Raw genomic sequence first — 115,343 nt, 5'->3', positions numbered from 1 at the left:
AATGTTAAATTTAGTATGAATTCTGCATTGTAGAAAGCATTGAACAAGCAATTAAAAGCTCTTTATCTCTCAATTTAAATCGAGAGATATTAGAGCTTGTTTGCGTAGTGAACGCTTTCTTAAATGCAGAACCCATACGGAAGATTTAACATTAAAAATGTCGTAATATCCTGTTAAGTTGACTAAAATCTATCGTTTTGTCTTACTATTTATATCCAAGCTCTTAAGTGCCTTTAAGTAATGATTTGCTTCTCTTAAAACGTGATCAGAAAGTAGGGGCAATATTATAGATTTTACTTTGCAAGAAAGTATGCCTTCTGTTCCTTGAATTTTGAAATCTCTAAGTTTTGTAGTAGCTTTTAAGCTATCTCTAGTTACTTCTTTAATTTTTGACATATCATCAAAAAGTTTTAATGCTCTCTTATTTAACTCATCAAATTCATCGCCAAACTTATCAGCCATTTCAATTAATATTTCTTCTGTTGGATCTAACATTCCCCTTATAAATTTTGAGTGTTCTGCCATAATTTCATTCCAGAAGCTTTCCTGTTTAACGATTTCTTTATTTATGTCCATATCAACTCTTTTTTGTAGCTTTGTAAGCATACTAAAATAAAACAATGCTTCTTCTAGCACATGTTCTGTAAGTGCAGGGTAAAGTCCTATAAACATCTTGCATTTAAAAACATTTTCTTTTAGCGTTGATTTTATTTTAATAACGGTATTCATGACATCCATGATTTTTTGATTTAATGAAAATACTTTTTCGGTAAGTCCTTTAGTAGTCTCCATAGCATTGAATTTAGGGAGTGCAAGTTCTGCCTTTGTAAATTTTGTGTCAATTGGTAAGCCGGTATAAAATTCTGTAGTGTCTTCAGCTTTTAATGTATATTTTGTAACTATATCACCAGTTTCGTCCACAGCTGGAGATATAACTCCTCTTGATAACATTATTGTATGTCCAAGCAACTTTTCAAGATTGGATTTTAAAGTATTAATATTACCCATTAAGTAAGCGTCTTTAGGCATAAGGAAAGCACTTACAAAGATTAGATGTTCCTTCATTATTCGTAAGAAGAATAAGTTTAGTTCTAATGAATTTTTTACAAATTGCTCGTTAGAAAGCATGATTTTCTCCTTTATTTTATAACTTACATAATTAGTATATTTGAATAGGTTACTAAAGGTTCATCATATTATAGAAATAGTATGATATTTTAAGATAATGTTGAACCTACCGTATAGAATTTGCATCTAGGAAAGCGTTCATTTCGCTAAGAGTGGCTAATATTTATAGATTCAAAATATCTAAGCCTCCTAAACTCGCTGTCGCTCAGACAGTAGGAGGCTCTATACGGTATTTTAAATTTATAAATAAAGCCACTCTGGAGTTTATTCAATGCTTTCTACTATGGATTCTGTATTGTAGAAAGCATTGAACAAGCAATTAGAAGCTTTTTATCTGTCAATTTAAATCAGCATAAAGAACTTTCTACTGTTTGAGCGTCATCGAGTTTAGAAAGTTTAGGAGATTTAAATTGACAGATATTGGAGCTCATTTGCGTAGTGAACGCGTTGCATAATTTATAGAAATCTATGATTTTGTTATAAATTAGCACATCTCAGTAAGATGAGATGTTTCATTAACAGTGCAGAACCCATACGGAAGATTTAACATTAAAAAAGTCACAATATCCTGTTAGTTATACCTACTATCTTGAAACCCAGACTTCGCATCCTTCAAAAGGATTAGCAGTTCCAATATAGAGTTTACCATTCTTTGAAGGAAGTAGATTTCTTAAACCATAATTACGAGGATTTCCAAGGCCGTTTAAGCTTATATATCTCCAGTCTGAGCCATCATTGGAAACCCACAAGTCTCCACCAAAGGTACCTTTCATAGTAGCTAAAGATTGTATAAGGGATTCTATTAGTGGTGCATAATTGTAGTCGAAGTCTAAGGAATCAACATTTAAGGCTGCCTGATTTTCTGTATTTGAGGCAGATAATCTTGATATAATGCTAGGAAATCTTGCTATTAAAGTTTTCAATAAAGTGGCAAATAATATTGAATCATCCCAGGTGCCTAAATACAGCCTATTGTTATGAACATCAAGCTGCCAGCAGTAAGCATTAGAAATATCCCAAAGACCAGCTGGAATATTGGGTCTTCTAATTCCTCTAGTAGTTGGATTTGTAGGAGAAATAGCTTCATTTCCTATAACTACCTTCCAAGCGTCATTAGATGAAACGCGTATAAGATCAAAGCCTTTTGGGGGAACAAACCTTTGGCTAGGGTCTATACTGAAAACTCCAAACCATATTCCTGTTCCAACGTATAAATCTCCTTTGAAAGCTTTCATGCTTAAAGGTAATTGATTTAAGGCTTCACCAGCACCTTTATCTACAACAAGTTTCCAATCATTCTCTATAGGGGATACCCTATTAGTTCTCCAAACTTCAAATCCTCCAGGGGGAGATGTGCCAATATAAAGATGATTATTGAAGCTTTCCATTGAAGCGATTTCTCCGCGAGGATTATTTGCTCCTGTTCCTATTTGAACTCGTGTCCACCCATTTTCAGGTTCATTTGTTTCATATAAAATAGTCTCTAAACTTCCACCAAGTCCTTTCATTACGCCTAAATACATTCTTCCGTTATGCTCTACCATGGCTCTTGCTGTATCACCTTCTGTGAGACCATCACTTACGTCTTCCCAGTGCTCACCATCTTCGGACATTAACATTTTCACTGCAGATGAAAATGAATTAGCAGCAGCTAATAATACTTTTTTTCCTGATGCTGTAGTGTAGTTAATCATATATCTAAAATCGCCTATGCCATCTTGAGGATTAGACTTATAAACTTGTGTCCAATTTTCAGATCCATCTTTGTTATAACGCCAAATTTCAGCTCCTGGGTTTATGGAAGGTCTTGGGATAAATACTTCGGGTATATATTGTTCAGGCAGATTAAAGACGAATCTTAAAACTGTATAAACTATATTTTTTCCTACCCCAACATATATATAATTGCCTAATTCCCCCATAGCCCAGGCATAATTATTCTGATGTCCTAAATTAGGGTCTTCATAAAAACCATTAAAAGGTGTTATTTTTTCAAATCTATTCATAAACATCACTCCTTATATGAGTTATGCATGATTTATATAAATCTTGGATTTCGTTATAAATCAACACATATTAGTTAGCTGAGATGTTTTCGTGCATGATTTATAAAAGTCTTCTATTTTGCAATAAATCATCACATCTCAATTGATTGAGATGTGCATCATAAGGCTAAGATAACATCCCAAGCTTGTACTATAATATATGATGGAGAATTGATAATGTCACATTTTACAGAATCATTAGAAAAAAAAGTTATTGACAACCTTTGACTATGGTAATATAATAAAAAACAATAAAAGCGAATAGGACTTATCAAGAGTGGTGGAGGGACTGGCCCGATGAAACCCGGCAACCAATATATATTATTGTGATATATATAAGGTGCTAAATCCTGCAGCGTAAGCTGAGAGATGAGGGTAGACGGGATCTTTTCAGACCTAAGGTTATCCTTAGGTCTTTATTTTTTTATTAGATAATAGGGGGTGCAGCAATGATTGAAATAAATAATGTTAATAAGTTTTTTGGAGAAGATCAGGTTTTGCAAAATGTAAGTATTACTATAGAAAAGGGAGAAATATATGGAATTGTAGGACACAGTGGGGCTGGGAAATCAACGCTTTTAAGATGTATAAATGGACTTGAAGGTTATGATTCAGGAAACGTAGTGGTAAACAACAAAGAAGTAAAAGAACTTAAGGAAAGAGAACTTAGAGAGTTTAGAAAAAACATAGGTATGATATTTCAAAATTTCAGTTTGTTAAATAGAAAAAATGTGTGGCAAAATATAGCTCTTCCTATGGAAACCTGGAAGTATAGTAAGGAAGATATAAATAAAAGAGTAAGAGAACTTTTATCTCTTGTAGGATTAGAGGATAAGGCTCAAAGTATGCCAAAGGAGCTAAGTGGAGGACAAAAGCAAAGGGTGGCGATTGCAAGAGCATTAACTCTTAATCCGGAAGTTTTATTATGTGATGAAGCTACTTCAGCATTAGATCCTAAGACCACAAAGTCCATTTTAGAATTACTAAGAGAGATAAATAATAAATTAGGTATAACAATTGTAATAGTAACTCATCAAATGGAGGTTATAAAAGAAGCTTGCTCAAAAGTTGCCTTAATGGAAGGTGGAAAATTAATTCAATCTGGAAAGGTAGAAGAAGTATTTTTAAATCCAAGTAAAGATTTAGAAAATCTTTTAGGAGAAGAAGAGGTATTGCCAGAAGAGGGGATAAATATAAAATTATTCTTCCCAAAGGAGATAAGTAAGAGTTCTGTAATAACAGCTATGGCTAGAGAACTTAACATAGACGTGTCCATTGTTTGGGGAAAACTTGAGAAGTTTAATGGAATAGTACTTGGAAGTCTTGTAATTAATACTACAGAAGATAAGAAGAATCAAGTTACTTCTTATCTAGATAAAAAAAATGTACATTGGGAGGTGCTATAAAGTATGGTAACTCAAATATTACTTCCAGCTTTAGGTGAAACTTTAATTATGGTTTTAATTTCTACAGCTTTAGCAGTATTAATAGGATTTATACCAGCAATTATAATGATAATAACAGCTAAAGATGGATTAAAACCAAATGAAGCGGTTTATAAAGTATTAGATACAATAATAAATATTTTAAGATCATTTCCTTTTATAGTTTTGATGGTAATACTTATACCAGTGACAAGGTTTATAGTAGGAAAGTCCATTGGAACACCTGCTGCAATTGTGCCACTGACTATAGGTTCAGCACCTTTTGTAACAAGAATTATAGAAGCAGCTTTAAAAGAGGTAGATAAAGGAGTGGTTGAAGCTGCAAAATCCTTTGGGGCCAGTATTTTACAAATTATATTCAAAGTAATGCTGCCAGAAGCACTTCCTTCTATTGTATCAGGGATAACTCTTACAGTAATTAGTGTAGTAGGATTTTCAGCAATGGCAGGAGCTATTGGTGCAGGGGGCCTTGGATATGTAGCAATAAGATATGGATACCATATGTTTAGAAATGATGTTTTGATAGCTACAGTAATAGTTTTGGTAGTTTTAGTTCAAGTGCTTCAAAGCATAGGAACTTTAATATATAAAAAAGTAAACAAATAAAAATATTTTAATAAATAGGGGGCATTTTATAATGAAAAAGAGAATATTATCAGCAATACTTGCAAGTACAGTAGTTTTAGGGGCAATTGGTCTAACAGGATGTGGCAATAAGGAAGCAGCTCAGCCTGCAGAGAAAAAGAAGATAGTTGTTGGGGCAACTCCAGAACCACATGCACAAATATTAGAAAAGGTAAAACCTATACTAGAGAAAAAAGGTTATACTTTAGAAATCAAGGTGTTTGATGATTATGTTATTCCAAATACAGCAGTTGAACAAGGAGAATTAGATGCAAACTTCTTTCAACATATTCCTTACTTAGAACAATTTAATAAAGAAAAGGGTACTCATTTAACTTCTGTTGCGAAAGTTCACTTAGAACCAATGGGAGTATACTCTGATAAAATTAAAAATTTAAAAGATTTAAAAGATGGAGCAACAATAGCAGTACCAAATGATTCAACAAATGGATCAAGGGCCTTAAGATTACTTGAAAAAGAAGGAATTGCTAAGTTTAAAGAAGGAGAATTAATCACTAAATTAGATATTACTGAAAATCCTAAAAATATAAAAATAGAAGAGTTAGAAGCAGCTCAGCTTCCAAGAACTTTAAAAGATGTTGATGTAGCAGTAATAAATACAAACTATGCTTTGCCAGCAGGATTAAATCCAACTAAAGATGCTTTAGCAATTGAAGCAAAGGATTCACCATATGCTAATATTATTGCAGTAAAAGAAGATAATAAGGATAAAGAATATATTAAAGCTTTAGTTGAGGCTATTAACACACCAGAAATTAAAAAGTTTATAGAAGAAAATTATAAAGGGGCAATAATTCCATCATTTTAAAAATAAATTCGCCTTTAGAATATATTCTTTGTAATATGACAAATAATAAGGTATACTAGAGATATTGTATAAAATCAAATTTTGGAGGCGGTATTATTAGTAAGGATGTTATGCTAAACGAGCAGATTAGAGAAAAAGAAATTAGATTAATTGATGGAGAAGAAAGCAAAATTGTAAGCACAAGAGATGCTTTAATGATAGCTGAAGAGAGAGAACTAGATTTAGTTATGATTTCTCCTAATGCCAATCCACCTGTATGTAGAATAATGGACTACAGTAAATTCCTTTATGAGCAATCTAAAAAGGAAAAGGAAAACAGAAAAAATCAAAAGGTTGTTAATCTTAAAGAAGTAAGATTAAGTCCAACAATTGATGTGGGTGACATTCAAATTAAAGCCAATAATGCTAAAAAGTTTTTAACTAATGAAGATAAAGTTAAGGTTTCCATTAGGTTTAAAGGAAGACAAAATAATAATACTCAAGTAGGGTATAAGATTATGGAGTCATTTGTTGAGTTAATAGGAGAAATTGGAACTATTGAAAAACCAGCAAAGCTTGAAGGAAACAATATGACTATGATTTTAGCACCGAAAAAATAAATTGCAGTGCAATTTAGTATAGTCACTAAATCCCTAGTGTCTAAACATCATTAGATACTAGGGATTAGCTATTTTTTGATATTTACTATGATGAAATTAATCTTGAAGATGGGTGCACACTTTCTTGTAGGCATACTCAATGCAGGAAGTTAAATTATTATTATCTTTTCCTCCACCTTGTGCTGAAAAGTCGCTTCCACCGCCTTTTCCATCAATTAAAGTTATTGCATCCTTTAAAAGTAAATTCATGCTTATAACTTTTAAATCCTTTGAACACATAAAAATTAATTGAGCTTTATCTTCAGTTTTTATTGCAAATAAAACTATAGCTTTAGGATAGGATACTAATTTAGAAGCTAATAAGTTTATGTACTTTAAATCGCCATTGTCAAATATATTTTTAATTAGCTTAACGCCATTTATATTTTCAGAGTTATTTAAAATCTCTTTAACTTCATATTCCGCAACCTGTGCCTTTAAGACTCCCTTTTCACTTAGAGCATCATTGAGTTCATTTCTAAGATTTTGCACTTTTGCTAAGGCATCTTTTTCATTATCACATTTTAGTAAATTAAACATAGATTTTATGTACTCATGTTTTAAAATGTAATCAGAAACTGCCCGTGAGCCACATAAAAATTCTATTCGAGTATTCTTTCCCAAGGTTTCCCACTTAACAATTTTAATTACTTGAGCCTCTATAGTGGAATTTGTAAGTAGTTCGTCATACGAAGCTATAATAATATCTTCAATTCTAACTACTCTAATCTTTTCATTTCCCTTTGGGGAAACTTTCTTAACCGATAGTTTTTTTAGCTCTGATTTTGTTGCATAAAAGCTTTCGATGCTGATGTTGTTAAAAACTATTTTATTGGCCATTTCCTCAACTCTTTTGATTTCATCAAAGGTAATAACCTTATCTATATCAATATAAGTGCAATTATCCTCATAGTGAAATTTAACTGTATTTGCATTAAATAGTTCTAAAAAGTAATGAGAAAGTAAAGCCTTCCCAAGATTATGCTGCATATAATTATATTTTTTGCTCCAGTTTATAGTACATTTCACCTTATGAATTTTTATAGGCTTTGTTTCAAGCACATGATATACTTTTTCATCATTCTCATAGACATAAGTCACAGGGAGAGAATTTATTTTTCCTGTATCACAAGGCATATTTTCTGAACCGGGATAAAAATAGGTTTTATCTAATTCAACATGATATTTATTATCTTTTTCAACTATATTTAATATCTCAGCAGTAAATTCATTCATATATGGATTTTCATAATAAAGCTTTTCCAATAGTATCACTCCTTAAAAACGTCACAATTTCCTTTTATTTTATCATAAATTATAGTCGTAGTTTATGCTTATAGTGGAAATATATAAATTTATATTCTATAATTTTCATATATAATAAAATATTTCATAAATTTGTTAACGAGATATAAATGCTTGGGGGGAAATGATATGGAAAATATAATTAGTTATAAAAAAGATGATTTTATAATAACTACGGATAAGGACAAAGTTGATATTAATAAGGTTTGTATTTTTTTATCGAAAACATATTGGGCGAAAGATAGAGAAAGGGATGCTATTGAGAAATCTATAAAAAATTCTCTATGTATTTCAGTTCTTCATAATGATACTCAAATTGGATTTGCAAGAGTAGTAACTGATTATATAACATTTGCCTATTTGTGTGATGTTTATATGGATGAAAACTATAGAGGAAATGGCATTGGCAAAACAATGCTTGAATTTATTGTAGGGCATCCCGAGTTACAAGGATTAAAAAGATTCTTACTTGTAACTAAAGATGCTCATGAATTTTATAAGAAAATTGGTTTTAATAAATTAGATAATCCAGAAAGGTTTATGGAAATTCTAAAACAGCAAATTTAAAAGGAGATTAAAATAATGATAGAAAATAAGTTAACACTTAGCTTATTAAAAGATAAGTTTGGGGTATGTAGATTAGATACTAATGAAGCTATTCCAAGTTGGGGAACAAAGGGTGAATTTTTTTCAATAACTAAAACAGCAGATGAATTATCAATTGTATGTAATGAAGAAAATATCCCAAGTAATATAAAGTGTGAAGGGGAATGGAAAGCCTTAAAAATCGAGGGACCGTTAGATTTTTCACTCATAGGTATACTTTCTAAAATCAGCAGTTTGCTAGCTAAGGAAGGTATAAGTATATTTGCTATTTCAACCTATGACACAGATTATATTTTAGTTAAGGAAGAGCATATTGAAAATGCAATAAGTGTATTATTGAGTAATGAATATAAGGTAATTAAATAAAACATATTTTAAATATAATAAATAAGTTATCACTTAAATATATAGCAAAGTTATTATTTACAAACTAGTACAAAGGAGAAATTTCTAAATGAACATTCAAATTTATGGAACTAAGAAGTGTTTTGATACAAAAAAAGCAGAAAGATACTTCAAAGAAAGAAAAGTTAATTATCAATTTATAGATTTGACAATAAAAGCATTAAGTAAAAGAGAACTTGAAAGCGTTAAAGCAGCAGTAGGACTTTCAAATTTAATAAATAAAGAATCTAAGGAATATGAAAAGTCAAATCTTCAAAATATAAGAAACAATAGTGTTAAAGAAGAAATACTTTTAAATAATCCAAAGCTTTATAAAACACCAATAGTAAGAAATGGTAAGCAATCAACTATAGGCTATGAACCAGAAGTCTGGAAAGAATGGGAGTAAGTTAGGCATTAGGAGTAAAGTACTAAGGAAAATGGAAACTTCAGCAATGAGAAGTTTCCATTAAGTATATTTATACAAGGTATCACTAATTTAAAATCTTCCTAGCACCTATTAGGACATACTTCCTGATGAGCTACTAGAGCTATTTTGTTGTTTGTTTTGGGTAGAATTTTGACTACTTTGTGATTGACTTTGGCCCTGACTTTGATTCATACCAGGTTGCATCATGTTCTGGCCTAAAGTTGATAGTGCCTGAGGAATTTTATCCATCATTTGTCCCATAGTACTTTTTTCGTTTACAGGAAGCATTGATACATTATCCTTATCTATAACTATAACTGAGCTTGTAGAAACTCTAGCACCTAAACCAACACCATTAGAAGCGTTAGTACTATTTACTGCTTGCATTTTTGTTGACATGCCAGTATTTCCATAACCAAGTGTAACAGACATTACAGGAACTAAAGTTTTATCTCCTACAGATAGTGGTTTACCTAAAACTGAATCTGTATCTACAAAATTGTGAAGGTCTGAAAATAATGTACCTAGATTTTGTGAAAAGTTTGTAGTATCATTCATAAAAAAACCTCCCTTTATTTATTAGCATTCAAAGGCTGCATTGCTAAATTTAATTTTCTTAATTTAAAAAACATAGTTATTATTGAAATTGCACTTACTTGAGCTGTACCCGTTATATTGAAGTAGTCGTAATCCATATTAAAATCAGGATTATTGTATATAACATTTATACCAAGGTAAGTTGATGCCAAATTAATAGCACCGCTAACCATTCCAGTGACAGAAGGGTCCTTAAACCCATAAGAAGCTTCAATATCAATGGAATGAGGTTTTAAATTACGTGTAAGTTGTATTTTTTCAATATAACCTTTAGCATGATTAAGTGTTTTATTTGTAAGATTTTTAGTTAAAACTTTTTTATTAAGTAAATATAGTGTGTAAAACATTTGTTCATCAGTTTTAACTATAACTAATTTTAATAATGGTTTTAACCATGTTGTAATTAGATTGAAATTTGTATACTCCTGAGAAGTAAATGCAAATGAAACTTTTAAAGGTACGGCAATTAATAATGCTGCAAGTATCAAAGATAAAAACACAAGTACAAGTATCAAGCTTGAAAGTATATACATAGACAACATCTCCGTTTACTATAAGAAGCATGCATGGCCTATAGAAAATTATAATTTTGTTATAAGCCAATACATATCAATTTGAAAGCATAATTGATTAATTATGCTTTTATATATAGTATGGGAAGTATTAATCAAAGTATTAGTTGTAAGTTATTGATAAGTTATCAATATTTGATGTTATTATAATAAAATGTAATTTTAAATTTAATATCAAGGTAGATTTGTGAGTAAGATAAAAAATATAACGTTTATTGGAGGTGAAGAATTATGAAAAAGAGATGTTCGTGGTGTGGCGAGGATGAGCTTTATATAAAATATCATGATGAAGAATGGGGAGTTCGTGAATTCAATGATAATAAGCACTTTGAATTTTTAGTATTGGAATCTGCTCAAGCAGGTCTAAGTTGGATTACAATTTTAAGAAAAAGAGAAAATTATAAAAAGGTATACGATAATTTTAACGTTAATTTAGTGGCTGAGTATGATGAAGAAAGGATTCAGGAGTTATTAAGGTACTATGGAATAATAAGAAATGAAAAAAAGATTAGAGCTTCTATAAATAATGCTGAGAAATTTATTGAGGTTCAAAAGGAGTTTGGAAGTTTTAGCAAATATATATGGAATTTTGTTGATAATAAACCTATAGTTAATTCTTGGGAAAGAGAATCTCAGATTCCATCTAAAAATGAATTATCAGAAACAATAAGTAAGGATTTAAAGAAGAGGGGATTTAAGTTTTTGGGACCAACTATAGTATATTCATATTTGCAAGCCATGGGAATAATTAATGATCATATAGTGGAATGCTTTAAGTATGAGGATCTAAAATCTAAAATCTAAATAAAAATAATGAAGTGTTGAAGGGATTTAATACAAGACAATTGAAATATTAAATATAGATTCTATTTATTAGGTTTAATTTTTGAGTTCTAGACAATTGCTTTATGGCATATTCTCTCTTTTGAGCAGAAATTTTATCGTCGTATTCTTCGAAATACACAAGTTTTATGGGAAGTCTGCATCTAGTATATTTTGCACCTTTGCCACTAGAATGAGTTTTTATTCTTTTATTTAAATCATTTGTCCAACCGGTATACAAAGTTTTATCACCACATTCTAATATGTAAACATAACACATAAGCTAGTCCACCGTCCTTGAAATAGGAGTAAGGTGCTAGATATTAGGAAGCTAGTATGCACCATTAAGTAAATTATATCATAGTTTTATTAGGAATCACTAGTTACTAATCTCTAATCTTCAGCGATTGGAGAATAGAGATTACATAAAAGGGAGGTATTAATGAAAGAAAAGGGTTATCTAAGGATTGTTAAAGTCTTAAGTCTAGCAGTAATTTTAATGTTTACTTTATATTTTCAAGGCTGTAATAGTAATGATACAGGTAAAGAAAATAAGACTGATATAGTTAAAAGCAGCGGAGAAATTGTAGAAACAAAACTTACGGATAGAGAAAAGCAATTACTTCAAGGATTAGATATAGATAAATATTTTATATTTGATGCTAATATTAAAGATAAAAGGATAGGTTCTTTAGAACTTTGGGTGGATTATTATGAAAAGGGAAGTTTTAAAAATAAGTCTTTTGGATTAAAAAACGATATTCAATTGCCGAAGGAAGAAAATATCAAAATGATTTTTTCAACCCAAAAAATTATGGGAAACAAATCTGAAGAAAAATGGACATTTTCTGCATCATCTAATAATGGTGGTGGAAAAGGAAGCACTAATATTAAAGTTTCTGAAAGCATTCGAGGGCTAACTTGGTCAAGTATCCAAAAAAGTGAAATACTTACTGAAAAAGAGATAATTTTAGCAGCTATTGCTGGAACTGAAGGAAATAGTATGTCAAGCATTTCTATTGATGAGATTAATGCAGATAATGAAGTCATTAAAAACAAAGCAATTGAAAGGCTTTTAAAAAATGATTATGTTTATATAGTAAAATGTAAGTTTAAATAAAATTACAGACATGTTTTAGGCAATAGGTGTTAAGTACAATGTGTTAGAAAATGTAGAAACTTTGCTGGGCAAAGTTTCATCTAATACTAGTACCTAGCACCTTTGGCCTAACACATAATAAGATTTTTTACTGATTTTGATTAATCATTGCTTGAGATTTTTTATAACTATCAGATAGCTGCTGATTAGGAGAAATATAAGGATTTTCCCAACCACGATTTATTGCAAGTTCTAAGCCTCCAGAGTGGCCGGCAATCACCTGACTTAAAGATGATGAATACATTGCTCTAAGTTCTGGAGTAGCACTTGTTAAAGCTGCATTAAGATATGCATTAGCGAGTCCTGTTGATCCAGCTAACATATCATGAGATATAACTTCATCATTAATATCTGTAGTATTTTGAACTATATTACTTAATAAAGTCATATTACTGTACCTCCTGTATTATATTATTTTCGTTGATAAATTGTTGAATCCCTTTTATTCTGCCTTCTGTTGCTAATATGCCTGCTTCAGCTTGTTGTTTTAATTCTTTATCGGATATTAAACCCTGCATAGCTTTTGAGACTGCTAAACCATCTTTCTCCATTTTAAGCATGGATGTTAAAGATAATACTTCTGCTTCAGAAAGTTTTCTCATAATTAATTACCTCCAATTTATAAAATCTAACCGCAATTTATTGTGCGTAATTTTAAAATTATTAATCATGTAATTTTTTGGAGTGTAAGTCATTGGATTTGTAGAGGTTTATATATAAATTGTAATTAATTATTAGTGTTTATAAATTAAAGAGGGGATGTATAAATGAAAAAAAGAATATTCTACGGTATTATAATATTAATTTTTATATTAAATGTAAAATTATTTTTTGATGTGTCTTATATTAAAAATGAAATTAACTCAATACGAAATACCACATCACACTTAGATAATAGAATAAATGACATTAGCTCTAATGTTTCAAGAACTCTTAATGAGTTTTATGAACAAAAAAAGTGGATATATAATGCAGAGCATAATGTCCTTAGTTTAAGTAAGGATCTGAAAGAGGTAAAGATCGATTTTAAATGGAGTTTACGCGAGCTTAGCAATGACTACACGGTTTATCTTTTCTATGGGGCAGTGGAAGGAGAGACTCAAAATGTGGTTAAGTGGAATGAGGTTAAAGCTCAGGATTTAGGAAATTTAAATTATGCATGTACATTAACCATTCCTTATTTAAACAATTATCAGTTTAAAGTAGTTGCTAAAAATAATAAAAATATAATCAATGAGAAACTTGAATATATACCGTTTTTAGATAAATTCGACAAAAGAATTAATATAAATGCTATGCCTAATACTAAGACATTTTCAAAGGGACAGGTAGATTTGAAATTTGCTGTAGATATTTCGAACAGATATGATTTAAGCTTTGAGAGAGGTGCTTCGGAAATTGATGGGAATAAACTTAAAATAAAAAATATAACAGTAAAAGTTTATAGTAATGATCAATTGAAAAACGAAAATAAAATATTAGAAAATGGAAGCATAAAGGATAAAAGTACCTCTTACAGAAAACCCATTGGAATGCCAGAAGAAATAAAACTAGAAGAAATACATTATGAAGGTAACATTGAGTATGACACAGATTCTAATGAACATAGCAGAGAAAAGATAGAAGTAATAGTAGAAGACTATATGGGAAAAGTTTATACCAATGTTAGCCATGAAATATAAGTTTTTTAATATTTTTATTTGCATAGGGCAAATTAATATTAAAAGGAAATTGCGACGTTTTTAATGCTCTGGGTTGCATAGAATTTTCATCTAGGAAGGCGTTCATTTCGCCGAGAACCGCTAATATTTATAAATTTAAAATACCTAAACCGCCTAAACTCGCCATCGCTCAAACAGTAGACGGCTCTTAACGGTATTTTAAATTTATAAATAAAGCTGTTCTAAGTCTTATTCAATGTCTTCTACGATGAAAATTCTATACTCCCAGAGCATTAAAAAGTTCTTCATGTGAACTACTGAAGGAAGAAATTCAGCTAACTGAATTTCTAAGATATTTTATGAATTAACGCATAAAGATCTTTTAGGACGGCAGTCCTTAACGTTACAGGAACTTATACTTAATATCTTACGACCTATCGGTCTTCGGGCTTACCAGCCCTTTGGTAAGTGTCAATTTAAAAGAATTTCGTAAAAACGAAATTCCTTCCTTCAGTCAGTGTGAATGAAGACATTTTTAATGTTAAATTTAGTATGAGTTCTGCATTGTAGAAAGCATTGAACAAGCAATTAGAAGCTCTTTATCTCTCAATTTAAAACACCGTAAAGAACTTTCTACTGTCTGAGCTACGGCGAGTTTAGAAAGTTTAGGTGATTTAAATCGAGAGATATTAGAGATTCTTTGTGCAGTGAACGCTTTCTTAAATACAGAACCCATACGGAAGATTTAAGATTAAAAACCGTCGGAATATTTCTATAGGGAGATAGTAATATGGAAGATAAAAAATATTTATTAGATGCAAATATAATTATAAAGCTTTGGAAGAAATGCCCCGAAGTAATAGATGCAATAAAAAGTACAGAAAACGTTGATTTTAAAATTTCTAAACATATAGCAGGGGAGCTTTCAACAAAGGAGTTTAAAGAATTTAATGGAGTACCTGTACTTACAAATAAGTTTATAAAATTACTAGATCACATAATAGAAGCAAGTAGCTGTAATATAAAAGAGAATTTGATCGCCAATGCAGATATTAGATATGATTATAAAAAAAATATATATTATATAAATGAAAATAAACTCTCTAAAAATGATTATGAGCTTATATGTATTTGTAATGATAAGGAATATGTTTTAGTTACTGATGATAAGAAAATACAACGGGGTGCTAGAATTATATTAGGAAATACCAGTGTATTAAGCTTCGATGAATTTATTGAGGAGTTAAAAGATTTTAATATATTTATTCAATAAGAGGGGGAGTAAATGCTAAGGCAATTTGAATTCATTAAAAAAATCGCTACGCTCTAATCACTAGCTGCTAAATGTTATTAAGCAACCTAAATATAGTAGCTAGTGATTGATGATTAGCGATTAAATAAATTACTAGAGGATAATATATTACAAATATTTTAATTCTAATATTATTTTTTAGTCTATAGTCTATTTCTTGAATTAAAACATCTTCCATCTGAATATAATAAATTATAAAGGCTGGCATGCCTAAGTTCATCAGTTATTATTTCGCCTAACATATTTAACTGAATTCTGTTTTGAAGGGCAAATACAATTCTTCTATATCTTTGAACAGCAGCAAGCTCTCCAAGCAATGCTCTTTTAATTCCAGCGCAATAAGAAGTAGGTCTTTCAAATTCATTTTCAGTAGAAGCAGGAAGCCTTCTCCCTGTTAGCTCAAAATAAATTCTTCTAAACATTCTATTATGCTTTCTTTCATCATTTCTAATAGTTGTAATTATATTCCTTGACTCCTGTGTAGGGGCAACGCTTATTAAGTAATTATAGAAAAGCGCATCCTCCCTTTCTCCAGATACAGAATCTTGTATAAGACGAAGTGCTGCATTAAGATTACCAGGATAGGTATACTCACCTAATTCAGCTGACGTAATATCCTGTTGCTGCTGAGATTGAGTAACTTGTTGCTGACTTGGTAATCCTTGTTGACCCATCATACCTTGTTGCTGACTTGGTAATCCTTGTTGACCCATCATACCTTGTTGCTGACTTGGTAATCCTTGTTGACCCATCATACCTTGTTGCTGACTTGGTAATCCTTGTTGACCCATCATACCTTGTTGCTGACTTGGTAATCCTTGTTGACCCATCATACCTTGTTGCTGACTTGGCAATCCTTGTTGGCCCATCATACCTTGCTGCTGGCTTGGTAATCCCTGTTGACCTGACATACCTTGCTGTTCTAGCATACTTTCTTGTTGACCCATTATATCTGGATCGCCAAATATATCTGGTTGATCAATGATTTCTTCTTCTACTGCCAATCTATAGTCACATGGGAAAAAAGGACAGTTATAAAAATACATTTAATTTCCTCCTAAAAACTAAGTACATTAACATGGTATGAAAAGTATTAATGGAGTGTTACAATATAGAAAAATTATAAATATAAATAATAATTAAGGGGAAGATTATATATGTATATTGATACAAAGCTTGACAATTTTAAATTAAGATTTGCAGAAGAAAAAGATGCTGCATTAATTTTAAAATTTATTAAGGAATTAGCGGAATATGAAAAAATGTTAGAACATGTAGTTACTACAGAGGAAATATTAATAGAGTCATTATTTCAACGTAAAACTGCTGAAGTTGTTATTGGGGAATATGAAGGAGAGGCTGTGTGCTTTGCATTGTTTTTTCATAACTTTTCAACTTTTTTAGGGCGCCCAGGGCTCTATTTAGAAGATTTATATGTAAAACCTCATATGAGAGGAAAAGGAATAGGAAAGATTACGTTTTCCTTTTTAGCAAATCTAGCCGTTGAAAGAAAGTGTGGAAGATTTGAATGGTGGTGTCTTGATTGGAATGAACCATCAATTAACTTTTATAAGCACATGAATGCAGTTGCTATGGATGATTGGACTGTATACAGATTAACGGGAGAACATTTAAGGGGTCTTGCAAGAGAATTTGAAAAATAATTAACTAGGAGGGTTTTCATGAGGGAATTAAAAAAGAATGTTTATTGGGTTGGAGCAGTTGATTGGATAGTAAGAGCTTTTCACGGAGGGGAATTATCAACACATAGGGGAAGTACATATAATTCTTACATTATAAAAGATGAAAAAACGGTACTTATAGATACTGTTAAAGAGAAACTTACAGATGAGTTTTTGCAAAATATAAAGGAGGTAGTGGATCCTAGTACCATTGATTATGTTGTAGTAAATCATGCAGAGCCAGATCATTCAGGGGCTTTACCGCATATTATGAAATACTGTCCTAATGCAACAATTGTTGTATCTAAAAAAGGGCTAGAAACCACTAAAAAACATTATCATGAAAATGAGAGTTGGAATTTTAAAGTTGTAGGCACAGGAGATAAGATAAATATAGGAAAAAATGATATTGCTTTTGTGGAAGCAAGTATGCTTCATTGGCCAGATAGCATGTTTACATACTTAACTGGAGAAAATATACTATTTTCTAATGATGCCTTTGGACAGCATTATGCATCTTCAGATATATTTAATGACATGGTTGATGAAGATGAAGTTTGGCAAGAGTCATTAAAATACTATGCAAATATACTAACTCCTTTTAGTAGACTTGTTACTAAAAAAATAGAAGAGTTACAGGGGATGAATTTGCCTATTGATATAATAGCTCCTGCTCATGGGGTTATATGGAGAAAAGATCCTATGGATATTGTGCAAAAGTATTATGAATGGGCAAGGGGAAATTCAGAAAAAAGTGTAGTTATTTTATATAATTCCATGTATGGTGCAACTCATAAAATGGCAGACTATATAGCTCGTGGTATTGACGAAACAGGAATAAGCTTTAAAATTTATAATTCTGCAACAGCAGATAAAAATGACGTTATTACAGATATTTTTAAATCAAAGGGAATATTACTTGGCTCATCTACCATAAACAACGGGATATTGTCTACGCTTAGTCAATATATTGAAGAGCTAATGGGGCTTAAGTTCATAAATAAAGTAGGGGCTTCCTTTGGAAGTTATGGTTGGAGTGGAGAATCTCCTAAGATACTCAAAGAGCACTTAGAAAAAGCTAAAGTAAAAGTGCTAGAGGAACCATTAAGTATAAAGTACACACCAACTGAGGAAGAACTGCAGCAATGTGTACAATTTGGAAAGAGCTTTGGAGAAAAGTTATTAAAAGAACTTTAAAAGGAAGTTACGACATTTTTAATGTTGAATCTTCCGTATGGGATTTGCATTGTTAATGAAACATCTCTGCTTACTGAGATGTGCTAATTTATAACAAAATCATAGATTTCTATAAATTATGCAACGCGCTCACTACGTAAAGAAGCTCTAATATTTATGAATTTAAACCACCTAAACTTTTTAAACTCGCTGTCGCTCAGACAGTAAAAAGTTCTTTACGGTGCTTTAAATTCATAAATAAAGAGATTCTAATTACTTATTCAAAGCCGTCTACAATGCAAATCCCATACTAAATTCAACATTAAAAATGTCTTCATGCACGCTGCGGAAGGAGGGAATTTCGCTTTGGCGAAAGTTCCTTTTAAATTGGCGCTTGCCAAAGGGCTGATAAGCCCGCAGACCGATAGGTCGTAAGATATTAAGTATTCTATTTTTTATCAGAAATCTTTTACTGTACTACCTTATCTTTAACTTGTAAAGTTTTTTATTTATTTAGTGTAAGTTCTTGTAATGTCAAGGGCTGCCGCCCTAAAAGATCTTTATGTGCTAATTCCTAGAATATCTCAGAAATTCAGTTAGCTGAATTTCTTCCTTTAGCAGGTGTAAGTGATATTTTTAATGTTGAACATATAGTATGGGATTTGCATCGCAGAAAGCATTGAATGAGCTTTAAAGCGGCTTTATTTATAAATTTAAAATACCGTATAGAGCCTCCTACTGTCTGAGCTACAGCGAGTTTAGGAGGTTTAGGTATTTTAAATTTATAAATATTAGCCGCTATTAGCGAAATGAACGCTTTCCTAGATGTAAATCCCATACGGTAGGTTCAACATTATCTTAAAATGTCGTCTTATTTTTATGCAACACATTCTGTAACGTTTCTAACCCATTTATCAGATAAAAGTCTTGGTATAGCTATTGAAATATTTACTACTTCTTGAATACATACTAGAGCTACTACCATATGAACTGGAAGTTTTAAGAATAATGCTCCTATAAAAGCTAATGGAACTCCTACTATCCAAAGAGTTGCCATTTGAAGTTTAAAAGAATAATTAGAATCTCCACCACCTTGAAGTATTCCAATAGCAAACACTGTATTAAACATTTTTAAGAACATGGTAGCTGAAATTATATATAATATATAAATACCGCTTGTCCTAACTGCAAGGGAAACCTTGAAGAAGTTTATTATAGAAGGTGAACTAATTGCAAGTATTCCACCCATAATAATTCCTAAGCTTATTGATATAAATGCAAAGCGTCTTCCATAAAGTTTGCCTTTACTTTCCTCACAGGCGCCAATAGCATTTCCTATCATAACTGAAGCTGCATTTGCAACTCCAAGATTTACAACCATAAATAGGTTTTGTATATTAGAGGTTATTTGGACTGTAGCTAAAGCCTCAGTTCCTATCTTTCCATAAGCAACTACATATGCAATATTACCTAGCGCCCAACAAGCTTCATTTAATATAACTGGAAGTATTATTTTTGAAGAACTTTTGACAAGTTTTAAGTCGAAATTAAACATGTCCTTAAGGCTTGCAGCAAGTACACCACGACTCTTATATATGTAGATAATCATTATTGTTGCTTCTATTATTCTTGCAATTAAAGTGGCAAGAGCTGAACCAGACACTCCCATTGGTGAAATACCAAAGTATCCAAATACAAAAATAATATTAAGTACTGCGTTTATTATCACAGCTATACCACTAACTATCATTGGGACTATTGCTTTACCCACACATCTAGATGCGCAAGCATAGTTAAAACTTATTGCTGTGAAAATATAACTTAAACTTACAATTCTTAAAAAGTTAACTCCATGTTCTATAACCGTGGGATCACTGTTGAATATAATAACAATTTGTTTTGGGAAAATTAAAGCCACTAAAGTAAATACTGTAGACAATATAGCAAGTCCTAAAAATCCTAATCCTAAGAACTTCTTGATATGATCAACATCTCTTTTACCCCAAAATTGGGATATAAATATGCCGCATCCTCCCACAATTCCAAGAATTAATAGATTAAATAGAAAGTAATATTGATTTGCAATACCTACTGCTGCAATTTCTTTTTCTCCAAGTCTACCTATTATAACAGTATCAATCATGTTTAATGAAGAAGTAAGGAAATTTTGAATAGTTATAGGTAATGCAAGTTTTAATAAATTATTTTTAAACTTTTTATCTTTAAAGAGACTACTAAAAAAGTTATGTGATTTTGCTTTCATTGATGTTCCTCCTATGTAATAAAATACTTATAATGCAATTAGGCTATGTCTATTTGAGATGGAATTGAAAAAATACAAATTGCTCACAAATTAAGGTAAATAAAAAAACACTTTGATGAAGCTTTTCAAAGTGTTTACCTTCGGCACTTGGACAACTATAATTTTACAATTGTCAGTTATATAAAGTTTTTATAAAATTATATACAATCATTAGCAAATAGTTACTGCTAAAATTAGATAATAATAGGGTTTTCTTTTGAAATTATAACAAAATATAACTTCAATATCAAGGAGCAATGTGTTATTTTACTATAAACCACACTCCTACTAAGGTAAATAGCACTCCAATTATCTCGCTTATTCCTAGGGGCCTCAATTTATATATAAATGTATCTAAATAAAAACTACTAAGTATTTGAGAAGCAATAACTAAAGTAAGGGTAACGGTTATTCCTAAGGATGGTATCGATTTAGCAGTAAGATATATTATAAGTGACCCAAAAATTCCTCCAGTAAGTAAAATGGGCTTAGTTTTAAAAATCTCTGAAGATTCAGCTGTGCTGCTATTTAACATAAGAGGAATAGAAAATATAATTACCCCTATAAAAAGATTATAAAATGTTGCTATAGAAGGGGTAGTTATTTCACCTAGTTCTGAACTTATATAAGATTCAGCTGTAGTAAATAAACCTACAAGTATTGCAAATATGTAGGGCAGCATTTCCTTCAAGTATATCATCTCCTTAAATTCAAGTATATTATCTTAAATGTTATTTATCATAACAAATTATTGAAGTTTCAAGTTTAAATTCCTTAAGAGTTTTTTCAGATTCTATTTTATGACCAATGTAGATTAGTATAATTTCAACTATTAATATAAATATTAAAGTAAAAAGGAGCCTATAAAAATTAGATAGTTTTTTCATAATATCCACCCCCTAATGTATTTTATGACAAGGAGGTACGTGTAATGTTTAAAATGTATAAGAAATTATAAAGTAGTTTATCTAGTATAATATCTGTAGTGATTAAAAGATGTGTATTTTTGAATTGACTTATAAAGTTATTTGCATTAAACTTATCAAGTATTAAGTTCATATATGTACAGGCAGTTCGTAACCATCCTGCCTTAAAATAAAACTATGGAGGTATTAAATATGAAAAAAAATACACGAAATTTAGCACTAAGTGCTATAATTGCTGCAGTATATGCAGTTGTTACAATGTACTTAACTTACCCTATGAGTTATCAAGCATCTCAATTTAGAGTTGCAGAAGCTCTTACAATACTGCCATTTTTTTCAACGGCAGCTATACCAGGTCTTTTTGTAGGATGTTTAATATCAAATTTACTAAGTCCTGTTGGTCCGCTAGACATAATATTTGGATCTTTAGCGTCACTCATAGCAGCTTTTATGACTTACCTAATTGGCAAGAGTAATTTAAAGTTTAAAAAGTATTTAGCGCCACTGCCGCCAGTAGTAGTGAATGCACTTATAGTTGGTTGGCTTTTGAACTATACTTTAAAATGGCCTATTGCCATAACTATGATTCAAGTAGGGTTTGGACAAATTTTAGCATGCTATGGTCTTGGTTTGCCATTAATGCTTTTTATAGAAAGAAATCAACAGTTAAAAACAATATTTAGTAGATAGATAAAAAATTAAGCTTTGCACTAAAGAATTTAATTAATAGTTCTTTAATGCAAAGCTTTTTTATTATATATAATCATGGATTAATAAACATGAACTAGAGACTCTTATATATAGAATAGTCCATATTAGGGAATATATTATCAATAGATTCTATTTTATCTAAATACCTTATATCGATTGTATTCTTAGTTATTTGTTCGTAAAGTTTATTAAATCTTTCTATATGAGTATTTAATCTATTTACTGCATATTGCACTGAAGTGTTATTTTTTATTATAAATGGCCAATCTGAAGATTCGGCTAAAACAAGTTCACGAGCAGCCTCATTAAGAGCTCTTTTTTGCAGGGAAGTAGGTTTTTTAAAACTATTTGCAAGTCTTATCATCTTCTCTGCAGCTTCGTGTAAGTCCTTGTATATCCAATCGTTTGAACTATTAATCCAAACTGAGTAATCTCCATGCTCACCCCAGCTAGAAGGAGAGGGACTTGAACACTGAACTCTAGTATGTTTTTCTAAGTATTTTTTAGGAGTTGTAAGTTCATAGGAAGTCCAATCTTCTGAAGATCTTTTTAAGAATTCATATATAAAGTCAGGGCCTTCAAACCACCAGTGACCAAATAATTCAGTATCATAGGGACAAGTTATTATAGGAGGTATATCCATATGAGAACTTGCTTTTTCTATTTGGTGATGCTTGCAGTGAGCAAAGTGACCACCATGGCTTTTAGATTTAACTAAAGCATTTTCTGGCACATAATATTCTTTATTATCTGTAGCGCCTGTTATTCTATGATATTTTAACCCCGTATCAACCCTTATGCCGGCTTTATTTAAATAAGGTTGTATATATTCCATAGGAAGCTCATAGCCTATATCCTTATAAAATTCTCTATAATCAGGGTCACCAGGATAGCCTATAAAATTGCTCCATACTTGATGAGAAGATTCTAAATCACGTCCAAAAGCACATAATCCGTTAGGGGTTACAATTGGAGCATAGGTTCCATATAAAGGCTTTGGTGAAGCATTTAATATACCTGTATTTTCAACTAAGAAATATTTTAGTCCGTTTTCTTTAAGTACATCATCTAGATTATAGCTATAAGCACATTCAGGAAGCCAGATTCCAGAAGGTTCGTGGCCTATACAATCTGTATAAGATTTTACTCCAGTATAAATTTGAGCTTTTACAGTTTCGGGATTTATAGAAAGTAAAGGTAAAAGTCCATGGGTTGCAGAGCAAGTTATTATTTCGAGAACTCCTAGCTTATCAAATTTTTTAAAAGCACTCATAAGCCTTTTATCATAAGCTTTATATGTTTTTAAAAGTCCCTTAAACCTTTGGTTATAAAATAACCCTAAGTGCTCTAGCTCCTTGTTTCCTTTGTTTCTTAAGATTTCTTTTTCCGAAAGCTCTATGCTTTTTGTCAAATATTCTTCATATTTTTTATTTAAATAGTTATCCTCAAGCATTGCCATAAGAGGAGGGGTTATGGACATAGTTATGTTAAAATTTATACCTTCATCTAAAAGCTTGTCATAACCTTGAATTAAAGGTATGTAACATTCACTCATAGCTTCAAATAGCCATCTCTCTTCTAGGGCATCATCTATTTCTGGATGTCTTATAAATGGCATATGGCTGTGAAGCACCATAGCTACGTATCCTTTTTTCAAAAAAATCACTCCTTAATATCCTTGTAGTAAACTGATGTATCTTGAGATTCTACCATTCGTGGAGTTGTAACTTTGTTGGAAGTAGCAACATCTATATAAGTATTATCTGGAAGAAGTCTTTTAAGTTTTACTAAAATATCTACAGCATCTTTATTTAAATCTATATACCAATTATCAGCAAAAGTATCTATAAATATGCTTTCAATTTCCTTTTCTTCATTCCCTTGTAACTCATAAACCTTAAGAACAGGCTTTGAGCTGCTCCACAGTGCTTCCCCGTGCTTATCACTAAATTCCTTTATAAATAAAGGAGACACTGAAAAATAGCAATAAACTCTACGTGCACTTTGTACCATAAGAACAATTTTTGATTTTGTGCTATTCATTAAGTAATTCACCCCATATCTTTGTAATTAATGAAACATCTCAATGAATTGAGATATAGTGATTTGTAATGAAATCACATATTTTTATAAATTATGCAAAATAAATTGTATTTATTAAGTTCTACATATATTTAAAAACTCCTTTACTTAGTATATAATTTATAAGAAATCGCTATGCAATTTTAAGGATATAGGATAAAGATTCTAGGTACTATGAAAAGCAAAAATTTCACCATTGTGAAGTTTTATCAATTCCTATGACCAAGTACCTAATTCCTAATACCTTAAAAAGTTGCAGGCAACTTTTTAAAAGTTTTGGAGGTAAATTATGAGTAGAACAAATTTTAAGGGCAGCGCTATGTTGAATCCTGTTCCTGTAGTTTTAGTAACTTCTAAGAACTCAGAGGGAAAGGTAAATGTATTTACAGCGGGCTGGGTAGGAACCGCTTGCACAAGACCTCCTATAATATCACTTGCTATAAGACCTGAAAGGCTTTCTTATGAATATATAAAAGAAACAGGAGAATTTGTAGTTAATTTACCATCTAAAGATTTGGTAAAAGCAGTGGATTTTTGTGGCGTTAAGTCTGGAAGAGATTTAGATAAACTAAAACACTTTAATTTAAATGTAGAGGAAAGTGAAAGTATTTCAGTTCCATCTATAAAGGAATGTCCTGTGGCATTGGAGTGTAAATTAAAAGATATTATAAAACTAGGCTCTCATGATCTGTTTTTAGGAGAAGTGACCAATGTACAGGTAGAGGATTTTCTTATAGATGAAAAGGGGAAGATACATTATGAGAGGGCAAATTTGATGAGTTATTGTCATGGAGAATACTATCCATTGCCTGAAAAATCAATAGGTAAGTTTGGATTTTCAGTACAAAAGAAAAAGAAAAAGAAGTAAGAATTTTAATAGCATAATTAATAATGCATACAGGGAAGCAGGGTGCCCATGCACCCTGCTTTACAACTCAATATACTAATCGCTATTTTTAACTATACTTTTAAAGCCAACATAAGTTGCATAAAAGTATCCACCATATATTATAGTGAGTGTTAAGGCTAGCATAAGGGAGTAACTTCCGAAGATACTTTTATTATCCATTCTAAGCATTTCATTAGCCACGGTTATTCCAACTATTGAGTGTATGATTGCCAAAGCTAAAGGTATCATAAAATATATAAGGTTTTGTATTAGTATTGCTTTGTTTATCATTTTTTCAGTAGCACCTATTTTCTTAAGAGAATTATATCTACTCAGACTGTCGCTTGCTTCTGATAACTGCTGTAATGCTAATACTGCAGCACTGGATATCAAAAATACTATGCCTAAATATATACCTAAAAATACAATGATCGCTGATGGACCATATACCGATGCATAAAGCTGTTCTAGCGTGTTTCCATATATAAGCATAAAATTTTCATCTTCATTTCTATACTCTTCAAGCTCAATGAATAAGTCGGCGAACCTTTCCTTTGATTTTTGGGAATTATTGCCCTGAAACATTGTATTAAAGCAGGATGAATATAGTTTTAAATCTCCCTGGAAGTTGTCAGGGATTATGAAATAAAGGAATTCCAAACTAGCTGTAGAGCTAATTATGTTCTCTTTTATTGGGGCTTTATTTTTAATGCTATAGGTTTTATCATCTATAACTACAGCGCTTTCATTTTTCATAAATTCATGGAAAGCATTATTGAAATCTTCATAGTTGGATACCACTAAAATCTCGTTATCCTTTAAGTCCAGAGGCTTTTGATCCAGAAGCTGCCTTATCGAATTGTACTCAGAGATTTTTACCGCTGATACAGGACCATCTGTATAGGATGATTGAAGCTCCTTTTGTTCCTTTTCACTTGAATATTTGCTTAATAAATCCCTTAGGGAAACCTTAAGCTTGTATTCGGTAAAAAAGGCATGCTTTTCATAAGGCTCAAATTTAAAGTTCACTTTATCAAGAGATTCTTTAATATCCTTTATCTTTTTACCCTTTATATCACTATCTAGTTTAGCTGAAGCGTCAAAAGAAGTATTTCCCTTAAGCATTACATCAAGATTAGCTTTATAGCCAAACATGCTAAATAAGAGTGTGATAGTTAAAAAGAGCATAAGGCATATTGTGGTCATTGATAAAAAGTTAGTAGTTATCTTGTTGTTTATTTGTCTAAGCACAAATACGTTTAAGTTTTTAAGATATATTTTCTTGTTTCTTTGCACCATATGGATTAAGAAGCTAGAAAGACTGAAAAAACATAATAAGGTTCCTATAATCCCCAGTGCAATAGAAGCTATAAAAATAATATTATTAGGAGCTAGTCCAACCTTTAATACCATAGTATATGCGGCTATAAGTGCTGCTATAGATAGTAAAAATATAAATATTGAAACAATAGGATTTTTAAGCTTTATGTCTTCATTTTTCTTTGCTGCATTTAGCATGTCTATAAGCTTATATTTAGAAATAATAATCTGATTAAATATCATTACTAGAAGAAATATTATTCCAAAGTATACGGAAGATTTAATTATTGCGTTTACTGATATAATAAATTTGTATTTATTCATATCAACTACTAAAAGCTTAGCGGTAATAACGGATAAGCCTTGGGAAACTATAATACCAAGTAAAATTCCAACAATGAGAGATAATACACCGATTAAAAAAGTCTCCAATATTAAAATCCTAGAAATTTTACCTTTTGACATACCTAAGGTCATATATATGCCTAATTCTTTTTTGCGTTTTTTTATTAAAAAGTTATTAGCATAGATTATAAGTCCACCTAAAATAAAGGACACAAATACTGATGCTCCTGATATAAGCTTATTTAGGGTTACCATATAACTTTTAGTGCTTTTACTTATCTCAAGCATAGATGTTTGAGTTTCAATAGAATTAAAACTATAGAATATGCATACAGCAAAGGTTAGGGTTAGGAAATATATTGAATAATCCTTAAAGCTTCTTTTTACATTGTTTATTGCTATTTTAGAAAACATCGCTTGCATCTCCTCCAAGTAAAGTTACAACTTCAATTATCTTATTGAAGAATTCCTTTCTCGTATCCTTTCCACGTATAAGCTCATTAAAGATTCTACCATCCTTAATAAATAAAATTCTATGAGCATAGCTTGCCGTAAAGGCATCATGAGTAACCATTAGTATAGTAGCTTCAAATTCTTTGTTTAACTTTTCGAAGGAGTCTAGAAGCAGCCTTGAGGATTTTGAGTCTAATGCACCAGTAGGCTCATCAGCCAATATTAGTGAAGGATTAGTGACCAAGGCTCTGGCAGAAGCCACTCTTTGCTTTTGACCTCCTGACATCTGAAAAGGATATTTGTTTAGTACATCAGTAATTTCAAGCTTTTCCGAAACTTCTTTTATGGCTGCATCTATTTTAGAAGCTTTTCTATTTTGTATAGTTAGAGCCAAGGCTATATTCTCATAGGCGGTCAGGGTATCCAGTAAATTAAAATCTTGAAAGATAAATCCTAATTCATCTCTTCTAAACTTTTCTAAAGCTTTTGATTTAAGATTTGTAATATCCTTATTATTTATAATAATGTGCCCTGTAGTAACAGTATCAATAGTTGAGATACAATTTAGGAGGGTAGTCTTACCGCTGCCTGAGGGACCCATTATACCAACAAACTCTCCCTTATCCACCTTAAAGCTTATATTATTAATAGCCTTAGTAATATTACCTTTGTTACCATAGTATTTTTCGATTTTTTCAACGTTTAATATGTTTTTCATATATTATTTCCTCCATAACTTTATTTATCCAGCAGGCATTTTTGTAGAATCTTATAAATTTTTAATTTTTTACATCAAATTCGCTAATGGTTTGGATTATCTCGCTACCTGCAGAATAGGTGGTGACACCGTAGTGACCTGGTTCAAGTCCTTCTGGAAGGGATAGTTTAGCAGAAAAATATCCTGTGCTACTTATTTCTATATTTTCCTCTACTTTAAACCTGTTCTTTGTTGATATTTCACCTTTATACCATACTACCGTTACCTTTTTTATAGCGAACTTTTTACCTTTTGCAGAAAAATAAACTGTATCCTTTGATGTAAATGTAGTAGTAGGTGCAGTGGGTTTTTCATTGTCATCTATACTCTTAGTTAGTACGGTCTCTGTGATTTTAGGCCCTCTAAAAAAGTAGTTATAAGAAGCGCCGCATCCAACGATGATTAAAATAGTTACTATTATAGGTGTTAATAATTTTTTCATAGTAAGTGCCTCCTGTATTAATTAATGTTTTATCTACAGTTATTATCTTACTAGAATTTTTTATGGATACATATTAGTTTATATTTCATTAAAGTTACATTTTTGTAATGTAAAAATAGAGACGACTTTTTTAAAAGAAAAAATAATGGATTCACAGCAGTAGCAATAAGCAATAGCCATGAATCCTATAAATATCAATTTAATAAATTAGTTCTTCCTAGGGGAAAGATAATACTAACCTTTGTACCCTTCCCAGCTTGCGAAGTTAAAGTTAGCCCTAATCCAAGCTGCTCAGAAAGCTTTTTGCACAAATAAAGGCCAATGCCGGTAGATCTTCTAAGTTTTCTGCCATTTTCTCCAGTAAAACCTTTTTCAAAAACTCTGTTTATATCTTTATTTACAATGCCGATACCATTATCCTCAATGTTAAGTACTATATTATTTTCATTTCTAATAGAATATACTTTTACTTTGGATAGCTTTTCCTTGGAGTATTTAATGGAGTTTACTATTATCTGATTTAATATAAACTCAAGCCACTTGGCATCACTGTAGACTGAACCCTCCACACTTCCAATATCGATGGATATTCTTTTGTTTATAAAATCTCTAGAATTTCTTTTAATTACGGATTTTACAAGGACAGGTAAAGAAACTTCTTTAATAATATAATCCTTGCTTACATTATTGCTTCTAGAGTAGTATAATACCTGTTCAATATAACCTTCAATTGTCTTGATTTCATAATCAATATTTTTTGTAATTTCATTTTGGTTATTTTCAATAATCAATCTTGTAGATGCAATAGGGGTCTTTATCTCATGAACCCAGGTTTCTATATACTCTCTATATTCACTTTGCATATCTCTATACATTTTTACATGCTCATGCATGTTCTTATTGGCTTCTTTTAATAGATTATATACAAACTTACCCTCTATAAATTCAGGTTTTTTAATCATTTCAGAAAGCAAATATTTTTTATCCAAGCTATCCATTACACTTGTTAACTCAGTGTAAAAGCTTTTTAGCTTAATGTATTCTACTGCTATAAAGGAAAGAAGGGGGAAAAACCATATGCAAAAGGTAAAGAGAATCACATTTGAACTGACATTTATAAGAACCATAATACCGCAAATAATAAAAAATAGTATAAAATTAATCAGTAAAAATAAAAATCTATCTTTTAAATAATCTTTTATATTCATGGCAGTATATACCCTAATCCACGTCTGGTTTCTATATTTTCTTTCATCCCAACTTCTTGAAGCTTTTTTCGTAGTCTTGTAACATTTACGGATAAATTATTATCATCCACAAAAATTTCTGAATTCCACATATAGTCCATTAAATCATCTCTGGAGACTATTTTTCCTTTGTTTTTAATCAAACATGAAAGTATTTTAAGCTCATTTTTTGTTAGTTCTGTGGTACTACCCTTATATGTAATAGAGCTATTTGATAAATTAAGCTTTAAGTCATTGTAAGAAATTATGTCTTGAGCGTTGGAACCACGGGCCCTTCTTAAAATAGATGCAATTCTTGCCAGAAGAATTTGAGTATTATATGGTTTTGTAATAAAGTCATCAGCACCTAAATTCATACTCATAAGTTCATCCATATCACTATCCCTGCTTGTAACAACTATTATTGGTACATCAGAACTCTTTCTTATTTCTCTGCATATGTGATATCCATCAAATATGGGCAGATTTATGTCTAAGAGTATCAAATCCGGTGATTCCCTTAGAGTATAATCAATAATATTTTCAAAGTTTGTTGGAGCAGTAACATGATAACCATACCTAGTTAGAAAAGTTTTAAGTTCTTCTCTTATGGTATCAGTATCTTCTATAATAATTATTTTTGACATGGATTCACTTCCTTTGTAAAAATCTATTAACTTAAGCATATTATAATTGATTATAATCATTTGAAAAATATAGAGTCAATAAAGAATTTTGTAAATCTACTAATTTGGAAGGGGGTATATGAAAAAAATTTAAAATGATAAAGACGGGTATCTTCAGAGTTCAATAGTTTACGTTAATTTATTTTAACCAATAATGAATGAAAAAATCAAAAGGGGATAAATAAAGATTTATCCCCTTCATAATAAAATATATATACGGACTATTAATCCATGTTAGCGGATACTGCTTCATCTTTAATATCTTTTATTTCAGCAGTAAGCTCCTTTGGCTTAATATCGCTAGAATTAGCAGTCATATCTTTATTAACAAAATTATTTAACACCTTTGATAAATCTACGCCAGTTAAGCTCTTTAATACTTCAAAACCATTTGCGGTTACATCAGTAACTATTTTGGATACTTTTGATGCACCCTGAGTACCTCCATTGTCTATTACTGTTAAATTATCTATCTGTTCTAATGGTTTTGATACTTCCTTCATCACATCTGGTAATTTATTTACAATCATTTCAACTACTGCAGCTTCACCGTATTTCGCCATTGCTTCTGCAAGTCTATCTTTTGCCTCAGCTTCTGCAATACCTTTTGCCTTGATAGCTTCAGCTTCTGCTAGCCCTTTTGCTCTTATTGCTTCTGCATCTGCTTGAGCTTGTATCTTTTTCGCATCTGCCTCAGCTATTGCTCGTACTCTTATTGTCTCAGCTTCAGCTTCAGCTTGTTTAATTGCTTGTATCTTATGCGCTTCAGCAGCAACCTCAATTTCATATCTTTTAGCATCAGCAGGTTTTTTAACTTCTGCTATTAATTTCTTTTCTACAACTAGTGCTTCTTTTTCAGCAAGCTCTGCTTGTTGTTCAGCAAGTATTGCATTATTTTCAGCCTCTTGCAATTTATATGCAACGTCAGCATTAGCTTTTGCTTTATCCTGTTCAGCTCTGTAGGATTCCAATTTTATTCTTTTATCTCTTTCACTTTGAGCTATTTCAGCCTCAGCTTCTAATTTTGCCTTTTGACCTTCCCTTGTAGCACTTGCAGTTTTAATTTCTGTATCTCTCTTTCGTTCAGCTTCAGCTATATCAGCTTCAGACTTTGCTGCGGCTATTTGAGGTTTTGCTCTATTTTCAAGGTAACCACCTTGAGTGCTTATTTTTAAGATTGTATAAGATATTAGGATTAAACCCATTGATTCTAATTCGTTTCTTATATCATCTTCAATTCTTTGTTCAAAAGAAGCTCTATCCTCGTTTATTTGTTCTACTGTTAAGGTAGAAATTATACCTCTTAATTTACCTTCTAATATCTGTTCAACTATAGTTCTTATAACATTTACAGTATTATTGTCTCCACCACTGCAAAATTGTTCAACAGCTTTTAATATATTTTCAGTATCATTTTTAACCTTTACTACAGCAGTACCTACTATATTTACAAATATACCTTGTCTTGCAGGAGCTTCATTTACATCTGTTGTCATGGAGATATTCTCCAGTGATATAGTACAAGATGTTTCTAATATAGGGATCATAAAACCCCCTTTTCCTGATAAAACTCTTTTCTTTAATCCTGTAATAACAAGTGCTTTGTCAGCAGGTACCCTTCGCCAAAAGCATAATATTACTGCTAATACTACTATTACAGCAATTATTATTGGCAGCAAATGAAATAGTGAATTTAATAAATTTTGCATTTTAATTTTCTCATCCTCCCTTTTGATAATTCTTTTGAAGTATTTGTATATATTACATTCTACTATATATAATTATGTTTAAACACTATTTAGGTAAATTTAATAATATTTAGGAAAACTTAATAATATTTAATGTGAGAAATGATAGTAGAATATTTTTTATGCAAGAGAGTTTAAACTTATATATATACCTTTATTGTATATATTTATTTTCATAAAGCTTGATTTTCATAGGATTAAGAGGTTAGGGAATAGAATGATTAGCTTTTATTACTGGTGAATTAATGCAGATAAATTATGCAATTGATGGTATTTTTAAAATAGTGTTAAAATTGGTGAAAAATCATGTTATAATCAATCTCGTGAAATGCCAATAAAAGTGATAGAGGGGGATTATCAATGAAAAGATTAGCGATTTTTGTATCAACAATTGCGATAATAGCATCTCTAGCTTCAGGATGTAGCAATTCATCAGTAGAAAAATTAGCGGGGGCTAATGGTAAACCAATAGCTATTGAAAATGGAGAAGGAACTAAAAAATCAGTAGATGTTAAAGAAGAAATTTCAAAAGCTGTGGATAATAAAGAAACTACTAATACAGAAACCAAAGAAGAAAAGGATACTAATGTATCTGAAGATAAAGCATCTACAAATAATGAAGATGAAAAAGAAGCAATTGAAACAGAAGGTAAAGAAGTTGATGTGCGAAATAATGATGAATGTATTACTGATGAAAATCAGTGGACAAACATAATAGACCAAATTAGTAATTCACCAATTAAGCCAGAAGTTATTGCACCAACAGAACAGCCTGAAGATAAACCAGAAGTTACTGCGCCAGTAGAACAACCTGAAGATAAACCAGAAGTTACTGCGCCAGTAGAACAACCTGAAGACAAACCAGAAGTTACTGCGCCAGTAGAACAACCTGAAAATAAACCAGAAGTTACTACACCAGTTACAAAACCAGAAGTGAAACCGGAAGCTCCAAAGCCTACTAATCCAGAGAATAATGCAGGACAAGCTGGGGATTCACAGGTAAATGAATTTGAAAAGGAAGTAGTAAGACTTACAAATATTGAAAGATCAAAAGAAGGTTTAAAACCATTAACATTAAATGTTGAATTAAGTAAAGTTGCTAGAATAAAATCTAAGGATATGGTTGATAAGAAATATTTTGACCACAATTCACCAACCTATGGATCACCATTTGATATGATGAAATCCTTTGGGATTTCTTATAAAGCAGCAGGAGAAAATATTGCTTATGGACAAAGAACTCCAGAAGAAGTTGTAAAGGGATGGATGAATTCACCAGGACATAGAGCAAATATATTAAATGGTAACTTCACTGAAATAGGTGTAGGTTTCTATAATAATTATTGGACACAGATGTTTATAGGAAAATAATATACGTTTTAATATAGATTTTTAGTACAAAAGAAAAAGAAAAATTAGTAACTAAAATTAGAATATATAGACAATTGCAAATGTAATTTCTGGTACTTTTTAAATTTTATTAAAATTTATAGAAAAACATGTTATAATAATTCTGGTGAATGGCCAAGAAAAGAGATATAGGAGGATTATCTATGAAAAGAGTAGCAGTTTTAGTATCTACAATTGCGATAATAGCATCCTTAGCTTCCGGATGTAGCAGTTCATCAGCTGAAAAATTAACAGGTGCCAATAATGCGCCAATAGCAATTGAAAATGAAGAAGGGATTAAAAGCCCAATTGACATTAAAGAAGAAATTTCAAAAGTTACAGAGAATAAAGAAGCTAATAATGTAGAAGCTACAAAGGGAAATGACAACAACGTATCAGAAGATAAAACGTCTGCAAGTAATGAAGATCAAAAAGAAGTAACTGAAACTAATAAAGAAGAAGTTGCTGTGCAAAATAATGATGAATGCATTACTGATACAAATGATTGGACAAACGTAGTAACTCAAGTTAAAAAACCACAAACAACTAAACCAGTAGTAACAAGACCAGTGGTTACAAAACCAGTGGACAAGCCAGAAACTACTGCACCAGAAGCTCCAAAGCCAACTACTCCGGAAAGTAATGTTGGACAAGCTGGAGATTCACAAGTAAATCAATTTGAAAAAGAAGTAGTAAGGCTTACAAATATTGAAAGATCAAAACAAGGATTAAAACCATTAACATTAAATGTTGAATTAAGTAAAGTTGCTAGAATAAAATCTAAAGATATGGTTGATAAGAAATATTTTGATCATAATTCACCAACATATGGTTCACCATTTGATATGATGAAATCCTTTGGAATTTCTTATAGAACAGCAGGAGAAAATATTGCCTATGGACAAAGAACTCCAGAAGAAGTTGTAAAAGGATGGATGAATTCACCAGGACATAGAGCAAATATATTAAATGGTAACTTCACTGAAATAGGTGTAGGTTTCTATAATAATTATTGGACACAGATGTTTATAGGAAAATAATTTAATTATTAATTAGAAGGGCTATCTCAAATTTTATTTTGAGACGGCCCTTTTATTTATAGGGATGAATATTGTTATGGAAATGATATGATAAATTAATATATGATTATACTAAGAATGTTTTTTCTTTAAATATAAGTTCAATACAAGGTTAAGTGAAAAGCTTAGTAGTATAACTATAAGTACAAGACTATTGGCATAATTAGTGTTACCTGATTCTACTGCAAAGTAAATAGCTAGAGGAATTGTTTGAGTTTTATTGGGGATATTTCCCATAACCATAAGTGTTGCTCCAAATTCTCCAAGGGATCTGCAAAAGGCTAATATAATTCCACTAATAAGTCCTGAGCAACACATGGGAATCATTATGTGAAAAAAAATTTGCAGTTCTGAGGCTCCCATAGTGCGGGCTGCTTCTACATAAGACTTGTCTATACTCATAAGGGAAGATTTTATACTTTGATACATAAGAGGAAAGGATACTATAACAGCTGCTATAATTCCTGCACTAGTTGTAAATATAATTTGTAAATTAAAGCTTTCATATAATAACTTTCCTAAGGCACTGTTTTTACTAAGAACTATGAGTAATATATATCCTATAACTGAAGGGGGAAGTACTAAGGGAAGACTTAATATTGTTTCAATAAAATCTCTCATTAAGGTATTGTTTTTCCAAAGAAGTTTTAAAGCAATTAAGCTTAGTATAAGAACTATAGTTGTAGATATAATGGAAATCTTTAAAGATAAAATTATTGCATTACCCATAGTAAGTCTCAAACCTTTCGTATAAATAATAATTATTAGAAGCTTTCATATGACAATGATAAGTATTAATTAATAATTAAATCCGTACCTCTCAAATATCTTTTTACTAGATTCTTCATTTAAATAATGTAGAAATTTCTGAGCATTTTCTTTGCTTTTAGAGTTTGTAAGTATGCCGCATTTATAAACTATTTCACTGTGACTTTGTGGTGGAATGTTTATAATACTTATTTTATCTTCTTTACCTAAGGTATCTGTTTTAAATACTATTCCGGCGTCTACATTTTGTGTAAGTACGTAATTAAGGACATCTTTTACAGTTCTTCCATAAACAATAGTACCCTTTAAATTTTCAAAAATGTTATAATAATTAAGAGTTTCAAGCCCATATTTACCTGCTGGGACTGTTTCTGGAGTTCCTATGGATAACTTGTCTAGCTTTGTTTTATGTAAATCTTCAATAGATTTAATATCTCTATAGTTTTTAAAACCTTTATTTATTATAAGAACTATTTCATTTTTTATGGTGTATTCTCCTAAAGTTTTATCTATTATATTAGATTTTAAAAGTTTATCATAGTTATCCTTATCTGCAGAAAAATATATATCTACAGGTGCACCTTCTTCTATTTGTTTTCTAAGGGTGCCTGAAGCAGCATAATTTATATTTATTTTAATATTGTTTTCTTTTTCAAAATTATTTTTTATTTCATTTAATGGTTCCATAAGACTTGATGCAGCTGACATAACTAGAGATTTATCAGTTTCTTTAGTGGATGAGCTACTACAGCCTATAAATATAAAAAAACAAGATATAAATAAAATACAATTTAAGATATATTTTTTCATAAAACCACTCCTTAAATTTATAAAATATGGGTATATTTACTTGTATTATATCACAGTATTTTATAAAAGGTAATTTTACTAAGATTAACATAAAAATATGTAGTAAAATATTCATTTCACTTTTAAGAGTATATAAATTATAATAAAATTGAGATATTTTTAGATAATGTTGATTAACAAAGTATAAAATTTGCACTTAGGAAAGTGTTCACTAATTATTAACTATATAACTATTAATTTAAGCATAGCAGAGGGAGATAACAATATGTTTGATTCAAAGTTAAGTACATTACCAAATGGTTTGAATTTGGTTTCTATAAAGAAAGATACACAGGTATTTTCACTTCATGTAGGAGTTAAGATAGGTTCTATATATGAAGAAGATGATGAAAAGGGAATTTGCCATCTTATTGAGCATATGCTTTTTAAGGGAACTACAAATAGAAGTAATGAAGTTATAAATAAGGAGTTAGAGGAATTAGGTGGAGAGTATAATGCATATACAGATCTCGAGTGCACGGTTTGCAGTGTAACTGCCTTAAGTGAAGAGCTTGAAAAGTCACTAGAGATAGTAAGTGATATGATCTTAAATTCTAATTTTCCTGAGGAAGAATTAAAAAAGGAAAAAGGAGTAGTTTTAGCAGAGATAAGGACAAGCAAAGATGATGTAGAAGATTATAGTTTTAAAAGAATAAATGAGCTATCATACGTTAATAGTCCTTTAAAATATGATACTTTAGGTACAGAAAAACATGTAAAAAGTTTTACAAGAAAAAAGCTTATGGATTTTTATAAAAGTCATTATATACCTAATGATATGTATGTAAGTATAGTGTCACCTTATGATCATGATTTTGTATATAAATTAGTAGAAAAGTATTTTAAAGATGTTGAGGCTAAGGAAAGTGTCAGTAAAAAAGTTAATGTGGAAGAAAACATACCTGGTACCCACACATCCTATAAAAAGGATATAGAGCAAAGTACGATTATTTATTTATTTACCTTTCCAAAGCTTACTAAAGAGGAAGAAATGGCACTTAAAATATTAAATCATAAATTAGGAGATAGCGGCAATTCTATGCTATTTAGAAATTTGCGAGAAGACAGAGGACTTGCTTATGATGTGTATACAAATCTTGATACTACTGATTATGTAAGATCTTTATATATTTACACTGCAGTTGCAGAAGAAAATATAAAAGAAAGCATTAAAGTTATAGATAAGTGTTTAGAAGATATAAATGAGGCAAGAATATCATTTGATGATGCAACTATAAATCTTATGAAAAAGGTGCTAAAGACCGGAATCGTATTTACATTAGAAGATCCTACTGACTTAAGTAATTATGTAATACATCAAATGATTGACGGAGAAAGTATACAGGCATTTTTAGATGATATGAAAAAGATTGAAGAAATTAAGGAAGAAGATATATATAAAATAGCGCATACTGTACTTTCAAATCCAACTATTCATATTTTAAAAAGTAGTAAATAATAAGTTAATGATTATTAGGTATTGATTGTAGCTACGAGGAGGATGTTTTGGAACACATTATAACAAAGATTGAAGTACAAAAGAGAAATAAAAATAGAGTTAATGTTTATGTAAATGAAGATTTTTTATTTGCATGTAGTGCAGAAATAATTTATAATTATGGACTTAAATCTGGAGAAAAAATAGATATAGATAAGATAAAAGCCATAATTGAAGAAGATAATTATATAAAGTGCAAAAATGACGCTTTGCATAGTATAGAAAAGGCTCATAAAACAGAAAAACAAGTTATGCAAAAGCTTTTAGCAAAAGGGTATGAAAAATCGACCATAGAAAAGGCAATTTTATTTTTAAAAGAATATAACTTTCTGGATGATAGTAAGTTTGCTGATATGTATGTAAAAGAGAAATTGTTAAGTCAGGGAAGAAATAAAATAAAATATTCTTTAATGCAAAAGGGATTAGATGAGTCCTTAATTAAAGAAAAGCTTCAAAATATAGATAAGGAAAAAGAAGGAGATTCTCTAGAAAGAATAGGTGCGTTAAAGTACCAGCAGCTTATAAAAAGGGAAGAGGATACTCGTAAAATATATAAAAAGTTAGGGGACTATCTTATGCGAAGGGGATACCCTTGGGATGATGTAAAGTCCTTTTTAAATCGTACTTTAAAGGAAGCATCTCAATTAGATTAAAGGAAACATTTGAAATTAGTTGAGATGTGCTAATTTGCGACGCAATCAAAGATTTCTGCAAATTATGCAAGGGAGGGATAACATGTTGAAAAGTGTAAATCCAATTACTTTAGCTTTGATTTTGGTGTTTATATATCCAATAATTAAGGGATTTGTATTTAAGTTCTCATCTAAAAGTTTAAAATTTGACATACAAGAAATGAACAAAAGTATATCCTTTATTATATCGCTGCTTCTAGGTGTAGTTTACGGGAAAAAACTCTTTATTCAGCATGATACAGGAGTATATAAAAGGCTGTATGAATCAATACCTCCTAATATATTAGACTATATAGAAGGAAAACCTTTTATAATATATATATTTATAATACCTGCAATCATGATGATTATATATAGGATAGCGTTATTTATACTTAATGCCTTAAATAGCATAACATCCTATCCTCTTCTAGATGGAATAGAAAGTTACTTAAGGCAAAAAAATGGTTTCTTTAAAAGTATAATAGGGGGAGTATTTCAGTTTCCTAAGGCTATATCCTATATTTTATTTGTTACTTTAGCATTAAATATAGCATCAATATTTTATACAAATGATTCTTTTAATAAGTATTTGGAAAATTCTAAGGTTTATAATTATGTATGTAAAACTACAATAATTCCTGTAACAAATTCAAACCTTGCAAAGAAGCTTCCAGAAGTCATAAACAATTCATTTAAAATAGTTGTAAAAGAATCAAGTAATTCAACAAATATAACAAATCAAGCAAAGAGAACTGTTGTATATTATAACGGTGTAACTTTAAATGAAGGAATAAAGTCTAATAAGCAAATAGATAACTTTGCAAAAGAACTCGTAGCTAAAGACAAAACAAGTAAAGATAAGGCAAAAACATTATATACTTGGGTTGGCAAAAATGTAGAGTATGATTATGATAAAGCATATAAGGTTTTAAATAACAATTTTCAAGTAGAATCAGGCGCAATACCAACATTTGAAACTCGGGAAGGAATATGTTTTGATTATGCATGTCTTTATGTGGCCATGGCTAGAGCAAATGATATACCCGTAAGGTTAGTTACAGGACAAGGGTTTAACGGAGTAAGCTGGGTAAGTCATGCTTGGAATCAGATATATATTGCTGAGGAAGATAAGTGGATAAATGTAGACCCTACATTTTATAAGGGTGGAAATTATTTTAATAGCAAAAGATTTGATCTAGATCATAAAGATGCAAATATCGCAGGAGAATGGTAGAAGAAGGGCGTTTTCAATATCGAAAACGCCCTATTTGTAGTATGTTTATGAGTAAAAAGAAAGAAATTCTGTAGGAGCAGAATTTCTAATTTTTTCTATACTTTTTCATAATTATTCCTATGGCTTTTTCGCAATCTTTATCTTCGTTGTCTAGCGCCCAAGCGGTATTAAAATATATCAAAGCTTTCTTATTATTCTTTAACATTGCATAACAGTATCCTAAATTAAAAAAGTATTTGCTATCCCTTTTTAAGTTTACTGCAGATTTTAAAAGAGGAATTGCATTGTTATAATCTTTAAGTTTTATAAAACATACTGCAGAATTATATAAAGAAGCTGCTTCGTTTTCTTTAACAAGTATTGATTTTTGATAAAGGGATATAGCTTTTTTATATTCTTTTAAATTATAATAATCATTTGCCTCTTGAAAGTAATTCATTAAAAACTTCCTCCTTTGATTACATTTCCTCTAGTATTAATATATTTTATATAATCTTTAAATATTACATTAGAAATAATAACCAAAATGGAAAAAAATATTCATAATTTATCTACGGGATTGAGTATTAAATTTTTTTTCTATTAGAGTAACGGCTTCATACATAATATATGCAAGCACAGAAAGTATAATTATGCTCATCATAACCATATCAAGTTGAGAAATTTGTCCCCCGAATATTATCAAGAATCCTAATCCATCCTTTGCCACTAAGAATTCTCCCATTATAACGCCAACCCAAGAAAGACCAACGTTTATCTTAAGAGCAGAAACTAAAGTAGGAACAGATGCGGGTATGATTAAGTGAGAGAGTATCTGCCACTTATTAGCCCCGAAGGTTTTTAAAAGTTTTATTTTATCTTCATCTACTTCTTTAAATCCATTCAATACACCTATTATTGTTACAACTATGGATATAAGTAATGCAACCATTATTATTGCCTTCATTCCATTACCTACCCAAAATATTATAATAGGTGCTAGTGCTACTTTAGGAAGAGCATTTAGAACTACAAGATAAGGATCAAGAACTTTGCACCAAAAATCCGACCACCATAAAAGTATTGCTACCAGAGTTCCAAGTATGGTGCCAAGTAAAAATCCAATTGTTGTTTCATAACAAGTAACTAATATATGCTTAAATAATGTACCTTCACTGTATATTTTTAAAAGGCTCTTCCACATCCTAGATGGGGTACTGGTTAGGAATGGGTCTATCCATTTTAGCTGTCCTGCAATTTCCCATAATGCAAAAAATGATATTAATATGAAGAGTCTAGTTAAGGTGATTTTCAGCTTTGTTTTCTTGACATTTTCTATATAATTTTTACGCTCTTGGTTAAAGTCAATCATTAGGAATTCAACTCCTTCCAAAGTTCATTAAAGTACACTCTAAAGTTTGAAGCCTCTCTACATTTTAAGGGCGATTTACATTCTAAATCAGAAAAACCTATTTCCAATTCCCTCTTAATTTCTGCAGGCCTATTGGATAAAACTATTACCCTATCAGACATGGAAATTGCCTCTGATAAATCATGAGTTACCATAATTATTGTTTTTCCTTCTTTTTTTAATATATTATATATATCATCACTTACATTAAGCCTTGTTTGATAATCCAGTGCAGAGAAGGGTTCATCTAGTAGAAGTACTTCGGGAGTTAAGGCAAGAGTTCTTATGAGAGCAGCCCTTTGGCGCATTCCTCCAGAAAGTTCTTTAGGATAATGGTTTTTAAAATCCCATAAATTATAATCTTTCAAAAGCTGATCTATTTTCCTTTTTCGCTCTTCTGTTAAGTTATGTTGAATTTTTAAACCAAGTGTAATGTTGTCCAATACTGTTAGCCAATCAAATAAATGATCTCTTTGAAACATATAGCCAACTTTAGAAGAAACTTTATCTACCTTTTCTCCATCTATAAATATTTCTCCAGAAGATGGCTTTAAAAGTCCTGCTATTATATTTAAGACGGTTGATTTTCCACAGCCAGAGGGACCAACTATGCTTAAAAATTCACCATCCTTAACGGTAAATGATATATTGTTAATTGCCATCGTAGAATTTGATAAAGAGTGATAATTCATATATATATCTTTAACAACTACTTTATCCACTAAAACCAACTCCTTAATATTTTCAATCAGTAAAGTCATATTCTAGTATATGTAGATGAAGACTAAAGTGATAATGAATATTAGGTTAAAAGAATACTATAAAAAATTGTTTTGCAATTTCACTAAAATATGTCATAAAAGTAAATGGCAAACTGTATAGCTTGATTACATGAAAAAAATGCCAGTTTTACACTGATTAGTTCAAGCAATTTGTGGTATGTGTTCCTTTTAAATCTAAGATTGCAGGAGTAAAATAGACAAATAAATATTAAAAAACGGATAAAGAGTAGTAAGAATTATCATGATGATTATATGAGTGGGGTGAATATATGCAAAATGCAATTAAAAGTATTATATCTATAGATAAGGAAGCAGAGAAACTAAAAGCGCAAAAGGAAGAAGAATTAAAAAATAAGAAAAAAGAAGCAGAGGGAAAGTTGAAATTATTATGGAAGGAAACAGACAGGGAAATTTCGAAAATAAAAGAAGAAATAATAAGTAAAAAGAAGCTTGAAGAAGAAATGATAATAGCAGATATTCAGAAGCAATTAGAAGAAAAGGAAAGCGCATTTAAAAGTAAGTATGAAAAAATAAAAAATAAGGTGGTAGAGGATGCCATTAAAAACATTGTTGCATTAACTAAGGAGGAATAATCATGGGAAGTGTTGCACAGTTTGCTGCAGTTAATACTAAAGCAAAGGCACTTAAGGGGAAACTCCTTACAAAAGAGCAATATGAGGAACTTATAAATTCAAAGGATTATGTACAGGCTCTTAGCTACTTAAAAGAAAATACAAATTATAAAGAAGCATTAAAAGATTATAATATACAGGATTTGCATAGAGGGCAATTAGAAAAAATACTAAAAAGATCTTATACTGAAAGTTTTTACAAACTTAGTCATTACCTTAGAGGAGACTATAAAAGTTTAATAAAAGTACTTTTTATGAAACTTGAAATAGAGGATTTAAAGGTAATACTTAGGGGGAAGTATTTAGGGAGAGAAAACGAAGATATAGAGTCGCTTATGACTTATAAAAGCCCATTAAGCCAAATAAACTATGATGAGTTAATTTCAGTTAGAAGTATGGAAGAAGCTACTGAAATACTTAAGAATACGAAATATTATAATCATATTTTTCCACTACTTAATTCTGTAAAAGAGGGAGGGATGTTTAGAATAGAAATGTCACTGGATTTTTCGTATTTCAGTGAACTTAGAAAGGTTGAAGAAAAAATTCATAAGGAAAGCCGAGAAATTCTTAAAAATATAATAGGTGTATACAGTGATCTTTTAAATATACAATGGATCTTTAGAGGCAAAAAGTACTATAACATAGCACCAGAAATCTTATTAAACTACACAATATATGATGGATATAGACTTCACTTAAAGGATTTAAAGAATCTCTGCTATTCAAGAAATATGGAGGAACTATTTAGCTCAATAAGATATACTCCATATATAGAAGTGTTTGGAGAAGGAAAAAAGGATGATCATCTAATAGAAAGCGATATATTAAGGTATATGAAAAATTTATATTTAAAATATGCCAAAGAAAGTCCTATGGATATATCTATAGTGGCTTCTTATTTAGAATTAGCTCTTTTAGAAATAAAGTATATAGTATCCATAATTGAAGGCAGAAGATATTCATTAGATTCAGAAGAAATTCATAGATATATAAGCGATTGCTAAAATTTAGGGGGTGAGGCTCTGTGTCCGTAGAAAAAATGAAAATGGTAAATATTATAGGAACTATGGATTTACTTGAAAATGTAGCCAAACAGGTGGTGCTTTTTAATGGATTACACCCTGTAAATGCCATGAATGAAATAGATACTACGGATTTTACTGTTTCTGCTACAGAAGATAACTTAGAAAAAATTATTGATTTAAATTATGTAAGGCCTTATGTGCATGAAAGAGATTATGCACCTGTAGAAGCACATATAAAAAGGATTTTAGAAATTGTAAGTTTGGATAGAAATTTTCCTGTACAAGAGGAAGAACTTATTTTAAACTATGAAGAACTTTTAGATAAAATAGTAAGGATAGACGGGAAGTTTGAAGAAATTTATAAAAAATTACTAGATAAAAAAGAAGCACAGGAAAAAGTAAAGTTATTTTTAAATAATATATCCTACTTTAAAGACATAGATGTACCTTTACAAGAAATAAAAAACTTAAGAAATTTTCATGTAGGGGTATACAAATTAACACTTGAAAGTTCCCATAAATTAAAGATTAATTATGAAAATACACCCTCCATGGTGAAGAAGGTATATAAGGCTAAGGATTATAGAGTAGTAATAATCATAACTCCTAAGATGCTAAAAAATGAATCAGATAGAATACTGAATTCCTTAAATTTAGAAACTGTTGAAATGCCATGGCAATATGAAGGAACTCCACTTCAAATACAAGAAAAACTAAAACAGGAGTTTAATGAACTGCAAAGAGAAATATTAGAACTAGAAGCACAGATGAAAAAAATATATGAGGAAAATAAACAAGAAATAAATATACTCAATGTAAGTCTAAAACTTCAGCTAAAAACTTCTGAACTAAAGGATTATGCGGCATGTACAAACGAGTTCTTTTATCTTTGTGGATGGGTTCCAGAAGATGAAATAGGAAGTCTTAATGAAAAGTTAAATAGCTTCGGAAATAAGATAATTGTTTTAAGTAAGGAACCTAGTAAAATAACTAATAAAACAATAACTCCGCCCACAAGACTTAAGAATAATTCTATTGTAAGGCCATTTGAAGTTATGGTAAATATGTATGGAGCTCCGTCCTATGATGAAACAGATCCTACATTGTTTTTAGGAATTAGTTATATGATTATATTTGGAGCTATGTTTGGAGATGTAGGTCAAGGACTTGTATTTTTGATTGCAGGATTATTTTTAAAGTATAAGATGAGAAGAGTAAATTTAGGAGGAATACTTGCAAGGTTAGGAATAAGTTCGGCTATATTTGGGTTTCTGTATGGAAGTGTATTTGGGTTTGAAGATGTAATTCCAGCAGCATTTATAAGACCTATGGAAAATATACAAGATGTTTTAATTATGGCAGTAGTATTTGGATGTATGCTTTTAGTAGTAGGATTTATATTTAGCTTGGTTAATAACTTTAAAAGAAAGGATATAGAAAATGGAGTATTTGGGAAGGATGGAGTAAATGGACTTTTGTTTTATGTGCTTTTGCTTTACTTTACTTATTCAAAGGTTATAGGAATCAATACATTTAGAACTTCAATATGGATAATTTTATTCATAGCAATGCTCATGATTATGGTGTTTAAAGAGCCGTTATCAAATTTAATAAAGGGAATACGTCCACTTTATAGTGAAAGTAAAAGTGATTATTTTATAGAAGGAGGATTTGGAGTGTTGGAAACTCTCCTAGGAATGTTTTCAAATACTATATCTTTTATTAGGGTAGGAGCTTTTGCATTAAATCATGTGGGGTTATTTATTGCATTTAGTTCACTAGCAAACATGATGAATTCTGAAGCAGGAAGTATATTGATGTATATTTTAGGAAACATCATAATAATTGGCCTTGAAGGGCTTATAGTATTTATTCAAGGATTGAGGCTGGAATATTATGAACTGTTTAGTAAGTATTACGAAGGAGGAGGCATAGAATTCCAACCAATAAAGCTTAATAATAGTAAAAGTTTAATTAATGAAAATATTTAAATTTATAAAATGAGGAGGAAAAATAATGTTCTATTTATTATTAATTACCTTTTGCATAGTTTTAGGAACAATAACTTATGGATTCACAGAAAAGGCTAAGGATGATTTAGAAGGAAATACAAGAGTTAAAAGAGCACTTAAAATAAACCTTGGGGCGTTTATTCCAGTTATAAGTGCTGCAATAATATTTATGATTCCAGACATAGTAAGTGCAGCGGAGACTACCTCAATTGCAACTGCTTCAGGAATGGGATACATTGCAGCAGCATTATGTACAGGACTTGCAACTATAGGTGCAGGCTATGCAGTAGGTGTAGTTGGCTCTTCAGCCCTTGGTGCAGTATCAGAAGATCCTAAAATATTAGGTAAAACACTTATATATGTAGGACTTGCAGAAGGCATTGCTATATATGGGCTTATAATTTCTATAATGATACTTTCAAGACTTTAACTTAAGGAGTTTACAATTATGAAAGCTTTTTTAATAAGTGATAATGTAGATAGTATAGTAGGACTTAAAATAGCAGGAATAAGAGGAAGTGTGGTTCATAAAAGAGAAGAAGTGTTAGAAATATTGGAGAATTTATTAAAGGATAAAGAAATAAGCACTATAATAGTTACAGAAAAAATTGCAGAGCTTGTTTCAGAGGAGTTAAGTGAAATAAAATTATCTAAATTGTTGCCTCTTGTGGTTGAAATACCTGACAGACATGGTTCTAAAAGGGGAGAAGATCATCTTTTAAATTATGTAAAAGAAGCTATAGGACTAAAACTTTAAAGATTTGAGGTGATATATATGACTAGTATTGAAGATAAGTTGAAGTTATTTACCAAAATAGTTTTTAGCGAGATAGATGAGCAGTTTAAAAAGCAAGAGGAGAAAGCTAGTAGCGAGATAAATGAAATCCTATTAAAGGAAAATGAAAAATTAAAAAACTATAAAGAAAAAACTATAAAGGATATAGAAAAGAAGATTACAGCAAAACAAAGGGAAAAAGTATCTAAAGTTAAAATGGATACCCAAAGAAAACTCTTAAATATAAAAGAAGAAATAATAACGGAGACAATAGAGGAAGTAAAGAAAGGTATAACGGAATACAGCAGTACAGAAGAATACGGAAGTTATTTGTTAAACGAAATTAAAAGTTTAAAGAGTAATGAAGTTCTAGAAATACCAGAAAGCTTTATTTTATACTTATCAGAAAAAGATATTGAGAAATATAAAGAGGATATAGAAGAGGAACTGAAAGATATCTCACAGTCCTTTAATATAAAACCTTCAAAAGTTCCCATAATTGGAGGCTTTATATTAGAGGATGAAGATAAGAAATTTAGAATAGATAATAGCCTGATTCACAAGATATATGAATTAAAGGAAGAAGTAGGTACTAAGGTTATGGATGAGTTAAATGGGGAGGCGTAAAATCTTATGAAGGAAGGAACAGTAATTGGAATAAATGGTCCTGTTGTAAAAGCCTCAGGTATGAGTGAATTTCAAATGAGAGAAATGGTAATGGTAGGAGAGCGAAAACTTATAGGAGAAGTAATTATATTAGAAGGAGATATAGGAACCATACAGGTGTATGAAGAAACAGGAGGGCTTAAAGCAGGAGAAAACATTGTATCTACGAATAGGCCGTTATCGCTGAAATTGGGACCAGGCATTATAGGAAATATATTTGATGGAATAGAAAGGCCTCTAGAAAAGCTAAACCAGTTGTCCTATGGATTTATTCCAGAGGGTATAGGACTTATTTCTTTAGATGATGAAAAGCTTTGGGAAGTTTCTATAAAGGCTAAGACAGAAGAATATTTAAAGTCTGGAGATGTGTATGCCGAGGTTCAGGAAACCCCACTTTTAAAGCATAAGCTTATGGTTCCACCAGGTGTGGAAGGAAAAGTTATATGGGCAGCGGAAAGTGGAAATTATAATATAGAGAAAAGAGTTATAAAGCTATTAAAAGATCAAAAGGAATATGAACTTCCTCTTTATCAAATGTGGCCAGTAAGAAAGCCAAGGCCTGTAAAAGAAAGAAAAGCACTAACTGTTCCATTAATCACAGGACAACGAATATTAGATACTTTTTTCCCTATAGCAAAAGGAGGAACTGTTGCAATTCCAGGGGGATTTGGTACAGGGAAAACTATGACTCAACATCAGCTTGCAAAGTGGTCTGATGCTGACTTAATAGTGTATATTGGCTGCGGTGAAAGAGGAAATGAGATGACAGAGGTATTAGAAGATTTTCCAAAATTAATAGATCCTAAAACAAATATGCCTTTAATGAATAGGACAGTTCTAATTGCAAATACCTCAAATATGCCTGTGGCAGCAAGGGAAGCTTCTATTTATACTGGAATTACAATTGCTGAATATTTTAGAGATATGGGATATCATGTTGCCATAATGGCAGATTCAACATCGCGTTGGGCAGAAGCGTTAAGGGAGATTTCTGGAAGACTAGAGGAAATGCCTGCCGAAGAAGGATATCCAGCATATTTACCTACAAGAATTGCAGAGTTTTATGAAAGAGCAGGTTATGTTGAAAATTTAAATGGAACGGAAGGGTCTTTAACGGTTATAGGAGCTGTATCCCCAGCTGGAGGAGATTTCTCTGAGCCTGTAACTCAGAATACAAAAAGATTTGTAAGCTCATTCTTAAGCTTGGATAAGAAACTTGCATATGCAAGGCATTACCCAGCTATAAACTGGCTAACAAGCTATAGTGGATACATTTCCATGCTTACAGATTGGTATGAGGAAAATATTTCAGATACAATGATGGAGTTACGAGGAAAAATACTTAAGATATTATTCGAAGAAGATAAGCTTCAAGAAATAGTAAAGCTTGTGGGAGAAGACGTGCTCCCAGATGACCAAAGGCTTATTCTTGAAATTGCAAAAATAATAAGAATTGGATTTCTGCAGCAAAATGCTTATCACAAAGAAGATACTTTTGTACCATTAAATAAGCAGTTTAAAATGCTAAATCTTATAAATAATTTATATGAATGCTCAAATATGGCAGTAAAGCAAGGTATCCCAATTTCTAAAATAAAAAATAAAGATTTATATGAGGAAATCACGAAAATAAAATATAATATACCAAATGAGGATTTAAGCGGTATAGATTTATTGGAAGAAAAGGTTAAAAACTTTTATAAAGAGCTTATAGAGCAATATGGTAGAAAGGAGGAGTAGATATGAAAAAGGAATATTTAACTTTAGATAAAATTCAAGGCCCTTTAATAGTATTATCTGAGGTAAAGGGAGTATCTTATGATGAAATAGTTGATATAGTAGTAAATGAAAATGAAAGAAAAAAGGGTAAGGTAGTTCAAATAGATGGAGATAAGGTGGTAATACAGGTATTTGAAACAACTACTGGCATATCTACTCAAAATACTGCTGTAAGTTTCACAGGAGGGCCTCTTTCTATAAGCCTCTCAGAGGATATCTTGGGAAGGGAATTTAATGGAGTGGGAGAGCCCCGAGATGGTGGTGGGAAAATATATACAAGTACTAAATATAATGTAAACGGAAGACCTATGAATCCTGCTGCTAGAAAATATCCGCGAAATTTTATTGAAACAGGTATATCTTCAATAGATTGCCTAAGTACTCTCATCAGAGGACAAAAGCTACCTATATTTTCTGGAAATGGCATGCCGCATAATGAACTAGCTGCTCAAATTGTAAGACAGGCAAAGTTAAGCGGAAATTCAAAGGGTGAGTTTGCAGTAGTATTTGCAGCTATGGGAATAAAGCATGATGATGCAAATTTTTTTAGAAAAAAGTTTGAAGAAGCAGGAGTTCTAGAAAGAGTTGTTATGTATACTAATTTAGCAGATGACCCCATAGTAGAAAGAATTGCTACTCCACGCTGTGCATTAACTGCAGCAGAATACCTTGCATTTGAAAAGGGAATGCACATATTAGTAATAATGACTGATATAACAAACTATTCGGAAGCGCTAAGAGAAATTTCATCTTCTCGGGAAGAAGTGCCAAGTAGGAAAGGGTATCCGGGATATCTTTATTCAGATTTAGCTTCCCTTTATGAAAGAGCTGGAATGATGAAAGGAAGAGAGGGATCTATAACACAAATACCAATACTTACAATGCCAAATGATGATATTACCCATCCTATACCTGATTTAACAGGGTATATTACAGAAGGGCAAATAGTTTTAAATAGAGGCGTATACCAAAAGAATATATATCCACCAGTAAATATACTCCCATCGTTATCAAGACTTATGAAAGACGGAATAGGTGAAGATTACACAAGAGCAGATCATCCAGATGTGTCAAATCAGCTTTTTTCAAGTTATTCCCATGTTCAGGATGTAGTGGCACTAGCCCAAGTAATAGGAGAAGATGAATTGTCGGAAATAGATAAAATATACGTGGAATTTGGAAGACAATTTGAGGAAAGGTTTTTAAAACAGGGATTTGAAGAAGATAGAAGTATAGGGGAAACTTTAGATTTAGCATGGGATATACTTTCAATTTTACCTAAGGGGGAACTTGATAGGGTAAATCCTAAAATACTTGATGAATATTACAGAGGTGAAGCTTAATGGAAAATCTAGCTCCTACCAAGGCGAATTTAATAAGTGCAAAAAGTTCACTTGAGTTTTCTAAGCAGGGTTTTGAACTTTTAGATAGAAAAAGAAATGTGCTTATAAGAGAACTTATGGAGTATGTGGATAAGGCAAAAAGTATTCAAGATAAAATCAATAAAATATTTTCAGAAGCTTATAAGGCGCTTGAAAGAGCTAATATAACCATGGGTATATATGAAGTTGAAGAAATAGCCATGGCAGTTCCTGAAGCAAATGATTATGATATACTTTTTAAATCTGTTATGGGGGTGGAAGTTCCTCGTGTATATTTTAACAAAGAAGATATAAAGCCATCCTATGGATTTTATAAGAGTAATACTGCAATGGATTTAGCGTATAAAAGTTTTAATGAAGTAAAATATCTCATATATGAGCTAGCGGAATTAGAAAATGCAATATATAGACTTGCGATGGAAGTTAAAAAAACACAGAAAAGAGCCAATGCATTAGAAAATATACAAATACCAAGGTTTAGGGCAACTGTTAAAAGCATTAGTGAAGTATTAGAAGAGAAGGAAAGAGAAGATTTCTTTAGGCTTAAAGTTGTAAAGAAGAAAAAGTAAGAAAAGTTGGCACTTTTAAGAATAAATTAGCCTTTTCTGTGATTTGCTTTAAAGGTATGAAAATTATATAATACCCATATATTTAAAATATATGGGTATTTTTTAACTAAAAATTAATTAAATAGAAAGTTTAAAAAGGTGAGAAAGCTATGAAAAAGGTATTGCATTTGGGATTAGATGTGGGTTCTACCACTGTGAAAATTGCAGTATTAGATGATTATTTTAATGTATTATATAGCAAATATGAAAGGCATTTTTCAGACATTAAAAGCACTATGATAAAAGTAATAAAAGAAACCTATAAAATCTTTAGCGATTATCACGTAACTATAATGGTTACTGGATCTGGTGGCCTTGCAGTTTCTAAGTGGATTAATATACCTTTTATCCAAGAAGTAATAGCATGTACAACTACTATAGATAAATTTATACCTGAAACAGACGTTGCTATAGAACTTGGAGGAGAAGATGCAAAAATAACCTTTTTCCGGGGTGGCCTTGACCAAAGGATGAATGGAACCTGCGCAGGGGGCACGGGGGCGTTCATAGATCAAATGGCATCGCTTCTTAAGACTGATGCAGAAGGATTAAACGAGCTTGCTAGAAATTACAATGTAATATATTCTATTGCAGCTAGATGTGGAGTTTTTGCAAAAACTGATGTACAACCTCTTTTAAATGAAGGAGCGGCTAAAGAGGACATAGCAGCTTCAATATTTCAAGCTGTAGTTAATCAAACCATTAGTGGACTTGCTTGTGGAAAAGTTATAAAGGGTAATGTGGCTTTTTTAGGTGGTCCACTTTGTTTTTTATCAGAACTAAGGCAAAGGTTTATAGAAACATTGAATTTAAAAGAAGAAGAAGTTATCTTTCCGGAGAACTCTCAGATTTTTGTTGCCATGGGAGCTGCAATTTCATCGATAGATGGGAAAGCAATTAAGTTTAGTGAATTAAATGACAGATTAAAAGTATTGAATGAAGATATAAATGAAGAAACTAAAGCATTGCAGCCATTATTTTCATCTGAAGAAGAGTTATTAAAATTTAAGAAAAGACATGATGAAAATAAAGTAAGAACTAAAGATATAAAAGAACATAAGGGAAACTGTTACTTAGGTATAGATGCAGGCTCCACTACAACTAAAGTAGCTTTAATTAACGAAAAAGGTGAGCTTTTATATTCTCATTATGGGAGTAATGAAGGAAATCCTTTAAAATCTGTGATTAATGTTTTGAAAGATCTTTATGGAAAATTACCTAAAGAGGCTAGAATTGCAAATTCTACTATAACAGGTTATGGAGAAGGTTTAATAAAGAATGCCTTATCTGTAGATATAGGTGAAGTAGAAACTATTGCTCATTATAAGGCTGCAGATTTCTTTCTACCGGGGGTAGATTTTATATTAGATATCGGTGGACAGGATATGAAATGCCTTAAAATAAAGAACGGGGTAATAGATAGCATAATGTTAAATGAAGCGTGTTCTTCAGGCTGCGGTTCTTTTATTGAGACTTTTGCAAATTCTCTTAATATGAAGGTGCAGGACTTCGCTAAAGAAGCGCTTATTTCTAAAAAGCCAGTGGATTTAGGTTCAAGATGTACAGTTTTTATGAACTCCAAAGTTAAACAAGCTCAAAAGGAAGGAGCCACTGTAGGAGATATATCTGCAGGATTATCTTATTCTGTAATAAAAAATGCACTTTTCAAGGTTATAAAGGTAAGAAATGCTGAAGGTTTAGGTGAAAAGCCAATTGTCCAAGGAGGAACCTTTTACAACGATGCGGTACTTCGTGCCTTTGAGTGTGTTTCAGGAAGAGAAGCTGTGAGGCCTGATATAGCAGGCCTTATGGGAGCTTTTGGAGCAGCCATTATTTCAAAGGAAAGATATAAGGAAGCGCATATTACTACACTGATTCCGTTAGAAGAACTTGAAAGTTTCAAATGGAATACATCTATGAAAAGGTGTGGAAAGTGTGCAAATAATTGTCTTTTGACTGTGAATAATTTTTCAGATAGTTCTAAGTTTATTTCAGGTAATAGATGTGAAAGAGGAGTAGAAAAAGAAAGCTCTAGTGAAGATGTACCAAACTTATTTGAATATAAATATAAAAGACTATTTAACTATATTCCTTTGAAAAAGGAAGAAGCTATCAGAGGAAGTGTAGGAATACCAAGAGTTTTAAATATGTATGAGAATTATCCATTTTGGTTTACATTTTTTAATGAGCTTAGATTCAGAGTGGAAATTTCACCTAGATCATCTAAAACTATTTATGAACTTGGGCTAGAAACGATACCTTCAGAATCTGCGTGCTATCCAGCAAAGATTGTTCATGGACACATAATGAGTCTTGTGAACAGGGGGGTGAATTTTATATTTTATCCTTCCATTCCTTATGAACAAAAGGAATTTAAAGAAGCAAATAATCATTTTAATTGTCCTATAGTTACATCTTACCCTGAAGTAATTAAAAATAATATGGATATATTAAATGAAAGACATATTAAATTTATGAATCCCTTTTTACCTCTTGATGACGAAAAGAAGATGTTTAGAAGGCTAAGAGTTGAGTTAAGTGAATTTAATATTTCAAATGTTGAACTTCAAAGAGCGTTAAAACTTGCATATGAAGAGGATAAGAAAGTTAAAAGTGATATACGAATAAAAGGCGAAGAAGTAGTAAAATATTTAAATACTACAGGTAAAAAAGGAGTAGTGTTAGCGGGGAGACCATATCATTTAGATCCTGAAATAAATCATGGGATTCCTGAAGTTATAACATCTTTTGGTATAGCTGTGCTGACAGAAGATTCAATAGCACAGTTAGGTAATGTAGAAAGACCTTTAAATGTTGTAGATCAATGGGTTTATCATTCACGACTTTATGCTGCAGCAAGTTTTGTAGCTAAGGAAAAAGATTTAGAACTTATACAGCTTAATTCTTTTGGCTGCGGACTTGATGCTGTAACCACAGATCAGGTACAGGAAATATTAAATTCCTATGGGAAAATATATACAGTACTTAAAATAGATGAAGGAAGCAATTTAGGTGCAGTAAAAATAAGAGTAAGATCTTTAATGGCTGCAATACAAGAAAGAGATAAAAGTGGTTTTGTGCCACATAAGATAATTGAACCGGAGAAGAGAGTAATTTTTACAAAGGAAATGAAAAAAAGACATACAATACTTTGCCCACAAATGGCGCCAATACATTTTGAATTAGTACAAGAAGCTTTTAATGAAGCGGGATATAATCTAGAAATACTTCCATCTGTAGATAGAAGTGCCATAGATGAAGGACTTAAGTATGTAAATAATGATGCTTGCTACCCATCTATAGTAGTAGTAGGTCAGATAATTGAAGCTTTAAAATCTGGAAAGTATGATTTGGGCAACACCTCAGTTATAATATCTCAAACTGGGGGAGGGTGTAGGGCCACAAATTATATAGCTTTTTTAAGAAGAGCATTAAAAGAAGCAGGTTTTAGTGGAATTCCTGTTATATCTGCAAATGTAGGAGGTCTCGAGAAAAATCCAGGATTTAAAGTAAGTTTAAGTCTTATTAATAAAGGACTTATGGCGCTTATTTATGGAGATTTACTTATGAGAGTACTTTATAAAGTAAGACCTTATGAAAAAATTCCTGGTTCTACTAATCAGCTTTTTAGAAAATGGATGGATAAGTGCAAGAATAGTATAAAAAGTGGAAATCATCAGGAGTTTGAAAATAATATTTGGAGTATAGTTAAAGAGTTTGATAACCTAGAGATAAGGAATATTATAAAACCTAAAGTTGGAGTGGTGGGAGAGATATTGGTAAAATTTCATCCAACTGCAAACAATGAAGTGATAGACATTTTAGAAAAAGAAGGAGCAGAAGTAGTAGTGCCTGATCTTTTAGATTTTTTTATGTATTGTGCTCATGGTGCTATATATAAATATGAAGAACTTTCAGGTTCGAAGGTTACAGCTGTTATTTCGAGTTCTGCTATAAAATTTATGGAGCTTTATAGAAAAGAAATGAAAAAGGCACTGAAATATAGTGATAGATTTAGTGCTCCGCAAAGCATTGAAGTTTTAGCTGAAGGAGCATCGAAAATACTTTCCTTAGGAAATCAAACAGGGGAAGGGTGGTTTTTAACTGGTGAGATGGTAGAACTTATTGAAACTGGAGTTAAAAATATAATATGTATGCAGCCTTTTGCATGTCTTCCAAATCATGTGACAGGCAAGGGGATGATAAAAGAACTTAAAAGGATTTATCCAGGTGCAAATATAGCTGCTATAGATTATGACCCTGGTGCCAGTGAAGTAAATCAGTTGAATAGAATAAAACTTATGCTATCCGTGGCAAATAAAAATCTTCAGTTTGAACAAAATACAGTACGCCACAAAGAGAAAAAACAAGATTTTGTGCAAGATTATAATGAAGGACTTCATTTGGGAATGTAAATACAGAATGCAAAATAAAGAGAAGTTCCGCTAAAGCGGAACTTCTTTAAAAGTTGTCAACTATCAAATAGTGACTATTAATTAAGTTTATTAGAAGAAGTTTACGAATGCAGTAATTATGATTGCATTTGTAAAGTCTATTAAGAATGCACCAACTATAGGTAATACGAAGAATGCTCTTGGAGCTGGTCCGAATTTTTCAGAAACTGATGTCATGTTAGCTATACCGTTTGGAGTAGCTCCCATACCAAATCCGCAGTGTCCAGCAGCCGCAATTGCAGCATCAAAGTCTTTACCCATGAAGTTAAATGTAACAAATGTTGAAAATAAAGCCATAAGTATTGTTTGAGAAACTAATATTACAAGCATTGGGCCTGCTATATCTGCAAGTTCCCATAATTTTAATCCAATTAAAGCCATTGAAAGGAATACGTTTAATCCTATGGTTCCAATTGCATCTGTACATTTTGCGTTAATGTGCCATTTACCAGTAGATTCTCCAACGTTTAATATTATAGCAGCAATTATCATCGCACTAACGTAAGCAGGAAGAGTTAGTCCCATATTCTTAAAGAAGTTTCCAAGTACTGCACCAATACCTATTGAAACTAAAACTATAGCAAGAGTTTTAAATAACTCTTCATAAGTAATTTCATCTACAACTTCAGAAGCAGCAGCAGCTGTATTTTGAGCTTCTTTAGAAATAGAAGGCTTTAAGCCTTTTCTTTTAATAAGACTTTGTCCTATAGGTCCACCTATTATAGAACCCATAACTAGTCCGAAAGTTGCAGCTGCCATTGCAGCTGTTAAAGCACCTTGCATACCTTGGCTTTCGAATAAAGCACCAAAGGCAGCACCAGTACCATGTCCACCTGTCATAGTTATAGAACCAGCAATTAATCCAAGTTTTGGATCAATTCCAAGTACATTTGATAATATAACACTTAAACCATCCTGGAATATACAAAGCACAGAAGCAAGTAACCAGAATATAACAACCTGTAATCCACCTTTTTTTATTAAGTCTATGCTAGCACCCATACCTATTGTGGTAAAGAATACCATCATAAAAGGGGATTGTAACGTAGTATCCATTTCAAGTTTTAAAATTCCATTTTGTCTTAGTATAAGGTTTACAATTGCAAATACAAGTCCACCAACAACAGGTGCAGGTATACAGAATTTTTCAAGTACGCTTACTTTTGATCTAAGCCAGCCACCAAAGTAGTATACAACAACTGCTAAAGCTGTGGTCTGCATCATATCTAATTTAAATTGCATAAAAAATACCACCTTTCTTAAATGTAAATATTGTTAAAATATTAATTATGTAAAAATAATATTAAGTTAAAAATAAATCATATATTTGATATCCTTAAGGAACATTTAATATACTAGCATAAATATTTTCATAATTCAACATTTTTTTATAAATAATTTTAATAATGCAATATTTTTCAGAAAATATTGAATGAAGATAGAGCAAAATGTCGATAAAAAGAAAATGTATATGATTACATATACAATAATTTTTGGTGAAAATTATATTAAAATTAAATAATTGTTAATTTTGTAACTGGCTTAAACTAGGAGGATGCGAGGGGATCCATTCGACTAATCATAATAGAATAATAGCAATTGATAATTTTTTAAATACATAAATTGTCATAATTCGTTGAAAATGAAGGGATGCTTTTATAAGCGGTCATATTTTAAAATATATACTAAATAGTAGAGGAGTGTAGAGAGTAAATAAATTATAAACTTAGCTTGAAAAGTTTATAAAATAAAAAAGCACTGAGGAACTTGTCCGTCAGTGCTTTTTTCAAAGCTTAATTACTTTAAGAAGTTAGTAAATGTAGTGATTACTAGTGCATTAGTAAAGTCGATTAAGAATGCACCAACTATAGGTAATGCGAAGAATGCTCTTGGAGCTGGTCCGAATCTGTCAACAACAGATTTCATATTAGCCATTGCATTTGGAGTAGCTCCCATACCAAATCCGCAGTGTCCAGCAGCCATTACAGCAGCATCAAAGTCTTTACCCATAACATTGTAAGTTATGAATGTTGCAAATAGTGCCATTATAATAACTTGAGCTACAAGTATTATAAGCATTGGTCCTGCAACTGCTGCAAGTTCCCAAAGTTTTAATCCAACTAATGCCATGGATAAGAACATGTTAAGTCCTATATTTCCAATTAAATCAGTACACTTTGAATTTATGCGCCATTTTCCAGTAGATTCGCCAACATTTAATATAATAGCAGCTATAATCATTGAGTTAACATAGGATGGAAGAGTGATTCCAGCTTTCTTGAAGAATTTTTCAAGTATAGCACCTATACCAACAGCTATTAAAAGTAATGCAAATGATTTAAATAAGGATTCGTAAGTAATTTCATCTTCAGCTTCAATAGCTCCAGCAGCTTCCTTAGCAGCTTGAGAAACATTTGGCTTTAAGCCTTTCTTTTCAATAAGTCTCTTACCAACAGGACCACCAATTATTGAACCAGCAACAAGTCCGAATGTAGCTGATGCCATTGCAAATGTAGTAGCACCTGTAAGACCCATTTGTTCGAATATTGGAGCAAATGCACCACCAGTACCATGTCCACCTGTCATTGTAACGGAACCGGTAATAAGTCCTAGTAAAGGATTTTGTCCTAGCGCAGTTGCTAAAGTTACACCAACACCATTTTGTATTATACAAAGTACAGATGCAAGTACCCAGAATAAAACAACCTGAATACCACCTTTTTTAACAAGTTCTAAGCTTGCTGTAAAACCTATAGATGTAAAGAAAATCATCATAAACGGGCTTTGTAATGTTGTGTCCAAACTTAAAGTTACAACACCAGTTTGTTTTAAAATAAGATTTAATATAGAGAATATAATTCCTCCTACAACTGGGTCTGGAATACAGAACTTATAAAGTAACTGCCATTTTGATTTTACCCAGCCACCAAAGTAGTAAACTACTACTGCTAATGCAGCGGTCTGCATCATGTCTAATTTTAATTCCATAATAAGTCCACCTTTCTTATAAAAATTTAATTAAATTAGTGAAATATGAAAACGTTATGTTTGCTACACTTATTATTATACACAAAGTGATAAAAAAAGCAATCTAAAAAATTAAAAAAATGAATAAAAAATAAAAAAAAAATCATTTATCAAAAAAAAGTGAATAATATTTATCTTCTTGAATAAATATACCTAAATTTTTAACAAAAAATTTATAAAACTATAAGACTACTATAAAAAATGTTAAAAAAATACAAATTGCAATGTAAACAAAGATACAAAAATGTTGAAAAAAGCATTTTAGTGCCTTTGCACATTATATAATTACATATCAGTTATATCAATGGTTTAGCTATGAATTATTAAACAATATAATGCATTAAAATACTATATTTTAATATTTTAAAGTGAGTTTAAATATAAAGTTAATATTAATGCATAACGTATTATAAATATTACCAAAATGATTAAATAATTATGAATAAATGATTTATTATTATATTGGAATTAAGGAGAATAATATTATGCTTAGTAAAGAAATTATTTTAAATGTGAAATAATACATACATAATATTTCATTTATCGACAAAATTATCGAAAGTCAAAGATAGGGTTTATATTAGTATTATATGATTGCATGATGCTTGTATTTATGGTTTGTAAGAAAGGGTAGAAGAACAATATAATAGACAAATACTAACCACCAATAATGAATGTTATAAACATAACTTTCGCTATTGATGGTTAGTGTTCAACAACTTGAGCTAACTATACATAAAAAGATACAAGGTTCTATTTTGCAAAAAAGTTTGTAAAGGTTGTTATTATAAGAGCATTTGCAAAGTCTATTAAAAATGCTCCAACTATAGGTAACACGAAAAATGCCCTAGGGGCTGGGCCGAATCTGTCTACAACGGATTTCATATTTGCCATAGCTACAGGAGTTGCGCCCATACCGAATCCGCAGTGTCCTGCAGACATAACAGCGGCGTCAAAGTCTCTACCGGTTAAATTAAATGTTACAAACATTGCAAATATAAATACTAGTATTGTTTGACAGATAAGTATTATAACCATAGGGCCTGCTACAGCTGCCAGTTCCCAAAGTTTTAAACCTATGAGAGCCATGGATAAAAAAACATTCAAACCTATATTACCTAAAATATCCATACACTTACTGTTTACATTCCACTTGCCAGAAAGTTCTCCGGTGTTTAGTATTATGGCAGCAATTATCATAGAGTTAACATAAGACGGAAGTGTTAATCCTAAATTCTTGAAGAATTTTTCAAGTACTGCTCCTATGGCTATAGCTATAAGAAGAAGGGCAAAAGATCTGAACAATTCCTCGTAGGTAACTCTTTCTTCTATTTCATTTACTATGCTGCCTTTAGGTTTTTCTTCTTTTCTTGGTTCAAGTTTTTTTCTTTCTATTAATGATTTTGCTACAGGTCCACCTATTAGTGAACCAAATACAAGGCCCCAAGTAGCTGCAGCCATGGCAGCGGTCATTGCACCTTTGAGTCCCATGCTTTCATATAATGGGGCAAAGGCTGCCCCGGTCCCGTGTCCTCCTGTCATTGTAACAGAACCGCATATGAGTCCAAGTAGAGGGCTAGCGTTTAAAATTCCTGCAAGGGCTACGCCTAGAGCGTCTTGTAATACGGCAAGACCGGCGGCGCATCCCCAAAATATCAGAACTTGAACTCCGCCTTTTTTGATGAGTTCTAAGCTGGCTGTGAATCCTATAGAAGTAAAAAACACCATCATAAAAGGACTTTGGAGAGTGGTATCTAAATCAATTTTTAGTATATTGCTAAGTCTTAAAATTAAATTTAAAATGGAAAAGATAAGTCCTCCTACAACTGGAGCAGGAATACAAAATCTATAAAGTATAGTAAATTTTGTTCTTAACCATTCACCGAAGTAGTATATAACTACAGCTAATGCAGTGGTTTGCATCATATCAAGTTTTATGTTCATTAAACTCCATCCTTTCTTAATAATATTTAATCTTATAAAAGTTTTCCCTTAGAAAGGAATATTATACACAAGATATATGGAGTAAACCAAGTTGCAAGATAGAAATAAGAAATGTAAAAAAGAGAAAAGTAATAATTTTAAATTTTAAATGAAAAAAACAAAAATGCCTGTTCGAAATGAACAGACATTTTTGTTTTTTTCATAAATTCACTTTTAATATTTCATTAGAAAGGTATACTATTTAAAGATATTAGCAAATGTAGTTATAATTATTGCATTGGTGAAATCTATTAAGAAAGCACCAACTATAGGTAATGCAAAGAATGCTCTTGGAGCAGGTCCAAATCTTTCTACAACTGATTTCATATTTGCCATTGCGTTTGGAGTAGCGCCCATACCAAATCCACAATGTCCAGCGCCCATTACTGCAGCGTCAAAGTCTTTTCCCATTACATTGAATGTTATATAATAAGCAAATAACCACATTACAATAACTTGAGCTATAAGTATTATAAGCATTGGTCCTGCAACTGCTGCAAGTTCCCAAAGTTTTAATGATATTAAGGCCATGGACAAGAAGATATTAAGTCCAATCGAACCGATTATTTCTGTACATTTTTGGTTAACATGCCATTTACCATTTGATTCACCAACATTTAATATAATAGCAGCTATAATCATTGCACTAACGTAAGCTGGAAGAGTTATTCCTAATTTCTTAAAGAAGTTTCCAAGTACTGCTCCGATTCCAAGAGCTACTAAAAGTAAAGCAAAGCTTTTAAATAATTCATCATAAGATACAACTTCTTCAGCTGAAGCGCTAACTTCTGCGTCAGAAACATATAGTTCTGGATGAGGTTTAAGATTTTTCTTTTCTATTAATTTTCTACCAAGTGGTCCTCCTATTAATGAACCGGATACAAGACCGAAAGTTGCAGCTGCCATAGCAAATGTTGTAGCGCCTGCAAGTCCCATTTGTTCAAATACTGGACCGAAGGCACCACCTGTACCATGTCCGCCTGTCATTGTAACAGAGCCAGTGATAAGTCCAAGCAAAGGATTTTGTCCTAATGCCTTAGCGATTGTTACCCCAACTGCATCTTGAACGATACAAAGAACGGATGCTAATGCCCAAAATATAACAACTTGTATTCCGCCTTTTTTAACAAGTTGTAAGCTTGCTGTAAATCCTATAGAAGTAAAGAAAACCATCATAAATGGACTTTGTAATGTGGTGTCTAATGTTAATTTCAACGCACCACTTTGTCTTAAGAAAAGGTTTAATATTGAGAAGATAAGTCCGCCAACAACTGGATCTGGAATACAAAATTTGTAAAGTAATTTCCACTTAGATTTTACCCAACCGCCAAAGTAGTAAATTACTACCGCTAATGCAGTGGTTTGCATCATGTCCAATTTGATTTCCATAATAAGTCCACCATCCTTTTAAATAAATTTAAATAAAATAATAATGATAAAAATTAAACAACTTGTACTGAAAACGTTAACCTACAGTACAATTCTTATTATACATCAAATTATAAAAAAATCAATCTAAAAAGTTAAAAAAATGAATGTTATTTTAAAAATTATTCATTTTTCAGTAAAAAATGAATAATATAAATTTCAAGTTATAATAATACAAAAAGTTATAAAAAAATTAATAATTTTATTATATTATGAAAAGAAATAACTATTTTAAACGATTGGTTTATACAAAATTTTACAAGGTATGGTCGAAAAATAAATAATAAATCTATTAGTTTTATTGTTAAATATATTAAAGATTATTGATTTAAAAGGTTGATAATAAATGGTTTTTGAAATAAAAGTTATTTTGCATACTAATAAACTTTTTTAATTTATTTCAAAAAAATATATAAATATATGTATATGTATTTATAAAACGATTATAATAAAATAAAAATATTAACAAAATGTTAAAAAATGATGGATTTAGATGCGAAATTTGAAGTTTTTTATAAAATTTTAATAATATAAAAGATGTTGTTAAAAAGAAAAAATGAAATATTATTTTTAATATATTTCATATGCGTACCATTATATTGAATTTAAGGAATATATATAAAAGCTGCTTTGTAATACAACAAAGCAGCTTTGAAAATATTATTTTACTTCGCTTAAAACCTTAGTGCCTATAGAGTTATTAACAATATCTTTGAATGGTGGTCTTTTAGGAATTAAATCTGCTTTATAAGACTGTATTACATCCATTAATTTTGTCATAGATTCTTCCTTCAATATGGGATCTTCTGCAAAGGCATTTATACCCCTATAATTCTTTACAACAGAGATGATTACATCCTTATCTGTTCCAGGGAAGAAAGATATTATAGATTCAGCTACTTTTTCATCACTATTATTTTTAACCCATAGTTGTCCTCTATATAAGGCTTTTGTGAAGTTTTCTAGAAGAGCTTCGTTTTTTTCTATATATGACTTGGTTGCAAAAAATGCAGTATATCCCATATCGCCAACGGATTCTCCAATTGAAGCTACTATTTTACCTGAGTTATCTTTTTCAAGCATTGTAGCTGTAGGCTCAAATAAAGCAACATAATCTCCAGTGCCGGCTTTAAAAGCTCCGGAAGTTGCAGTAAAGGCTAAGTTGGTAATAAGCTTAACATCCTTAGCAGGATCTAATCCATGCTCTTTAAGGGCATATTCTAATGCCATTTCAGGTACTCCACCAGGTCTTCCGCCAATAATAGTTTTCCCTTTTAAGGATTCCCATTTGAAGTTATCTTCTTTAGTTCTGCCTACAAGGAAGGAACCATCTTTACGAGTTAAGTTAGCAAATATAACTGGAAAATCTTCTCTGTTTTGATTGTAAATGTAGATAACTTGCTCAGGACCGCAAAAACCTATATCAGCACTTCCGCTAAGTACCTGTTGCATGGTTTTATCTGGAACTATTTTCAAAAGACAAGTTTTTTCTATTTCTTCTAACGCCACCTATTGGAATAGTAGAGTTGGAATTAAATAAGTTTACTTTTAATTCAGCAGTCTTACTGTCCCACACAATGTAATTTACTATTTCTAAGAGATATTCACGCTTTTTTCCTATATCTTCTGTACATTCAAAAAGTTTTTGGAAGTTTTCTAATCTGTTATTAATTTCATCAATATAGTCTGTTTTTAAATCTGTATTATTAAGGAGAATTCTTAAAGAGGTTAGATTTTTTTCTAGTGAAGTGTTTTGATTTCTTAAGTTGTTAATCTCAGTTTTAAATTCTGAAATGATTATAGGATCATCGTCTAGTAGGGCTAATTTTCGTATTAAGCCTTGAATCATCTTATTATTAGTTTCTATTTGTTTTTCTAATTCAAGTTCTTCTTCTTTCATTAACTCATTCATGTTCTTGCTGCCTGATATTATTTCATCATAAGTATTTATAAGATCTTCTATAGTAACACCTTTTATATTGGATAGTATTAATTCTTCTGCTTTATCTGCGTTTAACATTTTACTAGAGCACCTATTGGAAGCTCTATTTTTTAAGTTACATCTATAATATCTTTCATATTTTCCGCTTTTAGGGTTATTTCTGCTCCAAGAACTCATTCCACTGCCGCATTCTCCGCAAACCAAAAGACCAGATAAAAGAAACTTATTTCCTGTGGCACTTCGAGGGGAGGCTTTTTCAGCATTTAGAGCATTGATGTTTTGACATTTAATCCATTGGTCACTAGGAATAATACCTTTATGCTTACCAACGGCTATAATCCATTCAGTTATTGGATTTGTCTTTTTACCACCAATTCTTTTATTATAGGTTAAAATCCCATTCTTACCATTAAAATCGCCACAAAGGGTGGCACCTAGATTTTTAAAGTAGTCATAAATCTTTTTATCTGCATAGGTATAAACAGGATTTTCTATAATTTGCTTCACAGTACCTTGAGAAAATTCTCCTCCATTTTTTCCTTTATAGTGATGGGTACATAGATAGTGAGCCACAGAAGGAAAGCCTTTTTTATCTAGATATAAATTAAAAATCAATTTAACTGTCTCAATTTCTTCAGGAACAACAATTAACTTATACATTTTTTTATTCTTATCATTAGAATCAACATAGTTAATAACTTCTGACTTAAAACCAAGTGGTGGAGTACCTCCAAGCCAGCGACCAGTTTTGGCTAGTTCCAGCATGTTATCTTTAACTCTTTCAGCTATGGTTTCTCGTTCAAGCTGTGCAAAGACAGAGGCTATATATACCATAGCACGTCCAATAGGAGTAGAGGTATCAAAGTGCTCTTTAATAGAAACAAAATCAATATTAAATTTTTGAAGGTTCTCTAAAGTAGAAGAAAAGTCAGCTACATTACGAGAAATTCTATCTAATCTATAACAGATTAGTATGGAAAACTTTTTAGCTTTGGCATCCTTCATCATTTCTTTAAACTTGGGGCGGTTAATATTTCCTCCACTAAAACCTTCATCTGTATAATATAAGAACTCAGTGATTCCTGTTTTAACACCATATTCTTTACAAAGTTGTATTTGATTATCTATAGATTCTCCTTTTTCTGTTTCAATAGATTTTCTAGCATAAATTGCTGCAATCATATCTGTACCTCCAAAAGCTCTACAATAAAGTTTATGTTGATATGAAGTTTAAAAGAATATTTTGAAATAAAACTCTTAGAAATGAATATTATAATTATGATAGTATTTTTAATGGTGATTTTGTGGGGAAAAGAAAAGAGATTTCGGTTACAGTAAATTGTTCAAAGGATGATAAGAGTTTAGAGGAACTAAATTATAAGAAAGTTGAAATTGTAATTAATATTTTAAAAGAAAAATATGGAGATGTGGTTTTAGAAGAGTACATTAATAGTATAAAAGAAAATAGGGATAACTATTCATAGAAAATTTTTATAATTAAAAGAGCTACCTCAAGAGGGTAGCTCTTTTAATTATAAAATATTAAAACAAAGAAGTTTGACATTTTATCAAGTAGAAATTGTTTAAAATTAAGATGTTTGTCCATAATCTCTAGCAAATAGATATATTAACTGAAAGAGGTGGATAAATTGAAATTGGTTATTAATACTCCAGGTGGTTATATAAACAAAGTAGATGAGAGATTTAAGATCACTGTAGAGGATGTAAAACAGGAATATTCAAGTAAGAAAGTAGAACAAATACTTATAACGACTTCAGCAACTATTAGTACAGATGCTTTAAAGTTAGCAGTAGAAAATAATATTGACGTTGTATTTTTAGATTACGGTGGAAAGCCCTTTGCTAGAGTTTGGCACCCTAAATTAGGAAGTATCTCTACCATAAGAAGATGCCAGTTGAAGTTAATAGATATACCTCTTGGAACTATGCTTTCAAAGGAATGGATTATTCAAAAATTAGATAATCAGATAGAGCATTTACAAAAATTGAAGGTAAATAGAAGTGAGGAGAAATCAGTAATTCTAGATGAAGCTATTGCAAAGATAGGTAAGGAGAAAGAGGCAATATTAAGTATAGAAGACTTACCAATTGAAGAAGTAAGAAATAATATAGAGGGGCATGAGGGCACAGCAGGAAGAATTTATTTTAATGCTCTTGGTAAGGCGATTCCTAGTCAATATGAATTTAAAGGTAGAAGCAAGAATCCGGCTGAAGATATGTTTAATTGTATGCTTAATTATGCATATGGGATACTATATTCAAATGTAGAAAGTGCTTGCATTATAGCAGGAATAGATCCTTATATAGGGGTTATGCATACTGATAATTACAATAAAAAAGCCATGGTTTTTGACATTATAGAAATGTATAGAGGTTATATGGATGAGATAGTCTTTAGATTATTTAGCAAGAGACAAGTAAAAAGAGATATGTTTGATGAGGTGAAGGGTGGCTTTTGGTTAAATAAAGAAGGAAAACAGCTTCTTATAGGGGCTGTAAACGATAGGTTTGCAGAGAAGATTAGATATAAGGAAAGGAATATAGAACTTGGAAATGTAATTCAATATGACTGTCATAACATAGCTAACAGAATATTGAAGGAGGTAGGAGCATAATGCTGGTTTGGGTAGTTTATGATATTTTGGAAACAAAAATAAGAAATAAAGCGGTAAAGGCTTGTAAAAATAAAGGGCTATATAGGGTTCAGAAAAGCGTCTTTTTAGGAATTTTAGATAAAAATCAGAAGGATGAACTTAAAATTATAATGGAGGATATTATAGACATGGACACAGATTCGGTATATATTTTCCCATCAGATAAAAATTTTTTAGGATATACGGATTTAATAGGTCAAGGATTTGATAAGGAGCTGATAGCAGATGTGGTCAACTCAAAGTTTATTTAATGAAAATGAAGTGTACATAACCCCCTCGGAAATTATTGAATTTATGTATTGTCCAAGATTTATATACTTTATGAAATGTTTAGGAATAAGACAATATGAGGAAAACAGGTACAAGGTAATAAAGGGAAGAAATGTGCATGAAGATAAAAGCAAGCAGAATGTGGATTATGTAAGGAAAAAGATAGGTGGAGAATCAAAATATCAAAATGTTTATTTAGTATCTAAAGCTGTAGGGATGAGAGGAATAGTAGACGAAATTTATAAATTAAGAGATGGAAGTTATGCACCATTAGATTATAAGTATGCTGAATATAAGGAAAAGGACTTTTTAACATATCAGACACAGATGGCTCTCTATTCATTAGCTGTAGAAGAAATGTATAGCTGCAAAGTAAGCAAAATGTTCTTGGTATATGTAAGAAGCAAGAATATGTTAAAAGAAATAGATTTTGATGAGAAGTTGAGAAAACAGACTAAAAAAGCATTGGAAGATTATAAAAAGGTTATTTACGGGTATTATCCTAAGGCTACAAGGTATAAGGCTAGATGTTTGGATTGTTGTTATAGAAATATTTGCGAGAGGTAGGCAGGGTATTGGAAATTAATGTTGAATACATATTAATATGGTAAATATTAATGTTCTTCGATGGAGGAAAATATGATAAATGCTATTAGAGACATTGGAACATACTTAAGAGAAAATAATGGAATTGATGAAAGAGACATTATAAAAAGTTTAGCTAATAAGATTGAAGGTGATACGGTTAAAGAAATTTTACTAATTAACATTAAGGACGATGGAAGTATAGATATACAGAGTGAGGAATTTTATGGGGATATAACTACAAAAGCATTGTTTTATCAAGCTGGAAATGGTGCATTAGGTGGTGCCTTTAGAGCAGATTATTTTAAGGATGAGAAGAAGGAGAAAGAAAAGTTCGATAAAAAAATAAAACAGACTCTTACATATTGCGGGGTAGAAAGTTGCTACGAAGAAGTTAAAGAAATTGTGTATAGAAGAATTAACGAAAATAGCAAAAACTTCTTTGCTGTAATATTGGTAAATGGAAAATACCCTTATGAGCTATTTAAAGATAAGTTTTTAGATAAAATGTACTCAACTATGTTTAAAGCAATAACAGGTAAGCATGTTTGTCATTTTTGTGGTGAAAAAGGTGAGGTGTTTAATACAACTACTTATAAATTCTACACAAATGATAAAGAAGTATATGGAAATATAGATGACAAGGATAAAAGCGGAGTTGCACTTTGTAAAAAGTGCCTAAATGATACCTTGATAGGTAAGGAGTATGTGGAGGATAAACTAACTACTTACTGGCTAAATAAGAATGTAATGTTTTTACCTCATAATTTTAATGGAAATGCAGAAGCAATATATGAAAATAGTACTATAGGCTCTGAAGATAAGAAAAACTTTATATCTAACATTTATGATGATGAAAAGTTAGTTCTTGAATTATTAGGCAAAGGGAATACCGAAACAGATATTATCTTCTTTGAAAAGGATGGCAATAAAACATTCTATATTTATCACACAATAAAAAGTATGCTGCCATCCCGCTTTGGAGAATTGGCAGTATTGCTTGATAGGTACAAAGTAAGGTTATTTAATGTTATAAACTATGCTACTGCTACCAAGGTAGGTTTAAAGGGTATAGAAACAACAGATAAGGAAAAATTCAGAATCCTTGAAGCTGTATTTATGGGAAGAAAAATTCAAAGAAATGTATTTTTCACTAGAGCTATGATGGTATATAAGTATCACTACATCAACAGTAAGAGCCTAAAAGATGATTATAAGTATATGATTAATAACATAGGTAAAGTTTATAATTTTTTAGTTGATTGTGGATGTTTAGAAGGAGGGTTTAAGGTTATGACTAAGTATAGTAGCTACAATGAATTATTTGAAGATAACTTAAGTTACTTCGATACGAATGAGAAGAGAGCTTGGTTTTTGATAGGAATGGCATATAACTATGTTAATTATAATATCAAGAAAAGCAATGCAGGTGAAGATGGGAAATTAGCAGATAGAAGTTCTTTAGATAAAAACTTTTTCTTTGCAAGAAAATTTGACTTCAGGGATTTTATCTACTTTTCTAATCTTCTAAGTGATAAGGCTATCAAATACAGAATTAATCAAATTAAATTAAAGGACATGCTAACAGAAGGTAAAGAGTTAATGGCAAAAAAAGAAGGTAAGTTGAGTACTGATGAAGCCAAATACTTATTCTTCTGGGGAATAGATAGTTATTTTGGTAAGGATAAAGAAGAGTTAGCTTTGGACGTAGATGAAGATTTAAATAAAAATATAGAAGGGCAATAATGGAGGGAAAGAGTAATGGCTAATACAAGAGAATTTTTATTATTCAGTGATTGCACAATGGCAAATCCTAATGGAGATATGATAAATGATAATAGACCTAGATATGATGAGGGCACAGGAAAGCTTGAAATGTCTGATGTTAGGATAAAAAGATGCTTTAGAGAAGAGGCAGATAATAGGGGATTGAAGGTCTTTGTAAGGCCAACTAAGGATGATAAAGGAAAAGATAAAGGTAAGTATTTGGATTGTAAAGGTGTTGCAAAAAAGATAATTGAGGATAACTTCCCAAAAGATAAAGACGGGAAGGATAAGCTAGAAGGACTATTAAAGAGTGATTATATAGATGTTAAGCTTTTTGGAGCAGTTGTAACAGAGCCCAAATTTAATATAACAGGGCCTCTTCAAGTAATGTGGAGTAAAAGTATACATGAAGCAGAAATAAAGTTTGCACAAGGGACAGCTTCCTTTACATCAGCAGAAGGAAAGGCTCAAGGGACAACTTGGTCAAAGTACTATACTCCTTATGCATTATTTAAAACTTATATGGTATACAATGATAAGGCTGCGGAAAGACAGGATATAAAGTTAACAGAAGAAGATTTGGATAATTTTAAAGATATATTATTATCAGGAATTAGAAATTATAAGAGTACTTCAAAGAATCAGATGCCTAGGATTCTTGTAGAAGTTATTTATAACAAAAACTATATTGATGGGGAACTTGATTATGTGAAAGTAGAATATAATAAACAAGATTTAGAACTAAGAGAAGTAGATGAATTTACTTTTGACTTTTCAAGTTTAACTAAGTTCGTAGAAGGGCATAAAGATGTTGTTAAAGGAGTTAACATATATCTTCATCCAAAGGTAAAGGTTGAAAATATTGCAACAGAATTTAATATTATTTATATGTAGAATGTTGGGGTGTATAATATGAAAGCTTTAATTTTTAGAGCGTGGGGTGATTTCGCTAGATTTAGATGTCCATATACAACAACCTCTGCACTAACGTATACCCTTATACACCCTATAGCTGTAAAAGGGCTTATAGGGGCAATAATGGGAATAGACTACAGTGATTTATATAACTATACCCAAAATATGAAAATAGCTGTAGAGGTTTTAAAACCAATAAAGAAAGATACTCAAAGTTTCAATTTAGTACCACAATCACACGGAAATGGAGCACCAAGCTTTCAATCAAGGGTAGAATTTTTAAGAGATGTAGATTATCGTATTTATTTAACCTATAAAGATGAGATGCAAATAGAGGGTGAGGAAGAACTTATAAAGATAAAAGATGTATTGGTAAATAGAAGCTATACATTTACTCCGTATTTAGGAGCAAGTGAACATATAGCTAAGTTACAATTTGAAGATATAAAACACATAGAGAATATAGCTTCCAAAGAGACAATACTAATTAATTCAGTTTTCCCTAAAGAGCTAATAAAGATAGAAGATAATGTAGATATGAATATATGCATAGACAGGATACCTGTTAAGAATGAAAAGACACGAGAATACATGGAGTATACAAAAGTAGCTTTTGTGACAAATGGAAGTATTGCAGGTAAAAGTGAGGGAATAGTAAAAGTAGGTGAATCAAATGTGTACTTCTTTTAACTTGAAGTCTCATGTCTTTGGAGAAAAAGAGGGTGGTCAGCTTTTAGTTGATCACCTAAGAGGAGTTAAAGATATAGCATTAGAAACTTCAATGTATAATGGCGTTATAGGTAAAGAACTTGAAGAAGTTATAAAAATTATAGCTATGTGTCATGACTTTGGAAAGGCTAGTGCATATTTCCAAGGTTATTTGGATGGTAATTATAAAGGAGAATTAAAGCAGCATGGAGAAATATCAGCCTATTTTACCTATTACATGTTACCTGAAAAGTGGAAACTCATAGGGTTTATATGCGTAAAAAGACATCATGGAAATATAGAAATTGACAATAGTTTTTTTTGTTGTACAAATGAAGAAAACCTAATAAAAGTAAGCAAAAAGATAAGAGAAAATATTAAAGAATTAGAGTTAATATATAATAAGGACCTAGATGACTTTTTTAATAAGATTGAGAGTAAACAGTTAATAAAGGATGTGAGATTATCTTATATTAAAAGAGCTACAGCAATTAAAAAAAAGTCTATAAAAGAGCAAGAAGAGGAATTTATGTATCTTCAATATTTATGGTCTTTATTGTTAACAGGTGATAAGACACAGCTTATCAGATGCAGTACTTTTATAAATAAGGATATTCTAAAGGAAAAGCTAACTAAAAATTATAAGAATAAGTTACGAGAAGAGTTAATTAGAAAGATACCTAATATTAAGAAATCACCTTTATTTAATATTAGGGAAGAAATATATGACAGTACTATGTATTCTATTAATAATCTAGATTTAGAAAAGGATAAGATATTATCCATTAATGTACCTACAGGCACAGGGAAAACAATAGCTGTATATGGAGCAGCTTTTAGACTAAGTGAAAGATTGATAGAAGAAAAGAGGATAGTTCCGAATATAATCTATACTATACCCTTTATGAGTGTTATAGATCAGAACTATGATGTATTAGAGGAAATATTAGCTTGCAACAATATTCAAGGCACTCATGACTTAATTTTAAAACATCATTCAATGTCACCTATAAATTATAAGGATAGTGAAGAGAAAGAGTATAGAAATTATGATGCAAGATTTTTAGTTGAAAATTGGCAGAGTACAGTAATAACAACAACCTTTGTACAATTGTTTAACACTATATTTAAATCAGGAATTAATTCAATAATGCATAGATTCCATAAGTTATCAGGTTCTATAATTATTTTGGACGAGGTTCAAGCAGTTCCACCTAAATATTATCCTATAATAGAGGATTTATTTAATATATTATGTGAGAAATTTAATTGCTATGTAATAACAGTAACTGCTACGAAACCTTTGTTTTTGGAAGGTAAAGAACTAATTATTAACAATGAGAAAATATTTAATAGCATGAATAGGATAGTATTTCAAAATCATACACAGCATTTTTTGAACTTATATGATTTTAAAAATATATTAGCAGATGATATAGAATGTAACAAGGATAAAAGTTTTCTTATAATTCTAAACACTGTTAAGTCTACAAGGGAAATATATGATTATGTAAATAAATATTTTAAAGGAAAACGCAAAGTTATTTATTTGAGTACTGAAATAATTCCTCAAAGAAGACTAGAAATAATAAAGGAAATTAAAGAAAGTAATGAGAAATATGTACTAGTTTCTACACAACTTATTGAGGCCGGAGTTGATTTGGATTTTGACATTGTTTATAGGGATATAGCACCTATGGACTGTATAAATCAATCCGCAGGAAGAGCAAATAGAAATGGTGTAAATGGTAAGGGGATAGTAAAATTATATAAATTAATTAATGATAAAGAAAAAACCTTTGCATCCTATGTTTATGCAGGACCACTTCTGGATGCAACTTTAAGTATACTTGAAGGAAGAGATATTATAGAAGAAACCGAACTATGGGACATAAACAACAAGTATTTTTCTAAGCTTAAGACTGCAACAGAAAATAAAAGTTTAGAAGAGTATAAAAAATACTGTGAAGATATAAAGGGATTAAAGTTGCAGGAAATAAGAAAATTTGAATTGATAGCAGAAAATGCAAATAAGATTGATGTCATTATAAGATACAATGAAGAAGCGGAAAGATGCATAGATATAATTGAAGCAGGCGGCGAATACCAAGACGTTATAAACGCTTGGAGGATATTAAATAAATATAAGATATCTGTAAATAGACAAGATATTGAGGACATGACCCACGAGATAAAAGGAAGTAGATTTTTAAATAAGGAAGACTACGATAAGGATACTGGTATAAAAAGAAGAAATGCTACATTTATTTAAGGAGGAAAATCTTGAAACTAGATATTTGCAAGGTAACATTTGATGACATTAAGTTATCTCCAAGATATAGTGAGAAAATAAGAGGATATTTAGGAAATAAATATATAGAAAATAATTTACTACATAACCATGTGGAAGATAAGTTTCTATACAGGTACCCATTGGTGCAATATAAGGTATTATCACAAGTACCCATTATTATAGGCATAAATGAAGGCGCTGATATTGTAGCTAATATAGGGATAATGGATGATGGACTAATACTTGATGGAACTGAATATAATACATTTCAAAAGAAAATAATAAAGTCAAAGTTAAATTTTGAATGTACGGAAGATTATATTAGGTATAAGTTTGTGATACCATGGATTGCGTTAAATCAGAAGAATAGTGAAGTCTATAAAGGTAGTAACAAAATTGATCAAGAGGAGATACTAAAAAAGATACTTATAGGAAATATAATCTCTATATCCAAAAGTTTAGGATATACTGTTGATAAAAAAATTAGCTGTTGGATAAATTTAAAGGAAAAAGAAGTTAAGTTAAAAGGGATAAGGCATATAGGCTTTTTAGGAGAATTTAAGGTGAATTTTAGAATACCAGATTATCTAGGTATAGGAAAATCAGTTTCAAAAGGATTTGGTACAATTAAATGTATGAATTAGTTTATATTTTTAGGTTGTTTTGAAGGGATATTGAATTCATAATAAATACTGAGATATAATGTTATATGGGACTAGCTGAATTTAAATTCAATAATATACTTTTAAATTTATTAATAATTTTGGTTTAGAGTAAATTATATAAAATTTATTTGCTGGGATTTTAAAAAAAACATTATATCACATATAAATAATAGCTTAAGGGCATGCTATAACTATGTAAGAGCCTTAAAATATAATTAAAATAGCTCAAATTTTAATGAAAAAATATTAATTTTAAGCATGTCTCAAAAACCCCCTTAAATCTTGATATAGCTTTACTTATATAAAAATAAGGATTAATAAGATACTTCCATTAAAATAAGGATTGAAACCTGCAAGGCTAAGGGATACCCACTTAATAATATATCATTAATAAGATACTTCCATTAAAATAAGGATTGAAACAAACTTGAAAGTTCATCTATAACACACATATCCCACTATTAATAAGATACTTCCATTAAAATAAGGATTGAAACTACTAAAAAGCTTGATGGTATAAGTAAATTAGAAGATTAATAAGATACTTCCATTAAAATAAGGATTGAAACTTTACATGGTAAGCTTATAGAAAATGATAAGCAAGATTAATAAGATACTTCCATTAAAATAAGGATTGAAACTTATTATTTCCATTAGCTGTAGTGGTTTCTGCGTAGGATTAATAAGATACTTCCATTAAAATAAGGATTGAAACAGTATAACTTATCATTGAATGGAAATTGTGAATAACATTAATAAGATACTTCCATTAAAATAAGGATTGAAACATAAAATAAATGACTACAATAATAACCAAATGCCAATTAATAAGATACTTCCATTAAAATAAGGATTGAAACCCCAATTAGAGCAACTATACGGTTCTAAAAATGCAATTAATAAGATACTTCCATTAAAATAAGGATTGAAACTAGTTATCTTATTTGCAAATGGTAATACATTATTGAATTAATAAGATACTTCCATTAAAATAAGGATTGAAACGCAAAAATGTTATAGATATAAATAAATATTTGCAAAAATTAATAAGATACTTCCATTAAAATAAGGATTGAAACTAACTAAATCCATGCTCTATCAAAGAAGCATTTATAAATTAATAAGATACTTCCATTAAAATAAGGATTGAAATTCTATAAGTAAATTGAGTTATAAGAGTGAAGTAGCTCACTAATAAGATACTTCCATTAAAATAAGGATTGAAACTTCATAAATTCATCCCAAGTATAAGTTTTAGTTCTAACTAATAAGATACTTCCATTAAAATAAGGGTTGAAACACTACAGAGTTAATAGGTCAGTATGGCAGAAGAGGAGATTAATAAGATATTTCCATTAAATAAAATAAGGATTGAAACGGAAGTTGGGATACAGCTCTAGCAGTTCTCATAGCATATTAATAAGATACTTCCATTAAAACAAGGATTGAAATTCCATATACTTCAATTTGACATTTGCATTGAGTTTAAACTAATAAGATACTTCCATTAAAATAAGGATTGAAATTTTGAAGCATCTAAGCAGAGGTGATTAAATGAACCTACTAATAAGATACTTCCATTAAAATAAGGATTGAAATAATAAAGAAGTTATAGAGGATATTGTAGCTAAAAAGGACTAATAAGATACTTCCATTAAAATAAGGATTGAAACATATCTTGATTACCTAGAATGTTTTGTTGAACGAAATATTAATAAGATACTTCCATTAAAATAAGGATTGAAACGGAATATCTTTTACTTTAAATAGCCTATAATCTTCCATTAATAAGATACTTCCATTAAAATAAGGGTTGAAACAGGAGGACAAAAGATAAGGTTAATTAGTGCCTTTAAAGTTAAGAAAATACTTACATTAATAAAAACAATTCTTTCAATCTTCATCAAATGCTAGAGGATTATTTCACAAAGTGTAAAAAACTGAGGAGCTGTCTAAAAGTAGAAATTTAAAAAGTTCATAGCAATATGTAGGTCATATGTTGCTATGAACTTTCCTTTCATATATTACATAGATATCATTGATTTCTATACTTTATGGTACTCAATACTAATCATCTTCCCTGTTATCAGTAATATTAATTCGTATAAATTCCATTAATGCTATATTAATAATTTTCGATTTGCTCATCTTCTTATTATATTTTTCAAGTATAATCTCTTCAACTTTTGTAATAACAAAAGAGTTTAGTGAAAGAGAATATTTCTCTTTTCCATAACATTCCATATATTCTGGATAAAAAGAGTAATCTATGTCTTTATATTTAGGCTTTGAGTTAGATGAGAAATCTTCTATTACAGATGGAACCTTTTCTACATTGTGCAATTTTCCAGATTTTAAAGACTGATTGGTATTAATACTATTTTCATTGTTAGTACTATTTAACGTGTTTTTTTCCTCATTTTTGGGTTTTAAAAGGTCCCTATTTTGTCCTAATTTTGTATTACTTTTTTCTGATGATGTAGAAGTTGTAGATTTTTCACTAGGTGACGAATCTTCCTCTTTAGACTCAGAACTACTATCATTATTAATTTCAATTTCATGAGTTTTTACGAATGTTTCGGCAGATTTTTTTCTTCCTTTTTTCCTACCTTTTTTAGCAGAATTAGTAGCTTTATTTTCAGTAATATTTGATGTGGATTCTAAAGGATTACTATTTTCTTGTAACTCCTTATTACTTTTTTCTGATAAGCTAGAATTTGTAGAATTATTATTAATTGATAAGTTTTCATCCTCAAGTATTGAATTATTATTATTCTCGATTTCAATTTCATTGTTTATAGCTAAAGTTTCAGGAGAATTAACATTTTTCTTAGAAGGTACCCAGAGCTTTGCTTTACTATCCCATATAAGTCCTAGTTCGTTTTTAATATAGTTTCTAATTGCATCCCTGCTAGGACACTCGCCTTCTTTAAATTTTTTAAGAAATGTTTGGCGTATATTGTGGGCACTTATATGATTACCCACTAAATATTTAATATCACTATTATTAAGGATATTAACAATTTCATCATGATTCATAAAAATCTCCCTTTTGATTTTTATCTATTATATATTATGATAGGGAGAAAAAATGATGACTAAAAGTAGGAAAAAAATGAATATAATTTATGATATTATTTTAGTATAACTTTTAGTAGGCAGATAGTCCTGCTCGGCATGCCGAACAAGACTATCTGCCTACCAAGGCTATTTTAAAAAAACTTGATATTTTAAGGTTTTAGGATAAATAAATATGTCAAGGGTTACTTTATCATCTTCATTAGACACCAGTATCTTATCAATTAAAAGAAAACATAAAAGCCTCTTGTCAGGTATATTCTGTGCTATTTCATGAACCTCATTATAAAATTCATTTGAAGGTATAGGTTTTGTACTAATAAGAGATATCTTTTCCTTTAGTTGATTTGAAAGTAGGGAGATTTTATCTTGAAAATAACGCTTATATTTTGCTAGGCCATATTCAACATGTTCTTCTGGGTTTTTAGATAGCATTTCATCAATATTTGAAATATTTTTTTGAAGGTAAGAAATCTTAGCTTCTAGATTATCTTTGATGTATTCTAATTCTTTTATCTGTTTTTTAAATAAACTAATATATTTTTTATATGCAATAGACATTTTATCCTGAGAAAAGGTTACTTTACCTAGTTCTTCTAAAACCAACTTTTCCACTTCCTTAGCTTTAACAATATTATGAGATTTTGAATTTTCTTTTGTTGGGCATTTATATACGCTAGTTTTATCTTTACCATAGTTTTTTGGGACTAATTTTTTTTCACCATTGCATTTAGAGCAAATTAAAAGATCTTTAAGAATAAATGGAGAGGAGAAGTATTGAGGATCTTTTATGGTAGGCTTAATGTTCTTTTGTAAGTTAGTTAAGGTTAATAAATCCTTGCCGACAATATCAAATTTTTCATTGTAATCAGCTTTTAAGTAATCATCATTTTTAACTCTATTTTTTCTACGGCCGCCTTTCTTTCCCCAAGTTAATATGCCACAATAAATTTCGTTGTTAAGAATATATTCAATTGTACTTTTATTAAACTCATAAGGAGGATATTCTTTAGATAATATATCTGCAATTTTCCTATAACCATATCCTTTTGAATAAAGTTCGAAGGCAAGTCTTATTATTTCTATTTTGGTACCATCTATATCTAAAACCTTGCCTTTTTGGTTTTCATTTTGTTTAAGTTTAAATCCAAATGGACGCTTTCCACCAGTCCAGGCTCCTTTTTTAAAAACTTGAGTAAGAGAATCATAAACCCTTGTACTATTAGTTGAAGCTTCAAATTCAGCAAAACAAGCTATAATATTTTGGAGCTTTTGACTTAAGGAGTCGTTTTTAAAGTTCTCTCCTTCTTTTGTAAAATGAATCTGAATCTTATATTTTTCTAGATGATGTTTAATTAGTGCATTTTGAAACACATCCCTAGCCAATCTATCGCTGCTATAAACTATAAGGTGAGAGAATTCTTTACGTGAGGCCATTGTTAATATCTTCAATAACTCTGGGCGATGTTTAAAAACAATGGTAAAGTCGCTTACCATTGGTGAATCATTAGTATTTGAAGCAGGTTCCTTTTCTGAGAAAACCATATCTTCAGTTAAGATTAATCCATTTTTCTCTGCATATTCAACTGCCTTTTTTATTTGTGTTTCTATGCTTTGTCTTTTTTGGGATACTCTTAGATAAGCTACTGCTACCCTTGTATTTGAAGTCCAATAATAGCTTTCTTTTACCTGAGGTACTGTTTGATGCATTTATAATCACCTTCTTTATTATATTTTTCAAAAAATCATTTGTAACATTTTCATTCAATATGAAGTGCTGTACTAAGAGGTTCTTTTCTTTAATACTAATTTTAGGGTAGAGGTTTTCCTTGTAATACATATACTCAGACATTAGCACTTTCAGCTTGTCATATTCAGTTTTCAGTTCTTTTTCTTTTGAAGTTAAATCATTAAATATAGGGTTATTAATGCTTTTTAGTTTTATCATTTCTAGTAACAGCTTGTCTTGTTCTTTGTGTATAGTTTTGAGTTCTTTTTCTATCCTATAAATTTTTGATTGAGCCTTTTCCATTTTTCTGTTGTAATAAACCAACATTCCTTCATCAGTAAATAAGTCATTAATAACTATTGATAGTATATTATCTAAAAGGATTTCTTTTTTTATTTTATCAAAGCAATGGTCTACGCATTCAAAATATTGATCTATCAAATAGATTCTTGATCCGCATTTTGCACAGTATATTAAATTAGATAGAATAGATGGGGAAGCATCCAAAGAATCTATATCAGAGAAACCATTCACATGAAAATGTTTAAGCATTACGTCTTTCCAAGAATTAAAGTTTTCAATTATGGGAGTAATATTTGTTGCTTGGATAAGATTATTATTACTTTCATCAAGTGATAAGTTTCCTTTATCATCGTGAAATAGCAATTTTGTGATTGAAATATTAGGGGTTTTTGTATAACGTCCAGTATATATAGGACTCTCTATTATTTTTAAAATATCCTTATCTTTTAAATTAATATTATGTGTAGTATTTATCTCTTTTAAGATGCTTTTCCTTGATGCTTTAGTAAGGGAGGATGTTGAAAGTTTTTCAAATGCTTCTTTAATTATAGGGGAAAGTTTAGTATCAGGAACTAATTGCGCATTTGTTCCTTTTCCAATTTTACTATAGCCTTTTGGATATTGAGCAGAGATAGGATAATTACAACTTGCACGTCTTCTGTCCCTACCATCTTTAGTTCTTCGTGCTATATTTTCAGGTTCTAATTCTGCAAAGGAAACCAAAATATTCTCCATTAAAGGAAATATATCTTTGTCAGTATTTTCTTCTGATAGAAAAGCTTCATCAGAGGATGCGTAAATTATCTTAACATTATTTTGTTTACATAGATATTTAATTTCTTTGAAGTGGAGGACTTTTCTAGCAAGACGGTCTCTTTTGTACACTACTATAGATTTGAACTTATTATTTTTTAAGTCGTATACAAGTCCTTTGAATCCAGGTCTATGGAGAGGTTCAAATTTAGTAGCAGATTCGTAATCAAAATATTCTTCACTGATTATAAGATTTAATTCATGAGCCTTATCTCTACAGGTTTCAAGTTGATTTTCTATATTATCTTTATCATTTGATGTAGATCTTCTTGCATATATAGCACAGTAGTGATTTGGATTGTATTCATACAAGTTATTCATCTTTTCCATAAACTTCTTCTACACTACTCCTTTCATGGCTTTTTAATATAACTTGTATTATATAATCCATGAATATATGCTTATAATATTCTTCATTATTGTAAGTAATAGAGATTTTAATATCTTCCTTATCCAAATGTATTACCTCCTAAGCAGTTTTTATAATTGTTTATTTATTTGAAAGTTTGTTTTTGGGATTTTTAGTGATGTTGAATAAAGAGTTGGCTGTGAAGGGATTTTACCAATATTGAATATAGTATCTAAGTTAATATAGGTAGATAATTTAATTCCATGTCTTAAATAATAGAGGCTAAATATGTCGGGATAAACTCCAATCTTCTCTTTTATAGAAGTTATAGTGAAAAGCAATTTGTTTGGGGAAAATCTTTTGTCGGCAGGGGGGATGTATTTCCCGCTTTTATAATCGATTAGCTCTAATTGGTCATTTGATAAGAAGTGGAGTTTATCTATTCTTGCATATCTAAATTGTGAATCTTCATTGCCACTTATGAATTTATTAATAAATACTATATCACAACCTTTATCTAAGGGGCTTAGTGAATATAGTTTTAAGGCATTAGTGGCATAGTCTCTAAAGAGTGATTCTTCATCCTTAGATTGGTACCCATTAGATATCCAGTTGCCATCTAGAATATCTATTAGGATTTCAAAACTTAAAGAAGTGTTAGGGTATTTTTTATTTATTTCATAGAAAGTTTTATGAAGTGATATATCAAAAGATAGGTATTTATTAATCTTCACTTAGAACTACACCACCTTTGTAACAATAGGATGTGTAGAAATTCACGAAATATACATTAAAATGAAAATTTCATTTTAATGAAAAAGTAAAAAGATACCTAAATATATTGTTATTTAGATATCTCTATTAATTTATTAATATTATTGAGTTCTTCAACTAGCATATTTGCAACTAAACTTGTTTTATCTTCATCAAAAGATAACGCAGAAGAGACTGAGATAAAAGCATCGAGTAGCGTTTCTAAAGAAGGTTTTATTTTATTATAATCTTCTACAATGTTTATATTTAGTTCTTTAATAGGGTACGGTTTTGAAAATAACTGTAATTCCGAAAGGGGTATATCTAAAGTTTTTACAAGATTATTCAATAAATTAAGTTGTAATGAGTCTGTCTTACCGGTTTCGATATTACTTAGTAATCCAATTGAAATTTCAAGTTTGTTAGCAAGTTGAGCCATAGTATAGCATTTTTGCTTTCTATATTTTCGTATGGTTTCACCTAATTGATGCTGCATTAGAACACCTCCATTATTTAGGAGTATGAACAAGAAAATCTTTATTTAAACAATATTACAAGGTAAAGGAAAAATTTATAAGTATTTTAAAGAGTAGAGTTATTGAGACAGTGTATTAAAGAGATTACAATATAAGTATCGTCAATACTTATCAATGATGTTGATATCATATTAAAGTAAATGTATATAAGTAATAGGTTCTGTTTAAGAATGATATTCAAAATGATATAATTTATATATAAGTTATTTCACAATTGTAATTTAGTGTGACATATGAAAAATGTAAAACAACTTAATAAATAGTAATTTGTTAACTTAAAATGATTGAAGTCTACTAACTAATTTAGTTGTAGATTTTTATTTTTAGTTAAAAACTATACTAATTTAAAGGAAACTATTACAATTTGTAGAATAATGGCATAGGCGAGTGTAATGTATAAGACAGTTATTATGTCTATAATGGGTAGTTAACAGCATGGATTTTTTGTGAAATATAGAATGTGACAAGTTGAATGATATTACAAGTAACTGAAGAGTTGAAATTATGTTCACATCATACTCACGTGGGGTTTGGTGTTGATATAGTGGAAGTAATTTGATATTAAAGATCTAATAGGGTCTTAAATAAATTTATGTGTTTTATGTTTCATCAAACGTATTTTTTAGCTAATATCAACTATTAAACCAAATTTAATTATGTTAACGAAGATTAATATAAATGTAACGTGAGTGGCTACTACTCATATTCAAATTTTAATAAATCGAGAAAAGTTGTATCTGATAAGATAAGAGAGTAAGGAAAGAGCTTAAGCCTAGTTAAAATGCATAAGAGAAATTTAAAAACAAACCTTGAGCTTAGGTATCCAAACAGGAAAATATGCATAAAGGAGAGGAGAGGATAGGATGAACAACAATATTATGAATTATATCAAAACCTATGCGACATATAGTGAAGTTTTTCAGCTTCCTAAATATGATAAAAATGAATTGATTAAACTTATATACGACCTTCCTTTAGGAGGTTTAATAAATGTTTTGTCACAAATGACGTTTCTTAAACTAAATGACGAATGTGTAAGAAAAGACTTTATATTCTATGTTGAAAGCTTAACTGGTAATGAATTTCCTAATAAGCACAGACTAGATGAAATGGCACTTTTTAGCCAGCAAGGACTCTTAACTGTATGGAAGTGGTTACTTGCATATGGAAATGAAGGTAAACTTGAAGAGGAAGTTGAATTGGATAGAGGAGTTGCAATGATAATTTATTTATGCATGATAGTATCAGACTATTTATATGAATCTGACGAGGCACATAATGAAATAGTGTATGAAATGATTAGAAATGCAGCCTTTAACTCGCAGGAAGATTTGACTTCTTCTATCGGGAGGTCAAAGGAAATTTTTATAGATATAGCTAAGAATAAGGGAGATTTTTCAGATAAAGAATATGTAGATTTTAATAGTGATTTTGAAAAAAAGTATAACTATTCGCTTAAAGAGTATCTGTCTATTACATTTGGTATTCTAGCAAACTATTTGAAAAAGAAAGTTAACGTAACACATGAGTGGACTCAAAACATAGAGATGCTATTTACTAGTACTCCTTTGAATCAAGAGGCTAAATCTATAATTAAGGCATTATCAATTAATTTTCGTGATGCAAAGCAATGGGCAAAAGCAACATTAGATTCCCCTTGGGATTTTTCATTGTTTCAGGAAAAGCCAATTTTTATACTTGATAACGGAAATTTTATGCCAATTGCACCGAAGTTGTTATATGAACATGTTTTTCAAGGGTTGTTTTATAAAATTCGCAACTGCTACGATAAAAATGATACTAATTTCCTAAGATTTTTTGGGAGACCTTTTGAGATATATGTTACAACTCTATTGAAAGAATCAATCAAAACTTCTTCGTTGCCTTATGAAGTTATCCCAGAGTTTAAATATGGAAAAGGAAATGGAAGAAACTCGCCCGATATAATGGTTAAGTTAGGTAATAAGCTTCTAGCAATTGAAGTTAAAAGCTATAGAATGGCATTGAAGTCACTAATAGGAAAGGATACTTGTTTAATTGATAAAGATATTAATAAAATGGCAATTGAGCCATTTAAGCAGCTACATGCTAGGCTTGCAGAAATTACTAGTGATAATACGATAGTAGACTTATCAGGAATAACTGAAGTATATTTAATGTCTGTTACTTTAGGAAATATACCTCTTTTTCCTCCAACCCTAGAAAAGATTTCAAAAGAGTTGAAGGATACGTTTAAAATAGGTATAAAATCAATAAATCACTTAGATATTGAGGAATTTGAAATATTTTGCAACTTAATTTCTAGAAAAAGTGGTAGGCCTATATTTAGGATATTAGATAACAAAAATAAAAATTATTCAAACATACCTTTTAAGAATTTTCTTTTTTCAATTAATATGCCTGTCAGACGCGCGAAATATTTGGATATAAAAAGTAAAGAATTCCTAAAAGAAACACAACATATCTTATTTTCAAAGTCTGTAAATCAAAAAGAAGATAGAGGGATTGGATTATAAAATTCGTGGAATAATAGACTGCCATTTATTAAGGATATAGGTCACTAAGGTTTAGAGGAAGCACATACACTAATTAGGCTAATAACAAGAAGTTAAAGTGCATAAAGATTTTATTTTAGAAGTGTCGTTAGCATAAATATATGCGAAGTAAGACTATTACTATAATCTGTAGATAAATAGTAATTTGTTGGGATGATTGGAATGAAGATAAATCAGAATTTATGATAAAGGCAAGGGGGTTAATTAATTATGCCGCAGTTAATATACGGAAGAAACAACTTAGAACTGGCAGTCATGTGTTATGATGGAGAAGCACGAATTTTAAGTTCGCAACCGCTCTGTGATTTCCTTCATGGCAAAAGAGATCTGTTAATATTGAAAGAATATTATGGTCAGGAACTGTTTAGAATTTTGATTGAGGATGCAGGTTTTGTTCGCTATGAAAATAATAAGTTTGCATTGAGCGTAATACTGGAAATCGACACGAAGCGAACAGTAATGCGCATGATGGGTAAAATTGCTGAAGCCGTAATTGTTCGAAGGTGTCGGGATAACGAGAAAATTAATTTAAAATGGCTTCGTATTGCGAGCAGGAAACAAATAAGATTAGAAACCGCACAAAAGTGTGGAGCATTGGGAACTGGACTTGAAAGTACAAAAAGAAAGTATGCCAAGAATTACAGTCCATCCGATCCTCAGCGAGATATTATTTGGATAACGGGAAATGGATTACGCGTTCAAATGAAAGGTAGTACAGGTATTGTTGGGATGGATGCTGGCCTACAGGTTAAGGTCAGTAACAATGGTAGTGCATATATCCTTAATGATCTTATAGAAAGCAGATATGAAGTTCCAATGGTTTATTTCGATCTCAATGGTGATTTTTACAAAGTGGCCGATAGGTTGTTTACGAATCGCCAACTAAGAGGATTGCCGACGTTGACTATTGAAAATGATTTTATTCATGCAAAAGCCATTGATCCTGAAGGATATCAAGAAGTATGTTATTATGTCGATCTTATATCAGCCTTGGTCGATGGAAGAATAACTCCTGAGGATTTAATTAACGAGGCTGAGAAGTATCCCACAATGAGAAATGCGGTTCTTGCTTCTGCGTTTGAGGGTATGCCAAGTGACACACAAATCATTCACTAAAGGGAATTTGAAGATAATACTACAGATAAATTCCAATTTATCGAGTTGATTAGTATTAAATTATGTGGAAAATTTATTAAAGAATGAAATGTATAAATAAGAATTTTTAAGGGTAAGTAATATAAATAGTAATTTAACTTTAAAAAAGCAAATGAAATCTGAGAGTAGTATCTTCTCGGATTTTGTTGCTTTTTTGTACAAATTATGAAGGATAATATAATTTGATGTAGAATTATATTATTTGGGAATTAATAGGAAATAGCTTATTATTCCTATAGGGCAAAGGGTATAAATGATTTATTATAACGATAATGGGAAGTTGGTAAATTGACAACTAGAGCCATTAATTATTTCCTGATTGGACAATGATTTTTTTCTGCATTTCTTTTGATTCGGATAATATAGTTGTTGTCAACTATGGAAGTTCTATACAGTAACTAATAATAAAGGTATTAGATATTAGAAAAGAAAAGAGGTAAGTGAATGCCACGAAGAACAGAATTATGTATTGATACATATCCATTTCAATTTAAAAATAAATCATTACAAATGAAAAAAGCATATTCAAGTCAAGATTATCAGAATAGCACTGTTTTGACAGATGATATTTTTACTTACATTAATTTTTATTTTAGTAGCCACAAAAAATGTATGAAGTATCATGATTTAACATTAAAAGATAAGCATGGTGATCCGAATAAGTATCATTTTTCTTTCTATTGGAAACAAGCAATGTCATTTTATAAAGCAGCTAAAACACTTCCAATTGAATCATCCCCATTGGCTTCGTATTACTCCATGCTAAATGCAGTAAAAGCACTTATTGCATTTAGAGAACCTTATGTTGACAATTTTATTAATAATTTTAGCGCACATGGTTTATTTGAAGATAAAAATGGAATAGGTCAAAGTTTGGATACTATAGGCGTTCAACGAGTAGGATTTGGAGTATTCGTTGAATTTGGAAAGCTACTTGAAAGTAATTTTGAGGTTTTATGGCCGAGGAAGTCTCCGTGGACATTACAAAAGTTGTTATATAATCTTGCGTTTCTTCATAGAGCTTATGTGACAACATACACAACACCTCGCGGACGAAAAATTCAGGAATTGTTTGTGCCGGTTAAAGCAGGAACGGCACCGATGTATTACAAGGGAAATGATAATTGCCTATATATGAAGTTCGAAATAGAAAAATATCATTTTCCACCTACTGCAACTTCAATTCCAACAACGATATTGTCAAGCATTTCAAATGACTTTATAGAATGTGGAGACAACCCCTTTTTTCTACATAGTACACAAGGTGCAAGAAGGAATACTGATAGTATATCAGGAGAACTTAAAATATTAAATACAACGCTCAGAAAACAATTTCAATATATTAAATCTTCACAACGACTTTGGTATTTAAGAAGATCAAACCTTGGTATTTCGAAAGTGATAAATGTGAATAGCATGCTGATAATAATGGCTACTATGCATCGGTTTAGCGAAATAGTAAGATATAAACCAGAACAGCTGGCACGTTTGATGGATTCAAAAGAGAATTGGTTGGTGCATGAATTCTTATCACTTGCTTTAGATCAGTTCATTGATGAAATTTCTGCTGAGATTACAGGTCAAGATATTATGAGTTCAGGTATTAAAAATGCATAGAATGAATTCCTCAGAAAAAAATTGCTTAAGTTCTAAATAATATTGATGTCATGAACTTTCTATTATATTTATAATTGTACACGATATAGTCGTTTTGATTAGGATAATAATGTGAACTTGAGGTTTATTTAAACAATATAGTAATTTGTTTATCATTTTATTGTGGAGGTCTAGTAATGGATTCGAAAAAGTTTACTATTAAATATGAGTTTCGCTATAATCCAGAGAGTAAAAATAAAGGAGATAATAATGTTTCTACTTTTTATGATTATCATCAGATGAAAATATACGATTCTAAGATTTATGAATCTTGGAAAGGGGATGAAGGAGCTTTAAGTTATCAATTTAAATTACATGAAGATTTACTTGGTAGGTATGAAGGAACTCCAGAAATAACTCGGTTTTTAAAAAGATTAAAAGACAATGAATCAATATATAAATTGAGAATTGAACCCAAAAGATCATTTCGTTTTCGAGACGATGCTGCAGGATGTTATTATTCCAAACAAAAAAAAATCTACAAAGAAAAATTTGACGACAAATTATCTCATAGCTATGCCAAAATTGATGCAGAAAAATTTGAAGAGGAAAATAATATACCTCCTCATTGGACATATTATGATACAAAGTTTTCAAAAGGACTTTCGGGACTTTTGCAGCAGTTGTTTTGCAGCACGTTAGCATATGAGTATTCGAAAATCCAATGGCCGGTAAATGAAAAAGAGTCCTTTACCTTTGAGTTTGATGTTGAAGAAAGAACTGCGACTTTAACACATCTGCATATTTATAATCCAGATGACCCATATAACAAATATATTCGCAATAGCATGAGAATAACGCGGAAGTTATCAAGCGTTCGACAAGAATCAGATAATAAAGAAAAGGTGATTGATTATTATTTAGAGGATAAAATTACACCATGGGTTAAGTATGAGCAGGATAATTTTAACAACTATATCAACAAAGAAGAAGATCGTCATGGCATATATATGTTGTATGATTCCACAAAAGGCTTTTTTTATGTAGGAAAAGCTGAAAAGGTATTCAGTCGAATGAACCAGCACCGTCAGAATGATGAATGGATAAAGAACTTTAATTACTATCGTTATAGTCTTATAGATCCTTTTTATGAAGATGATATCTTTTTGATTGAAAATGCTGCAATTCATGATTGTGCAATGATATTTAACATGGTTGCCAATAAAGACTATGGTGAGAAATCATTATCGGTACACCTGCAAGAAGGAAAGAATATTAAAGATATTTGTATGGTTAATAGTGTAAGGAAACAGACCAAAAGACCTAATAACAAAAAACGTTAACTTGAGAGACAACTCCAAGTTTTCTAGTAAAGAGTGCAAATTCCAATTTGTAGAGTTGATATAACATAATTTTAGATTCAGTTCTGTCGTATCTGTATAATTAGGAGTCACAGTATAAATTCACTGATAAGAGAAGTTATATTTAGAAGAGGGTAAAAGATTAAAGGAAGAGGCAGAGAACAAGTAATAATCCAATGATATAAATTCTATGATTTTTTACATGAAAGCTTGATAGCACTAGTTATCAGGCTTTTTATGTTATTTAAGTTTTTTAGGAACCTCTATAACTAAAGGCTTAATTTGAATACTTGTGTTTTGAAAATAGTCGTATCTGCACCTTGGCCTGTTGTAAGATTGATTTCTATGCCTTCTTCTTTAAAGAAACCATTATTTACTGCAGCGTAAAATGGAGCATAGAAAACAGAACGAACAACTTCATTGACATTTACTTTTACTATTTTCTTTTCCTCAGTCTTAGTATTACCGCTGCAAGATACAAGTGTTGCTAGTAAAGTTACTATGATAATAATATAAGAAATAAGTTTAAGTTTTTTATGTTTCATAAAAACCTCCGATTAAACTTTTTTATATTCTTATAATATGTAAGATATGGTTAAGTGTGATAATATATAAAATAACAAATAATAGTAATGATTTTAAAAGTTAAGCTTTTATAAGCTTGTTTTAATTAATAGTAACTGTCTATATATAAGAAAGGGGGATAACTGTGAGCGGAATTAGTAAAAAAAGATTAATATTTATTTTGATTATACCAATAATAGTCTCAGCGACATTCTATATCTATAAAAATAAATCTGATATAAAACAGCCGCAAAGCGTTGTGCTAGAGGTAGCGGGTGATATAAACTTTCCGCCATTTGAATATTTAGATGAAAGTCATACATATGTAGGATTTAATGTGGATTTAATAAGAGCTGTGGCACTGAGAAGCGGAATTGAAGTTAAATTTACTCCTATGAAATGGGAAGATGCCTGTGAAAAGCTTAAGCAGGGAGAAGTAGATATAATAGAAGGAATGAAGCGAACTGCTGAAAGGGATAAGCTATATGATTTTTCTGAAGAAATACTTACAAATTCTCAAAGTATTTTTGTGTTAAATGAAAATAATTACTTAAATAAATATGAGGATTTGGTTCGACATACAGTAGCTATACAAAAGGGAGATGTAGCTATTAATAATTTGCAAAGCATGGAAAGAGTAAAGATAATATTTACAAAGGACCAAGAAGATGCTTTTAAGAAGCTTTTAAGTAAAGAAGTAGATGCTTTTATAGGTAATACTTTAACCGGCGTGTATTATGCAAATAAGCTAAGTATCAATAACAAGCTAAAAATTGTGGGTGGGCCTTTGAATTCTACAGCATATAGCATTGCAGTAAGAAAAGGAGACAAGGCAACTTTAGAACTTTTGAACAAGGGAATAAAAGAAATAAAAGAAAATGGCACTTATGATATGATTTATACAAAATGGTTTGGACAATCTTTTAAGTACTCTAATTGGTATGTAAGGAATACACTTAAATATTCATTAATAGCCATGTGCATTTTTCTTATAGTGCTTTTTTTAATGTATATGTGGAATGATAAGCTTAAAGAAGAAGTAGAAAAGAAAACTAAAAGTTTAGAAATGGCTAATGAATCTTTAAGAAAAAAAGATAGGATGGAATCTCTCGGAATCTTAATGGCAGGTATAGCGCATGAAATAAGAAATCCTTTAACTTCTATTAAAACTTATGTAGAATTGCTTCCTAAAAAATATGACAATCCGAAATTTAGAGAAATGATAAGTAAAGACATACCATATGAAATAGAAAGACTTAATAACTTAATAAATGAACTTTTAGAGTATTCTAAGCCTAAAAAGGCTTTTAAAGAAAAAGTAAATATATATGAAATCATAGAAAAGATACTAGCTCTGATAGCTAATAAGATACAAAAAGAAAGTGTAAAAATAAATATAGATATACCTAAAGATGTATTTGTGTACGCAGATAAGAACCATCTTAAGCAAATAATTATAAACTTAATATTAAATGGAATAGAATCGATTAACAAAGAAGAAAAATCAATAAATATAAGTACCATGGAGAGCTTGGGGAAGACTTATTTGATGATAGAGGATAATGGTTGTGGTATGGATAAAGATGAGTTAAATAAAATATATGATCCATTTTATACTACAAAAGCATCAGGAACAGGATTAGGGCTTTTTGTATGCTATCAGCTTATGGCGGAAAATAACGGGAAGATACATGTATCAAGTACAAAAGATGAAGGAACTTCATTTATATTAGAATTTAAAAGTTTAGGAGATGATAAAAATGTTTAAAGTACTGGTTATTGATGATGAAAGTTCTATATGTACAGCATTAAGTTTTGCATTAGAAGATAACTATGAGGTTTTTACAGCAAAAGATGAAAAAACTGCGCTGACTATTATAAATGAAGTTGACATAAATATTATACTTTTAGATTTAAGACTAGGGGATGAAAATGGAATAGAGGTGTTGAAGAAAATAAAATGTGCAAATAAAGAAATAATGGTCATTATGATGACTGCATTTGGAACTATAGAATCCTCTGTAGAAGCTATAAAAAACGGAGCGTTTTATTATATTACAAAACCTATTAATATGGAAGAGCTTGATCTTCTTATGAAAAAAGCTGAGGAATACATCGGATTAAATAGTAAAATAAAGTACTTAAGTGATAAGATAGATAAAAATTATAACATAATAGGAAGCTCCTCTAAAATGAAGGAGGTTTTCAATTTAATAGATAGAGTTAAAGACGTAAATATAAATGTATTTATAACAGGAGAAAGCGGCACTGGAAAAGAACTTGTTGCAAGGGCGATTCATTTTAATGGAAAAAGAAAGGACAAACCTTTCAATGTAATAAATTGCTCGGCGATACCAGATAATCTTTTAGAAAGTGAGCTCTTTGGATATAAGAAAGGTGCTTTCACAGGTGCTGCAGAAGATAGAAAAGGAATAATAGAACTTTCAAGTGAAGGGACATTATTTTTAGATGAAATAGGTGATATGGATATAAATTTGCAAACTAAGCTTTTAAGAGTAATTCAAGATAAAGAAATAAGACCTGTTGGTTCTAATAAAATTATAAAAGTAGACGTTAGATTTATATCTGCTACAAATAAAAACCTAAAGGAAGAGGTTAAAAGATGTAACTTTAGGCAAGATTTGTTTTATAGATTAAATGTAATAAATATACAAATTCCTCCGCTAAGAGAAAGAATGGAAGATATACCTGAAATCATAGAATATTTTATAAAAAAATATAGTAATCAGTTTGAAAAGAGAATAAGGGGCATAACAGCAGGAGCGCTACAAGCTTTAGAAGGGTATAAATTTAATGGGAATGTACGTGAGCTTCAAAATATTCTAGAAAGAGCTGTGGTGTTAACAAGAAACGAGTATATAGATAAAGAAGATTTACCTCCTGAAATTTTTGAAAGAGAAAATATACTCCTATTAAAAGATCATCTCATACCGATTTATGTGGGGGAGGATATGAAGACTATAGAAAAAAAGGTTATAGAATATAACTTAAAGAAATTCAAAGAAAACAGAAAAAATACTGCTGAAGCTTTGGGGATCAGTGAAAGAAACTTAAGGTATAAGATTAAGGAATACGAGTTATTATAAGTACTAGTTACTAAAAAATATTCTGTATTTTTACCGTCTACAAACGGAACCGTCACAAAAGTCGAATTTCAAGTTAGAAATTTCTGAATTTATAAAATACATAGACGTTTTAACGACGAAGCTGATATATAATAAGAGTGTAAGATAAATACGCAATATAAATATTTAACATATAGGGGGATTTAAAAATGATAGGAAATTTTGATATTTCAGAAGCTATGGAAATTAAACTTGATGATTATTTACCAGAAATGCCTAAGTTTGTTCAAGGAATAAGAAGAGCTCCAAATAGAGGGTTTCACCTTACACAGGCACAAACAGAGGTAGCGCTTAAAAATGCACTTCGTTATATACCAGAAAAGTATCATGCAGAGTTGATTCCAGAATTTTTAGAAGAGCTTACTACAAAGGGAAGAATTTATGGATATAGGTTCCGTCCAGAAGGAAGACTTTATGGAAAACCTATTGATGAATATAAGGGAAATTGTGTAGAAGGTAAAGCTTTTCAAGTAATGATAGACAACAATTTAGATTTTGATGTTGCACTGTATCCTTATGAGCTTGTAACCTATGGGGAAACAGGTAGCGTATGTCAGAACTGGATGCAATATAGATTGATTAAAAAATACTTAGAAGTTATGACTCAAGATCAAACTTTAGTTCTAGAATCAGGACATCCTCTAGGATTATTTAAATCCAAACCAGATGCACCAAGAGTAATAATTACAAATGCACTTATGATAGGTATGTTTGACAACTTAAAGGACTGGGAGATTGCTGAAGAAATGGGAGTTGCAAACTATGGACAAATGACAGCAGGTGGATGGATGTATATAGGACCACAGGGAATTGTTCATGGAACATTTAACACTATATTAAATGCAGGAAGAACAAAGCTTGGAATTCCTAATGATGGAGATTTAAGAGGAAGAATATTTGTAACTTCAGGACTTGGTGGAATGAGCGGTGCTCAAGGTAAAGCAGGAGAAATAGCTAATGCTGTTGCTATAGTTGCAGAAGTTGACAAATCAAGAGTAGATACAAGACTTGAACAGGGGTGGATTAAAAAATGGTCAGCAAATTTAGAAGAAGTTTGGGCAATGGCTGAAGAAGCTAAAGCTAAAAAAGAAGCAATGTCTATAGCTTACCATGGTAATATAGTAGATTTACTTCAATATGCAATAGACCACAATATCCATATAGATTTACTTTCAGATCAAACTTCTTGCCATAATGTTTATGAAGGTGGATATTGTCCAGAAGGTATTACATTTGAAGAAAGAACAAGACTTTTAGCAGAAGATCCAGCTAAGTTTAGAGAATTAGTGGACAAGACTTTAAAACATCATTTTGAGACTATAAAGACTTTAACTGAAAGGGGAGTGTATTTCTTTGACTATGGTAACTCCTTCATGAAAGCTATATATGATGCAGGAGTTAAAGAAATCTCCAAAAATGGAACAGATGAAAAAGATGGATTTATTTGGCCATCCTATGTTGAAGATATCATGGGACCACATTTATTTGACTATGGATATGGACCATTTAGATGGGTATGCTTAAGCGGAAAACATGAAGATTTAAGAAAAACAGACCATGCTGCTATGGAATGCATAGATCCAGAAAGAAGATATCAAGATAGAGATAACTATAATTGGATAAAAGATGCTGAGAAAAATGCATTAGTTGTAGGAACTGAAGCTAGAATATTATATCAAGATGCTATGGGTAGAATTAAAATAGCTCTTAAATTTAACGATATGGTTAGAAAAGGTGAAGTAGGACCTGTAATGCTTGGAAGAGACCATCATGACGTTTCAGGTACAGATTCACCATTCAGAGAAACTTCAAACATTAAAGATGGAAGTAACGTAATGGCTGATATGGCTGTACAGTGCTATGCTGGTAATGCTGCAAGAGGAATGAGTCTAATAGCTCTTCATAATGGTGGTGGAGTTGGAATTGGTAAATCCATAAATGGTGGATTTGGATTAGTTCTTGATGGAAGCCACAGAGTAGATGAAATAATAAAATCAGCTATGGCATGGGATGTTATGGGCGGTGTTGCTAGACGTTCCTGGGCTAGAAATGAGCACTCTGTAGAAACTGTCATTGAATATAATAAGATGAATAAAGGAACTGATCATATAACAATTCCATATATTGCAGATGAAAACATGGTAAAAGAAGCAGTGGGAAAAGTATTTAATAAATAATATGTTTTTAATAGTATACTGATTGCAGTAACCTAGGAGTAGAGGATGTAAATTAGGGATTAGGCTAAGGTGCTAGGAGATAGGAAATGAGAAGATTTTGATTATACAAAGTATCTCAAACCCTAGTACCTAGTGTCTAACCCCTAAAGTCCTTATCCTAGTTTTTGTATATAATAGATAATATATATCCTAAAGGTTGACGATTAAAACTTGTAAGTGGAGGATTTATGGGGAATGGGGATAAGATAGTAACTTGTGCCCCTAACTTTAGTGAAGGCACAGATATAAAGAAAATAGATAAAATTATTGATGAATTTAGAGGGATAGAAGGCATAAAGCTTTTAGATTATAGTTATAATAAAAAATTTAATAGATCAACAGCAGTTATAATGGGAAATCCTAAGGATGTTAAAAATGCAATGATGAATGCAATGGGGATAGCATTGGAACTTATAGATATGGAAAAGCATACTGGGGATCATCCAAGAGTGGGAGCTGTCGATGTGGTACCTTTTATACCATTAAAGAATATGAGTATGTTAGAAGCTATCGTTCTTTCGAAAGAGTTTGGAAAAGAAGCATCTTTGAAATATAATATACCAATATTTTTATATGAAAAATCTGCCTCAAATCCTAATAGAGTAGATTTATGTAATATAAGAATGGGGGGATATGAGGGGATAAAAAATAAGCTTAAAAGACCAGAATGGAAGCCAGATTTTGGACCAGATAAGCCTCATCCTACAGGGGGAATTAGTATAGTAGGGGCTAGAATGCCTTTGGTCTGCTTTAATATAAAATTCAACACATCGAATTATACACTCATAAAAAAAATAGGTAAAAGCATTCGAGGCTCTGAAAGAGGGTTTAAATGTTGTAGGGCATTGGCAGTAAAACCAAGCAACGATGAGGCCGTGGTGCTTGCTGTGGTTTTAACGGATTATAATAAAACAGGACTTTATACAGTTTTTGAAATGGTTAAAAGAGAAAGTGAGAAATTTGGGGTAAATATTATAGGAACGGAAATAAGTGGACTTGTATCTATGGAAGCTTTAGTAAACAGTGCAGTGTACTATTTGCAATTAGAGGACTTTTCTATGGAACAAGTAATAGAATATAAATTAATGGAGTAGGTGATTTTATGTTAAAAGGAAATTTAATAATAATAAATGCATCAGAAATAGTAACGCCTTTAGGAAGTAAGGCAAGTTTTGGTAAGGAAATGGGTAATTTAAATATAATAAAAAATGGAGCAGTTGTTATAAAAGATGGAATTATTGAAAAGGTAGGAACTACAGAGGAAATATTAAAGGTATATAATCAAGAAAATTTTCAGGTTATAGATGCAGAAGGAAAAACTGTATTACCTGGATTTGTAGATTCTCATACTCATTTTGTATTTGGAGGATATAGAGCAGAGGAGTTTTCATGGAGACTTAGCGGTGTAAGCTACATGGAAATCATGAATAGAGGGGGAGGCATAGTTAACAGCGTAAGAGGAACAAGAGATGCTTCTGAAGAAGAGTTGTATAATCTGGGAAAAGAAAGACTAAATTCTATGCTATCCTTTGGAGTAACTACTGTAGAAGGAAAAAGCGGATATGGATTAGACTTAGAAACAGAATTAAAACAACTTAAAGTAATGGATAGATTAAATGAAGATCATCCTGTAGATATATGCAAAACCTTTTTAGGTGCACATGCAGTACCAGATGAATATAAAGGAAGAACTGAAGAATATATTAATTTCATGGTTGAAGAAGTGCTGCCAAAAGTTGCAAAGGAAAATTTAGCAGATTTTTGTGATGTGTTTTGTGAAAAAGGAGTATTTTCGGTGGAAGAATCCAGAGAAATACTTTTAAAAGCTAAGGAATTAGGCATGAAATTAAAACTTCATGCAGATGAAATAGTACAACTTGGAGGATCAGAGCTTGCTGCAGAACTCAATGCAGTGTCAGCAGATCATCTTTTACATGCATCAGATAAGGGCATAGAGGACATGGCAAGGGCAGGGGTTGTAAGTACTCTTCTTCCAACTACAGCATTCTGCTTAAAGGAGCCATATGCCAGGGGAAGATTTATGATAGATAAGGGATGTGCTGTGGCACTTGCTACAGATTTTAATCCAGGCAGTGGATTTACAAATTCTATACCACTTATGTTTGCACTAGCTACAATATATATGAATATGAGTATTGAGGAAGCAATAACAGCAATGACTTTAAATGGTGCTGCAGCTATAGGAAGAGCAGGTGTTATAGGAAGTATTGAAGAAGGTAAAAAAGCAGATTTAGTAATATTGAAATATCCTTCTTATAAATTCTTGCCATATCATACTGGAGTAAATATAGTAGAAAAAACTATTAAAGATGGTGTTGTGGTAATGGTTAATCAGTAGGTGGAATTAGCTATTAACTAATGGTTGGGAAATAAAAGGAAGTTTGTTGAAGGCAAACTTCCTTTTATAATATATACTTATAGTGGGTAATCTCTTAATGTTTAATTTTCTTCTGAATTTTGTTACAATATAATATGTAAACGAAGTCAAAGAATGGGGGAGAAAAAACTTGAACCTTATGAGTGTTTTTGAGTTTATAGGAACTGTGGCTTTTGCCTTTTCAGGAGCTATAATTGGAATACGAAAGGAAATGGACATATTTGGAGCTATCATACTTGCCATAACTACAGCTATAGGGGGAGGGATTTTTAGAGACATAGTAGTAGGAATACTGCCGCCTACATCTTTTGTAAATCCAACTAATTGTTTTATAAGCATAGCTACTGCAATAATAGTTTTTATTTTTTATAATAAGTTAAATAAACTTTCTCACCTTGTGCAAATTTCTGATGCTATAGGACTTGGAGCGTTTACTGCTATAGGAGGGAACGTAGCGTTACATACACTTCCTACAAATTTTATGATAGTATCTTTAGGACTTTTTACGGGAGTTGGAGGAGGAGTCCTTCGAGATGTGTTTGCTAAAGAAATTCCATTTGTATTTAAAAAGGAAATATATGCAGTAGCATCCATACTAGGAGGCATAAGTTTTATATCTACATATAAAAGCTTGGGGATAGATAGAGCTTCATACATATGTTTTTTTGCAACATTTCTAGTTAGAATGATTTCAATAAAAAAAGGATTACATTTACCAGTGGCTAAGGTTAAGGAATAAAAATTAAGTTGTATTAAAAACTTTAATTTAATAATGAGAGGTTGGAGATTAAAATCGCTTCAATACCTAAGAGTTAGAAAGATGATTGGGGGATAAAAATGAATAAGATATACGGGAAATTATTTGGTACACCAAAAGTTACAAAGAATGGACAAGAAGTACTATTTCCTTATGGAAAGGTAAAAGCCCTTTTTTATTATTTACTTATAAATAAACAGGCTAGCCGTGAAGAGTTAGCTGGAATGCTTTGGGCGGAGGAAGATGAAGATATAGCAAAGAAAAATTTAAGAAATGCTATATATAAGATAAAGAAAGCATTTGATGAAGAAGTTATAATTTCCCCTAAAAAGTCTATGATTTTATTAAATCCAGAGATGGAAATAAAAACAGACGTGGATGAATTTTTAAGTGATAAGAAAGATATTAAGGAGTATGAAGGAGAGTTTTTACAAGGCTTTTTTGTAAAAAATGCAGAGGAATTTGAAAATTGGCTGGATAAAACTAGAGAACACTATAAGAGTATATATATATCGTCTTTATATGAAGATATATCTTCTAAAATTGCAAATGGAGACTTGAAGAATAGTTTAATAGAAAAGTATGGAAGAATTCTTATAAGAATAGATGAATTTGATGAAAAAGCATATAGAGCTCTTATGAATTATTATAAAGAAAATAGTAGCTATAGTAAGGCACTAGAACTTTATAATAAACTTACAGAAATCCTAGATAAAGAACTTGGAATTACTCCTGATGAAGAAACCACAGCTATTTTTGATTCAATACTGGATAAAATGAATTCTACAGATAAAGAGAACATTAAAGCAGCAAAGAATTTTTTTTATGGAAGATGTAATGAACTTAGAATACTGGAAAATAATTATAATAATTTTATTAAAGGAACATCTAATGCATGCTCAATTATAATAAAAGGAGAAGCGGGAATAGGTAAATCTCGACTAAAAGAAAGATTTTTAGAAGGAGTAGATACAAAAGAAGTATTCTTATTTGAAACCAATTGTTATCAATTAGAAAAAGAATATATACTAAAGCCATGGAACAGTATAATTTATCAAGTATCAAGTGTTTTAAAAACTAATAATATTAGTATCCCTACCATGTGGGAGGATATTATATCAAATGTTTTTCCTGAGTTTGGGGAAAAAAAGGCTGCATCAAATATAAAATTACTTGAGAACTTAGATAGTTTAAAATGCGAAATGATAGCAGAAGCATTATTAGACATTTTGAAAAAAATAACAGTAAAGAAAAAAATAATAATGATTTTTGATGACATACAATGGATGGACAATTTGAGTTTGCTTATTTTGAGTAGTATAATACTTCACGCAAATAAAAATGATATAATGTTTATAGGGACTTGTAGAAATGAATATGATGAGAACATAGATAACTTCATAACTACAATGAAAAGATATGAAAAAATACACTGTGTAAATCTGGAGAGATTTAATTTAAAAGAAGTAGAAAGTTTTGTGAGCAAGGCATTACCTCAAAAAAACTTTTCAAAGGAAGTATTTAAAAAGGTATATGATGAAACGGAAGGAAATGCCTTCTTTATAACTGAATACTTAAATATATTAAAGTCTAAAGGTGATACCAATATAATGTCTGTTAAAATGCAGGATGTATTACAAAGTAGATTTTTATATATTTCTGAAGAAGGAAAAAAGATATTAAATATAGCATCTCTTTTCTTTGATGAAGCACCTTTAGAAATAATAAAAAATGTAACTCAAAAGGATGAACTAGAAATAATTGATATAATAGAAGAGCTTACAAATAGGTTTATCTTAAAGGAAGTAATTACAGAGAATGGGACAAGTTTTAAGTTTACTCACCAAAAACTTAGGGAATTTGTTTATCTAAGGCAATCAGAGGGTAGAAAGAGAATTTTGCATAGTAAGATAGCTAGTATATTAGAAAAACAGCTTAAAAATGATAAGAGTGATATAAATACTTACCATAAACTTATATATCATTTTAGTAGCGGAGATAATGAACTGGAGGCTTTAAGGTATAGAATAAAGAGCTTGAGTTATTACTTGAATTTTAGTCATGAACTCTTTCCGATATTGTTTAATCAAGAAAGCAATGCTTATAAGTACGCTTATCTTAGCAAACAGCAAACAGAAAAACATCTTAAGGATTTAGAAAAGTCTTTAAAGGAAGTAAAGAAAAGAGAAACTCCAGGAGATGAATTAAAGAAAATTGAAATTTCATATCTTCATATTAGAGGTAGGTATCTTATAAGAGAAGGGAATTATGATGAAGGCACTGTATTTATAAAAGAAATGATAGAAAAATCTGTAGAATTAAAGGATAATGACTATGCTTTAGAAGGTTATAAGCAAATGATATACTATTGCATACAAACTAATGATACAGAAACTATGGTGAATTATATAGATTTAGCTTTGAACCTAGCAGTGGAATGCAATTATCATAAGGAAATAGGAATACTTTTAAGATTAAAAGGCCTTTATAATATAATGTGCGGAAAATATGATGAAGCAGAGAAACTTTTAAATGAGTCTATAAATATATTTAATGTAACAAAGCAAGTTGCAGATAAATATGCTTTAAATATTGCAGCAGCATATAATTATATTGGAGAAATTAGACGATATAATATGAAATTTTCTGAGGCTCTTTCTTATTTTGATAAAGCATTATCTATATGTGAAAATAAAAATGCTCTTGTGAGTTTATCTATATTTAATATAAATGCAGGACTTTCAGCCTTTGACATGGGGGATTATGATAGGGCAAAAGAACATTTTGAAAAGGCATATAATATTTTTGGCCAATTGGATTCTATATGGAAAAGATCTATAGTAGAAGCCTTTTTATCTCTATTAAATGTAAAGGAAGGGAATTATACAGAAGCCTTAGAGTATTTAAAAAATGCAGATATGTATTCAGAGAGACTTAAAAATCCTCAAGAGTTTGGAATTGTATATAGAGTAAAAGCTGAAATTAAGGCTCATATGAGTTTAAATGAAACTTTAAATAAAGTTTTTAGCAAGTATTTAGATAAAGAGGTATCTTATTATTGCGATGAGGCAATTAAATATTTAAAAGAAGCAGGAGATAAATATAGTATTGAAGTCATAGAGGTTATTAAAAGAGGAAACTAAAATAGTGCCACCCAAGTGGCAAGTGGCAAGTGAACAGCACTTGCCATTTGCCATGTGGGTGGCACTAGTCATATATTTGTAATCTGTAAAATATATTATAGTATAAAGTTTAATATTTTATAGGAGGAATTGTATGCAAACAGTTAAAGGCACAAATACACCTACTAATACTTCTAATGCATTTCGCTTTCTAGTATACAGTCTTATAGGAATATTTATGTTCTTTGTTCCTATAAAGATCAAAGGCAATTCTACCATTCCAATTGATCACATGGTAAACTATATTAAAGCAGCATCTCCGGGGCTTGTCAATATTTATGCACTTATAGTTATAATTCTTGGAGGGTTATATCCTTTTGTTAAAAAAACTTGGAATAAAGATAAAGTAACTTTAGTATTTTCTATTCTTAAACTTATGGGAATTGTAGTTGGAATTATGATATTCTTTAAGATTGGACCAGCTTGGATGTTTGAAGATGATATGGCGCCATTCTTATTTAATAAGTTAGTTATTCCAGTAGGTGTAATAGTTCCTATGGGTTCAGCATTTCTTGCATTTTTAGTAGGATATGGGCTTATGGAATTTACAGGCGCATTGGTACAGCCTATTATGAGACCATTTTGGAAAACCCCAGGAAGATCTGCTATAGACGCAGTTGCATCCTTCGTAGGAAGTTATTCTATAGCGCTTTTAATTACAAATAGAGTTTATAAAGAAGGAAAGTATACAGCGAAGGAAGCAGCTATAATTGCTACTGGATTCTCCACAGTTTCAGCTACTTTTATGATAATAATATGTAAAACATTGAATATAATGAATCTATGGAATACGTATTTTTGGGTTACGTTAATTGTTACATTTATAGTAACTGCAATAACTGCAAGAATATATCCACTAAGTAAAAAACCAGGCACTTATTATACTGGAGTAGGAGACCCTGAGCCCATTGCACAGGGTAATAGGATTAAATATGCTTGGAATGAAGCTATGAAGTCAGCATCAGCTTCGGTATCACTTGGGAAAAATATAAAGATCAATTTAAGAGATGGTTTTATAATGGCAATGGGAATACTACCTTCAATATTATCTGTAGGCTTTCTAGGATTGGTACTTGCAAAGTATACTCCTGTGTTTGATGTATTGGGTTATATTTTTTATCCATTTACTTTAGCATTAAAGATTCCAGAACCACTTTTAGCAGCCAAGGCTTCTTCAGTTGAAATAGCTGAGATGTTTTTGCCTGCAATGCTAGTAGTTCAGGCTCCACTTGTAACTAAGTTTATAATAGCTGTAGTATCAGTTTCTTCTATATTATTCTTTTCAGCTTCAATACCATGTATTTTATCTACTGATATTCCAATTAGCTTAACAGATATAATAATAATTTGGATTGAAAGAACTATATTTACCTTGATATTAACTGCACCAATTGCATTCTTTATACTGTGAATAAGTGCTACTCATGTGGCAAGTGGCAAGTGAACAACACTTGCCACTTGCCATGTGGGTGGCACTTATTTGTTAATTTAATGTGGTAAATAATTAAAGCAATAGTGAATTAAAAAAGTGCATTGATAGCAAGTTAATAGTTTAATAAATTGTTGAATTATTTCATTGTGTTGAAAATTTGAAATATTTTATTTCTTTTTAAACTACAATTGATGGAATTTAGCTTAATAAATTGGAAAACTAATAAAGGCATTTGACGTTTTATAGACGATAAAATCACCTAAAATAGCCGTTTATAACAAGAACACATAGCTAGACAATGAAAATATAAGTAAACTATTCCCAAATTATAGCATATACTGTATAATTGATGACAATGAAAGTATAAAGTCATAATAATATTTTTATTTTTTTAAAAATTCACAATAGACTATTATTTGACGAAGTTTATGATATAATAAGCTTGTAGAACATGAGGTAAAGATTTGAGGGGAGGGGACAAGCATAGAGTTAAGTTTTATAAAAATAAGCCCAGTAGAAAATATGACCGTGTTTATAAAGGACAACTTGCCTAGAAGAATACATAAGGATGTAGCAAAAGAAATAATGCAGTATGGAAATATATACGCAGAACAAGTTGGATTTATTGAAACCCCAGTTTCAGAAGAAGGTAAGAAAAAGGAAACTCTAAGACTTCAAATGATGGGTGGGGAGTTTTGCGGAAATGCCGCAAGATCTTTGGCAGCCTATATGGTATATAGCTCTTATCCAGGTTTAAATAAGATTGAAGATAAATACTTGGTAGAATTAGAGGTATCAGGAGCAAAAGAGATGGTTTCATGCGAAGTATTACCTACCCAAAAATCTAATGAATTTTATTCCAAAATCAATATGCCTCTACCAGTAAGTACAGATGAATTTAAATTTAATTATGAAAACGGTTCATTAAATATAGTGAAGGTAGAGCTTCCTGGTATAACTCACTTTATAATAGCATGCGATGGAATAAAAGATAAGCAAGACTTCTTTACAAAGTTCAAATCAGAGCTTAACTTAGATGAGTTAGATGCTTTTGGACTAATGTTTTATGAAGCTCATAAAAACTTTTTAGAGCCACTAGTATATGTAAGGGAAACTGAAAGCTTATTTTGGGAAAGAAGTTGTGTTTCAGGTACTACAGCCTTAGCTTATGCATTGTCTTATGATAAAAAAGAAAATTTAAGTATAGAAGTAAATGAGCCAGGAGGGAAACTTTTAGTCGAAGCAAGCTGGTGTGATGGAAAAATAAAAAGTATAAAATTGGATGGGAAAGTTACCATCGTAGCAGAGGGAACTTTACACATATAAAAATTAAAAAGGGGGAATTATTATGCTATTATTAAATCCAGTTATAATATCCGTTATTATAATGGCAGCACTGTGCCTGTTAAAACTCAATGTTATGCTAGCAATACTTATAGCTGCAGTAGTTGCAGGACTAGCGGCTGGAATGCCAATAGGAGAAACCATGTCAACATTAATAGGAGGTATGGGTGGAAACTCAGAAACAGCACTAAGTTATATTTTACTTGGAGCATTAGCTGTTGCAATTAATAAAACAGGTCTTGCTACAATACTTGCAAAGAAAATTGCAAAGGTAGTTAAGGGAAAAGCCATAGTATTTACACTACTTATTGCATTTGTGGCTTGTTTTTCACAAAATCTTATCCCAGTACACATTGCATTTATCCCAATTTTAATACCACCACTAATTCCTATAATGAATAAGATGAAAATAGATAGAAGAGCAGTAGCTTGTGCATTGACCTTTGGTCTTAAGGCACCATATGTAACATTACCAGTAGGATTTGGACTCATATTCCACAACATTATAAGAGATCAGATGATTCAAAATGGAGTTAACGTAACTACCGCTGATGTTGCATCAGTAATGTGGATAGGCGGAGCAAGTATGGTTGTAGGCTTATTCCTTGCAGTATTCATATTCTATAGAAAACCAAGAGAATATAGAGAAATGATGATGGATCAAGCAGATGAAGCTGCAGCAGCAGTAGATGAAAAAATGACACCTAAACATTGGTTAGCATTACTTGGAGCAGTAGCTGCATTTGTAGTTCAGCTTAAGACAGGCTCTCTTCCACTTGGAGCATTAGCAGGTTTAATAATTATGGTATTAACAAAATCCATAGTATGGAAAGATGTAGATTCGCTTATGGATGGCGGAATGAAACTTATGGGATTCATAGCTTTCGTAATGCTTGTAGCAGCAGGATATGGTAACGTTTTAAGAGAAACAGGAGCTGTAGAATCACTAGTTAATGTTACAGCAGGCATGGTTGGAGGAAAATTTGGTGGAGCATTCCTGATGCTCTTAGTTGGATTAGTTGTAACTATGGGAATAGGAACATCCTTTGGAACTATTCCAATTATAGCAGCTATATACTGTCCACTTGGATTAAAGCTTGGAATGAGTCCAGCTTCAATCATACTTTTATTAGGTATAGCAGGAGCACTTGGAGATGCAGGTTCACCAGCTTCTGATAGTACACTTGGACCTACATCTGGATTATCTGTAGATGGACAGCATGATCATATTTGGGATACTTGTGTACCAACATTTATATTTTATGATATACCACTATTCATAGCAGGATTAATTGGTGCTACGATGTTAGGATAATAAATTATAAATTAGGTTGAAATTCAGCTTTAGCTGAATTTCTTCCATAATTACAACAATATGGATAACAACTTAATATAAATACATAACTAAAAGGGAGGAACTTAAAATGAAAGAAATAAGAGAAGTAATATTAAATGGAAACGATTTAACATTAGAGGAAGTAGTAGCTGTAGCAAGATATGGTGCTAAAGTTTTTTTAAGTGAGGAAGCTAAAAATAGTGTATTAGAATCAAGAAAGATTATTGATGATATAGTTGAAAATGAAAGAGTAGTGTATGGAGTAACTACAGGATTTGGTGAGTTTTGTAATGTAAGTATCTCAAAAGAAGATTGTAAAACATTACAAGAAAATCTTATTCGTTCACATGCTTGTGGATATGGACCAAAATTCTCTGCAGATATAGTAAGAACTATAATGCTAACAAGAGCAAATGCATTAGCAAAGGGATATTCAGGAATAAGAATAGGAACATTAAATACATTAATATCAATGTTAAATGCAGGAGTACATCCACAAATACCTGAAAAAGGATCTCTTGGAGCATCAGGAGACTTAGCACCACTTGCTCATATGGTTTTACCAATGCTTGGACTTGGTGAAGCTGAATATAAGGGAGAAGTAATGTCAGGCTCTGAGGCTATGGAGAAAGCAGGTGTTGAAGTGATTGAGTTAGACGCTAAAGAAGGACTAGCTTTAATAAACGGAACTCAAGTTTTAACATCAACAGGGGCATTAGCAACATATGATGCAATTGAACTTTTAAAAGTTAGTGATATAGTAGCAGCTCTTTCAATGGAAGCATTAAGAGGTATTACAGATGCCTTTGACCCTAGAACTCATGTAATAAGAGCACATGAAGGACAAATGGCTACAGCAAGAAATATATTGAAATTAGTTGAAGGAAGTACTTATGTAACAAAACAAGGAGAACTTAGGGTTCAAGATGCTTACTCCATAAGATGTGTACCTCAAATACATGGAGCTAGCAAGGATACTATTGATTATGTTCAGAAAAAGGTTGAAATAGAAATTAACTCCGTTACAGATAATCCAATAATAACAAGAGAAGGGGATGTAATTTCTGGAGGTAACTTCCATGGGGAACCAATGGCACAGCCTTTTGACTTCTTAGGGATTGGAGCAGCAGAAATTGCAAACGTATCAGAAAGAAGAATTGAAAGACTTATAAATCACCAATTAAATGACTTGCCAGCATTCCTTGCAAAACATGGTGGATTAAACTCTGGATTTATGATAACTCAGTATGCAGCGGCAGCCTTAGTATCAGAAAATAAAGTTCTTGCTCACCCTGCATCAGTAGACTCAATTCCATCTTCAGCTAACCAAGAAGACTTAGTAAGTATGGGAACAATAGCTGCAAGAAAGGCAAGAGATATAATAGACAATGCTAAGAGAGTAGTGGCAACAGAAATGATGGCAGCATGCCAAGCTATAGATTTTAGAAAAGATAAAGGATTTGAACTTGGAAAAGGAACTAAAGAAGCATATAAAGTAGTAAGAGAAGCTTTAAATTTTATAGAATTTGACACTGATATACAAATGTATAAAGAATTAGATAAAGCTACGGAATTAATAAGCAGCGGAAAGTTATTAGAAGCAGTTGAAAAGGTAGTTGAATTAGAACACTAAAAGAAGAGCCATCTCACAGTTAATAGTGAGATGGCCTTTATCATATTTTAATCAACAAATAATTTAGATAATAAATTCTTAAGAGGAGTCTCAATGTCCTTGTCCATATTCATAGTAAGTAGATTTCCATCTTTAACTACATTCTTTGAACTTACAAATACATCGGACACTAAGCCTTCTTTATTAGTTACTTTTATATCACAAAAATGTCCATTATCAAGTGTCCCGATATATCCTTGATTAAATTTAAATGGAGTTTTACCAATAGAGTTAATTACTTCAGAATTAATATTTGTGAATTTGTCTTTTAAAAAGTTACGTTCTCCGATGATGGATAGATCGTCATTACTAGCTTCTCCATCAGTACCTAAATACAGTGGTATATTCATTTCTAGGAATTTTTCTAAATTAGCTTTACCAGCTTTTACTCTTTCATTCATTCTTGGGTTTAATACCACATTTATGTTATATTTTTTAATAACATCGTATTCTTCATCATCAAGCCATATGCAATCGGATAAAATTACATGCTCAAGACTTTTAACTTCCCTATTTTTAAGTAAAGATTCTAAAAACTTTAGTGGACGCATACCGTATAACTCAAGAGATAAATCTACATCTCCTTTATCTTCTGACAAATGAAATTGAATATACTTTCCATTCTCAAAAGCTAAATTAATTCCTTTTACTATAGCTTCTTTTGTGGAAGCATGTATGCTATGAATGGAAGGAGCAGCGATTATATCCTTATCGCACATTTCTCCAAATAACATATAAAAATTCATTTCTGCTTCATCTGGAGTTTCAAAGTAGCTCTTTTGAGAATCCTTTTTTGCTTCATAGGCATTTTCAGTTAGTATATCATAGTTCATTCTACCGAAATAAAGTCTAATACCAGTATCTTTTGCTGCTCTTAATACCTCTTTATCTAAAGTATTGCCTTTATTGCCGTGACAATAAAAAGATACCATAACAGATGTAACCCCTAGTGTAAGCATGCGAGAAAATGCCCTTAAACATCCGTAATATATATGTTCAGGCTGTAGTTTTACACTGTATCTATAGATTGTATTACGACACCAAGTTCCTAGATCCCAAGACTTATCTACAATATCAGTATATATGGATTGTTCGGGATGGGAATGAGCATTAAAATCTCCAGCTTCTATTATATATTCATTTGGATAATCATATACCTTGCCTGGGAAATCATCTTGAAAGGCTTCATTTAACTTGATTTCCTCAATTAAACCTGTATTTAGATTTGAAATAATATAACCTGGATGCACCTCCTTATCTTTTTTAATATTTCCTTTAATAAGAATTCTTTCTTCCATAGTTACCCTCTTTTCTATTTATATTAGTTATTATCAGTATTCTGCAAAAAAACTAGTATTCCTTTTAAAAATGCCAATGGTTTTTAAAAACTTACAATTGATTGATTTTTAGTTTGTATATGTAGTAAATGGCAAATAGAAATAGGCAAAATTTGCAGTGCGGCAAATTTTGCAGTGCATACGAAGTGAAAATATTGAGAAAAGATAGAAAATTGAGTCAAATTTAATTGGCATGGATTTTGCTTTTATAAATTAGTGAAATAATAAAATATATTAGGAGGTATTTTTATGAAAATTGAAATGGTAAAAGGTATCTTGACATTTAAGATGGACATGATTGCCACATTAACCGTTGCATTACTGTTATTATTTTTAGGGTATTATTTAAGAAAGAAGGTTAAATTCTTTGAAAGATTTTGTATTCCAGCACCAGTTATTGGTGGCCTAACATTTTCACTATTAGCTTTAGTTTTAAAACAAAGTAATATAATTACCATTAGTATGGATACTACATTTCAATCACCTTTCATGATTGCGTTTTTTACAACAGTAGGATTAGGAGGAAGCTTTGCATTAGTTAAAAAGGGTGGTAAACCTTTAATAATTTACTGGATACTTTGTAGTATACTTGCAGTAGCTCAAAATGCTATAGGTGTTCTTTCAGCTAAAATGGTTGGAATTCATCCATTACTTGGAGTAATGATGGGTGCTGTATCTATGGAAGGAGGTCATGGTGCAGCAGCAGCTTTTGGACCTACAGCAGAATCTTTAGGAGTTGCAGGAGCAACTACTGTAGCAGTGGCAGCAGCAACTTTTGGACTTATATCTGGAGGACTTATAGGAGGACCTATCGCAAAATATCTAATAGATAAATATAAATTAAAACCTACTGAAGTGGAAGTATTTTCGGGAGAGTCATATAGAGAAGCGGCAGGTATAGCTTCAACTTCAAATGTTACATCTCATGGATTTTTAGTTCAATTAGCAGTAATTACAGTTTGTATGACTATAGGAGCTATAGTGTGTGCTTTTATAGCTAAAACAGGAACAGTACTTCCAGGATACGTAGGAGCAATGTTTACAGCAGTTGCTTTTAGAAATTTAAATGATAAATTCAAATTTATGAAACTTGATCACTATATTATAGATTTAGTAGGAGATGTATCTCTTGGAATATTCTTATCTATGGCTCTTATGTCATTAAAATTATGGGAGCTATCAAATCTAGCAGGACCAATGCTTATAGTTGTAGTTATACAAGTAGTATTTATAACTTTATATACAATATTTGTAGTATTTAGAGCATTAGGAAAAGATTTTGATGCAGCAGTTATGGCATCAGGAATGGCAGGCCACGGTCTTGGAGCGACTCCAAATGCTATAGCAAATATGGGAGCTGTTACAGAAAAATACGGCCCATCCACTAAGGCATTTTTAATAGTACCTTTAGTTGGAGCATTCTTAATAGATTTAATAGGAATACCAAATATTGTATGGTTCATTAACTTCTTTAAATAAATCATATTTTCGCATAATGTTGAACCTCCCGTATGGGATTTGCATATTTAGTGAAACATCTCAGTAAACTGAGATGTTTCATTAGATGAAGGTTCCTAGATGAAAATTCTATACGACCAGGTGAGCATAAAAAAGTTTCGCATTTTTTATCGTCTATAAAATAATACAAAGATTTTAAATTGTTTGAATATATTATAAAAATTAGACGTTTTATTGATGGAATGGTGATATAATTTAAGTGTAAGGTAAATAAAACCACGACAGCACAGCTCTTAGATACATATTATAAATCATTAAAGAGCTACACAATAAAAATAAAATAACATTTTTCATAAATTAAGGAGGAGTTACTTATGGCAAAATTAGTTGAATGTGTACCAAATTTTAGTGAGGGAAGAGATAAGGAACTTGTAGAAAAGATAGTTGATGAAGCAAGAAAGGTAAAAGAAGTTAAACTTTTAGACTATTCATCAGATGAGGATCATAATAGAACGGTTGTAACTTTAATTGGATCACCGGAAAAGATAAAAGAGGCTGTTGTAAATATGGCCAAGGTAGCAACAGGATTAATAGATATGACAACTCATCATGGTGCACATCCTAGAATGGGAGCAGTAGACGTTGTACCATTCACTCCAGTAGCAGATATAACTATGGAAGAGTGCATAGAAATAGCAAAAGAAGTAGGAAAAGAAATTGGAAGTTTGGGAGTTCCAGTATACTTATATGAAGATGCAGCAACAAAACCAGAAAGAAAAAATCTTGCGGATGTAAGAAAAGGACAATATGAGGCATTCTTTGAAAAGATTGTAAAGCCAGAATGGAAGCCAGATTTTGGTCCACAAGAAATGAATGCAAAGAGCGGATGTACAGCAGTAGGGGCTAGAGTATCCTTAGTAGCATTTAATGTAAATTTAGGAACTGATAGACTTGAAGTTGCAGATGCTATAGCTAAAAAGGTTAGATTCATAGGTGGCGGTCTTAGATTTGTAAAAGCTATAGGATTAAAATTAGAAGAAAGAAATCAAGTTCAAGTATCTATGAATTTAGTTAACTATGAAAAAACAGCAGTATATAGAGCATTTGAAATGATAAAAATAGAGGCTAAAAGATATGGAGTTCCAGTTGTAGGCAGTGAAGTTATAGGAACTGTCCCTATGAAAGCATTACTTGATGCTGCAGAATACTACTTACAAATTGAAAATTTTGATATTAACCAAATACTCGAAAAGAGATTGTTAGAATAAGTTCCACGTTCACCTTGCATGATTTACAGAAATCTATGATTTCATTGTAAATCATTACATCTCATTCAGTTGGGATGTTTCTTTTAAAACTACAAACGTCTACAAATACTAGAAGAATTTGTAGACGTTTGTGAAATACATATGGTATAAAAAGGGGGGAAAGAGTTGAATACTAAAAAGGTAGTTTATACAGCATTATTTATATCTATGGGAATTATAATAAGTAGGTTTTTTTCAATAACTACTCCGATAGTTAGAATAGGATTTGGATTTATTCCAACTATGCTTTCAGGAGTGTTGTTTAGCCCATTGTTTGCAGGAATTGTAGATGCAGCAATTGATTTAATTGGAGCCACAATCTTTCCTACAGGAGCTGTATTTTTAGGATTTACGCTAAGCGCCTTTGTATCAGGTGCAATATATGGACTTTTCTTTTATAAGAAAAATATAGGATATAAAAACATTATTTTAGCTACAGTTTTAAAAACTATCATAGTAAATATAGGCTTGAATACTATATGGTTAAGTATGCTTACAGGAAAAGCATTCATGGTGATTATAGCACCGCGACTTGTAAAGGATTTAATAATGCTTCCAATTGAGATAATAGTATTTACAAGCGTACTATACTACTTGAGAAATAGTTCCATGGTTAGTAAAATTAATAATGTAGTTCAATAAAAAATTAACATATATTTTTATAATATAAATTTAAAGAAGATGGGGTGTAAATATTATGACAAATAAAGTACCAAGTGATATTGAAATAGCACAAAGCGCGAAAATGAAGAAAATTGCTGAGGTAGCAGAAGAATACGGCATATTAGATGATGAATTAGAACTTTATGGGAAATACAAAGCAAAAATTTCATTGGATGTTTTTAATAGATTAAAAGATAAGAAAGATGGAAAGTTAGTTCTTGTTACAGCTATAACTCCAACTCCAGCAGGAGAAGGAAAGTCAACTACAACTATAGGACTTGGACAGGCTCTTAACAAAATAGGTAAAAAAGCAATTATCGCTTTAAGAGAACCATCATTAGGACCTGTATTTGGAGTAAAAGGGGGAGCAGCTGGCGGTGGATATGCACAAGTTGTTCCTATGGAAGATATAAACCTTCACTTTACAGGAGATATGCATGCTATAACTACAGCAAACAATTTACTTTCAGCTGCAATAGATAATCATATAAATCATGGAAATACTCTTAATATAGATATAAGACAGATAGTTTGGAAAAGAGTTTTAGACATGAATGATAGATCTTTAAGAAATGTAGTAGTAGGTTTAGGTGGAAAAGTAAATGGTTATCCAAGAGAAGATTCATTTATGATAACTGTTGCTTCAGAAGTTATGGCAGTACTTTGCTTAGCATCTGACCTTATGGATTTAAAAGAAAGACTTGGAAGGATGATTGTAGCTTATAATGGAGAAGGTCAACCAGTAACAGCTAAGGATTTAAATGTTCATGGAGCTATGGCATTGGTATTAAAGGATGCTATAAAACCAAACATTGTTCAAACACTTGAAAATACTCCAGCACTTATTCATGGAGGACCTTTTGCAAATATAGCTCATGGATGCAACAGTATAATTGCTACAAAACTTGGATTAAAACTTGGAGACTATCTTGTTACAGAAGCAGGATTCGGTGCAGACCTTGGTGGAGAAAAGTTCTTAGATATAAAATGTAGATATGGAAACTTAAAGCCATCTGCAGTAGTATTAGTTGCAACTATAAGAGCATTAAAAATGCATGGTGGAGTTAAGAAGACAGAACTTGGAGCTGAAAATGTAGAAGCATTAACTAAAGGATTTGCAAACCTTCAAAAACAAGTAGAAAACATTAGAAAATTTGGATTACCAGTACTTGTAGCTGTTAACAAATTTGCAAATGATACTGAAGCTGAAATACAAACATTAACAAACCAATGTAAGGAGCATGGAATAGAAGTTTCACTTAATGAAGTATGGGAAAAAGGCGGCCAAGGTGGAGTTGAAATGGCTGAAAAGCTAGTTAAAATCATTGAAACTGAAGAAAGTAATTATGCTCCACTTTATGAAGTTGAAGCATCAATTCTAGAAAAATTAAACACTATTGTAAAAGAAATTTATGGTGGAGACGGAGTAGAAATAGATTCAGCTGCTATGAAGCAAATTAAGAAATTAGAAGAATTAGGTCTTGATAAGCTTCCAATATGTATGGCAAAAACTCAGTATTCTTTCTCAGATGACCCAAGTTTAGTTGGTGCTCCAAAAGGATTTAAGATAAACGTTAAAGACGTAAGAGTATCAGCAGGAGCAGGATTTATAGTTTGCCAAACAAGTAATATAATGATTATGCCAGGACTTCCAAAAGTACCAGCTGCAAATAAAATGGATATAGATGAAAACGGAGTTATATCAGGATTATTTTAGAATTGGAGGAAATTAACATGCTAAGAGATTTAACAGTTAAAGATTTTATAGATGAAACAGCTTCAGAATCACCAGCACCAGGTGGCGGAAGTATAGCTGCATTAAGCGCAGCTTCCGCTGCAGCTTTGATTACTATGGTAGCAAATCTTACTTTAGGTAAAAAGGGCTATGAAGAAGTTCAAAGTGAGATGGAAGAAATAAAGAAAATAGCTGGAGAATACAAAGATAAATTTGTAAATTATATTGATGAGGATTCAGATGCATTTAATAAAATAATGGCGGCTTTTAAAATGCCAAAGGAAACTGATGAAGAAAAAAAAGCAAGAACAGCATCAGTTCAAAGTGCATTTAAGGGAGCGGCAACAGTACCTTTAAATGTAGCAAAGGATGCATTTAAGTTGCTAGACCTAGCTAAAGTTGTAATAGAAAAAGGAAACCAAAATGCAGTAACAGATGGAGCAGTAGCTGCAATGTCTTCAAGAACAGCAGTGCTTTCAGCATTATATAATGTAAAAATAAACCTAGGTTCTATAAAAGACGAAGAATTTGTAAATGAAGCTAAAAAGGAAATAGAAGAATTAGAATCTAAGGTAAATGAAATAGAACAAAGCCTTCTTTCTAAAGTAGTACTTTAGTTAAATTAATAAAAAACAATTAATACTTAATAGCTATGAAAGGGAAATTTAGGTGAAACTTAAATTTCCCTCTTCAATTATTATTAGTTCACTATTAAATCAATTAATTGTTGACAGTTTTAGGATTTAAGCTATAATAAAGATTATAAATTAAATAACAATTTGATACTAAAATGCTTTGAAAAAGAGGAGTAAAGGTTAATAGTTCTAAGAGAGGAAAGTTCATAGGCTGAAAGACTTTCTGTGCAAATGACCTTGAAGGTAGCTTTGGAGCTTCTTTGCTGAAATCTTAGTAGGCAAAGACGGGTTTAATCATCCGTTAATAATATGAGAGCTTGAGTTTTACTCAAGAAAAAAGGTGGTAACGCGCGCTGTCGTCCTTTTAAGGATAGCAGGGTGCTTTTTTAATTAAAAAAAAGCGGGAGGTAATACATATGAACGAAAATATAAACATAGCCACAACCTATAATCCTAAGGAGTTTGAAGATAGGATTTATAAGAATTGGGAGGAAAATAAGTATTTTACCCCAGAGGTAGATAAGAATAAAAAACCTTATACAATAATGATGCCCCCTCCAAATATTACAGGAAAGCTTCATTTAGGGCATGCATTAGATAACAGTATTCAGGATTTTTTAATAAGAGCTAAGAGAATGCAAGGATATAGTACATTATGGCTTCCAGGAGAAGATCATGCAAGTATTGCTACAGAAGTTAAGGTGGAAAATGAGCTTCTTAAGCAGGGACTTAAGAAAAAGGAAATGGGAAGAGAAGCTTTCCTTGAAAAGGTATGGGAATGGAGCCATGAGTACAGAGATAGAATAAAGGGACAGCTTAAAAAACTAGGGGTATCTGCTGACTTTACAAGAGAAGCATTTACTATGGATGAAAATTTAAATAAAGCTGTTAGAACAGTATTTGTTAAACTTTATGAAGAAGGATTAGTTTATAGAGGTAATAGGATAGTTAACTGGTGCCCTAAATGTATGACGGCTATTTCAGATGCAGAAATAGAATATAGTGAGCATGAAGGTCATTTTTGGCATGTAAAATATCCTGTAAAAGGAGAAGATAGATTTATAGAAATAGCAACAACAAGACCAGAAACTATGCTTGGAGATACTGCTGTAGCTGTTAATCCAAATGATGAGAGATATGCTGACTTAGTTGGAAAAACTCTTATACTTCCACTTGTTAATAGAGAAATTCCTATTGTTGCTGATGACTATGTAGATATGGAATTTGGAACAGGTGCAGTTAAAATAACACCAGCCCATGACCCAAATGATTATCATGTTGGAAAGAGACATAACCTTCCAGAAATAATTGTTATGAATGAAAACGGAACAATAAATGGACTTGGTGGAAAATATGCTGGTATGGATAGATATGAAGCAAGAAAAGCCATAGTAGCAGATTTAGAAAAAGAAGGATTCTTAGTAAATATAAAAGACCATGCTCATAATGTAGGATGTCATGATAGATGCAACACTGTAATAGAACCTATGATTTCAAAACAGTGGTATGTAAAAATGGAATCACTTGCAAAGCCAGCTATTGATGTAGTAAGAGAGAAAAAGGTGAATTTTGTACCTGAAAGATTTGATAAAACATATTTCAACTGGATGGAAAATATTCAGGATTGGTGTATATCAAGACAGCTTTGGTGGGGACATAGAATCCCAGTATGGTACTGTGAAGACTGTGGAGAAATGATAGTATCTGCAGAAGAACCAACTACTTGTCATAAATGCAATAGTTCTAAGCTTAAACAGGATAATGATGTATTAGATACTTGGTTTAGCTCAGCACTTTGGCCTTTCTCAACTCTTGGATGGCCAGATAAAACAGAAGACTTAGAATACTTCTATCCAACAAGTGTACTCGTTACAGGATATGATATCATATTCTTCTGGGTAGCAAGAATGATTTTCTCTGGACTTCACAGCATGAATGATATCCCATTTGAAACTGTACTTATTCATGGTATAGTAAGAGATTCAAATGGTAAAAAGATGTCAAAGTCTCTTGGAAATGGAGTTGACCCATTAGATATAATTGATAAGTACGGTGCAGATGCTCTAAGATTTATGCTTGTAACAGGAAATGCTCCAGGTAATGATATAAGATTTTATGAAGAAAAAGTTGAAGCGGCAAGAAACTTTGCAAATAAGATATGGAATGCCTCAAGATTCGTTATGATGAACTTAGATAAAGATCTTATGGATAAATATAAAGACGTTAAGGATTATACTATAGCAGATAAGTGGATATTATCAAGAGTAAATACTTTAGTAAAAGAAGTTACTGAAAACATAGATAAATATGAATTGGGTATAGCATCACAAAAGGTTTATGACTTTATGTGGAGTGAATTCTGTGATTGGTATAT

The 115,343-nt window shown here is 30.9% G+C and carries 99 protein-coding genes, 1 CRISPR repeat array, 1 riboswitch and 1 other annotated feature (1 of these 102 only partly in view); of the genes, 60 read left to right on the top strand and 39 right to left on the bottom strand.

The annotated features are described in order from the left end of the window. Nucleotides 1–189: 189 nt before the first annotated feature. Nucleotides 190–1,128 (bottom strand): DUF2935 domain-containing protein, encoded by a 939-nt coding sequence (locus tag BSD9I1_RS15415; protein WP_186431081.1) that lies wholly within the window; start codon nt 1,126–1,128, stop codon nt 190–192. A 584-nt stretch (nt 1,129–1,712) separates the two neighbouring features. Then, complete coding sequence (locus BSD9I1_RS15410; protein ID WP_186431080.1) at nt 1,713–3,134, bottom strand: hypothetical protein; 1,422 nt, start codon at nt 3,132–3,134, stop codon at nt 1,713–1,715. A gap of 304 nt (nt 3,135–3,438) precedes the next feature. Beyond that, nucleotides 3,439–3,549: riboswitch (SAM riboswitch) on the top strand. Between the two features lie 73 nt (nt 3,550–3,622). On the opposite strand from BSD9I1_RS15410, the gene BSD9I1_RS15405 reads away from it, so the two are divergent. From BSD9I1_RS15405 to infC, 4 genes are all read left to right on the top strand, one after another. Further along, nucleotides 3,623–4,579: a methionine ABC transporter ATP-binding protein gene (locus BSD9I1_RS15405; protein ID WP_186431079.1), complete on the top strand. Its 957-nt coding sequence runs from the start codon at nt 3,623–3,625 to the stop codon at nt 4,577–4,579. A 3-nt stretch (nt 4,580–4,582) separates the two neighbouring features. After that, nucleotides 4,583–5,224 (top strand): methionine ABC transporter permease, encoded by a 642-nt coding sequence (locus BSD9I1_RS15400; protein ID WP_186431078.1) that lies wholly within the window; start codon nt 4,583–4,585, stop codon nt 5,222–5,224. A gap of 31 nt (nt 5,225–5,255) precedes the next feature. Beyond that, entirely contained in the window at nt 5,256–6,071 is an 816-nt protein-coding gene (locus tag BSD9I1_RS15395) for a MetQ/NlpA family ABC transporter substrate-binding protein (protein ID WP_186431077.1), read from the top strand. Between the two features lie 110 nt (nt 6,072–6,181). Continuing rightward, nucleotides 6,182–6,670, top strand: coding sequence for a translation initiation factor IF-3 (gene infC, locus BSD9I1_RS15390; RefSeq protein WP_035307991.1), 489 nt, complete (start codon nt 6,182–6,184; stop codon nt 6,668–6,670). Nucleotides 6,671–6,766: 96 nt separating this feature from the next. On the opposite strand, the gene BSD9I1_RS15385 is transcribed toward infC, so the two are convergent. Beyond that, the gene (locus tag BSD9I1_RS15385) at nt 6,767–7,975 is read right to left on the bottom strand and encodes a DHHA1 domain-containing protein (protein WP_373419356.1); all 1,209 of its coding nucleotides are present in this window, start codon (nt 7,973–7,975) and stop codon (nt 6,767–6,769) included. 168 nt (nt 7,976–8,143) lie between these two features. On the opposite strand from BSD9I1_RS15385, the gene BSD9I1_RS15380 reads away from it, so the two are divergent. The 3 genes from BSD9I1_RS15380 (at nt 8,144) to BSD9I1_RS15370 (ending at nt 9,413) form a co-directional block, all read left to right on the top strand. Then, a complete protein-coding gene (locus BSD9I1_RS15380) occupies nt 8,144–8,581 on the top strand; it encodes a GNAT family N-acetyltransferase (protein ID WP_186431076.1) in 438 nt (145 codons plus the stop codon). Between the two features lie 15 nt (nt 8,582–8,596). Further along, entirely contained in the window at nt 8,597–8,986 is a 390-nt protein-coding gene (locus BSD9I1_RS15375) for an ACT domain-containing protein (protein ID WP_186431075.1), read from the top strand. A gap of 88 nt (nt 8,987–9,074) precedes the next feature. Then, entirely contained in the window at nt 9,075–9,413 is a 339-nt protein-coding gene (locus BSD9I1_RS15370) for an arsenate reductase family protein (RefSeq protein WP_186431074.1), read from the top strand. Between the two features lie 111 nt (nt 9,414–9,524). Here the strand turns inward: BSD9I1_RS15370 and BSD9I1_RS15365 are convergent, their stop codons facing one another. Together BSD9I1_RS15365 and BSD9I1_RS15360 are read right to left on the bottom strand one after the other, a co-directional pair. Further along, on the bottom strand, nt 9,525–9,992 hold the full coding sequence (locus tag BSD9I1_RS15365) for a GerW family sporulation protein (protein WP_035307999.1): 468 nt from the start codon (nt 9,990–9,992) through the stop codon (nt 9,525–9,527). A gap of 14 nt (nt 9,993–10,006) precedes the next feature. Further along, nucleotides 10,007–10,564 (bottom strand): hypothetical protein, encoded by a 558-nt coding sequence (locus BSD9I1_RS15360; protein WP_186431073.1) that lies wholly within the window; start codon nt 10,562–10,564, stop codon nt 10,007–10,009. Between the two features lie 270 nt (nt 10,565–10,834). Between BSD9I1_RS15360 and BSD9I1_RS15355 the strand changes: the two genes are divergently transcribed. Then, nucleotides 10,835–11,407 (top strand): DNA-3-methyladenine glycosylase I, encoded by a 573-nt coding sequence (locus BSD9I1_RS15355; RefSeq protein ID WP_186431072.1) that lies wholly within the window; start codon nt 10,835–10,837, stop codon nt 11,405–11,407. A gap of 49 nt (nt 11,408–11,456) precedes the next feature. Here the strand turns inward: BSD9I1_RS15355 and BSD9I1_RS15350 are convergent, their stop codons facing one another. Next, the gene (locus BSD9I1_RS15350; protein ID WP_186431071.1) at nt 11,457–11,705 is read right to left on the bottom strand and encodes a GIY-YIG nuclease family protein; all 249 of its coding nucleotides are present in this window, start codon (nt 11,703–11,705) and stop codon (nt 11,457–11,459) included. Nucleotides 11,706–11,867: 162 nt separating this feature from the next. Between BSD9I1_RS15350 and BSD9I1_RS15345 the strand changes: the two genes are divergently transcribed. Then, entirely contained in the window at nt 11,868–12,545 is a 678-nt protein-coding gene (locus BSD9I1_RS15345) for a hypothetical protein (RefSeq protein WP_186431070.1), read from the top strand. Between the two features lie 127 nt (nt 12,546–12,672). On the opposite strand, the gene BSD9I1_RS15340 is transcribed toward BSD9I1_RS15345, so the two are convergent. Continuing rightward, complete coding sequence (locus BSD9I1_RS15340; protein ID WP_186431069.1) at nt 12,673–12,972, bottom strand: spore coat protein; 300 nt, start codon at nt 12,970–12,972, stop codon at nt 12,673–12,675. 1 nt (nt 12,973) lies between these two features. Continuing rightward, nucleotides 12,974–13,186 carry a hypothetical protein gene (locus BSD9I1_RS15335; protein ID WP_186431068.1) on the bottom strand — a complete coding sequence of 71 codons (213 nt, stop codon included), beginning with the start codon at nt 13,184–13,186 and terminating at the stop codon, nt 12,974–12,976. Nucleotides 13,187–13,351: 165 nt separating this feature from the next. On the opposite strand from BSD9I1_RS15335, the gene BSD9I1_RS15330 reads away from it, so the two are divergent. Next, complete coding sequence (locus BSD9I1_RS15330; protein WP_186431067.1) at nt 13,352–14,266, top strand: hypothetical protein; 915 nt, start codon at nt 13,352–13,354, stop codon at nt 14,264–14,266. A gap of 769 nt (nt 14,267–15,035) precedes the next feature. Continuing rightward, a complete protein-coding gene (locus BSD9I1_RS15325; RefSeq protein WP_186431066.1) occupies nt 15,036–15,518 on the top strand; it encodes a hypothetical protein in 483 nt (160 codons plus the stop codon). A gap of 182 nt (nt 15,519–15,700) precedes the next feature. Here the strand turns inward: BSD9I1_RS15325 and BSD9I1_RS18965 are convergent, their stop codons facing one another. Then, nucleotides 15,701–16,603 carry a ferritin-like domain-containing protein gene (locus tag BSD9I1_RS18965; RefSeq protein ID WP_242966513.1) on the bottom strand — a complete coding sequence of 301 codons (903 nt, stop codon included), beginning with the start codon at nt 16,601–16,603 and terminating at the stop codon, nt 15,701–15,703. Between the two features lie 111 nt (nt 16,604–16,714). On the opposite strand from BSD9I1_RS18965, the gene BSD9I1_RS15315 reads away from it, so the two are divergent. Both BSD9I1_RS15315 and BSD9I1_RS15310 read left to right on the top strand, forming a co-directional pair. After that, nucleotides 16,715–17,221, top strand: a complete 507-nt coding sequence (locus BSD9I1_RS15315; RefSeq protein ID WP_186431065.1) for a GNAT family N-acetyltransferase — start codon at nt 16,715–16,717, stop codon at nt 17,219–17,221. 18 nt (nt 17,222–17,239) lie between these two features. Then, nucleotides 17,240–18,436 carry a flavodoxin domain-containing protein gene (locus BSD9I1_RS15310; protein ID WP_186431064.1) on the top strand — a complete coding sequence of 399 codons (1,197 nt, stop codon included), beginning with the start codon at nt 17,240–17,242 and terminating at the stop codon, nt 18,434–18,436. A gap of 856 nt (nt 18,437–19,292) precedes the next feature. On the opposite strand, the gene BSD9I1_RS15305 is transcribed toward BSD9I1_RS15310, so the two are convergent. The 3 genes from BSD9I1_RS15305 to BSD9I1_RS15295 all read right to left on the bottom strand — a co-directional run bounded on the left by BSD9I1_RS15305 (nt 19,293) and on the right by BSD9I1_RS15295 (nt 21,604). Next, entirely contained in the window at nt 19,293–20,678 is a 1,386-nt protein-coding gene (locus BSD9I1_RS15305; protein ID WP_186431063.1) for an MATE family efflux transporter, read from the bottom strand. Between the two features lie 301 nt (nt 20,679–20,979). Then, nucleotides 20,980–21,399: a DMT family transporter gene (locus tag BSD9I1_RS15300; protein ID WP_242966519.1), complete on the bottom strand. Its 420-nt coding sequence runs from the start codon at nt 21,397–21,399 to the stop codon at nt 20,980–20,982. Nucleotides 21,400–21,448: 49 nt separating this feature from the next. Further along, complete coding sequence (locus BSD9I1_RS15295) at nt 21,449–21,604, bottom strand: hypothetical protein (protein ID WP_186431061.1); 156 nt, start codon at nt 21,602–21,604, stop codon at nt 21,449–21,451. A gap of 231 nt (nt 21,605–21,835) precedes the next feature. Between BSD9I1_RS15295 and BSD9I1_RS15290 the strand changes: the two genes are divergently transcribed. Next, on the top strand, nt 21,836–22,333 hold the full coding sequence (locus BSD9I1_RS15290; RefSeq protein ID WP_186431060.1) for a QueT transporter family protein: 498 nt from the start codon (nt 21,836–21,838) through the stop codon (nt 22,331–22,333). A 94-nt stretch (nt 22,334–22,427) separates the two neighbouring features. Here the strand turns inward: BSD9I1_RS15290 and BSD9I1_RS15285 are convergent, their stop codons facing one another. After that, entirely contained in the window at nt 22,428–24,011 is a 1,584-nt protein-coding gene (locus BSD9I1_RS15285) for a glycoside hydrolase family 57 protein (RefSeq protein WP_186431059.1), read from the bottom strand. Nucleotides 24,012–24,016: 5 nt separating this feature from the next. After that, nucleotides 24,017–24,397 (bottom strand): DUF4912 domain-containing protein, encoded by a 381-nt coding sequence (locus tag BSD9I1_RS15280; RefSeq protein ID WP_186431058.1) that lies wholly within the window; start codon nt 24,395–24,397, stop codon nt 24,017–24,019. A 328-nt stretch (nt 24,398–24,725) separates the two neighbouring features. Here BSD9I1_RS15280 and BSD9I1_RS15275 point away from each other — a divergent pair, with 328 nt between their 5' ends. Next, nucleotides 24,726–25,304: a flavin reductase family protein gene (locus BSD9I1_RS15275; protein ID WP_186431057.1), complete on the top strand. Its 579-nt coding sequence runs from the start codon at nt 24,726–24,728 to the stop codon at nt 25,302–25,304. A 75-nt stretch (nt 25,305–25,379) separates the two neighbouring features. Here BSD9I1_RS15275 and BSD9I1_RS15270 read toward each other — a convergent pair whose 3' ends face one another. The 6 genes from BSD9I1_RS15270 to BSD9I1_RS15245 all read right to left on the bottom strand — a co-directional run bounded on the left by BSD9I1_RS15270 (nt 25,380) and on the right by BSD9I1_RS15245 (nt 32,263). After that, the gene (locus BSD9I1_RS15270; protein ID WP_186431056.1) at nt 25,380–27,404 is read right to left on the bottom strand and encodes an ABC transporter permease; all 2,025 of its coding nucleotides are present in this window, start codon (nt 27,402–27,404) and stop codon (nt 25,380–25,382) included. Further along, nucleotides 27,394–28,161 carry an ABC transporter ATP-binding protein gene (locus tag BSD9I1_RS15265; RefSeq protein WP_186431055.1) on the bottom strand — a complete coding sequence of 256 codons (768 nt, stop codon included), beginning with the start codon at nt 28,159–28,161 and terminating at the stop codon, nt 27,394–27,396. The genes BSD9I1_RS15270 and BSD9I1_RS15265 overlap by 11 nt, the downstream gene beginning before the upstream one ends. Nucleotides 28,162–28,222: 61 nt before the next feature. Continuing rightward, nucleotides 28,223–28,642: a hypothetical protein gene (locus BSD9I1_RS15260; protein WP_186431054.1), complete on the bottom strand. Its 420-nt coding sequence runs from the start codon at nt 28,640–28,642 to the stop codon at nt 28,223–28,225. A gap of 194 nt (nt 28,643–28,836) precedes the next feature. Beyond that, nucleotides 28,837–29,850 (bottom strand): sensor histidine kinase, encoded by a 1,014-nt coding sequence (locus BSD9I1_RS15255; protein ID WP_186431053.1) that lies wholly within the window; start codon nt 29,848–29,850, stop codon nt 28,837–28,839. Further along, nucleotides 29,847–30,515, bottom strand: coding sequence for a response regulator transcription factor (locus BSD9I1_RS15250; protein WP_186431052.1), 669 nt, complete (start codon nt 30,513–30,515; stop codon nt 29,847–29,849). Before BSD9I1_RS15250 ends, BSD9I1_RS15255 begins: the two co-directional genes overlap by 4 nt. Before the next feature lie 263 nt (nt 30,516–30,778). Next, entirely contained in the window at nt 30,779–32,263 is a 1,485-nt protein-coding gene (locus tag BSD9I1_RS15245) for a flotillin family protein (protein WP_186431051.1), read from the bottom strand. 399 nt (nt 32,264–32,662) lie between these two features. Between BSD9I1_RS15245 and BSD9I1_RS19075 the strand changes: the two genes are divergently transcribed. Both BSD9I1_RS19075 and BSD9I1_RS19070 read left to right on the top strand, forming a co-directional pair. Next, a complete protein-coding gene (locus BSD9I1_RS19075; RefSeq protein WP_186431050.1) occupies nt 32,663–33,673 on the top strand; it encodes a CAP domain-containing protein in 1,011 nt (336 codons plus the stop codon). Nucleotides 33,674–33,855: 182 nt separating this feature from the next. Further along, complete coding sequence (locus BSD9I1_RS19070) at nt 33,856–34,731, top strand: CAP domain-containing protein (RefSeq protein ID WP_186431049.1); 876 nt, start codon at nt 33,856–33,858, stop codon at nt 34,729–34,731. A 111-nt stretch (nt 34,732–34,842) separates the two neighbouring features. Here the strand turns inward: BSD9I1_RS19070 and modB are convergent, their stop codons facing one another. Further along, nucleotides 34,843–35,499: a molybdate ABC transporter permease subunit gene (gene modB / locus BSD9I1_RS15230; RefSeq protein ID WP_186431048.1), complete on the bottom strand. Its 657-nt coding sequence runs from the start codon at nt 35,497–35,499 to the stop codon at nt 34,843–34,845. 69 nt (nt 35,500–35,568) lie between these two features. Next, the gene (modA, locus tag BSD9I1_RS15225) at nt 35,569–36,348 is read right to left on the bottom strand and encodes a molybdate ABC transporter substrate-binding protein (RefSeq protein WP_186431047.1); all 780 of its coding nucleotides are present in this window, start codon (nt 36,346–36,348) and stop codon (nt 35,569–35,571) included. Nucleotides 36,349–36,613: 265 nt separating this feature from the next. Between modA and BSD9I1_RS15220 the strand changes: the two genes are divergently transcribed. The 3 genes from BSD9I1_RS15220 (at nt 36,614) to BSD9I1_RS15210 (ending at nt 39,793) form a co-directional block, all read left to right on the top strand. After that, on the top strand, nt 36,614–37,846 hold the full coding sequence (locus BSD9I1_RS15220; RefSeq protein ID WP_186431046.1) for a pitrilysin family protein: 1,233 nt from the start codon (nt 36,614–36,616) through the stop codon (nt 37,844–37,846). A 47-nt stretch (nt 37,847–37,893) separates the two neighbouring features. Then, the gene (gene recX, locus BSD9I1_RS15215) at nt 37,894–38,538 is read left to right on the top strand and encodes a recombination regulator RecX (protein WP_186431045.1); all 645 of its coding nucleotides are present in this window, start codon (nt 37,894–37,896) and stop codon (nt 38,536–38,538) included. 82 nt (nt 38,539–38,620) lie between these two features. Then, a complete protein-coding gene (locus BSD9I1_RS15210) occupies nt 38,621–39,793 on the top strand; it encodes a transglutaminase-like domain-containing protein (protein WP_242966512.1) in 1,173 nt (390 codons plus the stop codon). Between the two features lie 85 nt (nt 39,794–39,878). Here the strand turns inward: BSD9I1_RS15210 and BSD9I1_RS15205 are convergent, their stop codons facing one another. The 3 genes from BSD9I1_RS15205 to BSD9I1_RS15195 form a co-directional block, all read right to left on the bottom strand. Then, nucleotides 39,879–40,232, bottom strand: coding sequence for a tetratricopeptide repeat protein (locus BSD9I1_RS15205; protein ID WP_186431043.1), 354 nt, complete (start codon nt 40,230–40,232; stop codon nt 39,879–39,881). A 108-nt stretch (nt 40,233–40,340) separates the two neighbouring features. Beyond that, complete coding sequence (locus tag BSD9I1_RS15200; protein ID WP_186431042.1) at nt 40,341–41,144, bottom strand: ABC transporter permease; 804 nt, start codon at nt 41,142–41,144, stop codon at nt 40,341–40,343. Next, on the bottom strand, nt 41,144–41,905 hold the full coding sequence (locus BSD9I1_RS15195) for an ABC transporter ATP-binding protein (RefSeq protein WP_186431041.1): 762 nt from the start codon (nt 41,903–41,905) through the stop codon (nt 41,144–41,146). Before BSD9I1_RS15195 ends, BSD9I1_RS15200 begins: the two co-directional genes overlap by 1 nt. A 329-nt stretch (nt 41,906–42,234) precedes the next feature. Between BSD9I1_RS15195 and BSD9I1_RS15190 the strand changes: the two genes are divergently transcribed. The 10 genes from BSD9I1_RS15190 to BSD9I1_RS15145 all read left to right on the top strand — a co-directional run bounded on the left by BSD9I1_RS15190 (nt 42,235) and on the right by BSD9I1_RS15145 (nt 55,262). Next, the gene (locus BSD9I1_RS15190; protein ID WP_186431040.1) at nt 42,235–42,558 is read left to right on the top strand and encodes a hypothetical protein; all 324 of its coding nucleotides are present in this window, start codon (nt 42,235–42,237) and stop codon (nt 42,556–42,558) included. Nucleotides 42,559–42,560: 2 nt separating this feature from the next. Beyond that, a complete protein-coding gene (locus BSD9I1_RS15185; RefSeq protein ID WP_186431039.1) occupies nt 42,561–43,604 on the top strand; it encodes a V-type ATPase subunit in 1,044 nt (347 codons plus the stop codon). Nucleotides 43,605–43,624: 20 nt separating this feature from the next. Beyond that, nucleotides 43,625–45,616 carry a V-type ATP synthase subunit I gene (locus BSD9I1_RS15180; protein ID WP_186431038.1) on the top strand — a complete coding sequence of 664 codons (1,992 nt, stop codon included), beginning with the start codon at nt 43,625–43,627 and terminating at the stop codon, nt 45,614–45,616. Between the two features lie 25 nt (nt 45,617–45,641). Beyond that, on the top strand, nt 45,642–46,067 hold the full coding sequence (locus tag BSD9I1_RS15175; protein WP_035310238.1) for an ATP synthase subunit C: 426 nt from the start codon (nt 45,642–45,644) through the stop codon (nt 46,065–46,067). An 18-nt stretch (nt 46,068–46,085) separates the two neighbouring features. Further along, nucleotides 46,086–46,394, top strand: coding sequence for a V-type ATP synthase subunit F (locus BSD9I1_RS15170; protein WP_186431037.1), 309 nt, complete (start codon nt 46,086–46,088; stop codon nt 46,392–46,394). Between the two features lie 18 nt (nt 46,395–46,412). After that, nucleotides 46,413–47,039, top strand: a complete 627-nt coding sequence (locus tag BSD9I1_RS15165; protein ID WP_186431036.1) for a V-type ATP synthase subunit E — start codon at nt 46,413–46,415, stop codon at nt 47,037–47,039. Between the two features lie 6 nt (nt 47,040–47,045). Then, nucleotides 47,046–48,818: a V-type ATP synthase subunit A gene (locus tag BSD9I1_RS15160; RefSeq protein WP_035310243.1), complete on the top strand. Its 1,773-nt coding sequence runs from the start codon at nt 47,046–47,048 to the stop codon at nt 48,816–48,818. 2 nt (nt 48,819–48,820) lie between these two features. Then, complete coding sequence (locus BSD9I1_RS15155; protein WP_186431035.1) at nt 48,821–50,200, top strand: V-type ATP synthase subunit B; 1,380 nt, start codon at nt 48,821–48,823, stop codon at nt 50,198–50,200. Further along, nucleotides 50,200–50,808: a V-type ATP synthase subunit D gene (locus tag BSD9I1_RS15150; RefSeq protein ID WP_186431034.1), complete on the top strand. Its 609-nt coding sequence runs from the start codon at nt 50,200–50,202 to the stop codon at nt 50,806–50,808. Before BSD9I1_RS15155 ends, BSD9I1_RS15150 begins: the two co-directional genes overlap by 1 nt. Nucleotides 50,809–50,957: 149 nt before the next feature. Next, nucleotides 50,958–55,262 carry a 2-hydroxyacyl-CoA dehydratase gene (locus tag BSD9I1_RS15145; protein WP_186431033.1) on the top strand — a complete coding sequence of 1,435 codons (4,305 nt, stop codon included), beginning with the start codon at nt 50,958–50,960 and terminating at the stop codon, nt 55,260–55,262. A gap of 90 nt (nt 55,263–55,352) precedes the next feature. Here the strand turns inward: BSD9I1_RS15145 and gltS (BSD9I1_RS15140) are convergent, their stop codons facing one another. The 6 genes from gltS (BSD9I1_RS15140) to BSD9I1_RS15115 all read right to left on the bottom strand — a co-directional run bounded on the left by gltS (BSD9I1_RS15140) (nt 55,353) and on the right by BSD9I1_RS15115 (nt 64,863). Next, nucleotides 55,353–56,543: a sodium/glutamate symporter gene (gene gltS, locus BSD9I1_RS15140; protein WP_186431032.1), complete on the bottom strand. Its 1,191-nt coding sequence runs from the start codon at nt 56,541–56,543 to the stop codon at nt 55,353–55,355. A gap of 555 nt (nt 56,544–57,098) precedes the next feature. Further along, nucleotides 57,099–58,289 carry a sodium/glutamate symporter gene (gene gltS / locus BSD9I1_RS15135; RefSeq protein WP_186431031.1) on the bottom strand — a complete coding sequence of 397 codons (1,191 nt, stop codon included), beginning with the start codon at nt 58,287–58,289 and terminating at the stop codon, nt 57,099–57,101. A 792-nt stretch (nt 58,290–59,081) separates the two neighbouring features. Beyond that, nucleotides 59,082–60,272: a sodium/glutamate symporter gene (gltS, locus tag BSD9I1_RS15130; RefSeq protein ID WP_186431030.1), complete on the bottom strand. Its 1,191-nt coding sequence runs from the start codon at nt 60,270–60,272 to the stop codon at nt 59,082–59,084. A gap of 237 nt (nt 60,273–60,509) precedes the next feature. After that, complete coding sequence (gene gltS, locus BSD9I1_RS15125; RefSeq protein ID WP_186431029.1) at nt 60,510–61,700, bottom strand: sodium/glutamate symporter; 1,191 nt, start codon at nt 61,698–61,700, stop codon at nt 60,510–60,512. 699 nt (nt 61,701–62,399) lie between these two features. Beyond that, entirely contained in the window at nt 62,400–63,191 is a 792-nt protein-coding gene (locus BSD9I1_RS15120; protein ID WP_186431115.1) for an ABC transporter substrate-binding protein, read from the bottom strand. Between the two features lie 4 nt (nt 63,192–63,195). After that, entirely contained in the window at nt 63,196–64,863 is a 1,668-nt protein-coding gene (locus BSD9I1_RS15115) for a recombinase family protein (protein WP_186431028.1), read from the bottom strand. A gap of 122 nt (nt 64,864–64,985) precedes the next feature. Here BSD9I1_RS15115 and BSD9I1_RS15110 point away from each other — a divergent pair, with 122 nt between their 5' ends. From BSD9I1_RS15110 to BSD9I1_RS15070, 9 genes are all read left to right on the top strand, one after another. Continuing rightward, nucleotides 64,986–65,165 (top strand): hypothetical protein, encoded by a 180-nt coding sequence (locus BSD9I1_RS15110; protein WP_186431027.1) that lies wholly within the window; start codon nt 64,986–64,988, stop codon nt 65,163–65,165. Nucleotides 65,166–65,330: 165 nt separating this feature from the next. Next, entirely contained in the window at nt 65,331–66,317 is a 987-nt protein-coding gene (gene cas1 / locus BSD9I1_RS15105; RefSeq protein WP_186431026.1) for a CRISPR-associated endonuclease Cas1, read from the top strand. Then, the gene (gene cas2, locus BSD9I1_RS15100) at nt 66,317–66,607 is read left to right on the top strand and encodes a CRISPR-associated endonuclease Cas2 (RefSeq protein ID WP_186431025.1); all 291 of its coding nucleotides are present in this window, start codon (nt 66,317–66,319) and stop codon (nt 66,605–66,607) included. Before cas1 ends, cas2 begins: the two co-directional genes overlap by 1 nt. Further along, on the top strand, nt 66,582–67,193 hold the full coding sequence (gene cas4 / locus BSD9I1_RS15095; protein ID WP_186431024.1) for a CRISPR-associated protein Cas4: 612 nt from the start codon (nt 66,582–66,584) through the stop codon (nt 67,191–67,193). Before cas2 ends, cas4 begins: the two co-directional genes overlap by 26 nt. Before the next feature lie 72 nt (nt 67,194–67,265). After that, nucleotides 67,266–68,957: a TIGR02556 family CRISPR-associated protein gene (locus BSD9I1_RS15090; RefSeq protein WP_186431023.1), complete on the top strand. Its 1,692-nt coding sequence runs from the start codon at nt 67,266–67,268 to the stop codon at nt 68,955–68,957. A gap of 15 nt (nt 68,958–68,972) precedes the next feature. Then, nucleotides 68,973–69,872: a type I-B CRISPR-associated protein Cas7/Csh2 gene (gene cas7b / locus BSD9I1_RS15085; protein WP_186431022.1), complete on the top strand. Its 900-nt coding sequence runs from the start codon at nt 68,973–68,975 to the stop codon at nt 69,870–69,872. A gap of 18 nt (nt 69,873–69,890) precedes the next feature. Continuing rightward, the gene (gene cas5b, locus BSD9I1_RS15080; RefSeq protein WP_186431021.1) at nt 69,891–70,583 is read left to right on the top strand and encodes a type I-B CRISPR-associated protein Cas5b; all 693 of its coding nucleotides are present in this window, start codon (nt 69,891–69,893) and stop codon (nt 70,581–70,583) included. Further along, entirely contained in the window at nt 70,567–72,873 is a 2,307-nt protein-coding gene (gene cas3 / locus BSD9I1_RS15075; protein WP_186431020.1) for a CRISPR-associated helicase Cas3', read from the top strand. Before cas5b ends, cas3 begins: the two co-directional genes overlap by 17 nt. 11 nt (nt 72,874–72,884) lie before the next feature. Beyond that, a complete protein-coding gene (locus BSD9I1_RS15070; RefSeq protein ID WP_186431019.1) occupies nt 72,885–73,538 on the top strand; it encodes a CRISPR-associated endonuclease Cas6 in 654 nt (217 codons plus the stop codon). A 334-nt stretch (nt 73,539–73,872) separates the two neighbouring features. Beyond that, nucleotides 73,873–75,378: direct repeats of the CRISPR family, unit length 34 nt; unit sequence TAATAAGATACTTCCATTAAAATAAGGATTGAAA. Nucleotides 75,379–75,626: 248 nt separating this feature from the next. Here BSD9I1_RS15070 and BSD9I1_RS15065 read toward each other — a convergent pair. The 6 genes from BSD9I1_RS15065 to BSD9I1_RS15045 form a co-directional block, all read right to left on the bottom strand. Next, entirely contained in the window at nt 75,627–76,598 is a 972-nt protein-coding gene (locus BSD9I1_RS15065) for a hypothetical protein (RefSeq protein ID WP_186431018.1), read from the bottom strand. Nucleotides 76,599–76,766: 168 nt separating this feature from the next. Then, a complete protein-coding gene (locus BSD9I1_RS15060) occupies nt 76,767–78,236 on the bottom strand; it encodes a recombinase family protein (RefSeq protein WP_242966518.1) in 1,470 nt (489 codons plus the stop codon). After that, nucleotides 78,220–79,812, bottom strand: a complete 1,593-nt coding sequence (locus BSD9I1_RS18960; RefSeq protein WP_242966511.1) for a recombinase family protein — start codon at nt 79,810–79,812, stop codon at nt 78,220–78,222. Before BSD9I1_RS18960 ends, BSD9I1_RS15060 begins: the two co-directional genes overlap by 17 nt. After that, nucleotides 79,796–79,939 carry a hypothetical protein gene (locus tag BSD9I1_RS15055; protein WP_186431016.1) on the bottom strand — a complete coding sequence of 48 codons (144 nt, stop codon included), beginning with the start codon at nt 79,937–79,939 and terminating at the stop codon, nt 79,796–79,798. Before BSD9I1_RS15055 ends, BSD9I1_RS18960 begins: the two co-directional genes overlap by 17 nt. 23 nt (nt 79,940–79,962) lie before the next feature. Further along, a complete protein-coding gene (locus tag BSD9I1_RS15050) occupies nt 79,963–80,565 on the bottom strand; it encodes a hypothetical protein (protein WP_186431015.1) in 603 nt (200 codons plus the stop codon). Nucleotides 80,566–80,675: 110 nt separating this feature from the next. Then, the gene (locus tag BSD9I1_RS15045; RefSeq protein ID WP_186431014.1) at nt 80,676–81,080 is read right to left on the bottom strand and encodes a helix-turn-helix transcriptional regulator; all 405 of its coding nucleotides are present in this window, start codon (nt 81,078–81,080) and stop codon (nt 80,676–80,678) included. A gap of 903 nt (nt 81,081–81,983) precedes the next feature. Here BSD9I1_RS15045 and BSD9I1_RS15040 point away from each other — a divergent pair. From BSD9I1_RS15040 to BSD9I1_RS15025, 4 genes are all read left to right on the top strand, one after another. After that, nucleotides 81,984–83,636: a hypothetical protein gene (locus BSD9I1_RS15040; RefSeq protein WP_186431013.1), complete on the top strand. Its 1,653-nt coding sequence runs from the start codon at nt 81,984–81,986 to the stop codon at nt 83,634–83,636. A 249-nt stretch (nt 83,637–83,885) separates the two neighbouring features. Next, nucleotides 83,886–84,791 carry a 3-deoxy-7-phosphoheptulonate synthase gene (locus BSD9I1_RS15035; protein WP_186431012.1) on the top strand — a complete coding sequence of 302 codons (906 nt, stop codon included), beginning with the start codon at nt 83,886–83,888 and terminating at the stop codon, nt 84,789–84,791. 483 nt (nt 84,792–85,274) lie between these two features. Further along, a complete protein-coding gene (locus BSD9I1_RS15030) occupies nt 85,275–86,447 on the top strand; it encodes a YaaC family protein (RefSeq protein WP_186431011.1) in 1,173 nt (390 codons plus the stop codon). Nucleotides 86,448–86,623: 176 nt separating this feature from the next. Beyond that, nucleotides 86,624–87,769: a GIY-YIG nuclease family protein gene (locus BSD9I1_RS15025; RefSeq protein WP_186431010.1), complete on the top strand. Its 1,146-nt coding sequence runs from the start codon at nt 86,624–86,626 to the stop codon at nt 87,767–87,769. A 287-nt stretch (nt 87,770–88,056) separates the two neighbouring features. Here BSD9I1_RS15025 and BSD9I1_RS15020 read toward each other — a convergent pair whose 3' ends face one another. Further along, nucleotides 88,057–88,332 carry an ABC transporter substrate-binding protein gene (locus BSD9I1_RS15020; protein WP_186431009.1) on the bottom strand — a complete coding sequence of 92 codons (276 nt, stop codon included), beginning with the start codon at nt 88,330–88,332 and terminating at the stop codon, nt 88,057–88,059. Between the two features lie 164 nt (nt 88,333–88,496). On the opposite strand from BSD9I1_RS15020, the gene BSD9I1_RS15015 reads away from it, so the two are divergent. From BSD9I1_RS15015 to hutH, 11 genes are all read left to right on the top strand, one after another. Beyond that, nucleotides 88,497–90,119, top strand: a complete 1,623-nt coding sequence (locus BSD9I1_RS15015) for a transporter substrate-binding domain-containing protein (RefSeq protein WP_186431008.1) — start codon at nt 88,497–88,499, stop codon at nt 90,117–90,119. Further along, nucleotides 90,112–91,458, top strand: coding sequence for a sigma-54 dependent transcriptional regulator (locus tag BSD9I1_RS15010; protein ID WP_186431007.1), 1,347 nt, complete (start codon nt 90,112–90,114; stop codon nt 91,456–91,458). The genes BSD9I1_RS15015 and BSD9I1_RS15010 overlap by 8 nt, the downstream gene beginning before the upstream one ends. Before the next feature lie 188 nt (nt 91,459–91,646). Further along, nucleotides 91,647–93,674, top strand: coding sequence for a urocanate hydratase (locus tag BSD9I1_RS15005; protein WP_186431006.1), 2,028 nt, complete (start codon nt 91,647–91,649; stop codon nt 93,672–93,674). Nucleotides 93,675–93,901: 227 nt separating this feature from the next. Beyond that, a complete protein-coding gene (ftcD, locus tag BSD9I1_RS15000; RefSeq protein ID WP_186431005.1) occupies nt 93,902–94,807 on the top strand; it encodes a glutamate formimidoyltransferase in 906 nt (301 codons plus the stop codon). A gap of 8 nt (nt 94,808–94,815) precedes the next feature. Further along, nucleotides 94,816–96,072, top strand: a complete 1,257-nt coding sequence (gene hutI, locus BSD9I1_RS14995; RefSeq protein ID WP_186431004.1) for an imidazolonepropionase — start codon at nt 94,816–94,818, stop codon at nt 96,070–96,072. Between the two features lie 178 nt (nt 96,073–96,250). After that, nucleotides 96,251–96,850 (top strand): trimeric intracellular cation channel family protein, encoded by a 600-nt coding sequence (locus tag BSD9I1_RS14990; RefSeq protein ID WP_242966517.1) that lies wholly within the window; start codon nt 96,251–96,253, stop codon nt 96,848–96,850. Nucleotides 96,851–96,948: 98 nt separating this feature from the next. Next, nucleotides 96,949–100,011, top strand: coding sequence for an AAA family ATPase (locus BSD9I1_RS14985; RefSeq protein WP_186431002.1), 3,063 nt, complete (start codon nt 96,949–96,951; stop codon nt 100,009–100,011). Nucleotides 100,012–100,144: 133 nt separating this feature from the next. Continuing rightward, nucleotides 100,145–101,461, top strand: coding sequence for a YjiH family protein (locus tag BSD9I1_RS14980; protein WP_186431001.1), 1,317 nt, complete (start codon nt 100,145–100,147; stop codon nt 101,459–101,461). A 543-nt stretch (nt 101,462–102,004) separates the two neighbouring features. Beyond that, nucleotides 102,005–102,808, top strand: coding sequence for a diaminopimelate epimerase (locus BSD9I1_RS14975; protein WP_186431000.1), 804 nt, complete (start codon nt 102,005–102,007; stop codon nt 102,806–102,808). 22 nt (nt 102,809–102,830) lie between these two features. Then, entirely contained in the window at nt 102,831–104,141 is a 1,311-nt protein-coding gene (locus tag BSD9I1_RS14970; RefSeq protein WP_186430999.1) for a Na+/H+ antiporter family protein, read from the top strand. A 109-nt stretch (nt 104,142–104,250) separates the two neighbouring features. Continuing rightward, on the top strand, nt 104,251–105,795 hold the full coding sequence (gene hutH / locus BSD9I1_RS14965) for a histidine ammonia-lyase (protein WP_186430998.1): 1,545 nt from the start codon (nt 104,251–104,253) through the stop codon (nt 105,793–105,795). A 47-nt stretch (nt 105,796–105,842) separates the two neighbouring features. On the opposite strand, the gene BSD9I1_RS14960 is transcribed toward hutH, so the two are convergent. Next, nucleotides 105,843–107,132, bottom strand: a complete 1,290-nt coding sequence (locus BSD9I1_RS14960; RefSeq protein WP_186430997.1) for an amidohydrolase family protein — start codon at nt 107,130–107,132, stop codon at nt 105,843–105,845. A gap of 288 nt (nt 107,133–107,420) precedes the next feature. On the opposite strand from BSD9I1_RS14960, the gene gltS (BSD9I1_RS14955) reads away from it, so the two are divergent. The 6 genes from gltS (BSD9I1_RS14955) to BSD9I1_RS14930 form a co-directional block, all read left to right on the top strand. Then, entirely contained in the window at nt 107,421–108,650 is a 1,230-nt protein-coding gene (gltS, locus tag BSD9I1_RS14955; RefSeq protein WP_186430996.1) for a sodium/glutamate symporter, read from the top strand. 353 nt (nt 108,651–109,003) lie between these two features. Further along, complete coding sequence (gene ftcD, locus BSD9I1_RS14950; protein WP_035307133.1) at nt 109,004–109,897, top strand: glutamate formimidoyltransferase; 894 nt, start codon at nt 109,004–109,006, stop codon at nt 109,895–109,897. Nucleotides 109,898–110,062: 165 nt separating this feature from the next. Next, the gene (locus BSD9I1_RS14945; RefSeq protein WP_035307135.1) at nt 110,063–110,578 is read left to right on the top strand and encodes a folate family ECF transporter S component; all 516 of its coding nucleotides are present in this window, start codon (nt 110,063–110,065) and stop codon (nt 110,576–110,578) included. A gap of 55 nt (nt 110,579–110,633) precedes the next feature. After that, complete coding sequence (locus BSD9I1_RS14940; protein ID WP_186430995.1) at nt 110,634–112,316, top strand: formate--tetrahydrofolate ligase; 1,683 nt, start codon at nt 110,634–110,636, stop codon at nt 112,314–112,316. 17 nt (nt 112,317–112,333) lie between these two features. Beyond that, nucleotides 112,334–112,951 (top strand): cyclodeaminase/cyclohydrolase family protein, encoded by a 618-nt coding sequence (locus BSD9I1_RS14935; RefSeq protein WP_186430994.1) that lies wholly within the window; start codon nt 112,334–112,336, stop codon nt 112,949–112,951. A gap of 169 nt (nt 112,952–113,120) precedes the next feature. Next, nucleotides 113,121–113,336, top strand: a binding site (T-box leader). A 49-nt stretch (nt 113,337–113,385) separates the two neighbouring features. Further along, nucleotides 113,386–115,343: the 5' portion of a valine--tRNA ligase gene (locus BSD9I1_RS14930; protein WP_186430993.1), read on the top strand. Its footprint extends 691 nt past the window's final position; the window shows 1,958 of its 2,649 coding nt (coding positions 1–1,958); it begins with the start codon at nt 113,386–113,388; its stop codon lies off the right edge, out of view.

This window comes from Clostridium sp. BSD9I1 (assembly GCF_900185645.1).
Taxonomy (GTDB): domain Bacteria; phylum Bacillota; class Clostridia; order Clostridiales; family Clostridiaceae; genus Clostridium_AK.
Note: the sequence above shows the minus strand (reverse complement) of the source record. Positions and strands in the feature narration are given on the sequence as shown.

Coding starts and splice junctions, on each gene's coding strand:
- BSD9I1_RS15415 (WP_186431081.1), bottom strand. CDS start 1,128: ATGCTTTCTAACGAGCAATTTGTAAAAAATTCATTAGAACTAAACTTA.
- BSD9I1_RS15410 (WP_186431080.1), bottom strand. CDS start 3,134: ATGAATAGATTTGAAAAAATAACACCTTTTAATGGTTTTTATGAAGAC.
- BSD9I1_RS15405 (WP_186431079.1), top strand. CDS start 3,623: ATGATTGAAATAAATAATGTTAATAAGTTTTTTGGAGAAGATCAGGTT.
- BSD9I1_RS15400 (WP_186431078.1), top strand. CDS start 4,583: ATGGTAACTCAAATATTACTTCCAGCTTTAGGTGAAACTTTAATTATG.
- BSD9I1_RS15395 (WP_186431077.1), top strand. CDS start 5,256: ATGAAAAAGAGAATATTATCAGCAATACTTGCAAGTACAGTAGTTTTA.
- infC (WP_035307991.1), top strand. CDS start 6,182: ATGCTAAACGAGCAGATTAGAGAAAAAGAAATTAGATTAATTGATGGA.
- BSD9I1_RS15380 (WP_186431076.1), top strand. CDS start 8,144: ATGGAAAATATAATTAGTTATAAAAAAGATGATTTTATAATAACTACG.
- BSD9I1_RS15375 (WP_186431075.1), top strand. CDS start 8,597: ATGATAGAAAATAAGTTAACACTTAGCTTATTAAAAGATAAGTTTGGG.
- BSD9I1_RS15370 (WP_186431074.1), top strand. CDS start 9,075: ATGAACATTCAAATTTATGGAACTAAGAAGTGTTTTGATACAAAAAAA.
- BSD9I1_RS15365 (WP_035307999.1), bottom strand. CDS start 9,992: ATGAATGATACTACAAACTTTTCACAAAATCTAGGTACATTATTTTCA.
- BSD9I1_RS15360 (WP_186431073.1), bottom strand. CDS start 10,564: ATGTATATACTTTCAAGCTTGATACTTGTACTTGTGTTTTTATCTTTG.
- BSD9I1_RS15355 (WP_186431072.1), top strand. CDS start 10,835: ATGAAAAAGAGATGTTCGTGGTGTGGCGAGGATGAGCTTTATATAAAA.
- BSD9I1_RS15350 (WP_186431071.1), bottom strand. CDS start 11,705: ATGTGTTATGTTTACATATTAGAATGTGGTGATAAAACTTTGTATACC.
- BSD9I1_RS15345 (WP_186431070.1), top strand. CDS start 11,868: ATGAAAGAAAAGGGTTATCTAAGGATTGTTAAAGTCTTAAGTCTAGCA.
- BSD9I1_RS15340 (WP_186431069.1), bottom strand. CDS start 12,972: ATGACTTTATTAAGTAATATAGTTCAAAATACTACAGATATTAATGAT.
- BSD9I1_RS15335 (WP_186431068.1), bottom strand. CDS start 13,186: ATGAGAAAACTTTCTGAAGCAGAAGTATTATCTTTAACATCCATGCTT.
- BSD9I1_RS15330 (WP_186431067.1), top strand. CDS start 13,352: ATGAAAAAAAGAATATTCTACGGTATTATAATATTAATTTTTATATTA.
- BSD9I1_RS15325 (WP_186431066.1), top strand. CDS start 15,036: ATGGAAGATAAAAAATATTTATTAGATGCAAATATAATTATAAAGCTT.
- BSD9I1_RS18965 (WP_242966513.1), bottom strand. CDS start 16,603: ATGTATTTTTATAACTGTCCTTTTTTCCCATGTGACTATAGATTGGCA.
- BSD9I1_RS15315 (WP_186431065.1), top strand. CDS start 16,715: ATGTATATTGATACAAAGCTTGACAATTTTAAATTAAGATTTGCAGAA.
- BSD9I1_RS15310 (WP_186431064.1), top strand. CDS start 17,240: ATGAGGGAATTAAAAAAGAATGTTTATTGGGTTGGAGCAGTTGATTGG.
- BSD9I1_RS15305 (WP_186431063.1), bottom strand. CDS start 20,678: ATGAAAGCAAAATCACATAACTTTTTTAGTAGTCTCTTTAAAGATAAA.
- BSD9I1_RS15300 (WP_242966519.1), bottom strand. CDS start 21,399: ATGCTGCCCTACATATTTGCAATACTTGTAGGTTTATTTACTACAGCT.
- BSD9I1_RS15295 (WP_186431061.1), bottom strand. CDS start 21,604: ATGAAAAAACTATCTAATTTTTATAGGCTCCTTTTTACTTTAATATTT.
- BSD9I1_RS15290 (WP_186431060.1), top strand. CDS start 21,836: ATGAAAAAAAATACACGAAATTTAGCACTAAGTGCTATAATTGCTGCA.
- BSD9I1_RS15280 (WP_186431058.1), bottom strand. CDS start 24,397: ATGAATAGCACAAAATCAAAAATTGTTCTTATGGTACAAAGTGCACGT.
- BSD9I1_RS15275 (WP_186431057.1), top strand. CDS start 24,726: ATGAGTAGAACAAATTTTAAGGGCAGCGCTATGTTGAATCCTGTTCCT.
- BSD9I1_RS15270 (WP_186431056.1), bottom strand. CDS start 27,404: ATGTTTTCTAAAATAGCAATAAACAATGTAAAAAGAAGCTTTAAGGAT.
- BSD9I1_RS15265 (WP_186431055.1), bottom strand. CDS start 28,161: ATGAAAAACATATTAAACGTTGAAAAAATCGAAAAATACTATGGTAAC.
- BSD9I1_RS15260 (WP_186431054.1), bottom strand. CDS start 28,642: ATGAAAAAATTATTAACACCTATAATAGTAACTATTTTAATCATCGTT.
- BSD9I1_RS15255 (WP_186431053.1), bottom strand. CDS start 29,850: ATGAATATAAAAGATTATTTAAAAGATAGATTTTTATTTTTACTGATT.
- BSD9I1_RS15250 (WP_186431052.1), bottom strand. CDS start 30,515: ATGTCAAAAATAATTATTATAGAAGATACTGATACCATAAGAGAAGAA.
- BSD9I1_RS15245 (WP_186431051.1), bottom strand. CDS start 32,263: ATGCAAAATTTATTAAATTCACTATTTCATTTGCTGCCAATAATAATT.
- BSD9I1_RS19075 (WP_186431050.1), top strand. CDS start 32,663: ATGAAAAGATTAGCGATTTTTGTATCAACAATTGCGATAATAGCATCT.
- BSD9I1_RS19070 (WP_186431049.1), top strand. CDS start 33,856: ATGAAAAGAGTAGCAGTTTTAGTATCTACAATTGCGATAATAGCATCC.
- modB (WP_186431048.1), bottom strand. CDS start 35,499: ATGGGTAATGCAATAATTTTATCTTTAAAGATTTCCATTATATCTACA.
- modA (WP_186431047.1), bottom strand. CDS start 36,348: ATGAAAAAATATATCTTAAATTGTATTTTATTTATATCTTGTTTTTTT.
- BSD9I1_RS15220 (WP_186431046.1), top strand. CDS start 36,614: ATGTTTGATTCAAAGTTAAGTACATTACCAAATGGTTTGAATTTGGTT.
- BSD9I1_RS15210 (WP_242966512.1), top strand. CDS start 38,621: ATGTTGAAAAGTGTAAATCCAATTACTTTAGCTTTGATTTTGGTGTTT.
- BSD9I1_RS15205 (WP_186431043.1), bottom strand. CDS start 40,232: ATGAATTACTTTCAAGAGGCAAATGATTATTATAATTTAAAAGAATAT.
- BSD9I1_RS15200 (WP_186431042.1), bottom strand. CDS start 41,144: ATGATTGACTTTAACCAAGAGCGTAAAAATTATATAGAAAATGTCAAG.
- BSD9I1_RS15190 (WP_186431040.1), top strand. CDS start 42,235: ATGCAAAATGCAATTAAAAGTATTATATCTATAGATAAGGAAGCAGAG.
- BSD9I1_RS15185 (WP_186431039.1), top strand. CDS start 42,561: ATGGGAAGTGTTGCACAGTTTGCTGCAGTTAATACTAAAGCAAAGGCA.
- BSD9I1_RS15175 (WP_035310238.1), top strand. CDS start 45,642: ATGTTCTATTTATTATTAATTACCTTTTGCATAGTTTTAGGAACAATA.
- BSD9I1_RS15170 (WP_186431037.1), top strand. CDS start 46,086: ATGAAAGCTTTTTTAATAAGTGATAATGTAGATAGTATAGTAGGACTT.
- BSD9I1_RS15165 (WP_186431036.1), top strand. CDS start 46,413: ATGACTAGTATTGAAGATAAGTTGAAGTTATTTACCAAAATAGTTTTT.
- BSD9I1_RS15160 (WP_035310243.1), top strand. CDS start 47,046: ATGAAGGAAGGAACAGTAATTGGAATAAATGGTCCTGTTGTAAAAGCC.
- BSD9I1_RS15155 (WP_186431035.1), top strand. CDS start 48,821: ATGAAAAAGGAATATTTAACTTTAGATAAAATTCAAGGCCCTTTAATA.
- BSD9I1_RS15150 (WP_186431034.1), top strand. CDS start 50,200: ATGGAAAATCTAGCTCCTACCAAGGCGAATTTAATAAGTGCAAAAAGT.
- BSD9I1_RS15145 (WP_186431033.1), top strand. CDS start 50,958: ATGAAAAAGGTATTGCATTTGGGATTAGATGTGGGTTCTACCACTGTG.
- gltS (WP_186431032.1), bottom strand. CDS start 56,543: ATGCAATTTAAATTAGATATGATGCAGACCACAGCTTTAGCAGTTGTT.
- gltS (WP_186431031.1), bottom strand. CDS start 58,289: ATGGAATTAAAATTAGACATGATGCAGACCGCTGCATTAGCAGTAGTA.
- gltS (WP_186431030.1), bottom strand. CDS start 60,272: ATGAACATAAAACTTGATATGATGCAAACCACTGCATTAGCTGTAGTT.
- gltS (WP_186431029.1), bottom strand. CDS start 61,700: ATGGAAATCAAATTGGACATGATGCAAACCACTGCATTAGCGGTAGTA.
- BSD9I1_RS15120 (WP_186431115.1), bottom strand. CDS start 63,191: ATGCAACAGGTACTTAGCGGAAGTGCTGATATAGGTTTTTGCGGTCCT.
- BSD9I1_RS15115 (WP_186431028.1), bottom strand. CDS start 64,863: ATGATTGCAGCAATTTATGCTAGAAAATCTATTGAAACAGAAAAAGGA.
- cas2 (WP_186431025.1), top strand. CDS start 66,317: ATGCTGGTTTGGGTAGTTTATGATATTTTGGAAACAAAAATAAGAAAT.
- cas4 (WP_186431024.1), top strand. CDS start 66,582: ATGTGGTCAACTCAAAGTTTATTTAATGAAAATGAAGTGTACATAACC.
- BSD9I1_RS15090 (WP_186431023.1), top strand. CDS start 67,266: ATGATAAATGCTATTAGAGACATTGGAACATACTTAAGAGAAAATAAT.
- cas7b (WP_186431022.1), top strand. CDS start 68,973: ATGGCTAATACAAGAGAATTTTTATTATTCAGTGATTGCACAATGGCA.
- cas5b (WP_186431021.1), top strand. CDS start 69,891: ATGAAAGCTTTAATTTTTAGAGCGTGGGGTGATTTCGCTAGATTTAGA.
- cas3 (WP_186431020.1), top strand. CDS start 70,567: ATGTGTACTTCTTTTAACTTGAAGTCTCATGTCTTTGGAGAAAAAGAG.
- BSD9I1_RS15065 (WP_186431018.1), bottom strand. CDS start 76,598: ATGAATCATGATGAAATTGTTAATATCCTTAATAATAGTGATATTAAA.
- BSD9I1_RS18960 (WP_242966511.1), bottom strand. CDS start 79,812: ATGGAAAAGATGAATAACTTGTATGAATACAATCCAAATCACTACTGT.
- BSD9I1_RS15045 (WP_186431014.1), bottom strand. CDS start 81,080: ATGCAGCATCAATTAGGTGAAACCATACGAAAATATAGAAAGCAAAAA.
- BSD9I1_RS15040 (WP_186431013.1), top strand. CDS start 81,984: ATGAACAACAATATTATGAATTATATCAAAACCTATGCGACATATAGT.
- BSD9I1_RS15035 (WP_186431012.1), top strand. CDS start 83,886: ATGCCGCAGTTAATATACGGAAGAAACAACTTAGAACTGGCAGTCATG.
- BSD9I1_RS15030 (WP_186431011.1), top strand. CDS start 85,275: ATGCCACGAAGAACAGAATTATGTATTGATACATATCCATTTCAATTT.
- BSD9I1_RS15025 (WP_186431010.1), top strand. CDS start 86,624: ATGGATTCGAAAAAGTTTACTATTAAATATGAGTTTCGCTATAATCCA.
- BSD9I1_RS15020 (WP_186431009.1), bottom strand. CDS start 88,332: ATGAAACATAAAAAACTTAAACTTATTTCTTATATTATTATCATAGTA.
- BSD9I1_RS15010 (WP_186431007.1), top strand. CDS start 90,112: ATGTTTAAAGTACTGGTTATTGATGATGAAAGTTCTATATGTACAGCA.
- BSD9I1_RS15005 (WP_186431006.1), top strand. CDS start 91,647: ATGATAGGAAATTTTGATATTTCAGAAGCTATGGAAATTAAACTTGAT.
- ftcD (WP_186431005.1), top strand. CDS start 93,902: ATGGGGAATGGGGATAAGATAGTAACTTGTGCCCCTAACTTTAGTGAA.
- hutI (WP_186431004.1), top strand. CDS start 94,816: ATGTTAAAAGGAAATTTAATAATAATAAATGCATCAGAAATAGTAACG.
- BSD9I1_RS14990 (WP_242966517.1), top strand. CDS start 96,251: ATGAGTGTTTTTGAGTTTATAGGAACTGTGGCTTTTGCCTTTTCAGGA.
- BSD9I1_RS14985 (WP_186431002.1), top strand. CDS start 96,949: ATGAATAAGATATACGGGAAATTATTTGGTACACCAAAAGTTACAAAG.
- BSD9I1_RS14980 (WP_186431001.1), top strand. CDS start 100,145: ATGCAAACAGTTAAAGGCACAAATACACCTACTAATACTTCTAATGCA.
- BSD9I1_RS14975 (WP_186431000.1), top strand. CDS start 102,005: ATGACCGTGTTTATAAAGGACAACTTGCCTAGAAGAATACATAAGGAT.
- BSD9I1_RS14970 (WP_186430999.1), top strand. CDS start 102,831: ATGCTATTATTAAATCCAGTTATAATATCCGTTATTATAATGGCAGCA.
- hutH (WP_186430998.1), top strand. CDS start 104,251: ATGAAAGAAATAAGAGAAGTAATATTAAATGGAAACGATTTAACATTA.
- BSD9I1_RS14960 (WP_186430997.1), bottom strand. CDS start 107,132: ATGGAAGAAAGAATTCTTATTAAAGGAAATATTAAAAAAGATAAGGAG.
- gltS (WP_186430996.1), top strand. CDS start 107,421: ATGAAAATTGAAATGGTAAAAGGTATCTTGACATTTAAGATGGACATG.
- ftcD (WP_035307133.1), top strand. CDS start 109,004: ATGGCAAAATTAGTTGAATGTGTACCAAATTTTAGTGAGGGAAGAGAT.
- BSD9I1_RS14940 (WP_186430995.1), top strand. CDS start 110,634: ATGACAAATAAAGTACCAAGTGATATTGAAATAGCACAAAGCGCGAAA.
- BSD9I1_RS14935 (WP_186430994.1), top strand. CDS start 112,334: ATGCTAAGAGATTTAACAGTTAAAGATTTTATAGATGAAACAGCTTCA.